Origin of the sequence: Halomonas getboli, from assembly GCF_023094245.1 — a bacterium.
GTDB lineage: Bacteria > Pseudomonadota > Gammaproteobacteria > Pseudomonadales > Halomonadaceae > Halomonas > Halomonas getboli.
Genome location: NZ_JALMEW010000001.1, coordinates 561,086 through 676,428, shown reverse-complemented (window position 1 = coordinate 676,428; position 115,343 = coordinate 561,086). Strand labels below are relative to the sequence as shown.

Here is a 115,343-nt window from a genome sequence, read left to right as displayed (position 1 = left end):
AGCACGCGACTATAGCCGCCGTGCCCCTTGAGATTATCACGCCAAGTGGGGGCATATAACAGTACAAAGCTATCATCGGCGAGGCCAAGTGCGGCACGCACACGCTCTCGGGTGGGCTGCGCCGTATCATCGACGAGTGAGTCGTTGCGAGGATAACCAAGCTGCATGACCTCACCGCTATATCCGAAAGCGCGCGGAAAGATCTTCGCGGAGTACTCATTCTGTGCAATCAGGTAGTCCCATGCAGCGGCCTCGCGGACCATCAGAGAGCGATATGTCAAAGAGAGATTGGCCCCGGGCACGTCGTTGCCGATCTGCTTGAGGGGGGTGCCGTGCCAAGTCTGAAGATAAGTCTGGTAAGGGCGCTTGATGAAGAACCAGGGCCAATTGTTGTTATTAACTAACAGCTGCGCGGAGGCCAAGACTTCGTACCAGCGCTTGGAGTATCGTAGCAGCGGAGTGGCCCACTCAGGAACAGGGATAGCCAGTGACTCAACAGACCAATACTGCTCGATGGTGGAACCGCGGCGATGCAACTCGCGCGACAGGGCCAACGGGGAGTCGCCAACGGTCTTGCCGTTGAACGTTTCGAACAAAACTGCCTCGACAGGGCTGTGTTCTGCGCTGTAGGCCCTCTGGAGCAGATGCTGAGAGCGGCGTGAACGCTCATCCTCAGCAAGGGCATTTCGCAGCCTTACCCACAGAGCACGGGCTCGGGGAGTCACAGTCAACGTAATGCCACTATCAAAATTCATATCCTCGACGGGCATCGACTCAAGCATCTTATCTGAGACCTGCGGCCAGACCCGACCGTACCCCTTAATATCGAAAACAACGGCGTATCCTCGAACACGGCTTAGAGAGCTGCCGGAATCGTTCGTAAGTGGCAGGGTGGCATCAAAGCCACCATCCACAGTGCCGATGGCCACTGAACTGCCTGGTACAAACTGGCTGAATAACTTCGCCGTAACCCAAGCCGAGGCTAGTGACGCATCACGACGCATCCATCCTGTCACCTGTAGGCCGTTCCCGGACAGGGTCGCTCCTGTGATCTCTCCAACCAGTGGTCCACCCAAGATCACGACGTCGCCGGTTGCCGAGGCGCGCACAACGTAAGGGCACGCCCGCTCAGTGGAGACAGCCAGATGGCTATCCGCCCAGGCCAGTTGGATGCACTGCTTACCCGACTGCCACCAGAGGGCCCACTCTCTGCGGTAACGTGAGGTGACTGGAATGCTGAAGGAGACAACCGCCCGCCCGTTGCAGATGGACAAAGAACCTGTAATTCGGCTGGTACCGCTGATTGCAACGAAGCGTCCGTCATCCGGGCATACGCCCTCAGCCAGGCAGACGCAAAGAAGACTGTCTTCGGACCAGACTTGCTCTACCGCAAGCCGAGGCGTGACGGTATGGCGCAGCTGAAGGCCACCGCCCTTCCGAGTATCGACCAGATACCATCGGCTGTGGTCGATCACAGTACCAAAGGCAGGCAAGCGCCCAGCCGAAGCTGGGTCGGGGGCTGCCAAAGGGCTGGTACGAATTATTCCATTAACGTCGAGAGTTATGCTCAGGTCCCAGCGACCCTCGCGCAGTTCGGCCAGGGCAAATGCGGCCTCGAATCCAGACTCGGAGTGTTCGTTCCAAGGGTCGGCGGCGCGCATGTCCGCAGCAGGCTCGCGGTACCGTGTCAGACGCACTGGGAGCACTTTACCAGAACCTTCGGCGGCGCGGGCCTCCAAGGCGATCACACTGCCCGCCTCGGACTGAGACAGGTTGGTCAGATAGGCAATGCCGCGCACCACCAATTCTTCGCCCACGACCGTCACGGACTCCACATGCTGGACCAGAGCGACGTCACCGGGGGCACTGAGCACTTCCAGCACACCGTCTGGGAGCAGCTGCAAGCCTTCGAAGTACTCGTCGTCTACTCGCGGGGTGCCGTCAAAGACAGTACCGGGCACCTTCCACGTCTGCGACTCTCGTCGACGCAGCAGCTCTGCGACGTCCTCACGGTACCCGTGATAAACCGCGGCGGCCTGCAAGCGGTCGGAGATTTCTACGCTAGCAAGCAGATCGTAGCCAACGAAGTCTACAAAAGAGCGCACACGGCTCTGAAGGTACGCCCAGTACTCATCGTCGGTGCGTGGCACCTGCTCATAATAGGGACGCATGTCGAACCCGACGACTTTGGACTGCCAGACGCGCAGCACGGGAGCCGGGGCATCGGCCATTTGCTCGGCGAGGGAGGCAATTACCTCCCAGCGAGCCTTGAGATCCTTCATCGTGGCCTTCTGCTGCGTGATCGATGACTCATCTTCACGGATGCGCCAGAAGCACACTACGTCCTTGATAATGTCGAAAGTGCCGTGCGTGTAGGCCTTAGCGGCAGGTACCTGATCCTCGTAGAGGCCATCCGGGTAACCACCCACGACGTTTAGGAAGAACTGGCGACGGAACATCTTAGTCCACGCGAATACGTTCTTCAGGGCATCCGGCTCATCGGCCAAGGTCAAGCGGGTACGGGTGGTCGCGTGCAGCTGCTGCGCCCAGCGGGGAACATGACGCCCAGTGGGAGTGTCACGCATGAGCGAGCCAACAGCGAAGTCGGATCCGCTGCGCTTAAGACTCGTAAGCAAGTGCTCCACTGCCCGCGGGGGAATGGTATCGTCGGAGTCGGCGAAGTAGATCATCTCTCCATTGGAGTTCTCGACGCCTGTATTACGTGCTGCACCGAGGCCACCATTAGCCTTGCGGACAATCTTCACACGGCTATCCTTGGCCGCATAATCGCGTAGAACCTCGATGGAATTGTCCGGTGATCCGTCATCGACGCACACGACCTCAATGTTGCGATGCGACTGCGCCAGGATCGAGTCCAGACAGGCCGGGAGATACGACTCGACGTTGAACACTGGCACGATCACCGAGACCTTAGTTCTGCGCCCTGGCCTAAGCAGCTCAAGAACTCCCCTCTTCAGCGGCTCGCGCAGTTTCTTTGGGGCACGATGGTAAATCGGGAGTAGCAACGCCTTCACATGCTTCACAACAGCCAAAATCAAAACTCCTAGAGCAGATCGCGCGGTAAGTAATAACGAGTTTCACACTTAGCCAGACAATACGCTAGAGCATACCTGACTGATACTCATTCCCGGCAGCCATCAACACAACCGCTAACCCCAAGCATTATCGGACGCCACCTAAATCTAGATAAAACAGCAACGAAAAGGTTTCATTTTCTGTCTAGCCATCAGCGGACCTTACCAAACAGCACATCCTAACTAAAAACCTCCATTCACACACTAAAAACAAAGCAAAACACAGAGCTATCCACTCAAATGAGATGAAATATAAATATTTTCAAAAGAAAATCTTTGCACAGCCTGAAACAACATCCTAGACATCAGTAACACAAAAAGAGCTTCAAACACACCAATATCCATAAGCTTTATTTGCCCCACCAAGACAACAAAGACAAATATGAAATTCACTGAAGAAAAGTATTCTATATATTGCCTTCTGTGCAATTTAAAAAAACCAATCCGATCATGCTCACCCTTATAAAACGCCCTTTCCACAAAGGCCCTTATATTTATCATCATTAATAAAAAAAGGAAGAGGCACATAAGCGGATCCATGACTAGCACCAATATAAGCGAAAATGCTATCAGAATAATTTCTGACAGCACCTTTGCCACATGGCCATGAAGCTTTACAAGCTTATCCTTGGATTTTACTTTGATGTAACGTGGCGATAAATCGCCAGACCTCCATCGCTTCAGATCGCGATCAAGAAAGAGACGATGCAAGACACCAGCCAGGATATATCCCACATAAGTGCATGGCACCATAGCGATAAAACTGATCAATAACGCATCATAGCTTATACTAAAAGGAAGATATTCCATGTAAGACGGCGCCCGATCCGAAGAAATCAAGATCAGAATCTTCAAGGGCAGGAAAAAGCTGACGACTTGAAGGAGCCTCGAAATCGCTAGGAAAGAGCACCCTAACTGATAGGAGCAGGCCCCAGACGAGAACTCTTTCACCACCCTCGAGACACTAGCAACATGCTTAAAAAAAATACCCAAAACTCATCCTCTGCACCCTGACTACCGATCAAGATTCTCTACAGCTTGTGTAAAGTGCACTAAAGCCCCTTCCGGGAACTCCCCGAGGGACTCGCGCCTCACGAGCTTACGCTCTTGGTAACACTCATCTCTTTCTTCAATTTGATGCAGCACGGAAAGAACATCGGCTTTCTCACTGATCAGCGTCGCTGCACGAGCGGAAGGGAACTCGCTGACAAATTTACCGTCACTTTGTGTTCCCATCTTACACAGCAAGATAGGCTTTTTGGTGACAAGATACTCATTCAAAACACTTGACACATCACAGATCAATACATCGCTCTGATTCATCAAGTCATAAATAGGAGTGCCATCATCATAAACAGTGGCATTATAATACTTAAACAGGGCTTTAATCTTTTCGAGATACTGCTTCTTTCTCAGGCTCACTTTCCCCGTGTAGGGGTGAGGCTTGAACAGAACCTCATACTTATCCGATTCAAGTAACTGCTTGCAGATTTTATAACCAAGCTCATCAATAGAACTATAGTCCACATTCTTCACGTAGCCTTCCCAGGTAGGGGCATACAGGACTTTCTTGATTCCGGCAACTTTATCTACACTATCAAGCAATAGCTCAGCCTGCGGCCTGCCTACATATTCGACCTGGCCATCTCGCAGGGGAATACCGCCATCACGAAGCCGTTGTTCGGAAAGCGGCCCAGCCAGCAAGAGCTTGTCATAGGCCATGAGAACCTTACTCTGGTTGACAGCCTTGTCACTTTCTCCATGATTGATGAAGCAATGCTGCAAATGTGAATAACGTAATGCCTGAACATTCTTCATTGTGTTGGCCGGATAAAGCACCTTTTTTATTGATGTATGCGCACCAAGTATGGCCTCCAGCTCAAGCTGAGTCTTTGCGGTCACTACGGGAATATGAGTGTTAGTGATATCGTCATACACGTTGGACTCCCTGGTAATGATCAGCACGTGTTTGTTTAACTTCTCAAGCACGGGAATCCACTGATTCACCTGGTAGGCAACCTCCTTCATCCCTGTAACATAGACCGCAATTTCTGGCTGATAATTGGCAAGATAATTAACCGACGCTTCTTTTATCTCTTTCCTTTTCAAGAAGCTCAAGAAAAGATCAGCACCAGCTTGGCGAAACACAATGACCAGTGCAAAAAAACATAGCCAGGAAAATATAGGAGACCAGAGATCAATCAGTGGCAAAAGGCCGGCTCCAACACAGGCTTTCCAGCCCCAAGCATCAGCCATTCGATTGGTTTTTTTGTTTTTTACTTCAAGCTTAACCAACGCATAATATATTTTCTCATAGCTCCCAACCAGAAACTGAAAAGCGCAAACAGAAAAAAAGAGAAACACGGACTCGACAGTTGCTGCTTGATTTACGAGTGTAGCCAGAAAAAAGGTGGAAGATGTCAGCATCAGTGGCGCAACAGACTGTTTTTTTGCTTGCTTTGATGTTATGGCCCATAATTTTTCTAGCGCCTTAAAAACTCTAAAATCACCCAACATGTTGCCCATTTCCCGTGTTCTTCTACCAATAACTGCAATTGATTATCAAAATCTTTGGGCACGCTACCGCCCAGGGATTGTCCCGGGCGTTTTCCCATGCCCTGCTGTCTTGTAGTGATGGTGCCAACCTCCAAGGGCCAAGCCACCCGTCACGTTTTCAAACCTGCGATTCTACGCCAGTACCCCGGGCTCCTCTATCCAGCCTCGCCCGGCAGCGCTGCGAGGCTAAGTTTGCCTGGATATGTTCAGCGACCCGGCCACAAAAAACCCTCCGACGCATCCCGTCAGAGGGTTTTGGGCTCAGCCTATCGCAATCGAAGGGCCGGTCATACGGCCAATAGCCGTGCAAGAAGGCGTTTCTTTCACCCACAGGCCAATGGCTGGTGCTTCGGAAGCGTCAGAGGGCACACTTGTCGCCCAACGCCTTGAATAACAAAAAGTTAAGCACACTTCGCCCTCTACCTCAACCCAAGCCGGAGCTGGCTACGCGGTCGACGATGAGACTACAGCGCCGCCTCCAGCATCGCCTGCGCCTCTTCGATCATGGCCTGCAGATGAGCCTCGCCGCGGAAGCTCTCGGCGTAGACCTTGTACAGCGGCTCGGTGCCGCTGGGGCGCGCCGCGAACCAGCCGTTGGCGGTTTCCACCTTGAGACCACCGATTGGGGCACTGTTGCCGGGCGCGTTGACCAGGATCCGCTCGACCGGGTCGCCGGCCAGGGTGGTCACGGCCAGGCTCGCGGGGTCCAGCCGCTTGAACGCCTGCTGCTGATCGGGCGTGCAGGCGGTATCGACGCGGCGATAGTGTGGCGCGCCGTGGCGCTCGGTCAGCTCGCGATAGGCCTCGCTGGGCCACTTGCCGGTCACGGCCATCAGCTCGGCGGCCAGCAGGCACAGCAGGATGCCATCCTTGTCGGTCGACCAGGGCCGGCCGTTGAGGGTCAGGAAGCTCGCCCCGGCGCTCTCCTCGCCGCCGAAGGCCAGCCAGCCCCGGTGCAGGCCTTCGACGAACCACTTGAAGCCGACCGGCACCTCGTGCAGTTCGCGGTCACGGGCCGCCACCACGCGGTCGATGATCGACGACGACACCAGCGTCTTGCCGACCTTGAGCGTCTCGTCCCAGCCGTCGCGATGCGTCAGCAGGTAGTCGATGGCCACCGCCAGGTAGTGGTTCGGGTTCATCAGCCCCGCGGCGTCGACGATGCCGTGGCGGTCGGCGTCCGGATCGTTGCCGAAAGCCAGGTCGAAGCGCTCCTTCATCGCCAGCAGGTTGGCCATGGCGGCCGAGCTGGAGCAGTCCATGCGGATCTTGCCGTCATGATCCGGCGGCATGAAGGCGAAGCTCTCGTCGATCTCGGTATTCACCACCTCGAGGTCGAGACCGTGGCGCTCGACGATGGCCTGCCACACCGGCAGCGCGGTGCCGCCCATGGGGTCGGCGGCCAGCGTGAGGCCGGCGCGCTTGATCGCCTCCAGGTCCACCACCGAGGCCAGGCCGTCGACGTACTCGCCCACCATGTCATGGCGAACGGCCTGGGCCAGCGCCTCTTCCAGCGCCACCTCGGCCACTGCCTCGAGCTCCTGGGCCAGCAGCTCGTTGGCCCGGCGCTCGATCCAGCCGGTCACCTCGCCCTCGGCGGGCCCGCCATGGGGCGGGTTGTACTTGATGCCGCCGTCCTCGGGCGGATTGTGCGACGGCGTGACGATCAGACCGTCGGCCCGGGGCGCATCGGCCTCGGCGTTGTGGGCGAGGATCGCCCGGCTCACCACCGGGGTGGCGGTCAGCTCGCCGTCGCGCTCGATGCGCACGTCCACGCCGTTGGCGATCAGCACCTGCAGCGCCGTTTCCCAGGCCGGGCGCGACAGCGCGTGGCTGTCACGGCCCAGATACAGCGGGCCGGCGATGCCGGCCTGGCGGCGATAGTCCACCACGGCCTGGGCCACGGCCAGGATATGCGCGCGATTGAACGAGCCCGCCAGGGAACGGCCACGATGCCCGGACGTACCGAAGCTCACCGCCTGGGCCGGGTTGGCCGGGTCGGGCTGAATGTCGTGAAACGCCTGAATCACGTCCTGCATGTTGTCTCCCTATCCATCAGGCGCCCTGTGCCCGAAATCGTGCTACATGGTGCCATATTCCCGTCGCGCGTCCACCTCGCACCCGCGACGCCAGAGGCACCGAGCCGGCTCAGGCATCGTCTGCACCGGGCGCGGCCATGAACGCCGCCGCCACGGTCTGCGGGCGGAAGTCGTCCAACCAGGCCTCCTGGATAGCAGGCGCTGCATGCTCGAGTGCCTCGCGAATGCCACTCGCCAGCCCCTCGACGGAGTGCGGCACGATCGACGCCTCGAGATCGCCCTTGAGAATGTCGCGAATGCCGCCCGGACAGTCGACGCTCAGCACCGGCGTGTCGCAGGCCAGCGCCTCGAACAGCACGATGCCCATGCCCTCGAAGCGGGAACTCAGCACGAACAGCCTGGCGTGGTGCATCCACGGGTAGGGGTTGCTGCGCTGACCCACGAAGCGCACCCGTTTGGCGATGCCGAGCTCATCGGCCAGCGCTTCGAGCGCGCCTCTCTCCTGGCCGTCGCCGACCAGCACCAGCGGCATGCTCACGCCGGATTCGGCATAGGCCCGCAGCAGCAGCGCCTGGTCCTTGGCCGGCACCAGTCGGGCGACGTTGACCAGATAGGGCTCGTCCGGCAGATCGGGCTCCGGCTCACGCATGGCCCGGCGAATATCGGCGATCGGGCAAGGATTCGGAATCACCTCGAGCGACGCCGGCGTGAAGCGCCAGCACGTTTGCGCCTTGCTCACGCTCTCGGCGACGCCGCGCGAAACCGTGATCAGGTGTCGCCCCTGGAACAGGCAGCGCCCCATCAGGCGCCGCCGACAGCTGGGCCGGGAAACGTGCAGGATGTTCTCCAGCACGTAGCGCGCGCGATCGTCGCGGAAGGTCCAGACCTGCTCGAAGGTGCCGATGCCACGGAAGACGATGCGATCGACGCGACCGTATTGGCGCTCGAAACCACGCAGCCACTGCCTGAAGACCCAGCCCCCGACGATGCCGGTGCCCAGATACAGCGAGCGCTTGAGCAGCGGATTCAGCACCCACCGCGCCAGCACTTCCAGCAGCAGGCCCACCAGCGTGGCCCGCGACCGCCAGCGCAGATTCAAGTGATGCTGCTGCACCCCCGGATGCGACGGCGACAGCTCGCGCTCGACGCGGCGAAAGCTCAGCAGATGGCTTTCATGCCCCGCCTCGGCGAAGGCATCCGCCAGATTGACCGCGACGCGCTCCATCCCTCCCATCTTCAAGGAACGCACCACGACGAGTGTTCTCACGATAACTCCCCTTTTCCCGCCTCTTCTTGTCCCGACATCGACGGCCAACGCCTCAACCGCACATGCAGCGCGAACGCCGCCGGGCCGGGATAGGCTGCTATGGAACACCATCGAGAGCGCCGATGCTATACGGGATTCTGCACATTCAACGCTGAATAGCCGCTACATCGGCGCGCACGAGCGGCCTCAGGAGCGCACCCGACACTCGACGGCGGGAAGGGAGTGAAAGGCGATATACGGGCAGCGGGCACGGTACAGGCGAAATCTACCACTAAGGTCTCGTTGTCGGCTCATGGCCTGGCGGCCATTATGCTCCCCAACAAACGCACATAAAAAAAGTCCCCCGAAGGGGACCAGTTGGAGCACGCCAGCTCACGTTCGAAGGGCCGCCGCCAGGCGGCCCTTCCGTTCGAACACAGCGAATGGCGGGCCAAAAACTAGAAAAAATCTTGATATCAAGGCCTTACCAAAAACAACTCAAGGCCTTGTCGGCTCTTCCCCGAATTCCTCTACCTCCGACGCACCATCGTTGCGCTGCTCAAGCGTATTTCGCTTCAATATAGTGTTTCTCCCCTGCCTTGAGCACACCAACAGCTCCGCCCCAACCGTGTCCTCGAGCAGCTTCAGCTGTCGGGACGGTGCCGGCTGTGCCAGCGGGATCCACTGGGCGGCCAACCTACTAACCCTGGCTAACCCCGGCTCTCTGGTTGCTCTGCTGCTCGGCGCACTGTTTTTCCAGTTCATCGCGGATGCCCACTTCGGCTGGCACCCCGGCTTCTGCGGCCTGTTGGTGAACTCGGTGATCTTCGTCGCCATGAGCCTGAGCGCCCGCGAAGAACGCGAGCGCTGCCCCGCGGAGGCACTGACGGCCCAAACCTGAAGGCCCTTCACCCAACTTTGGGGTCAGACCCCTCAATCCCCTTAGGTGGCTGACCCCAATCTGCCCCACAACGCAAAGCGCCCGGCATGATGCCGGGCGCTTTGCGTTCGGTCACCGGGCCTGCCGGCCTCCCCCCTAATTTCACGGAGGGCATGCGCTGACGTCATGCCCCCATGCGGATCGGTCGCTGTCATCCACTGGCAGCACCCCGGTATGGTAAGCGGCCATGCGCCGGGGACATCCCGAGACATGACATAACAAGTGGAGAAACGTCCATGACCAACCGCATGCGGCCTTTGGTATTCTGGCCGACCTTCCTCATCCTGCTCGCGGCGGTGATTGCCAGCTTCCAGGATCTCGACGCCTTCCTCGGCTTCACCAGCCAACTCAACGACGCCATCCTCGAACGCTTCTCGTGGCTGTTCAGCCTGGGCAGCCTCTACTTGCTGATCCTGGCGATCGTCGTCTATGCGTCGCCGCTGGGCCACATTCGCATCGGCGGCGACGACGAGGCCGAGCCGCTGCTGACGAAGATGCGCTGGTTCTCGATCACCCTGTGCACCACCCTGGCGGTGGGCGTGCTGTTCTGGACCACCGCCGAGCCGCTCTACCATCTGATGGGCCCGCCCGACTCCCTGGGGCTGGAAGCCGGCTCCTCCGACGCCGCGCTGTTCGCCATGTCCACCATGTTCCTGCACTGGACCTTCACGCCCTACGCCATCTATGCGGTGCCGGCGCTGATCTTCGCCCTGGCCTTCTACAATCGCCGCCAGAAGTTCTCGATCTCGAGCATGCTCGAGCCGCTGTTCGGTCCGAGCATCAGGCATTACTCGGGGCTGATCGACGCCCTGGCCCTGTACTCCCTGGTGGCCGGCATGGCTTCGACGCTCGGCACCGGCGCCATCACCCTGGCCGGCGGTCTCGGCCAGTACATGGACGGCGAGACCAACCCGCTGCGCCTGGGGCTGATCATTGCACTGATCGTGGTGACCTTCGTGATCTCGGCGACCAGCGGCCTGAAGCGCGGCATCGCACGACTCTCGGCACTCAATGCCTGGCTGCTGCTGGCCCTCGGCCTGTTCGTCTTCGTGTTCGGCCCCACCGCCTTCATGCTGCAGATCGGCGTCGAGTCGTTCGGCGTCTACCTCGACAACTTCTTCACCCGTAGCCTGTTCACCGGCGCCGCCGGCAACGACCAGTGGCCGCACTGGTGGTCAATCTTCTACTGGGCGATCTGGTTCGCCTGGGCCCCGGTGGCCGCGCTGTTCCTCGGACGCATCTCGAGGGGCTACACGGTACGCGAGTTCCTGCGCATCAACCTGCTGTACCCGGCACTGTTCGCCACCGTGTGGATCGTCATCTTCTCCGGCGGCACGCTCTACTTCCAGATGCGCACCGGCATCGACCTGAATGCCGTGCTCAACGATCAGGGCGTGGAGCACGTGCTCTATCGGCTGTTCGATGAGCTGCCGCTGGCCAATATCTGGGTCCCGCTGCTGCTGTTCATCGCCTTCGTCTCCTACGTCACCGCCGCCGACTCCAACACCGACGCCATCGGCAACCTCTGCACCCGCGGCCTGACCGCCGACTCCGACTTCAGCGCCGGCATCCCGATGAAGGTCATCTGGGGCACCGTGGTCGGCGTCATCGCCTGGGTGATGACCAGCTTCGTCGGCATCGACGGGGTGAAGATGCTCTCCAACCTCGGCGGCCTGCCCGCGCTGCTGATCATCCTGCTGGCCAGCACCGCCCTGTGGCGCTGGCTCAGCGATCCCAGCGCCCTGACGGTGCCCGCCACACCCGACGCCCAACGCCCAGCCAGCCGCCAAGCACAAGGCCAACCAACATGAACGTGAAGACCGACTTCCCGCACCGCATTCGCGAGATCGAGCATCTGGAGATCCCGCTCGCCGACGGCACCCGGCTCGCCGCCCGCATCTGGCTGCCGGAGGGTGCCGAGCACCACCCGGTGCCCGCCATCCTCGAGTACCTGCCCTATCGCAAGCGCGATGGCACGGCGGTACGCGACGAGCTGACCCATCCCTACTTCGCCGGACACGGCTACGCCAGCGTGCGCGTCGACATGCGCGGCAACGGCGAATCAGAAGGCCTGATGGCTGACGAATACCTGCCCCAGGAGCAGGCCGACGCCCTGGAGGTCATCGACTGGCTGGCCCGCCAGCCCTGGTGCAGCGGCCGCGTCGGCATGATGGGCATCTCCTGGGGCGGCTTCAATTCGCTGCAGCTGGCGGCGCTCAAGCCCGAGCCGCTCAAGGCAATCATCACCCTGTGCTCCACTGACGACCGCTATACCGACGACATCCACTACAAGGGCGGCAATTTGCTGCACGAGAACCTCGGCTGGTCGGCGACCATGCTCAGTTTCTCTGCCGCCCCGCCCGATCCAGCCCTGGTCGGCGACGCCTGGCGCGGGCGCTGGAAACAGCGCCTGGAGAACATGCCGCTGCTGGCCGAGACCTGGATGAGCCACCAGACCCGCGACGACTACTGGAAGCATGGCTCGGTCAACCAGCACTACGCCGACATCGAGGCTGCCGTCTACGCGGTCGGCGGCTGGGGCGACGGCTACAAGAACAGCGTGCCGCGGCTGCTCGAGCACCTGCACGGCCCGAAGAAGGGTCTGATCGGCCCCTGGATCCACAAGTACCCACACTTCGCCGTGCCGGACCCGGCGATCGGCTTCCTGCAGGAAGCCCTGCGCTGGTGGGACCACTGGTTGAAGGACATCGACACCGGCGTCATGGACGAACCGGCCGGCACCTTCTACCTGCAGGATGCCCTGACACCCCAGCCGCTGTACGCCGAACGCCCCGGCGCCTGGGTCCGCACCGAGGGCTGGCCGTCGGCCAGCGTCGAGCCACGCCCCTTCTCGCTGACCGAGACCGGGCTGGTGCCGGGCGATACGCCGCTGAACGCGGCCTGCACCGTCGATTCTCCGCTGACCGCCGGCAGCCAGCAGGGCGAATACTGCGCCATCTGGTTCGGCCCCGACCTCCCCGCCGAACAGAGCCGCGACGATGCCCAGGCGCTGTGCTTCGACAGCGCCCCGCTCGAAACGCCGCTCGACATCCTCGGCAAACCCCGGCTGCGCCTGCGGCTGGCCAGCAACCAGGACTGCGGCCAGCTCACCGTACGCCTCAGCGACGTGCAGCCCGACGGGCGCGTGGCCCGGATCACCTATGGCGTGCTGAACCTGTCGCTGCGCGACCATGATCGCCTCGAGCCTCCGGTGCCCGGCGAACCCATGGACATCGATCTGGAGCTCGACATGATCGGCTACCGGGTGCCGGCGGGGCATCGCCTGCGCATCGCCATCGCCTCGGCCAACTTCCCGCTGCTGTGGCCCACCCCCAAACGCGCCGCCCTGACCCTGCAGCCCGGCCTGCAGCGTCTCGAACTGCCCACCTTCGAGGGCCACACGGTAGCGAACCCGTTCGAACCGCCGGAGAGCGCCAAGCCGGCCAACGTCGAGATCCAGCGCCAGCCCCAGCCGCGCCGCACCGTGCAGGAAGATGTGGCCAGCGGCGAGGTCACGGTGATCGTCGAGGACGACCTCGGGGCCATGACCTACGCCGACCACGGCTATCGCGTGGACCAGTCCTGCCAGGAGCGTTACACCGCCCATCCTGAAGACCCGACGCTCGCCCGGGCGGAGATCGTCTGGCGCTACAAGGCGGGCCGCGACCAGGGACCCGGGCAGTTCGACGTCGAGGTGGAGAGCCGCTATCGGCTGACCTGCGACGCCTCAGCCTTCTATATCGAGGCCGAACAGATCGCCCACGACGAAGGCCAGGAAGTGCATCGCAAGCGCTGGCAGACGGAAGTCACGCGTGAGGCCATCTAGGCCACCATCCCGCACACCGCCCCGGGGCAAGGTCCGAAGTGATGCCCGGGGCGGGCATGATATCCTCGGCGGCGACACGGATTCCCTGCTGCCGAGGACCCTCATGAGCGGACGCGATGCCCTGCCCCCGCTGCAATGCCTGCGCGCCTTCGAGGCCGCCGCCCGACACGGCAGCTTCACCCAGGCCGGCCGCGAACTCAGCCTGACCCAGAGCGCCATCAGCCGCCAGATCAAGCGGCTGGAGGAAAACCTGGGGCGCCCGCTGTTCGAGCGTGATCCGGAGGGCCTGAGGCCGACCCCGGCCGCCGACCAGTACTACCGCGTGGTGCGCCGGCTGCTGCGCGAGCTGGCCGACGAGACGGTGCGTCTGCGCCGACAGGGCAACGACGACCAGATCACCCTGGCCACCAGCCCCACCGTCGCCTCGATCTGGCTGTCACGCCATCTCCCCCACTTCCAGCGTCGGCACCCGGAGGTGGAAATCCGCCTGCTGACCATGGAAGACCCGTACCGCCTCGACCTGACCGAGTTCGATCTGGGGCTCTACTACCATCTCGAGGGCCAGGTAGATCCGCCGGGCCTGATCGCCGAGACCGTCTTTCCCGAGGAAAACGTCATCGCCGTGTGCAGCCCGCATTACGCCGCGCACCACGGCCATGTCGACGCCCCCGAGGACCTGCTCGGCCGGCACATCCTCATGGTCCTGGAAGACCACTTCAACGACTGGCTGACCTGGCGCGACTGGTTCGAGGCCATCGGGATGACCTGGCGCGAGCCCGAGCACTGCCTGCGCGCCAACAGCTACCAGGTGCTGATGAATGCCACGCTCGCCGGCCAGGGCATCACCCTCGGCTGGGAGCAGCTGCTGGCCGAGGAGCTACGGCAGGGCAACCTGCTGCGGGCCCTGCCCCATGCCATGCCGAGCCAGGGCAAGCTCTCGCTGCTGCTGCCCCAGCACCGCCACCTCAGCCAGGCCAGCCGCGACTTCCGTCAGTGGCTGATGAACCTCCCGGCCGCTCCGGACTAGCCTCACCCAACTTTGGGGTCAGACCCCTCAATTCCCTTAGGGGTCTGACCCCAAACCGTCCTTAGTCCTTGTAGCTCGGGTCCAGCGAATCCAGGGTGCGCAGGTGCGCCGCCCATTCCAGCGCCAGGTCGCCATCCTCGTGGATGGTCTGGTCATACTGGCGCGCCACGTGGCGGGCGGTCTCTTCCGACACCAGGTTCAGCGGCTCGCCGGTGCCCTGCGCCGCCACCTGCAGCTCGCAGGCCCGCTCCAGGTAGAACATGTTGTTGAACATCTCGGCCGCCGTGGCGCCGGTGGTCAGCAGACCGTGGTTGCGCAGCACCAGCGCCGAGTTGCTGCCGAGGCTCGCCACGATGCGCTCGCGCTCGTCCAGGTCCAGGGCGATGCCTTCGTAGTCGTGGTAGGACACCCGCTCGTGGAACTGCAGCGAGATCTGATTGAGCCGCGTCTCGAGCCCGCGCGCCTGCGTGGCCACCGTGATCCCGGCGCGGGTATGGGTGTGCATCACCCAGGCCGCATCGTGGCTGGCGCGGTGGATGGCGGAGTGAATGGTGAAGCCGGCCGGGTTCACGCCCTCCGGGCTGTCGTCCACCTTGCGGCCATCGACGTCGATCTTCACCAGCGAGGACGCGGTGATCTCCTCCCAACGCCAGCCATAGGGATTGATCAGAAAGTGCCCTTCCTCCCCCGGCACGCGCGCAGTGATGTGGGTATAGATCAGGTCCGTCATGCGGTAGTGGGCGGCCAGCCGATAGCAGGCCGCCAGCGCGATCCGCGTGTCGCGTTCGGCATCGCTCATCTCGGCATGGCGGGACGGATCGAAACTCATCGGAAAACTCCTTGATGGGATTGTTCGGGGAGTGACGGGCGCGCTGGCGCGATGCGGCACCGCCCAGCATCCTGCCAGAACGGATCATCCTCAGCCACTTGAGGGGTCAGACCCCTCAGTTGACTTAAGTGACTTAAGGGTCTGACCCCAAAGCTGGCTGAACGTGCCGCCCCTGGAACAGCGGAGGTCGCACTGGCACTCCCGCATCGCAGCATTCTTGAGGATGCTGAACAGGCAAACGATGACAACTATAAGGAATACAACAATGTCGCGCTTCCCGACGCCCACCGGCGCTTCCCGCTGCATCCACCGAGCCGCGGCCCTGCCGCTGCTGGCTCTGGGCCTGGCCGCGTCGCTGCCGGCCCATTCCGCCGGCATGGACTTCTCCAACGAATACAACGCCAGCTCGATTCATGCCCAGGGCGATGCCTGGTTCATCGATCGGGTGGAGGCACTGACCGACGGCGACGTCGACATCACCCTGCACACCGGCGGCTCGCTGGGCTTCCGCTCCGGCGATCACTTCTACGCCGTGGCCGACAACGCGGTGCAGATCGCCGACAGCCTCTCCGGCGCGCTGGGCGGCATCGATCCGATCTTCCTGCTCTCGTCGCTGCCGTTCGTGGCCGACGACGTCGCGTCCGCCCACCGGCTCTACGACATCGCCCGGCCGGAATACGCCAAGGTGTTCGAGGACAACGACCAGATCCTGCTCTACGCCTCGCCCTGGCCGGCCAGCGGCATCTGGGCCGAGAAGCCCGTCACCAGCATGGAAGCGCTCGACGGCCTCAAGATCCGCAGCTACGACCGCAACGGCACCGCCACCCTGGTCAACGCCGGCGCGTCGCCGGTCAAGCTGTCCTGGGCCGACGTGGTGCCCCAGCTCGCCACCGGCGGCATCGAGGCGGTGCTGACCTCCGCCGAGGCCGGCGCCAACGGCAGCTTCTGGGAGCACCTCAGCGACTTCAACGCCATCCAGTACGCCGTGCCGCTCAACATGGTGCACATGAATCGCGACGCCTTCGAATCGCTGAGCGAGGACGACCAGCAAGCCGTGCTCCAGGCCGCCAGGGAAACCGACGCCCACAACTGGGAGGTGGTGAAGGAGCGCGTGGCCGAGAACTATGCCCAGCTCGAGGAACACGGCGTCGCCATCCACGACCCGGTGCCGGCCGAGTTCCACGACGCCCTGGCCGAGGCCGCCCAGCCGGTCGTCGACGACTGGGTCGAGAGCACCGGCGAGCGCGCCACCCGCATCCTCGAGGCATTTCATCAGGGGAGCGACGGCCAGGAGAGTGACGAAGAGACCGCCCAATGAGTTCACAGCATCGCCGTGACGGCAGCGCCTTTCCCAGCGTCGCCGCGCTGCTGGTCGATGCCCTCGGCCGGCTGACCAGCGCCCTGGCGGCGCTGGGCGCCGGCCTGGCCATGCTGCTGGTGATCTACATGCTCGGCCATATCCTGCTCGAGATCGGGCTGCGCCTGTTCGGGCACTCGACCTTCATCCTCGACGAATACATCGGCTACGCCGTGGCGGCGATGACTTTCCTCGGCCTGCCCTATGCGCTGGAAAAGGGCGGGCTGATTCGCGTGGCGCTGGTGCTCGACCGGCTGCCCCGGGCCTGGCGCTGGCCGCTGGAGCTGTTCGCCAGCGTCTCGGCGCTGCTGGCCTTCGGCTGGCTGGCCCGCTACTGGACCATCGCCGTGGAGCGCAGCTTTCAGCGCGGCATCGTCAGCGAGACCCTGGCCCAGACGCCGCTGTGGATTCCCCAGGGCACGCTGCTGGTCGGGCTCTACCTGCTGTGCCTGGTGCTCGCCGTTCGCTCGCTGCGCATCCTGGTGCAGCGCCACTCCTTCGACACCGGAGACGCCTGAATGGAAACGCTATTCATCGGGGCCGGCGTGATCGGCCTGCTGCTGGCCGTGCTGGCGCTGGGCAGCTGGGTGTTCGCCGGCCTGGTCATTGTCGCCATGCTCTCGCTGTGGGGGCTCGGCGACTTCGACGCCAACCGCATCGGTCTGATTCTGTCCAAGATCCTGTTCCGCGCCGCCAACAGCTGGGAGCTTTCCGCCATCCCGCTGTTCATCCTGATGGGCGAGCTGATCTTCCGCTCCAACATCTCCGAAAGGCTGTTCCGCGGCCTGACGCCGCTCACCCGCCGCCTGCCCGGCGGCATCCTGCACACCAACGTGCTGGGCTGCACGCTGTTTGCCGCGGTCAGCGGCTCGAGTGCGGCCACCACCGCCACCATCGGCAAGATCACCACCCGCGAGCTGGCCGAGCGCCAGTACGATCGCGACCTGTCGATCGGCTCGCTGGCCGGCGCCGGAAGCCTGGGGCTCTTGATCCCGCCGTCGATCGTGATGATCGTCTACGGCGTGCAGGCCGAGGTCTCGATCAGCAAGCTGTTCATGGCCGGCGTGCTGCCGGGGCTGGTGGTCGCCGCGCTGTATGTCGGCTACGTGGGACTGCGCTGCCTGGCCAATCCGGCCCTGGCACCCAAGGCCGAGGACACCGGCAGCGGCATCTTCCAGGCGCTGCGGGATCTGTCGCCAGTGCTGGGGCTGATCGTGATCGTCATCGGCGCCATCTACACCGGCATCGCCACGCCCTCCGAGGCCGCCGCCGTCGGCTGCGCCGCTACCCTGATCCTGCTGCTGTGCGAGCGCCAGCTGACGCTCGCGCTGTTCCTGGACGCCCTGCGCGGCGCGCTGATCAGCGCGGTGATGGTGTGCAGCCTGCTGGTGGCCGCCGCCCTGCTCTCCACCGCCATGGGCTACCTGCACCTGACGAGCGAGCTGGCCGGCTGGATCGCCGCGCAGCACTTCTCGCCGGTGGCGCTGCTGCTAGCCATGGCCCTGTTCTACGTGCTGCTGGGGCTGTTCCTCGACGGCATCTCGATCACCGTGATGAGCCTGCCGATCACCCTGCCGATCATCGTCCAGGCCGGCTATGACCCGCTGTGGTTCGGCATCTTCCTGGTGATCATGGTGGAGCTGGGACAGATCACTCCGCCGGTGGGCTTCAACCTGTTCGTGCTGCAGGGCCTGACCGGCGAGAGCATCGGCCGCGTGGCCCTCGCCGCCGCCCCCTTCTTCCTGCTGATGTGCCTCGCCGCGCTGATCATCAGCATCTGGCCAGATATCGCGCTGTGGCTACCTGCCGCCCTCTCGAGCTAATCCCCCCTTGGGGTCAGACCCCTCAACCCGCTTAGGGGTCTGACCCCAAAGCGGGCTGAGGCCACTATACTGAGCACCATCTCCATAGCATCGGAGAGTGCGCCATGGCCCGCCCCACCAGGCTGCTGCTGCCCGAAACGCCCGTGCACGAGATCCAGCGCGGCAACAATCGCGGTGCCTGCTTCGTCCATCGCCGCGATGCCACGAACTATCTCGCCATCCTCGACGAGGCCCGCCAGATCTGCGGAGTCGCCATCCACGCCTATGTGCTAATGACCAATCACGTACACCTGCTGGCCACGCCGCCTACGACGACCTCGCCCGCCGCCCCGAACAGCGCTGCGAACGCTACCGCCACCTGTTCGACACCGACCTCCCCGACGGCCTGGTAGACGAGATCCGCCAGCAGACCCGCCGCGGCAAGCCCTTAGGCCAATTGAGGGGGCAGCCCCCTTAGTTAGCTTTGGGGCCAGACCCCTCAATTGGCTTAGGGGGTCTGACCCCACTGTTGGCCGTGTCGCTTAAGAAACAAACAGTCCTGCTTGTTTTTTTATGAGGAGCTGACTAGTCTTCAGATGCCGCCCTTCACCGGCACCCGGCAAAGCCCAACAACAATGCATGGCCGATCCACGGCCCGGGAGACAAGATGACCCTCAAGCGAAGCCACCTGACCCTGGCGATCGCCGCCGCCATGACGCTGCCCGCCCTGGCCACCAGCGCCCAGGCCGAGACGTCTTTCATCGCCAATTCGTTCTACGACCAGCAGCATCCGCACTCGAAGTACGGCTACATCGAGTGGGCCGACACCGTGCGCGAGCTGTCCCACGGCGAGCTCGACCCGGAGGTCTACACCGGAACCGTGCTGCTCGCCCCGCGCGCCAGCCTGCAGGGCATCCAGGACGGCATCGTCCAGGTGGCCCACCACGCCGCGGTCTACACGCCGTCGGAGATGCCGGTCGCCAACGCCGTGCAGGAGCTGGGCTTCAACTTCGACGACCCGCTGATCGCCATCCTTGCGGTCACCGACTTCAGCACCCACAACCCGATCCAGCTGCAGGAGTGGCAGGACCTCAACATCGTCTACCTCGGCGCCTACACCACGCCGCCCTACGTGCTGTTCTGCCGCGAGCCGGTGCGCAACCTCGAGGAACTCCAGGGCAAGCGCATCCGCACCGCCGGCTCCACCGTCTCGGCCTGGGTCGAGCAGGCCGGCGGCATCCCGGTCAACGTGCCCTCCAGCGAGATGTACACCGGTCTCGACCGCGGTTCACTCGACTGCGCTACCAACGCCGCCAACGACCTGATCGACCGCTCGCTGTGGGAAGTCGCCGACTACACCACCCTGCTGCCCACCGGCATGTACTGGTCCGGTCCGCAGTGGGGCTTCAACGAGGACTTCTGGTCCGGCCTGACCGACGACCAGCGCGACGTCTTCAAGCAGGCTTCCGCCAAGGCCATGACGCGCATGATCGTGCAATACCTCGATACCGCCGACGACGCCCTCGAGGAAGCCCAGGCCAAGGGCAACCAGATCTTCCAGCCGGAGCCGGACCTGATGCAGTCGGTGGAAGACTTCCGCGAGCAGGCCCTGGCCGGCATCTACGACGTCGCCCGCGACAAGTACGGCGTCGAGGACCCGAAGGCGCTGATCGACGACTTCCTGGCCACCTACCAGAAATGGCAGGGGCTGCTCGCCGACGTCGACCGCAGCGACGAGGACGCCCTGGCCGAGCTCGCCATGCGGGAGATCTACGACACCCTACCGGCCGACTACGGCATCTACTGAGCCGCCCACCGACGGCCGCTCGTGATGTCGTGATCCGACGAGCGGCCTTTCCCTGCCGAGAGCCCCCGATGAGCCAACGCCAGACCCAGGAACAGCGCTCCCGCCAGACCCAGGCCAAGATCATGCAGGCCACGCTCGAATGCATCCTGAGCCAGGGCATCCGCGCCACCTCCACGGTCGACGTGGCCCGCGCCGCCGGCGTCTCGCGCGGCGCCCTGGTCCACCACTACCCGACCAAGGAAGCGCTGATGCAGGCCGCGCTCGAAGACCTGCTCGAACGCGAGGTGGTCAGCGTGCGCGACCTGGCCGAGCGCATGCGACAAGGCGAGATGGACGTGGACGGCCTGCTGCAGGCACTGCACGAGCACTTCAAGGGCGACCTGTTCATGGTCACCCTGGAGTACCTCACCACCGCCCGCACCGACCCCGCCATCATGAGCGTGCTGGAACCGCTGGCGGCGCGCTTCAACGCCTCACTGGAGCAGATCTGGGAGCAGCTCGTCGCCAACGGCAGCCACGCCAGCGACGAGAATCGCGTCGCCCTGAACGCCACCCTGTGCATGATGCGCGGCATGGGCGCCCAGAGCATCTGGCGCGACGACCCGGCGCTGTACCGCGACATGCTGCTGTTCTGGAAACGCATGCTGCTCGAGACCGGCTACATCGGCGCCTCTTCCACCTCGGGAGATGCCACATGATCCGCACCGTCGGACGCCATATCGAAATCCTCAGCGACTGGGTCAACCGCGCCACCCTGGTGCTGGCCGCCCTGTTCCTGATGCTGATGGCGCTGCACGTGACCCTGGACGTCGCGCTGCGCTACGTCGTCGGACAGTCCTTCCCCGGCACGCTGGAGATCGTCTCCTTCTACTACATGGTGGCGCTGGTGTTCCTGCCGCTGGCCTACACCGAGCGCATGGGCGAACACATCAGCGTCGACGTGCTGGTCGGCCGCTTCCCGCCCGCCGTGCAGCTCGCGCTCTACCTGTTCGCCGGCGTCCTGGGGGTGAGCTATTTCGCCATGCTTGGCTACCAGGGCTACCTGGACGCGCTGGACGCGACCCTGTCCCGGGAGACCGCCATGGCCAACTTCACCTTCTACCTGTGGCCCAGCCGCTGGGCGCTGCCGCTCGGCTTCGCCGCCATCTGCCTCGCCATCGTCGCCAACATGCTGAAGGCGATCCGCCTTCGCCAGGCACTCTAGGAGCCTGCCATGAGTCATCTCGAGATCGGCGTGGCGGGCATCGCCGCCGCCCTGTCCCTGATCGCCCTGCGCGTGCCCATCGGCGTCGCCCTGGGGCTGGTGTCCATCGTCGGCATCGGCCAGCTGGTCAACATGCGCGTCGCCTGGGGCATGATCTCCGCCACCCCGTTCGACTTCGCCGGCACCTGGGAGCTGACCGCCGCGCCCATGTTCCTGTTCATGGGCTACCTGTGCACCACCACCCGCATGACCGAGGGCCTGTTCCAGGCCATGCGCCTGTATCTCGCCCGGCTGCCCGGCGGGCTCGCGGTGGCAAGCGTCATGGCCTCGGCCTTCTTCGCCGCCGCCTCCGGCTCCAGCGTGGCCACCTCCGCGGCCATGTCGCGCATCGCCGTGCCGGAGATGCTCAAGCGAAACTACGACAAGGGCCTGGCCACCGGCACCGTGGCGGCCTCGGGCACCCTGGGCTCGCTGATTCCGCCCAGCGTGCTGCTGGTGCTCTACGGCGTCTACGCCCAGGTCTCGGTGGGCCAGCTGTTCATGGCCGGCTTTCTGCCCGGGCTGCTCTCGGCACTGCTCTACATCGTGATGATCATGGCCCGGGTCAAGGCCAATCCGGCACTGGCCGGCCATGCCCAGGTCACCTCCAGCTGGGACGAGAAGTGGCAGGCCTTTCGCCATATCTGGCCGCTACCGCTGCTGATCACCGCCGTGCTGGGCGGCATCTTCCTAGGCGTGTTCTCGCCCACCGAGGCCGGCGCGGTGGGCACCACCATCGCCGCGCTGATCGCCCTGGCGCGCCGCACCCTGTCCCTGAGCGCCATCCGCGAGGCGCTGACGCGCACCGCCGTCAGCACCGCCAGCATCTTCATCATCCTGATCGGCTCGCTGTTCTTCACCCGCTTCCTGGCCATGAGCGGCGTGCCCGCCGCCTTCTCGGAGCTGATCCTCGGCGTCAGCACCGAGACCTGGTGGATCATCCTCGCCGTGGCGGTGATCTACCTGGTGCTCGGCATGTTCATCGACTCCATCGGCCTGATGCTGCTGACGCTGCCGTTGATCCTGCCGCTGGTGCAAGGCGCCGACCTCAACCTGGTATGGTTCGGCATCATCGTGGTCAAGCTGCTGGAGGTCGGCCTGGTCACCCCGCCGATCGGCCTCAACGTCTACGTGATCAAGGGCGCCCTGGGCAAGAGCGTGACCCTGCCCGAGGTGTTCCGCGGCGTCAGCTGGTTCATCGTCATGGACATCGTCGCCCTGCTGCTGATCGTGCTGATCCCCGCGCTCTCGCTCACTCTCCCCCAACAGATGCTGTGACCCGCCACACAACGACAACAAACGCTCGAAGGAAGCCCCCCATGACCACCACCCGCTTCATCAACGCCAACGTCATCGACACCCGCGCCGGCCGCGTACTGCCCGGCCGCGAGGTCCGCATCCAGGACGGCCGCATCGTCGAGGTCGGCGAGGCCCCGCTCGCCGGCGAGGACGACCGCGTCATCGACGTGCAGGGCCACTACCTGATGCCCGGCCTGGTCGACGCCCACGTCCACGTCACCGCCATCACCCCCGACTTCGCTCTGCTGGAAACGCTCTCGCCCTTCTACGTCGGCGCCAAGTCCAGCGAGCTGCTGGAGGCCATGCTGATGCGCGGCTTCACCACGGTGCGCGACGCCGGCGGCGCCGACTACGGCCTGGCCAACGCCGTCGACGAGGACAGCCTGATCGGCCCGCGGCTGCTCTACTGCGGCAACGCCCTGTCGCAGACCGGCGGGCACGGCGACATGCGCGGCCCGGGCCAGCAGACCTTCGAGGGCTGCTTCTGCTGTGCCGGCCTCGGCCGGGTCTGCGACGGCGTCAGCGAGGTGCGCCGCGCCGCGCGCGACGAGATCCGCAAGGGCGCCACCCAGATCAAGATCATGGCCTCCGGCGGTGTGTCCTCGCCCACCGACCGCATCGACAGCACCCAGTTCTCGCTGGAAGAGATCGACGCCATCGTCGAGGAAGCCACCGCCGCCAACATCCATACCATGGCCCACGCCTACACCGCGCGGGCCATCAACCGGCTGATTCCCCGCGGCGTGAAGACCATCGAGCACGGCAACCTGATGGACGAGGAGAGCTGCCGCCTGTTCCTGGAGCACGACGCCTACCTGACGCCGACGCTGGCCACCTACGACGCCCTGGCCAAGGAAGGCGTGGCCGCCGGCATGGCCGAACACCTGCAGCGCAAGGTGTTCGACGTGCTGGAGGCCGGCGGCCGCGCGCTGGAGATGGCACAGAAGCACGGCGTAAAGATGCTCTACGGCTCCGACCTGCTCGGCCGCATGCAGCGCCATCAGCTCAATGAATTCCACCTGCGCAAGGGCGTGGTGCCCGCCGCCGACCTGGTCCGCGCCGCCACCTGCAACGCCGCCGACGCCTTCGGCTACGTCGGCGACTTCGGCGAGGTCATCCCCGGCGCCCGCGCCGACCTGCTGGTGGTGCGCGACAATCCGCTGGAAGACATCACCGCCCTCACCGACCCGCAGACCCAGCTGCTGACGATCATGAAGGGCGGCAAGGTCTATCACGAGGTGGGCAAGCCCGCTTAGGGGTCAGACCCCTCAATTGACTTAGGGGTCTGACCCCACCGTTGCTCTTTCTTACCGCGCTATCGGGAGCTGCTTAATATGCGCCTCGATAGCGTCTCGGACTTGCCCTGTCATCGGGAGATGAGACTTATCAGCCTGCCAGTGCTGGTGGAAGAGTGTGGCGGTCTCGTAAGCCGTATCGAGAACGAGCTTTCGTGGAATGGCGGCCTTGGCCGCCAAATGCTCAAGTTCGTTGAAGACCGGAGCCACTTTCGCGCGCTCAAGCGACGCTTCCCGCATCACCGCTTCTCCTAGCAGCGGCCCCAGGTCACGATCCCGCGCATCCCACGCTCACCGCCTCACTCGAGGAAAACGGCGTGATCGGCCCGCGGCGTCTCGCCTGCGATTCAGAGCAAGATAATGGCCGCCAACAGCGTGCCTCACGCGCCGAGCGTTTCTCGACCTTAGCCTAGCCATATGCCCCCATCTCACCTATGACCCGGCCCCAAGGCGCGTCATAGCTGGTTCTGCGCAGCGACTCCTCCGGCTTTCACCTGATGTTTCTTCACTTCCCCATCGATCATAGCTTCACAAACCAGATCGAAGATTGTATAAAATATAAAAACAGACGCAGTTGATGCCCTCACCCAAGTGGGTGACCGACGCTCATAAGACAAACAAAGGTGTTCCATGAAGCACATACGCGTGATCGATTCCCATACGGCAGGCGAACCGACAAGGCTGATTCTGGAGGGCTTTCCCTCGCTACCCGGAAGCACCTTGGCGGAAAAACGTGATGCCCTTTGTCAATCGCATGATGAGTGGCGGCGTACCAGCATGCTCGAGCCGCGCGGTCACGATGTTCTGGTAGGCGCCCTGTATTGTGAGCCCGTGTCGCAGAAAGCGACGTGTGGCGTCATCTTTTTCAATAACACCGGTTATTTAGGCATGTGCGGCCACGGCACGATCGGACTCGTCGCGTCGCTACACCACCTCGACAAGATGTCGCCGGGAACACACATCATCGACACGCCCGTAGGCCCCGTGGACGCCACACTTCACGACGACGGCGCCGTGACCGTGCGTAATGTTCTCGCCTATCGATACCGCAAGCAGGTGCCGCTCGAGGTTCCCGGCTATGGGGTGGTACATGGCGATATCGCCTGGGGTGGCAACTGGTTCTTCCTCGTGAACGACCACGGTCAAACGCTGGAGCTCGACCAAGCCGAAGCCCTGACCGACTTCACCTGGGCCATTCGCCAAGCCTTGGAAGCCCACTCGATCACCGGCGCGAACGGAGAGCTCATCGATCATATCGAGCTGTTCTCAGATGACATCGAGGCGGACAGCCGCAACTTCGTGCTGTGTCCGGGCAAGGCTTATGACCGGTCGCCCTGCGGCACTGGCACCAGCGCAAAACTGGCCTGCCTCGCCGCAGACGGCAAGCTCGCTCCGGGCGAAACCTGGACGCAAGCGGGCATCTGCGGCGGCCATTTCGAGGGGTATTACGAGTGGGAAGGCGATGGCATTCGCCCCTACATCAAAGGACGTGCCTACCTGAGCGCTGACAGCACGCTGCTCATCGACGAGCAAGATCCCTTCGCCTGGGGCATCGCAACGTCATAGCCCGCTCCAGGATATGAGGCCTAGTCGGCACCGACTTTTTCACGTTTCAGTCCTTTGCGTTCCGCTAAGGACAAAAGGGCTGACCCATAGACACCGAAGACACAACCCCAAAAGGAACCACCATGCACGACTCTATCTTCACAGGCTGCATTCCTGCACTGATGACCCCCTGCAATGCCGACCGCGAGCCGGACTTCGATGCTCTCGTTGCCAAGGGCCGCGAGCTGATCGATATCGGCATGAGCGGCGTCGTCTACTGCGGCTCCATGGGAGACTGGCCACTGTTGACCGAAGCACAGCGCCAGGAAGGCGTCGCGCGGTTGGTCGAGGCAGGTGTGCCGACGATCGTGGGTACCGGTGCGGTCAACAGTAAAGAGGCGGTTTCCCATGCGGCTCATGCCGCCAAAGTCGGCGCACAGGGCTTGATGGTCATTCCGCGCGTGCTGTCCCGCGGCAGCTCGGTCACCGCCCAGAAGGCTCACTTCTCGGCCATTCTCGAAGCAGCCCCCAACCTCCCGGCGGTCATTTACAACAGCCCCTACTACGGCTTTGCCACACGCGCCGACCTGTTTTTCGAACTCCGCCAGGCATATCCCAACCTGATTGGTTTCAAGGAGTTTGGCGGCGCCGACGACCTGCGCTACGCGGCCGAAAACATCACCTCCCAGGACGAGGCAGTCACCCTGATGGTCGGCGTCGATACCACCGTCTATCACGGCTTCGTCAACTGCGGTGCCACCGGTGCCATCACCGGTATTGGTAATGCGCTGCCTCGTGAAGTGCTGCATCTGGTCGCGCTGAGCAAGAAAGCCGCCAAGGGAGATGCCAAAGCACGTCGTCAAGCACAGGAGTTAGAAGAAGCGCTGGGTGTGCTCTCCTCTTTCGATGAAGGCGCCGACCTGGTCCTTTACTACAAGCATCTGATGGTGCTCAACGGGGATAATGAATACGCCCTGCATTTCAACGAGACCGACGTCCTCAGCGAGGCCCAACGCAACTATGTCGAGGCCCAATACGATCTCTTCCGTACCTGGTATGCCCAGTGGTCGGCGTCGCTCGACCAAGCCGGAGCCTAAGGCGCAACGATTCGCCCCTGAGACATAGGACACGTCGCAAGCCATATCCACAGATGCGGCTCTCCCGTGTTCCGCCTCGGCCCAACTGCCGGGCCGAGGCCCTTTAACCGCTAGGAGTCTTTCATGCGTCGTATGAGTCTGGAAGACGCGACCGTATTGGCCGAGGCAGTGCTGAATCGCCAAGGCTTCAGCCAAGAGCAGACCCGCGCCCTTAGCCAAACGGTGATCGCCGGCCAACGCGATGAATGCCATTCTCATGGCCTTTACCGACTATTGAACTGTGTTTCCACACTGGCCGCCGGAAAAGTCGTCCCTGACGCCGTGCCGGAGGTACACGACCAAGCACCGGGCATCGTGCGGGTGGATGCCAAAGGCGGCTTCTCGCAGCTCGCTTTCGAGGCAGGCCTACCGAAGCTGGCTGCCAAGGCTCGGAACCAAGGCATCGCCGCCCTCGCCATCAACCACTGCGTGCACTTCTCTGCGTTGTGGATCGAGATCGAAGCGATCACCGACTTGGGCCTGGTCGGTCTAGCCTGCAACCCAACCCACGCCTGTGTCGCTCCCGCCGGAGGTAGCCAGCCGCTGCTTGGCACCAATCCGCTGGCGTTTGGCTGGCCGCGCCCTGATGGCCAATCGCCCTTCATCTTTGACTTCGCCACCAGCGCAGTGGCGCGAGGTGAAATTGAGCTGCATCGTCGCGAGAACAAACCCATCCCCGAGGGCTGGGGCCTCGATCGTGCCGGGCAGCCCAGTCAGGACCCGGCCGAGGTTCTCGAGGGCGCGATGCTGCCCTTTGGCGGTCACAAGGGATCAGCCCTGGGCACCATGATCGAGCTGATTGCCGGCCCCTTGATAGGCGATCTCACCAGCGCCGAATCCCTGGCCCATGACGACAAAGCCGGCGCTTCGCCCTATCACGGTGAGCTGATTCTAGCGATGGATCCGGCGCGCTTTCTCGGTGGGAGCGCCGCTCATTACATGGCCAAGGCAGAAACTCTGTTCTCATCCATCAGCGAGCAGGGCGCGCGCCTCCCCTCTCAGCGTCGCTACGAGGCCCGCGAACGTACTCGCCAAGAGGGAATTGCCATACCGGAGGCGCTCTATCAGGAGCTGGTTCAGCTGACGTGAGCGCGATGGTCGTTGCTCCGGTTTCTTCACTCTCAAGGCCCTCTACCCCACCAAGGAGACGAGCATGACACTAGAAGGCAAGATGCTGATCGGCCAAGAAACGGTACAAGGCCAGCGTGATGCCATCCACGCGATCAACCCTGCCACCAATGAAGCTCTCGAGCCCGCCTACCACGGGGGTACCCGGGAAAACGTCGCTCATGCGTGCGAACTCGCCTGGGCCGCCTTCGATCGTTATCGGGACACCACGCTGGAGGCGCGCGCGAGCTTCCTTGAAACCATCGCGGACGAGATCGAGGCCCTGGGTGACGCCCTCATCGAACGCGCGGTGATCGAATCGGGCCTCCCCCAAGCACGCATCCAGGGAGAACGCGGTCGTACCTGCAACCAGCTGCAGCTGTTCGCCAAGACGGTACGCGCCGGCGAATGGCTGGATGTTCGCATCGATCCGGCCATGCCGGAACGCCAGCCACTGCCGCGGGCCGACCTCCGTCAGCGCCATGTCGCGCTCGGCCCGGTCGCCGTCTTCGGTGCCAGCAACTTCCCGCTGGCCTTCTCTGTGGCTGGTGGCGATACCGCTTCGGCGCTTGCGGCAGGCTGCCCGGTCATCGTTAAAGCCCATTCCGCGCATCCGGGCACCAGCGAGTTAGTCGGTCGCGCGATTCAGTCAGCCGTCAGGCGCTGTGACTTGCCAGAGGGCGTATTCTCACTGATTTTCGGCTCCGGTCGCGAAGTGGGTCAGGCACTGGTGGCAAATCCGTGCATCAAGGCAGCTGGATTCACGGGTTCCCGCAGCGGTGGCCTGGCGCTTTGGCACGTCGCACAGTCGCGTCCAGAACCGATCCCCTTCTATGCCGAAATGAGCTCTATCAATCCCGTCTTTGCGTTACCTGCGGCGCTAGAGGCGCGTGGTGCGACCATGGGCGAAGCCTTCGTCGGCTCACTGAACATGGGAGCGGGCCAATTCTGCACCAATCCGGGACTAGTGATCGCCATCAAAGGGCCGGCACTGGATCAGTTCATCGATGCCGCCCGGCAGTCAGTCGAGGCTAGTCCGGCACAGACTATGCTCACACCGGGTATCCACGAGGCCTATGAAAGCGGGGTGCAGGGGTTCATCAACAGCGACAAGGCGCGAGAGGTCGCCCGCGGCCAGCAAGACAGAGGCCCGAACCAGTGCCGAACCGGCCTTTTCGTGACGTCGGCCGCAGACTTCATCGGCGATGAAGCATTGCAGGCAGAGATATTCGGCTCGACCTCCCTGGTAGTGGAGTGCAATGACGTCACTGAACTCCACCGCGTCGCCGAGCACCTGGAAGGGCAGCTGACAGCCACATTGCAAATGGACGAGGCCGACCTCGAGACGGCACGAGCGCTGTTGCCCGTTCTCGAGCGAAAAGCCGGACGCATCCTGGTCAATGGCTGGCCCACGGGTGTCGAGGTGTGCGAGGCCATGGTCCATGGTGGCCCCTTCCCGGCCACCTCGGACGCTCGCACCACCTCCGTAGGCACCGCGGCCATCAAGCGTTTCCTGCGCCCGGTCTGCTACCAGGACCTGCCGGATGCGTTGCTGCCAGAGGCGCTCAGGGAAAATAACCCCCTGACTCTGCGCCGTTTGATGGATGGTCAGCGCGAGCTATGATCACGCCGCTCTCCCTCAGGGAGAGCGGCTAACCGCTTGATCTCGCCAATTTGCAACGCTCCGCGCCCATTATTTGCCTCTGACAACATGACGCCCAATCCATACGCTGTCACCGGGAGTGGGAAGCCGCATCATGGACATCCAGGGCATTTTGTATAAAATGTGCAACAACATGTTTTAGGCACAGTCAAGCTATGGCGACATTCAAGACACGCGCACAACTCGTTGCCGACGATTTGCGCAGACGAATCCTCGGTGGTGAATTCAAGGGCGGCACCCAGCTGCGACAGGACGCCTTGGCCAAGGATTATGATGTCAGCCGCATCCCCGTCCGCGAGGCGTTACTGACACTTGAGTCCGAGGGGCTTGTGGAGTTTCATGCTCACCGCGGGGCCTTCACCACAGAATTGTCGGTGCCCAAGATCCGGGAACTTTTTGAGTTACGCATTCTTCTTGAGAGCTACATCCTCAGGCATGCGATCAACAAGCTCACCGAAGCAGACCTCAAGAAAGCCGAAGACATCCTTCACAAGTATGACCAGGCTCTGAATTCCGGCGGGGAAATCGACAACTGGAGCGAATACAACTATGCGTTTCACCTGGCGTTATACGAACCTGCCGGGCTGCCCGAGACCATCTCACTCATCAGCCAGCTGAACACCAAATCGGATCGCTACATCCGCATGCAGCTTCTCTATACCCAAGAGATCGAGAAGGCGGAACGCGAACACCATACCCTGCTGGATCTCGCCCGCCAGGGTCAGGCCGACCAGGCCTGCGAGCTGCTGAAGACGCACATTCAGGAAGCCTGCGAGGCGATCGTCGAACTGCTCGAAGAGCGAGCTCGAGGAGCAGAAAAGACCTAAGCCCCCACCAGCTCCACCTCCTTGCTCATACTGGGGATGCGTCCTATCCGCGTCCTTCAACGCGACAAGCCAGCACTCTCCGCACTCCAGTCGCCAACAATGGCAGGCGATACGGCTCCCCTCATGACCTGCCGTTTCTCACCACGATCGCACGCTTTAGTCGCGTCATCGCCGGCTCATGCCAGGGTCTCTGAAGCAGACTCGCCGGCATGAGCCTCCGATCTTCCATCCTCGACCATCCAACGTCGCCGAGCGTTTTCCGACGTCACCTACCGCTAGCCTCATGGCCCACATGATGCTCTCCCCAGCTGCGCCTGCGGCAGCGGCCCCACGCGACGATCACGGATTGCCCATCACACCTCATCGCTTGTATCGACTTTAGTCGCCCTCTATATTGAACGCATCAGACACATACCTTATATTTTATACAATCGACAAACACAGAATAAGGACCGCCCATGGACTCGCAAGACCCGGCATCCAGTGGCGCCAGCACGAACCGCGATATCACCATTGTCGGAGCCGGCATCATCGGCCTCACCTGTGCGCTGTCATTGAGCCGCCAGGGATGGCGTGTGCGGGTCTTGGATAAGCAAGCTCCTGGCATGGGCGCGTCTTATGGGAATGCGGGCCACATGGCCACCGAGCAGGTCTTTCCCATCGCTGATGCCTCCATTTTGATGCGTCTGCCCAAGATGCTGATGGATCCCACCGGCCCGCTGCGCCTCGACTGGCGACACTTCCCGAAAGCTCTCCCATGGTTTGCCCGGCTCCTCTGGAACCTTCGCTCGACGCCCTATCAGTCGAGCGTGGCAGGCCTTCGCGCCTTGAACGAGCCCAGTCTGGCGGCATGGCGCCGTCTGCTCGACGCCATCAATGGCAGGCATTTAATGAAAGAAGACGGCTCCTTCCTGGTGTATGAGGAGGAGCGCTCACGGGAGACGATCAACGCTCTCCAGTCACGCATGGCCTCACAACAGGTCACGTCAGAGTACTGGCAGGGAGATGCCATTCGGGACAAGGCACCGCAACTATCCGAACGTATCCAAGGCGGACTGTTCTTCCCGGAGACCGCTCATGTCGTAAACCCGTGGCAGGTGACTGACGCCTTAACCCAAGCTGCCAAGGCCCATGGCGTTACATTCCAGCAGGACGAAGTGGTGTCGGGGGACGTCGATGCCCAAGGCGTCAGCTTGCGGATGGCGAACTCCCCCACTGTCCGAACAGGTAAAGTCCTGGTCGCCTGCGGCGCACACTCGGCCGCCCTCACCACTGCCCTGACGGGCATCAATGTCCCGCTCGATACCGAGCGCGGCTACCACCTGATGCTTCCCCGGGAGCGGGGACGCCTGCCCGTGGCCATCACCTCGCTAGAACGTCGATTCATTATGACGCCGATGGACGACGGCTTGCGCCTGGCGGGGACGGTCGAGTTTGCCGGCCTGCACCGACCGCCCAACATGGATCGAGCCTGGAAGCTTCAGCGGCTGAGCCAAGGGCTCTTCAAGGACGACCTCGACATCGCCGATGCCAGCCCTTGGATGGGCTTTCGCCCCTCGCTTCCCGACTCGCTACCGATCATCGATAGCGCGAAAGACGGCAAGGTATTGCTGGCTTTCGGGCATCACCATCTCGGCCTCACGCAAGCAGCAGTGACGGCTGAACTCATCGCTAACCTGGCCATACAAGGAGACAGCTCCGTTCCCTCAGCTCCCCACACGGCACTCGACCTGAGTTCCTATCGGCTTCATCGCTTCGCTGCGTAACCCTCGAAACAGAAACGGAAAAACAATTTCAGAGGAACCATCATGTCCACTTCCATGACGCCGGCAAGGCTACCCAGCATGACTGAGGTCCTTGCCATCATGATCGGCTTTATCGCCATCATGTTTCTCAGCATTAACGTGCTTCAGCTCCCCATCCAGCTAGCGCTCTTCGCTTCCTGGTTTTTGGTCATGGCCTTAGGCATCAGGCTCAAGATCAACTACGAGACCATGCAACAGGGCCTCATCGATGGCATCCATAACGGCATGGAGGCCGTGCTGGTCCTGACGACGGTCGGCGCCCTGATCGGCACCTGGATCGCCGGGGGGATCGTGCCCAGCATCATCTACTACGGTCTGTCGGTGATGAACCCGCAGATTTTCCTGTTTGCCGCCTTTATCATCTGCGCCCTGACCTCACTGGCAACCGGGACTTCTTTCGGGACCGCGGGCACCGCCGGTGTAGCTATGATGGGGATCGGGCACAGCTTCGGTATTCCGCTGCCGCTGGTCGCTGGCGCCGTCATCTCAGGAGCCTATGTAGGCGACAAGATGTCACCGCTTTCCGACACCACGGTCATGACAGCGTCGCTGTGCAAGGTCAAACTGGTGGACCATATTCGCTCCATGATGTGGGTTAGCGTGCCCGCTATTGCCATTGCGTCCGTGCTCTTCCTGATCGTCGGCTTCTTCTACATCAGCGGCGACGTCGATACCTCCCGCGCGTCCATGGCCATGCAGGCGTTAGAGACTCACTTCACCATCAGCCCCTGGCTGCTGCTACCCGCGGTCATCGTGATCCTGCTGCTGACAAAGCGCTATCCCGCCATTCCGGTCATCACCTTCGGTGCCGTGCTGGGCAGCATCTGTGCCTGGTGGGCTCAGGATGTGGCTCCCATTGAAGCGATTCGGATTGCCTATGTGGGTAACGCCATGCAGTCTGACGTCGAGTTCCTCAACACCCTGCTCAACCGGGGTGGCATCGAGTCCATGCTAGGGGTGGTGGCCCTCATCCTGTTCGCTCTCGGCCTTGGTGGCCTCATGGAGAGAGTCGGCATTCTCCAGTCCATCAGTAACGGCTTCCTGCGCTGGGCGAACAACTCTGGTCGCCTGACGCTCTCGACCATGCTGGGCGGCTTCTTTGGCAACTTCTTCGGTGGCGCCGCCTATGTCTCACTGATCACTGCCAGCACCATCACCGAGAAAAACTATGATGACCAAGGTGTGGATCGGCGCGTGCTATCGCGTAACGCCGAGGCTGGCGGCACGATCACGACGCCAATGGTCCCCTGGACAGATGGCGGTGTCTTCATGGCCACCACACTGGGCGTCTCGACCCTGACCTACCTTCCCTTCTTGTGGTACCACATGCTGGTGCTGGCGATCGCGCTCTTCTATGGCTATGCCAATATCGCTATCTGGAGAACGGATCCCAAGGCCGACAGTGATCGAGGAGAGGCTCACGCGGGCAGCATGCAAACCTCGTAAGTCACTTACAACTGAGACGATTCTGCCTGAGCGCATCGTGGCAAACGGCCTCATCACCACGTCAAGGCCAGGGCCCTGCGGAATACGCAGGGCCCTGGCTTATTCAGAGGGGCTTGAGCCGGCTTCCTTGAGAGGATCAACGAACTGATGGCGCCACACCACGAAGCGTCGTCATCAATCCATTGACGGTGTTGCACTCAGAAGTTGCATCCGCCGGGTATTTAGCGTGCTATCACTGCACCTACGTCAAAAAATAGATACCCCATTCCTCCCAATCCGTCATACACCATCTAATGCGGCTGGCTATTGGCAGGGTCACGCACCAACATCTCGACCAACCCAAATCGCACACGTGTCCATACCGACACGGCATCTTCCCCTTGGCAGCGTTGCCGGGACGAGGCAGGCTATCAAACGCTGTGGCGATGGCTTCGTTACGATCCACCGCCAGCGATCTAGCCGAAGGTGAACTGTCATGCCCCTCCCCCCGTGTTACCGACGCCATGCGCCGTTTTCATGCGTCGACCAGGTACTCGAGACCGATACGCTCAGCCCATGGGTGTGCTGCCATCTGCTGTGCTGCCACCCTGCATGCGAAGGGGAGCCGGCCCAGTGACCCAAGTGCTTCGTCGCCGTCTCGGACGCCTGATGATCGTCATCGCCGCCGCCACCCTCGCCTTGGTGTTGTGGTGGGTGTGGCAATGGCAGCTGGAGCGTGTCACGCATGAGGCACGTCAACACGCCGATTCGCGCCTCGCGCTCTACACCGGCAGCCTCAACGGGGCACTGGAACGCTTCAGCTACCTCCCGGGCCTGCTGGCTCGCCATTCTCTGGTCCAGGCGGCGGCGGTCGATGACGTGGGCGTTTTCACCGCTCAGGTCAATCGCTACCTGGCCCAGGTGGCAGAACGCTCGGGGGCCCAGGCCATCTTTCTGATGGATGACAAGGGTGTCACCATCGCCGCCAGCAATCACGCCGACGAAGACAGCTTTCTCGGCCACCATTATGCCTTCCGGCCCTACTTCCAGGACGCCATGGCCACGGGCCAGGGCGCATTCTTTGCCATCGGCAGCACCACGGGGCGTGCCGGCTACTTTGTCTCTGCCGCCGTCAAGGGCGGCAACTCGGAACGCCCCATCGGGGTATTGGTCGTCAAGGTCTCCCTCGAAGCGCTGCAGGACAACTGGCGGCAGGCCGGCGAGCAAGTGCTGCTCTCCGATGCCAACGGCGTGGTGATCCTCTCGAGCCGTCCCGAGTGGCGGTATCGTCGCCTGGACGACATCGGTGACAACGCCATGAAGGAGATCAACGAACAGCGCCAGTTCCTCGGGGCACCGCTGCGTCGGCTCGGCGAGCGCCTGCCCGACGGCTCGCTGCATATCGGCAGCGCTGGCCGTGCAGATGTGGGGGATCGCTACTTTGACATGACCCTGTCCCAGGCGACCCTCGGCTGGACCATGCACTATCTGGTCCCCGTCCGGCCACTCTATACCGTCGCACGCAACGCTCTGCTGGCCGCTTCCGGCGCCACGTTAGCCCTGCTCTTGCTGGGTCTCTGGCTGCGCGAACGCCAGAAGCGACAGCGTCTGCGTGATCGTGAAGCGCGCATCATTCGCGAGGCCAACGAGCGCCTGGAGGCAAGGGTACAGGCGCGTACCCAGGAGCTCGAGGCGGCCCAAGCGGAACTCGTCCAGGCCGGCAAGCTCGCGGCGCTGGGCACCATGGCGGCAGGTATCGCCCACGAATTGAACCAACCCTTGGCCGGCATCCGGACCTATGCGGCAAGCGGGGTTCGCCTGCTGCAACGCGGCCGTGAGGACACGGCCATCACCAACTTCCACCATATCCACGACCTGTCCGATCGCTTGGCGACGCTGATCCGGCAGCTCAAAATCTTTGCTCGCAAGGGCGGAGCGGTCGAACCGGTCGATCTGGGGGCGCGGCTGCATTTCGTGCTCGATCTGCTCGAGGACCGTCTACAGCGTCAGGGGGTCGAGCTCCATCTAGCGCTGCCCGAGGCGTCCACGGCATGGGTCGCCGGCGATAGCGTTCGCATCGAGCAGCTGCTCACCAATCTGCTACGCAATGCCCTGGATGCCCTTCACGAGGTGCCCTCTCCGCAGCTGGACATTCGCGTGGAGCTGGGCTCCCAGCGGGTCGATCTGATCGTGGCGGACAATGGGCCCGGCATCGACGAGGCCACCCTCGAGCATATCTTCGACCCGTTCTACACCACGAAGGAGGTGGGCGACGGTCTCGGTCTGGGGCTGTTCATCGCCTATGGGATCGTTCAGGATCTCAACGGTCGCATCCGCGCCGAAAACCGCCCCGACAGCCTCGGCGGTGCCGTCTTCCATGTCGAGTTATCGCGGGTAGAGGACGAATCATCACGGCAACCTGACCACGAGGACACCCCGACATGAGTGAACTGCCCGTCTGGCTAGTCGATGACGATCCTGGCGTACGGGAATCGCTGACCCAGTGGTTCGAACTTTGCGATTTACCGGTTCGCACCTTCACGGGCGGCCAGGCGGCGCTTGACGAACTCCGAGCGGGCTCCCCCTGCGGCGTGCTGATCTCCGACGTCAAGATGCCCGGCCTCGACGGCCTGCAACTCCTGCAGGCCGTACAGGACACGGATGATGACCTGCCGGTGTTGCTGATGACGGGCCACGGCGATGTGCCAATGGCGGTACAAGCCATGCGCCAGGGAGCCTGGGACTTTATCGAGAAGCCTTACGACCCCGAGCGTCTCGAGGAGCAGGTTCAGCGGGCGCTGGAGCGCCGCCGTCTGGGGCAGGAAAACCGCCGTTTACGCCAGGCGCTGCGTCAGGGCGGCCTGGCCGCGCGACTGATCGGTGAGGCGCCGGGCATGCAGCGCTTGCGCGACCAGATCGCCAATCTCGCCTCGACACGCGCCCATGTGCTGGTCCATGGCGAAACCGGCAGCGGCAAGGAAGTCGTGGCGCGTTGTTTACACGAATTCGGTACTGGCAACGCCACGCCATTCGTGGTCCTCAACTGCGGCGCCATCCCCCCGGAACTCGTCGAGTCAGAGTTGTTCGGCCACGAGAAGGGCGCCTTCACCGGCGCAGTGGAGAGCCGCGTCGGCAAGCTCGAACACGCCAGCGGCGGCACCCTGTTTCTCGACGAGATCGAGTCGATGCCCCTCGCCACTCAGGTGAAATTGCTGAGGGCGCTGCAGGAAGGAGAAGTCACAAGGCTGGGCAGCAATCACGTCATCCAGGTAGATCTGCGCGTGGTGGCGGCGACAAAGACCGACCTGCTGCAGCAGGCGGCGCGCGGTGAATTTCGCGAGGACCTTTATTACCGGCTGGCCATCGCCGAGCTGAGCATTCCTCCCCTGCGTGAGCGTCGCGAAGACCTTGCCACGCTGTTCCTGCACTTCAGCCGTCAAGCGGCCGAGGTACATCAGCGCCCTCAACGCGAGGCCGATGGGAAACTACTGGCGGCACTGGGGCGCTATCACTGGCCGGGCAACCTGCGCGAATTGCGCAACGCGGCGACGCGCTTCACGCTCAATCTGGACATCCCTTTCCTCGAGGTGGCGTCCGGGGACGCAACGGAAGGATCGCTCGCCGATCAGATCGCGGCCTTTGAGGCCTCCTTGCTGCGCGCGGCGCTGTCTCGTCACCGTGGCAACATCCAGGCCGTCCTCGACGAGCTCGACCTGCCGCGACGGACGCTCAATCAGAAAATGCAACGCCACGGCCTACGTCGCGAGGCGTTCTGCGGACAAGACGACACCGGCAAGACGGCCGACGACCCTATCTAACCGCCCTGCCCCAACCGACTCGTCAGACTCGGCATCAGGAAGCGACGCCGCGCTTCTATGGCATCGGCAAAAAATGGCCGATGGCCAGGTTCCGCGTCGGCCAAAAATGGCCGATGGCGCATGACTGGCTCACCCATAACCACCATAATCAACTGATACAAAAAGGCTTCTACCTTTCTGGCAAGTGCTTTGCCCTTGAGCGGCTGTCAACATAACAAACGCTCACTGTCCTCAAGGGAGACATGGCATGCATAAACGTCAGTTCCTCAAATCCGCCATCAGCCTGGCTTCTGCCGCCGCACTGGGTATCTCCGCGTCCTCTGCCCTGGCCCAGGAATCCCACCAGTACATCATGGGCACCGCCACCACTGGCGGTACCTACTATCCCGTCGGCGTCGCGCTCTCGACTCTGGTCAAGGTCAAGCTCGAACCTGAGAGCGGCATTGCCCTCTCGGCGATCAGCTCCGCCGGTTCCAGTGAGAACCTCAAGCTGATGGACGAGGATCAGGCCCAGTTTGGCATCCTTCAGGGGCTGTATGGCGCATATGCCTGGGAGGGCGAAGGCCCCGTTCCCAAGGCGTATAAAGATCTGCGCAGCGTGTCGATGCTGTGGCAGAACGTCGAGCACTTCGTGGTCAATAACGACAGGGTCGACTCCGGCACGATCGACGACATGACGAACCTCTACGACGCATCGTTCTCGATCGGGGCACGCAACTCCGGCACCGAAGGGTCCGGCCGCTACATCCTCGGCCAGCTGGGCATTACGCCGGACGAGATGGATATCGCCTACCTGGGCTATGGACCGAGCGCCGACGCCCTGCAGAACGGCACCATCGATGGCATGAACATTCCCGCCGGTGTCCCGGCCTCGGCGGTGACTCGCGCCTACGCCAACGCCGATGGCGATATCACCACGCTGGACTTCACTGAGGCACAGCTGGCGAAGGTCAACAGCCAGTTCGAGCTTTGGTCTGCCTACGATATCCCGGCCGGTACCTACCCGAATCAGGACGAGGTGATTCATACCATCGCCCAGCCCAATATCTTGGCGGTACGCGCCGACGTGCCTGACGATGACGTCTACGCCATCACCAAGGCGATGTACGAGAACCTGCCGTTCCTCAACAACATTCACCCGGCCACCAAGGCGATGGCGCTGGAGAAAGCGATCGTCGGCCTGCCCATGCCACTGCATCCGGGTGCAGCGCGTTTCTTTGAGGAACAGGGGATCGAGATTCCCGAACGGCTGATCGCGGAGTAATCCGACTCCCGCAGCGGGCGTCCGGCTGCCTGGCCGGGCGCTCTGCCCCCTTTCCAACGGACGGTGCTGCGCTCGATCGCGACGCTGTCGCTACCGCACGCCGCCTTCAGGAGATCGCTGTGAGCAACTCGACCCTCGATTCCATACGTGATGAGGATGCACAGGAGGCCGATGAGCGCCTCTCACATCCCTGGCTGGGGCCCTTTCTCACCGCCTTTGCCATCGTCATTGCCTGTGTGCACCTCTACTTCAACACCTTCTCGACGCTATCCACTCTATGGACGAGCGCATTGCATTTCGGCCTGTTCGGCGCGCTGTGTGCCCTTGCCGTGCCATTAGCGCGTCCCCGCCAGGCCGGGGCACGGCGGGCCGTGTTCGCCATCGATATTCTGCTGGCGGTGGCCACCATCGGCTGTGCGGTCTACCTGATGGTCTTCGAGAACGCCCTCTACGAGCGTGGCGTGACCTTCATCGCCTCAGACTGGATCGTCTCGATCATGGCCGTGGGGCTGATCCTCGAGTTCGCGAGACGCACCACCGGCTGGTTCATTCCCGTGCTGTGCGTGATCGCGCTGACCTATGTGGCCTGGTGGGGCCAGTACGTACCTGGGGTGTTCAACTTCCCCGGCTTGTCGTGGGAAACGGTGCTGTTCCGCAGCTACATCGGCGGCGAGGGCATGCTGGGCTCCATTGCCCGGATCTCCTGGTCCTACGTGTTCATGTTCATCCTCTTCGGAGCCTTTCTGGTCAAGTCAGGCGCCGGCGACTTCATCATCGAACTCGCCCGTTGCGCCGCAGGACGGTTCATCGGCGGCCCCGGCTTTGTGGCCGTGTTCTCTTCGGGCTTGATGGGCTCCGTGTCGGGGTCGGCCGTCGCCAACACCGTCTCCACCGGCGTGATTACCATCCCGCTGATGCGCAAGGCCGGTTTTCCGGCCCGCTTCGCCGCGGGCGTCGAGGCCTCGGCGTCGACGGGGGGCCAATTGATGCCACCGGTCATGGGAGCAGGCGCCTTCATCATGGCCTCCTATACCCAGGTGTCCTATCTGACCATCATCGGTGTCGCGGCCCTGCCCGCCCTGCTCTACTTTCTGTCGGTCGCCATGTTCGTGCGTATCGAAGCCAAGCGCAGCAACGCCCAACATCTCGACGATCCCGATGCACCGCGCATCGGTGAGGTGCTCAAGGGCGGCTGGCACTATCTGCTGCCGCTGATCGTGCTGGTCACGGCACTCGTCTATGGCTTCACCCCGACCTATGCGGCGGGCATCGCGATTGCGTCCGTGATCGTCGCCTCCTGGCTGTCCAAGCAACCGATGACGCCGCAGCTCATCGTCGCGGCACTGGTGCAGGGCACCCGCAACATGATCACCACCGCGATCCTGCTGATCACCGTGGGGCTGATCATCAACGTGGTCTCGACCACCGGCATCGGCAATACCTTCTCGCTGATGATCACTGACTGGGCGGGCGGCAGCCTGCTGATCACCATCGTGCTGATCGCCATCGCCTCGCTGATCCTGGGCATGGGCCTTCCGGTCACCGCGTCCTACATCGTGCTGGCAACGTTGTCGGCGCCCGCCCTGTACAACCTCATGGCCCACGGTCAGCTGCTCGACCTGCTCGTCGCCGGCCATCTGCCGGAACAGGCCAAAGCGATATTCATGCTCGCGGCGCCGGATCAACTGCAAGCCCTCGCGGCACCAATGAGCATGGCCGAGGCCCAGTCCCTGCTCGACGCCGTACCCGATACCTTCAAGAGCCAGCTCTATGAGCAAGCACTGTCGCCCCACTTCCTGACCATGTCGCTGGTCGCCGCACACATGGTGATCTTCTGGCTGTCACAGGACTCCAACGTCACTCCCCCGGTGTGCCTGACCGCCTTCGCCGCCGCGGCGATCGCCGGCTCACCGCAGATGCGTACCGGCCTGACCGCGTGGAAGATTGCCAAAGGGCTCTACATCGTCCCGCTGCTCTTTGTCTGGTCGCCGTTGATCACCGGCACGCCGCTGGAGATGACCATCGTGTTCGTCATGGCGTTGTTCGGCATCTACGCCATCATCGCGGGTCTTGAGGGGTATCTCGAACACGAACTGACCTGGTGGCTGCGATTGCTGATGTTCCCGATCGGCGCCCTGATGCTGTGGCCACACGGCATGCTCACCATCGACCTGGTCGGTTTGGGTATCTTCCTCGCCATCTTCGTGTGGAGCGCACGCCAGGGACGCGAGCAAGCGGGATACACCGCCCGCCCTGCCTGAACGACCAGGTCAGCCGGCGAGATCAGCCCCACGTGGTGAACCCTGAACCTCGCCACACTTCCCTTCGAGGCGCGTGGTGGGGCCATCTCGCCGGCCAGTGACACGGCATGGCTTCAGGCCCAGCAGGCCAAGACGGCGCCGTGCCGCAGGACAACGAACAACGAGGACGGCATGTACGATTTCATCATCATCGGCGGCGGCATCCTGGGCATGTCCACTGCCATGCAGCTCCAGCGGGCATACCCGGATCGCAGGATGCTGCTGGTCGAAAAGGAGCCAGAGGCGGCCCGCCATCAGACCGGGCACAACAGCGGCGTGATCCACGCCGGGGTCTACTACACCCCGGGCAGTCTCAAGGCACGCTTCTGCCTGGCGGGTAACCGCGCCACCAAGGCCTTCTGCGAGACCCACGACATCCCCTACGACAGCTGCGGCAAGCTGCTGGTGGCCACCAACGAGAGGGAAATGCAGCGCATGAAAGCGCTGTGGGAGCGCACCGAGGCCAACGGCCTGGAGCGAGAGTGGCTGGAGCCCGAAGCGCTCGCCGAGCGTGAGCCGAACATTACCGGGCTCGGCGGCATCTTCGTGCCCTCCAGCGGCATCGTCGACTATGCCGCCGTGACCCGCGCCATGGCGGCCGAGTTCGAACGCACAGGGGGTGAGATCCGCTACGAGACAGAGGTCACCGGCCTGCAGGAACGGTCTCAGGAAGTGGTCGTGACCACCCACGACGGTGACATCACCGGGCGCTATCTGGTCACCTGCTCAGGACTGATGGCCGACCGGGTGATCCGCATGCTGGGCCAAGACCCGGGGTTCAGCATCTGCCCCTTCCGCGGCGAGTACTATCGGCTGACGGAGCAGCACAACGACATCGTCAACCACTTGATCTACCCGATTCCGGATCCCTCCATGCCCTTCCTGGGGGTGCACCTGACGCGGATGATCGATGGCTCTGTCACCGTCGGCCCCAATGCCGTGCTGGCCTTCAAGCGTGAGGGCTATCGCCGGCGCGACGTGTCCCCGCGTGATCTCACGCAGATGCTGACCCACCCTGGCATCCGCAAGGTCCTGGCTCGGAACTTGCGCCTCGGGCTCGCAGAAATGAAGAACTCGCTGCACAAGCGTGGCTACCTGGAGTTGGTGCGCAAATATTGTCCGAGTTTGACCCTCGACGACCTCACGGCCTACCCGGCCGGCGTGCGCGCTCAGGCAGTGTCTCGCGACGGGACGCTGGTGGACGACTTCCTGTTCGTCAACACCCGCCGCACCGTCAACGTCGGCAATGCCCCGTCGCCGGCAGCCACCTCGGCGATCCCCATCGGCGCGCACATCGTCGAACAGGTGAAGGCGCAAGCCGATATCCAACCCGCAACAGCCTGAGCACGACAGTGCCTGTTGATGGCCCATCTACGCCATGCCAGTGGAGCCGGGATCTACCGGCATGGCGCTGTCAGGAGAAAGCTGCACAGGCTGCACCACCATCAGCAAATGACAGACCCGTCCGGTGAACTCACCTTCCGCCAGGGCCTGGCGCCGGCGACATTAGGTGCTCATCGATTAACCGGCTGGGAGATGGCCCCACATCGAGCCTCTTCTCCCCGTAGCAGCACCCAGCACGCGAGGCTCAGCCCCAGGAATCCGCTCAGGCCGCGCACATCGCGCAGCATCGACTGGGTCAGCCCGAAATCGATGAAGGCCAGTGACACCATCAGCCCCGCGGCGGCCAGTATCTGAATGCCGGCATTGCCATGGGCCAACCGCCGCGAGAACAGAAAGATCGGCACGCCATACAGCAGCAACAGACTGGCCAAGCCCAGCAGGCCACGGCGAGCCGTGGTATCGATGATGTCACTATGCAGCTGATCATAGGCGCTCACGCCGGGGTGCAGCTCACCCGCCGCTACCATCGCGTCTCGAGCGGCTTCCAGCTGGCCTTCGCCCCAGCCGGTCACCGGGCGTTCCTGAAACAGCGCCCAGCCGCTGCGCCACATTTCCAGGCGCAGCCCCACGGAGCTACCGCGCTGATCCTGCTGCCAGTACTGCTGGACGTTATCCACCGCCAGCGTAACGCGGTCGATGACGCCTGACTGCGGCAGAACCACCACGCTCGCCAGCAGCAGCGAAACCGCCAACATGCCGCCCTGCCACCAACGCTGAAGCGCCGCCCCCAGCACCTCGCGCCCCGTGCGATAGCACAGCCACAGCAGCAGCGGCGCCGACAGCCATCCGCCACGCGTGCCGGACAGCAGAGAGGCCAGGATGCCCGACATAGCGGCGCCCACGGCCAGCGCCACGCCAAACCTGCGCCAACGGGCAGACAGGCCAGAGGCCCGTGCCCACCACAGCGCCGCCAGCAGCGACAGTCCACCCAGCAACAGAGACAGATTCCCGAAGGGAATGGCATTCATGCCGTTGTCGGCCCGGGACACGTCCAAGGCCAGCCGCTCGTAAAGGGCGATGCCGCCGACCGTCCAGGCCCCCAGACACACGCCGATCCACCAGTGCCATGGAAGCGGACGATGCCCGCGCAGCCAGATAAGAAGCGCCGCCGCCAGCACCGGCCACAGCGGCAAGAGAATCCCCTGGTTACCCTCCCCGACCGGCCAGGTGCCGGTGCGCCAGACATCCCATAGCCAGAGCCCGGCAAACGCCAGCAGGGCCAGGCACCACAGGCCATCTTCTCGATCGACAACGCCGAACCGCTTGAACACGCCGGGGCTTAATACCACCCCAACCACCGCCAACACGGCGACCGTCAGCGGCACCAGGGCATATCCCAGGCTCACGACGACCAACAGAGCGGCGAAGGCCGCCAGTAGCCAGGAGTTGAGTCGCTGCCAGTGCGACAGTGATGCCACCATCATCCTCTTTCCTCATCAATGGGGAATCGGCCCCATAATCACATGATGCCAAAGCTCGTCTGACATGCCTGGGGCGGCACCGTTCATGGCCGCGGCCAAGGGCGTCGATGTGGCTTCCGACATGATGACATCTCACTAACATCCACCTGGATGCCACTCCCACGCCGCCCGGGGTAACGACGGCAAGACCTCTCACGAGAACGGCGTCTCCCAGGCAACCCCAACAGCCCAAGTGGCCAGCCACAAACAACGGCGCCCGGCTCAGAGCACTGAGCCGGGCGCCGTCGCCATGAGTCGGAGAAGATCAGGTCGTCAGCGACACGAGCGAATCTCCTCGCCCCACGGCGTAGTACATCAGCCCTGCGCCCTTCACGGTTTCGGGGTCGAACAGATTACGGCCGTCGATCACCACCGGCATGACCAGTTGGTCTTTCAGCCAGGCGAAGTCGACAGTGCGGAACTCCTTCCATTCGGTGCAGATCACCAGCGCGTCGGCACCCTTCACCGCCTGGATACGATCGGCCACCAGCACCAGGTCATCGCGCTCGCCATAGATCCGGCGGCATTCCTTCATCGCCTCGGGGTCGTACGCCTGCACGGTGGCGCCGGCCGCCCACAGCGCTTCCATCAGCGTACGGCTGGGCGCATCGCGCATGTCATCGGTGTTGGGCTTGAACGCCAGGCCCCACAGGGCGATGGTCTTGCCGTTCAGGTCGCCGTCGAAGGCCTGGCTCAGCTTGGCGAACAGGGTGTCCTTCTGGCGCCGGTTCACGGCTTCCACGGCGGTGAGCAGCTCGGCCGGGTAGTCCACGTCACCGGCGGTACGAGCCAGCGCCTGCACGTCCTTGGGGAAGCATGAGCCGCCGTAGCCACAGCCCGGGTAGATGAAGTGATAGCCGATGCGCGGATCACTGCCGATGCCGCGGCGCACCTGCTCCACGTCGGCACCCAGGCGCTCGGCCAGATTGGCGATCTCGTTCATGAAGCTGATCTTGGTCGCCAGCATGGCGTTGGCCGCGTACTTGGTCAGCTCGGCGGCACGCACGTCCATGAACATCAGCTTTTCATGGTGGCGATTGTAAGGCGCGTAACACTCGCGCATCAGCTCGCGAACGCGCTCGGCCTCGGTGCCGACCACGATGCGGGCGCCGTGGGAAAAGTCCTCGATGGCGGCGCCTTCCTTGAGGAATTCGGGGTTGGAGCACACGTCGAAGTCGAGCTTCACGCCGCGCTGATCGAGGGCACTGGCAACCGCCGCCTGCACGCGATCGGCAGTCCCCACCGGCACCGTGGATTTGTCGACGACCACCTTATACGCGTCCATGTGTTCGCCGATGGTATTGGCCACCGCCAGCACATACGTCAGATCGGCACTGCCGTCTTCGTCCGGCGGCGTGCCCACGGCGATGAACTGAAGGGTACCGAAGGCCACGGCCGCCTTGGCATCGGTCGTGAACTGCAGGCGCCCCGCCTCGACGTTATGCCGCACCATCGACTCGAGCCCCGGCTCGTAAATGGGGATCTCGCCATCGCGCAGCCGGGCGATCTTGCCCTCGTCCACGTCCATGCACATCACCTCGTGACCCACATCGGCCAGGCAGGTGCCGGTGACCAGGCCAACGTAGCCCGTACCGAAGATGGTGATTTTCATTCCTTTGACTCCCTTGCGCGCTACTGCTGACCGTTCTTCTACTCAGCCTTCTATTGCCAAAGATGGCATAAGCACTTTGAAATATATAGATCAAATAGGGCTGAAATCAGATTTGATAGTATGAGCGGTACCAATCGACAAATCGGCGCGCGCCCTCTTCCACGCCGACCTGAGGGCGATAGCTGGTAGCCTCGAACAAAGCCTGAGTATCAGCGAAGGTACGCGGCACGTCTCCGGGCTGCATCGGCATGAAATTGTATTCGGCCGTCTTGCCCGTCGCGGCTTCTACGGCATGCACGAAGTCCATCAGGCTCACCGGGCTCCCGTGCCCGATGTTGTAAAGGGCATAAGGCGCACCGCTGGTGTCTGGCGCCTCATGAGACGTACCAGCGTCATCACGACCGGGCACAAAATCCAGGATACGTACCACGCCTTCGACGATATCGTCGATGTAGGTGAAGTCGCGTGACATGTCACCGTGGTTGAAGACGTCGATCGGCCGCCCTTCCAGAATCGCCTTGGTGAACTTGAACATCGCCATGTCCGGACGCCCCCAAGGGCCATAGACGGTGAAGAACCGCAAGCCGGTCGTGGGGATGTCGTAAAGGTGCGAATAGGTATGCGCCATCAGCTCATTGGCCTTCTTGGTGGCCGCATAGAGACTGACGGGGTGATCCACGTTATCCGAGGTAGCGAAGGGTACCTTGTCGTTCATGCCATAGACAGAGCTGGACGACGCATACACGAGATGCTCGACGCCGTGATGGCGACACCCCTCCAGCACGTTGAGATGCCCAATCAAATTCGAGTCGGCATAGGCGTGAGGGTTCTCAAGCGAGTAGCGAACCCCGGCTTGAGCCGCCAGATGTATCACCCGGTCGAAGTCGTATTCGGCAAACAGGGCTGCCATGCCCTTTCGATCAGCCAGGTCGAGTTCGACAAAGGTGATATCGTCGCAATCAGCAAGATCGTCCAAACGGGCCTGCTTGAGAGACACATCGTAATAATCGTTAAGGTTATCGATGCCGACGATTTGGAGGCCTTGAGCTGAGAGATTTTTGGCCACAGCATGGCCTATAAATCCGGCCACACCAGTAACTAGGATAATCATGAGGAAATCTCAATATTGAGCAACAAGCTACCTTCTGAAGAACATCATTCTCCGAAAGACACCTTGCGCAGCATAATTCAAAAAGAAATATACGCTTTTAAACAGATTAAGCCCTTCAATCTCTCGATAAACCTTCCACTGATAACAAGCAGCAACTTTTTTATCTGAAGAAATAGAACCTTTTCGCACAGTATACTCAGCCAAGACATGCGGAACTCCATAAGCATACTGAGTAACCTTCAAAAGGCGCAACCAAAGAGCCAAATCTTGTCGCTTGCGTATTAAAGGCATCTCGACTTTGCCAAGCACACTTGTATCATAAACCACAGTCAAACACCCAATGGAACATGATTTCAATATATCATTATAAGCAGCTTTCTCCGGGGCTTTAACTACACCAATCTCGTCACCAAGTTCGTCCACTCTCCTATATGAAGAAAAAACAAATGAAGCATTATTTTTTTTCATGAAATCAAGCTGTGTTTTCAACTTTCCAGGAAGCCATAAGTCATCTGAATCCAGGAAGGCAATATATCGACCTTTTGCTTTGCTAATAGCATGATTCCTGGCAACAGCTGCGCCTTTATTTTCCTCAAAGGCATGCACTCTTACCCTGGCATCTTCCCCAATTTTTTCTTTCACTAGGGATAGAGATGCATCAGATGAAGCATCGTCAACTACAAGCAACTCCCAGTCTAAAAAGGTCTGATCAAAAACAGAGTCAATTGCTCGCCCAACGTAATCCTCAGAATTATGAATGGGCATTACGATACTGACCTCTGGCATAACCCCTCCAAAAATTCAAAAAAACATAACGATTATGTCACTTGCCACTCAGATCTCTCATGTTTTGATAGAAAACCTTGGCTGCCTCGTCCCAGCAAAAATTTTGGCTAGCACATAGAAAAGAATTCTCAGACTTCTTCTTATAAGACTCTCCGTCAAGACTGACCGCTCTAATTATACCTTCAGAAACTTCACTAGCTTCTTTTCCAATGTCAAACCCAGCGTCATACTCATTTATGTATGAAACTAAATTTGTACCTTTGGATACCAACACGGGAACCCCTAAAGCCATAGCATCCATTACGGCCTGAGGCTGACCTTCATAACGGGAGGTGTGAAGAAAAAAATCACACCTTCGATAGAACTCATCCTTTTCGGCCCCAAATAAAGGACCATTAACTTCAACCAAATCACCAATGCCAAGACCAGATATTAACTTTTTAATCTTTTCTTTTCCATTACGATAATCGGGGCCATACAAAACAATTCTACACTTCTTATCTCTCATAAAACTAGAGCATTCAAACAAAGCCTTCAGAAGAATATCCAAACCTTTATGGTGAGTATCATATCGACCTAAAAAGCCAAGTACAATTTCGCCACCATTGACCATGGCTTCTTTTAAAACCGGCTTAGGCAAAAAGCCATCACTACTTTTGCTATAAACCCCATTAGGACAAAAAAAAGGCACCCCTTTCCGAAAAAACCGAGAAGAGTTTTCATATTCTTCACGAGTTAAAAAGTGCAAACCGGATGCCTGCTGAACAAATCGCCGTCCTTTAAGAAGATTGAAAGCCTTTTTTTTGAAATAAGACTTTCTTAGACCTTCCTTCATAAAAGAACTTCTAGGCGAAATAAAGTATGGAACACCTGCTTTTACTAAACTCCGCCCCATAGACACGGATTTTGTGCTATAAAAAGACGAAAAAACCACGGCATCATACTGAATGATTTTTCTTAAACAGGCGGAAGAAACTTTCTGCTCATTGAAGACAAACTCGCAATCTTCAGAAAGGCTAAAAACATCTGAGACAACGCCATTGATTAAATTCAAAGACCTAGACAAACAGGTAACAGAATTACGAGGCCCTGTCACTCGGTTACTATAAAAATCACCAACATGCGCTATTTTAAACACAGCCACCTCGGTCAAAAGAAAAATAACCATCCTTTACAACAAAACAGGAAAACAACAATGAGGCCGAAAGCGAAAAAACGGGATAATTATACAAAAGATCTCCTGAAACTAGAGCACCAAAGAAAATTCCTAGGTAAGGGAAAACGACCCAACACCTCATGATACTTTTCAAGCAGAACAACCCATAAGAAAGATAAGAAAATAACGCTAAGAAAGAAAACAGCAACCCGCCATAAGCAAGCGCCTCAACAAAAAAACTATGAGGATAATAACCAAAGTTAGCGATATATTCTAAACTCCCCCTCCCCAAGAAAAGAGATAGACCTTGTCCTGAAAAAAAATAATCGATGGATGTTTTGTAAAAACTCACCCTGGCAGCTTCACTATTGTTATCTAAATTAAAGTAAATCAATCTCCATATAACGTCATAGTAAGAATAAAAAACATAAGCGAGAAGGCTAGAGACCAGCATATAAAAAACAAAGCTCTTCAAAAAAGCAAACCGCTTCCCGAAAAACTCCTTCTTGTTTATCACCAAGTAGAGTAATGATAAAAAAGCGGACAACAGAGCACCACGTGAACCTGTAGCAGTAATACACAATGAAAAAAGAACAAAAAGCAGCCAAAACTGCCCGCTTAGAGCCACTCCTGAATCGCCTTTATTTAAAAATATCGACAAAGTTGAAAGCGCAAAAATGAAAACATAAATCCTATAAAGAACATTCGGACCGAACAAAATATGAGCCCGACCGTTCTCAAATAAAATCGAATAAAGCGAAAAAATAGACAACAAAAAAAGCACAAACAAGCACAAAAAATAAAAGAAACCAGGCCTTTTGAAAAAACATGGAAGAACGTAAATCACATTTACATACAGCACCGTAAAGGCAAATGCATTTGCATAAAACGCTCCGGAAAAAGCTTCATTAAAAAAAAGCGGAGACAACAAGCATACCAAGGATGCCTGGGAATAAAACTCACTCTTTTTATACTGTATTTTAAAAATAAATCGAAGAGCTATGATAAAAAACCAACACAGGTAGAAAGCTGGGATACTTTCTAAAACAACGAAGTCACTAACAAAAGTTGCCGCAAGAACCGAAAAAAACAATACTGTGCAAATAAACTGATCTTTTATTCCCAGCATTGCCCCCCTCCCCTCAGCTAAGAAGAAAAAAATAGCCACCTCTCATGCTTTACTGTTATCAATAAATTCTTCTAGGACTTCCCATGTTTCACTTGCCATAGACTTCACTTTGGACGGGATCTTAGCAGGGAGGACATCATCACTCAAAAACATTTCAAGAGAGCGTTCCAGTTGAAGACTATTAACAGAGTGTATCTCTCTGTGTAACTCCCTTCTTCCAATCTGATCGTAAAACCGTTTCGTTTTAGGATGAGACGCAAACGACAAAACTCTCTTTTCAAGTACAGCCGCACATATACCGACATGCAGCTTAGTTGTTATAACATAGTCCGACTCGTCTATCTCTTCCAACAATCTCTTTGGGCCGGTGAATGGTTTGCATTCAACATCTTTGACATTTAGCCAAGAGAAAAAATCCTGCTCTTTATTGAAAGAGTTATCCGAAATAGCTACCACTTTCAAAGCAGGGAACTTTTGCAAAACTTTATTGGCAGATGAAGCTATCATCTTTCTTTGAAACTGGTCGTTCGCAGTGCCGGGGAGGTGGATAACTAACCTTCTTTGATTATCACCTGAAAACTCCTTTAGATCAGACCTCTCAACTCCCACTGCATCATATAGTTCGGACTTTTCTAGAGAAAGAACTGCATCAGCAACAAGATCTACCTCTCTCATCCCACTATAATCGTTATAAAAATCAACTGACTCAGCATCTCTAAAACAAACACGTGAAGCTTTATTTACTACATAAATAGCTGGCAATCTATACCAAAGCAGTGATAACGACCCAAAACCAGTGGCCAAAATTGCGTATTTTCTCTTTAAAGCGGCTGATAAAACCCCGACCCAAAGGTGACGCAATAGTAAATTAACACCCCACTTATTTTTCTTATGCTTGCGCTCTCCGAAGTAGCCGCCGCCACAGTATATGAATGGATTTCTTGGATTAACTTTATCAAAAAAGCTTGCTTTTTCAATACCGCAAAAGGAAGCAGCATGGCTACTAACATTAGAGCCAAGAATTTGCAAGCCAGCGTCTAGCTCTTTCACTTTCTTAGAAAAGATAGATAGAAGCAATGTGTCTCCAAAATTTTCATTCTGGAATGCACCATGCAATATGATTTTTTCTTTCCGGTTGGACATATTCAATCTTATGGCTAAGGTTTAAATATAATAATCAAGTCATTAAGCGCAGACAGAAAGTTTATAACTTCAAATAACTACCATTTCTAACAAGTTCTATAGTGTGACGATCATCTCTCGACCCAACAACTCTTTGAGAAGCACCAACCACGATTTCTCCAGGACCAACATCCTTTGTGACAGTTGCCCCCATTCCAATTATCGCCCCATCACCAATTGTCACACCTTGCAGAATGTTCGAATTCATTCCAACCCAGACATAACTGCCAATATTTATAGGTTTTACAATATCTTGCCTATCATATGGCAACAATTTCCCGTTTTTATTGTGGTTAACTGTATGTATTGTTACGTTTCTTGAAATATGGGTATAATCTCCAACAAAGACGCCGCCAGTAGCTCTTATGAAAAAACCTCTGCCAATATAAACATGGCATCCAAGAATTAGTTTTTCTGGGTCAATAATATCTCCACCACCTTCAAAAACGCAACGCTCACCTTTATTTTTAACACGTCTAATATAGGCCAAGCCTTCAGCTTTTCGCCACAAAGGCTTTATTTTCACAACGGGATAAAAGCATATCCCAATTATTTTTTTCGACAACAATTTCATAAATCATTCCAAGGGATCAGAAAGTCGCTTCTTTGCTACAAAAAATATAACAGTCATGAAAAACGAATAGTAAAATACTAGCAGGAAAGAGAACAAAAGAATCAGCCTTATCGGATCAAAACTAAAGAAATAGGCCGAAGAAAACACAAGCGCAACCATTAAGGCACGAAGCAAGTTTAAAGCAAGATTCAATTTCTGGAGATTAAAAACACTGAATATATTTACCAAAGATGTTGAGACAAACTGCGGAACTAAGAAAATAGCTAGCAAGGAGCAGTACTCCCCAGCAGTAGACCATTCTTCTCCAAAAAAAACTGTAAAAGCTTTTCCACTAAAAAAATACAACAACAATGAAGGGACAACCCCGAACAATGTAGATTTTACCGCGACAGATTTTGTAATCTCATAGATTTTTTTTGGGTTTTCACGGCCAACTCTAGCAATTTCACCATAATATGCTTGACCAGCTGTTTTCCCAAGCAAGGTGATTGGTAAACCGACAGCCAACATTGCCAAACCAAACTGGCCAGTTTCAAAACTCCCGTAAAGCATCGAAAAAAAGAGTAAAGGTGACTGAGATGAAAACACAAACAAAAACTGCGCCGGAAGTCTAAAAAAGGGATATTCCTTATAATACAAAAAAAGAAACTTCATCCTTTTTTTTGAGAATGAGCTATAGCTTTCCTTGAGATCGGAAAAAAAACTCTTTGCAAGCAGCGGGGAGCCTCCTGCAAGTTGAAAAACATGGCCCGACATTAGGCTCATTGGAGTTGGATATAAAAACCCGAAAACAACTTTAACAGCAGTGCCAGCAGCCATTTGCAACATTTGGCTTTGTGCTATTAATGAAAATTTTTTTTTGCGCGTGCTCCAGAAAGTTAACAGCTCATATGAACTCGCGAAAAGTATACCTAAGAACGCCAACCACCAATACTTACTAAGCTCAGAGATATTTAAAATTTCGAAAAGCGAACTAGAAAAAAACCAAAGAAAAACCCCCAAAGGCACTGAAAGTAAAAAAAGTAAAAAACATGCCAGGAGAAAAATATCGAAAGCAAGTTTTTCACTTTTGGGAAGAGGTACGGCAACAGCATAACGCAGTGTCATCAATGGTGCAGCCATTGTCACAACGGCTGTAAATATTGATAAAACACCAAAGTCTTCAGGGCTATATAGCCTAGTTAACACTGGGATAGCAGCAAGGCCTATTAACTTTGCCGCTCCAGAACCAAATGCTAAGACAAGCATATTCCTAAAAACGCTTTTCTCTTTATTTTTCAAACCTTCACCTTGAGAAAGGAAAATAAAAACTTTAAAGAGATGCTATCGAGAACCAGACCCAGTAACCAACGTTTTGAGCGTGCGGAATGCAATCAAAACATCAAGCCAGAACGAGAAGTTCTTAATATAATAGAAGTCATACTCGAGCTTACGGATCATGCCTTCCACTTCGGCGGCATAGCCTTGCTCCACTTGGGCCCAGCCAGAAATGCCAGGGCGAACGACGTGGCGATAGTGGAAGAACGGCACGTCTTTCTCATACCAGTCTGCCAGATTCATGGATTCGGGACGCGGACCAATCAGGCTCATATCGCCCTTGAGCACGTTGAACAGCTGGGGCAGCTCGTCGATGCGGTACTTGCGAATGACATTGCCGACGCGAGTGATGCGAGGGTCCTCTCCTTCTACCGTAAAGCCCGCGCCCTTCTGGTCCGTATACATGCTGCGGAACTTGTAGACGGTAAAGGGCCGGCAATGGAAACCCATGCGCTGCTGCTTGAAGATGGCAGGGCCAGGGCTGTCCATTCGGATCGCCACGGCCGTGATAGACATAATCGGCAACAGGATGGGCATCAGCACCAGGGCTGCCAGGAAGTCGAGCCCGCGCTTGATGACTTCGTAGCCTTCATCGGGCTGCAGGCTACCGTAGCGGTTCTCGTAGAGGTGGCCCAGCTGCACGCGGCCGCTCAGCATCTCGAAGGCACTCGTAGCGTGATAGACGGGAATACGGTGGATGGTGCAATCAGCGAGGAAGCGTTCCCATTCCTCGGGCATGTCACCGCGCAGGTCGGCGACGACACCATCGATGCGGGTCTGATCGAGATCAGGCGCGTCAAGCACTCGCCAGTCCACACCGTGGTTATGACAAAGCTCCGGTGCCTTGCCAAACGGCACCACGGCCAGCTTGGGAATGCGGTAGCGGGAGCCAATGAGATAGCCGCCACCGCAGTACACCAGCGCGACCAGATAGCTGATGAAAACGTGCAGAACGGAATATTCGATGCCAAGAGCCACCAGTACCAGGATCAGCAGGCCGTAGCAGATACTGATGCTGGGAATGATCAGTAGGGAGGCTTTGGTACCGGGAAGGCGGGCAAGGCGCTGTACCGCATTGATCGATACGGCATAGGCAATAACGGTGCCGGTCAGCGCTGCCCAGAGAGCGGCGGGAGCCTGCTGCCAGAAGCCCCATCCCCAGTGCCAGAGGGCAGGAAGGAGGACGGCAACGCAGAGGCCGAGGAGCAGTTGGAGTTTGTAGCTGAAAAGCAGGCGTTCGAAGAACCGGGAATGCCGTCGTTGGCGTTCCAGCGGTGGATTGATGGTTTCCATACGTATCCCTTGCTCATCATGAGCTCATAAAACGTGTTGTTCACGGTCCCTATGTTCTTGTTATATGCAGGCTGTTGGTAAGTGCTGGCGTTTTGCCCTTCCCTAAAGGGCAGCCGGCACTTGGGCCTGTGGCGTTGCGTTTTTTGGTGCTTGGTTGGTGGTTCGTCTGGTGTCGGGCAGGCTCTGTGTTTGCTTGCTGGCCTTGATGCGAGCTTCGCTGGTGCGTCTTGACGGGTCTGACCCCGGGCCGGTGGCGTGCCGGGCTGGTGGGCCGTTGTATGACTTTGAGACTCGGCCGGGGTCTGACCCCGTGGCTTTGTTGCTGGCCTCGGTGCGTGCCTCGGTGGTGCGTCTTGACGGGTCAGACCCCGGAGCGGTGGCGTTGCCAGGCTGGCGGGCCGTTGTGTGGCTGTCAGGCTCCACCGGGGTCTGACCCTGTGGCTTTGTTGCTGGCCTCGCCTTGGGCTTGCTTCGGTGGCTCGTCTTGACGGGTCAGCCCCCGGAGCCGTGGCGTGCCGGGCTGGCGGGCCGTTGTATGGCTGTCAGGCCCCGCCGGGGTCTGACCCTGTGGCTTTGATGCTGGCCTCGGTGCGTGCTTAGGTGGCGCGTCTTGACGGGTCAGACCCCGGAGCAGTGGCGTGCCGGGCGGGTGGGCCGTTGTATGGCTTTCAGGCTCCGCCGGGGTCTGACCCTGTGGCTTTGATGCTGGCCTCGCCTTGGTGTTGTTTCGGTGGTGCGTCTTGACGGGTCAGACCCCGGAGCGGTGGCTTGCCGGGCTGGCGGGCCGCTGTATGGCTGTCAGGCTCCGCCGGGGTCTGACCCTGTGGCTTTGTGGCTGGTATCACGAACGGGCTTATTTGTAGGCGTAGTTGTAGTAGCCGTAGCCGTAGCTGGTGGCGGCCTTGCGTTCCATGGCGTTGAGGATGGCGCCCTTGACCGGGACGCCAGTGGTTTCGAGGCGTCGCTTGGCGATTTCCAATTCCTTCACCGGATTCATCTGGAAACGCGTGACCATCAGAGTGGTGCCGCACTGCTTGCCGATCACCGCGGCGTCGGTCACGGCGAGGATCGGCGGGGTGTCGATGACGATCAGGTCGTAGCGCTCGCGGATATCGGCCAGGAACTGGCTGAAGCGTTCCTGCATCAGCAGCTCGGAAGGGTTGGGCGGGGCGCTGCCGCGGGAGATGTAGTCCAGCCCGTCGATGTGGCCGCTGCGGGTCACGTCGGCCAGCGCGGCCTTGCCGGAGAGCAGTTCGGACAGGCCGCCTTCGCTGCGGCCGCCGAAGGCGTGGTGCACGTGCCCCTTGCGCATGTCGGCGTCGACCACCAGCACCTTCTGCCCGGCCTGGGCACACACGGCGGCGAGGTTGATGGAGACGAAGCTCTTGCCGATGCCCGGGCTCGGGCCGGTGATCGCCAGCAGGTTGTTGCCGGCTTCCAGCATCGCGAAGTGCAGGCTAGTGCGCAGGCCGCGAATCGCTTCGATGGCGGTGTCCGCCGGGGCCCGCTCGGCCAGGATGCCGGTGCTGATGTCCTGGCCGCCCTTGTCGTTGCGGCGCTTGATGCGCTTGACCAGCTTGCTCTGCTCGTCGGAGAGCGGCACCGTGGCGTAGACCGGGATGCCGGCATCCTCGATCTGTTCGGGTGACTCCACGCCGCGGCGCAACAGCCCGCGCACCAGCACCAGGCCCACCGAGAGCATGCCACCCAGCAGGGTGGCCAGCACCACGATCAGCGGCTTCTTGGGCTCGACCGGCTTGGGCTGTACCGCGGCCTCGTCCAGAATGCGCACGTTGCCGACGGTGCTGGCCCGGGCGATCTTCATCTCCTGCACCTTGTTGAGCAGCTGGACGTAGACCTCCTGGTTGACCTTCACGTCGCGGCTCATGCGCAGCACCTGCTGCTGCGTCTCGGGCAGGGTATCGACCTTGTCCTCGAGGTTGTCGCGCTCGTCCTGCAGCTGCTGCTTCTTCTCGAGCAGCGCCTGGTAGGTCGGATGGCTCTTGGTGAAGCGCCGCGAGATCTCCGCTTCCTTGAACGACAGCTCGTTGAGCTGCTTCTCGATATCCACGATGCGGTCGAGCAGCGACTGGGTCTCCATGGAAAGGTCGACGCTGTCGCGCTGGGTGCGGTACTGGTTGAGCTGGTCTTCCGCGCTGCGCAGCTGCTCGCGCACCTTGGGCGTCTGCTGCTCGAGGAATTCGAGGCTCTTCTCGGCCTCGGCGGCCTGGCGCTGCACGTTCTGGGTCAGATAGACCTCGCTGATCGCATCCAGCACACGGGCCGCGCGCTGCGGGTCGGTATCGCTCAGCGACAGGTCCAGCAGGCCGCTGTCCTTGCCCTGCTGGCTGACGCCGAAGCGCGAGCGCAGCTCGTTGATCACCGCCAGTCGCGAGGACTTCTGCAGGGTGAAGGTCGCGCCCTCCCCGGCCTGCAGCTCGGCGACGCGCAGCTGCACGCTGCCGTCCAGAAACGACTCGTCGGTGCCGGCCTGCCCCTCGCCGAGGGCCTTGCCGTCCAGGCTCAGCCGGTAACGGTCCTCGCCGAGCACGGTCAGCTCGAACGGCTCATCGATGAACGCCGGCGAGACCTGGAACTGGCCGACGTTGATCTGCTCGCCGGCCCACACGCTGGCATCGGCGAACCCCGGGCGCTCCATGCCGTGGCGCACCAGGAAATCGCCCACCACCGGGAAGCGCTCCGGGGTCACCTGCAGCGTCAGCTGCTGCTGATCCACCGCACGCCCCAGCACCATCCGCGAGCGCAGGATGCCTACTTCGGTGTCCGCCGACGGCTCCTCGCCGAGGATCGACTTCACGTCCTCCAGTGGGTTGCTCATGCCGGCCTTCTTCTCCACCTGCACCAGCGCATCGGCGCGATACACCGGCGTCGCCAGCAGCGCATAGGCCACGCCCACCACGGCAAACGCCGCCGTGATGCCGATGATCCACCACTTGTGGTCAAGCAGCAGGCCGAACAGGCGACCCAGGTCGATTTCGTCGTCGGCCACGGAAGCGGACGATCGGGCTTGCGAAGAGCTCAGGTGGGAGTCAGTCATATTGGGTACTTTACATCGCGCGCCAAGCTACAAGCGCCAAGCCGCCAAGCTAGCAAGTGCTATCTTGAAGGCTCGATGGCGCCATCGGATTGGCAAAAATGAAATTTGAGGATTTATTGGTCTGGAAGCGATCTGCCAAGCTTTGCGTGGAAGTTTATCAACAGTTTGATAAATCGCGTGACTTCGGATTCAAGGATCAAATCACAAGATCCGCCCTATCTATTGTCAGCAACATCGCCGAAGGCTATGAAAGAGACAGTGACCGTGATCGCGTCAAGTTTCTGAGCTACGCCAAGGGATCATGTGCTGAACTCAGAGCACAAATCTATATCGGTATCCAGATCGGTTATATAGACAGATCTCTTGGTCAGCAATGGGCCGAGGAAACACGAGATATTTCCAGAATGCTCTACGGCCTGATGGCCAAGATGCGGCGCTAACGCTCTCATCCGCTGGACCACTCGTCACTTGGCCACTCGTGCTCGGCTGCTCGGCTGCTCGGCTGCTCGGCTGCTCGGCTGCTTGGCTGCTTGGCCGCTCGGCGCCTGGCCGCTTGGCCGCTTGGCGCTTGTAGCTCAGACCCTCGCCACCCACGAATCCGTCGCCTCCTTCAACATCCGATGCACGTGTTCGAAGGCTTCACGGCTCTTGCGGTAAGGATCGGGAATCTCGACGCCCTTGCCGCCGTCGAGCCAGCGACCGATCAGCATCGTCTTACCCAGGGCCGCGGGCGCCATCTCGCCGATGGCACGGCGCTGCCCTTCGCTCATCACCAGGATGAGATCGGCGCGCTGCAGCATGTCCTGGCTGATCTGACGCGCCTTGTGTTCGGCGACGTCCAGGCCTTCGGCTTCGGCGAGCTCTCGGGCCGTAGGCTCCACGCCCTGGCCCACCAGGGCGCCGAGCCCGGCGGATTCTACATTCTTATCCGGCAGGGAAGCCTTGAGCATGGCCTCCCCCACGGGGCTGCGGCAGATGTTGCCGGTGCAGACGACGAGCAGGTGATGAAACATCAGAAGTCATCCCGCAGGTCGTTGGCATCACGCGCGGTACGCGTGACCTGATAAAGCGCGGTGACCGTCGGCAGCAGCTGGTTGATGGTGCGGTTCCAGCGGCCCAGCGAGGTGGTCGTCACGTAGACCACGTCAGAGGGCTCGAGGCGGAACCGGGTGCCGAGCACCATGGCCGCCGCGTTGTGGGCGTCCAGCTGATAGACGGTGGCCAGCTTGTCCTGGCGCTGGGTGTTGCGGCGGAACACGAAGATGCCACTGGCGTCGGCCTGGGCCTCGTTGAAGCTGCCGGCACGGCTCAGCGCCTCGGTCAGGGTGATCGGCGAGCGTCCCATCGGCAGCGCCTGGGGCTCGCCGACCTCGCCCATCACGAACACCTGCTGCGCGCCGAGGTCCGGCACGTTCAGGATGTCGTTGTCCTGAAGCAGGATATCGTTGGCCAGCTCGCCCCGATGGAGCATGTCATAGACGTCGAGGGTGCGCGTCTCTCCGTCGCGGGTCAGCTGCACCTGGTGCCAGTTGGCCTGGGGGGCGAGGCCGCCGCTCATGCTGATCGCATCCAGCACCGTCATCGGCACGTTAGTGATCGGCAGCCGCCCGGGTTCGCTCACCTCGCCGGTCACCAGCACGTCCTGGGAGGCGTAGTCGGCGATGCGCACTTCCACCTGGGGCGCGGCAATGAATTCCGCCAGCCGGCGGGAGATGGTACGGCGAACCTCGGAGACCGTCTGCCCTTCCACCTCCACCGATCCGATGTAGGGGTAATAGATGGTGCCGTCCGGCTGCACGGTATTGCCGGACTCGGCCGCGCTGCGCTCGCTGCCGGCGGGGATAGTCAGCTCGGGGTGGTCATAGACGATGATGCTGAGCACATCGCCTTTGCCGATGCGGTAGTCGTAGGCGTCCAGGGCGGCGCGCTGGGCCTCGCTCACCTGCTTCAGCGTCTGGTCATCCGGACCCCCCTCCTGGCTGGCGATCAAGCCCAGGGTGATCGGTTCCACATCGACGAGATCGTCGACCGGCGCGCTCTCGACGTCGGCATCGAAATCGCTACCCGGGGCGAAGGCGCAACCGGAGAGCCAGGCCACGCTGAGCAGGCTCACCAGGAGTTTGAGAGGCGTTGAATGACGCATGCGGACTGCCTGTATTGAGTACTAGTGTTGTCATCAGGGCACGCTACCGCCCCGAGGTGTCATGGCGCATCCCCGAGGCCTGCCAGCAATTGGCAACGTGCCAAAATTTCGATTTTGGTCATTAAGAATGAAAAGCTTGCGGATCATACATGACCTCTCGATGACTTCACCAGCCTTAGCCCAGACGGGAGCATTCATGTATGAGATCACTCATCTCCGTGTAAGAGATCGCCTACAATTCATGCAAATCGGCATAGTGTCATCACCACGACATCAGCCTTCGATCGAATAACGCCACAGAGAGATGCTTGTTACGCGTCTATCCGTCTATTCACCGTCAGCCAAAAGCATTAGCATATCGCGTAAGAAACACGACGATCACAGACGCAAGGGAGATTCAAGATGCTCAAGAAAGGACTGGCTTATCTCGCCATCGCAGGCATGGCGGCCTCCCCGCTGGCCATGGCCCAGACCGAAGGCGGTGCAGGCGCAGGCGGCGGCGGTAGCGCCGGTGCAGGTGCGGGCACGACGGGTGCCAATGCGGGTGCCGGCGCAGGCGGTGCAGCTGGAGCCGGTGGTGGCGCGGGCGCAGGCGCTGGTGCAGCCGGCGCTGGCGCTGCAGCCGGCGGTGCTGCCGCTGGCGGCCTGGCCGCCGCAACTGGCCTCTCCACCGCCGCCCTCACCGGGCTGGCCGTGGCCGGCACCGTGGCCGTGGGCGCCGGCGTGGCCGCGGCATCAAGCGGTGGCGACGGCGACAGCAGCGGTACCACGGGTACCACCGGCACCACCGGTACTCGCTAAGCGCCATGATCCCTCGAGCGGTATATGGCCGATCACGAGGCCGCCTGCGGGCGGCCTCGTCTTGTGTGGCACTGGGTGCCGCACTCGCCCTGCTGAGCGGCTGCGCCAGTTCCGGCAGCACGCCCCTTGGCGCCTCGCTGGACGCCATCCTCTTCGGCGGCGATACCGGCGCCCAGGCCGCAGCGGTGCCCTATGCCTCCCTCGATGCTCGCCTCGGCGACATCCAGGGACTATGGGTGATGGGCGCCCAGGCCGGCGATATCACTTACTGGCCCGGCCGCAACGGCGTGGTGCTGGAACTCGAACAGGGCGGCCTGCAGGCCTTCCAGGGGCTGGACACTCAGCTGCTTGGTACCCGATACCGTCCCGCGCCGCCCTGGCGTCAGGCGTCGCCCTCGCCGGTGACCGTCACGCGCCAGGTGCAGAACGCTGACGGCGACATACAGCGCTTCCAGGCAGAGGGCACGCCGCACTGCGCCCCTGCCCGGATCACCGAACTGCCGCTGGGCAAGCGCGCCCTCGAGGCCTGCCACCTCGAGTGGCACTGGGCGAGTGGCGACATCACCACCGCGACCTACTGGCGCGATCCCGCCACGCACCGCCTGTGGGCCAGCGCCGAGACCCCCTGGCCGGACGGCCCCGACGTCTCGTGGCGCGTCGCTCGCCACTGGTGGTAAGCCCGATATGAACCGCCCTATGACCACTGCTTCTTGCGCGCGTTTTCTCATCCTCCTGCCGCCTCGTTGGCGGTCCTTCAGGTCTCTCTTGCTGGGGAGCGCTCTGCTCGCCGCGTCGCTGGCGTCGAACCCGGCTGCCCTGGCTCAGCCCCACGACACGGCTCAGCCCGCCGAGCCTGCGACCCTGATCGATGCCTGGCTGGGCTGGCAGCAGCAGCGCCAGGCCGCCGAGCAGCCGGCCCTCGACTGGACCTACAGCTTCGCCCTGCGCCACGCCGATGCCAACCAGCTGGCCAGCCGCCGCGCACGCCTGATCGCTGAGATCGACAGCCTCGGCCCGATACTCAGGGCCGACGGCCAGCAGCGACTGCCTGATGCCCTGGTCCGTTGGTCGCGCCGTCTACACGACATGCCCGCCCTGCCGGCCCGCAGCGCCGAGCCGCTGGGGCTGCTCACGCTGGCCGGCCATCTGCGCCAGAACCCGCCGATGCGCGACATCGAGACCCTCGGCACCTGCCGCGCCCCGCGCTGGGTGGAAACCTGGACCCTGGCCGGCGTGCAGCGCCGCGACTGGCGCCCGGGCATGACCGTCGGCAGCCTGCTCGACCGCCTACCGGCATCCGCGACCGGCAGCCTGGACACGATCAGCGTCATCACCCCGCGCGGCGCCACGCGCACGCTCGGCATCACCGCCTGGAACCGCCAGGATGCCCCCCTGGCACCCGGCGCCCGGCTCGCCGTACGGCTGCCCGAGCATTCCCAGGAAGCCCACATCATCAATCGCGAACTGGCCGCCTTCCTGGCGAGCCGACTGCCCGGCGACGACTGCACCCTATGGCCAAACTGATCTTTGGGGTCAGACCCCTTAATTCGCTTTGGGGTCTGACCCCGCTGCTGCTTGTCTCCCACACCGCCGTGGCCCACAACCTGGGCACCGGCCAGAGTGATTTCGGCGGCGTGGGCCTGATGCAGACGCCAACGGCGCGGATGAATGACGTCGGCAACTTCGCCGCCAGCTGGAGCCGTACCGAGCCCTACCGACGCTTCACCGTCTTCGCCCAGCCGCTCGACTGGATAGAGATCGGCTTTCGCTACGTCTCGGTGGAAAACCGGCGCTATGGCGAAGAGATCGCCGGCGATCGCGACTACCTCGATAAAGGCATCGACGCCAAGTTTCGCCTGCGAGAGGAAAGCCGCTACGGGCCCGAGCTGGCCCTGGGGCTGCGAGACGCCGGCGGCACCACCCAGTTCGGCTCCGAGTATCTGGTCGCGAGCAAGCGCTGGAACTCGCTCGACTTCAGCCTGGGGCTGGGCTGGGGCTATCTGGGCAGCGCCAGTGACGTCGACTCGCCGCTGGGCTGGATCGACCAGCGCTTCGACGATCGGCCCGATAACGCCGGCGGCGACCAGGGCGGCGAGTTCGCCCTGAGCCAGCTGTTCCGCGGCCCCATGGCGATGTTCGGCGGCGTCGAGTACCAGACGCCCTGGGACCCGCTGATCCTGCAGCTCGAATACGAGGGCAACGACTACGCTCACGAGCCCCAGGACAACGACCAGCCTCAGGACTCGCGCTTCAACCTCGGCGCACGCCTGCGACTCGGCGACAACGTCGAGCTGCGCGGCGGCTGGGAGCGTGGCAACACGGCCATGGTCGGGCTGAGCTTCTCTACCAACCTGGCGGGACTGGCCCAGGTCAAGCGCGATCCCCCGCCCCGGGCGCTGAACGCTCCCGCCGATCCCGACTGGGCCAGCACCGCCCAGTCGCTTCGCCGCAATGCCGGCATCCGCGTCGACGAGATCCGCCGCGACGGCAACGACCTGACCGTGACCGGCGAGCCCACGACCTACCGCGCGCTCAGCCAGAGCGAGGGCCGCGCCAACCGTATCCTCAGCGCCAAGGCCGACGACGACGTCGACACCTTCCACTACCGCTGGCAGCGCCGCGGCCTGGCCCTGCGCGAGGACGTGCACGATCGCGACGCCTTCGAGGCCGCCGTCCAGAGCGCCTCGGCCGACACCGCCTACCGCTATGGCATCTATTCCCATGCCAGGCTGGACGCCCCCAGGGGCGAGTCGCTCTACGAAGGCGACGCCCAGCGCGCGTCCTGGCGCGTCGGCCCCTCCATCGAGCAGAACTTCGGCGGCCCGGACGGCTATCTCTACCGCCTCTCCGCCTACGCCTCGGGCGAATACGCCACCGATCGCAACGGCTGGTTCTCGGGCAGCCTGACCGGCACCCTGGCCGACAACCTCGACAAGTACGAGTACATCGCCGACTCCGACCTGCCGCGGGTGCGCACCTACATCGGCGACTATCTCTCCGAGGCCGACCTCGGCATCAGCAGCCTGCAGTACACCCGCACCGGCAAGCTCGGCGACGACCTCTACGCCATGGGCTACGGCGGCCTGCTGGAGATGATGTACGCCGGCGCCGGCGGCGAAGTGCTGTATCGGCCGTTCGATGCCGGCTGGGCCCTGGGGCTGGACCTCAACTGGGTGCGTCAGCGCGACTTCGACCAGCAGTTCGGCCTGCGCGACTACGAGACCTGGACCGGCCACGCCACCGCCTACGTCGACACCGGCTACGAGGACATCCTCGCCAAGCTGAGCGTCGGCCGTTACCTGGCCGGCGACTACGGCGCCACCGTCGACCTCTCCCGCGAATTCGACAACGGCGTGCGCATCGGCGCCTGGACCACCTTCACCGACGCCGGCGACAGCTACGGCGAGGGTAGCTTCGACAAGGCCTTCTACGTCACCGTCCCGCTCGACGCCTTCTTCGTGCGCTCCAGCCGCAGCCGCGCCACCATCGCCTGGCAGCCGCTCACCCGCGACGGCGGCGCCCGCCTCAACCGCCGCTACGCGCTCTACCCCATCACCGAGGAACGCGACCTCGGCCGCTACTGGGAGGAGTACGACAAGACCTGGGACTAATCTTCCCTTGGGGTCAGACCCCTCAGCCCGCTTAGGGGTCTGACCCCAAAGCGGGCTGAGGCCACTATACTGTGTGCCATCTCCATAGCATCGGAGGGTGCGCCATGGCCCGCCCCACCAGGCTGCTGCTGCCCGAAACGCCCGTGCACGTGATCCAGCGCGGCAACAATCGCGGCGCCTGCTTCGTCCATCGCCGCGATGCCACGCACTATCTTGCCATGCTCGACGAGGCCCGCCAGATCTGCGAGGTGGCGATCCACGCCTATGTGCTGATGACCAATCACGTACACCTGCTGGCCACGCCGCGCGGCGATCCCGATGGCATCAGCACCATGATGAAGGGGCTCGGCCAGCGCTACGTGCAGTACTTCAACCGCCGCCACGAGCGCACCGGCGGCCTGTTCGAGGGGCGCTACCGTTCCTGCCTGGTGGCCGAGCCTCGCTACCTCTTCGCCTGCTACCGCTATATCGAGCTCAACCCCGTGCGGGCCGGGATGGTGGAAAGCCCGGGCGAGTACCGCTGGTCCAGCTTCGCCGCCAACGCCCTGGGCCGACACGACCCGCTGATCACTGCCCACGCCGCCTACGACGACCTCGCCCGACGGCCCGAACTGCGCTGCGAACGCTACCGCCAGCTGTTCGACACCGATCTGCCCAACGGCCTGATCGACGAGATCCGCCGGCAGACCCACCGGGGCAAGCCCTTAGGCCAATTGAGGGGTCAGACCCCTTAGTCAGCTGTGGGGTCAGACCCCTCAATTGGCTTAGGGGTCTGACCCCAAACTTGGATGAGGGCTTAGAGCCTGTCCGCCCAGGCCGCGGTGGCGGCTTTGAGCAGCCGATGCGTCTGCTCGAAGGCGTCGCGGCTCTGGCGATAGGGATCGGGAATCTCCATGCCCTGCCCCTCGAGCGAGCCCCCGTCAAGCCAGCGGCCGAGCAGCAGGGTCTTGCCCAGGGCGGCCGGGGCCAGCTCGCCGACGGCGCGGCGCTGGCCCTCGCTCATCACCAGGATCAGCTCGGCGCGGCTCAGCATCGCGGGCGTGACCTGCCGTGCCCGGTGCGCGCCGACGTCGAGGCCGTCGGCCTCGGCCAGTTCGCGGGCCGTAGGCTCGACGCCCTGGCCCACCAGCGCCCCCAGCCCCGCGGAGGCGATATCCCGGTCCGGCAGCGCCGCCCGCAGCATCGCCGCCGCCACCGGGCTGCGGCAGATATTGCCGGTGCAGATCACGAGCAGGTGCTGGAACATCGGCGGTGGCTCCTTGGATCGGGCCCCAAAACGCAAGAGACGGGCGCGTCAGCGTCCAACGCCTAGATTAGCCGGCACCGGGTCATCTGCGCCTCTATCCTCACCTTCGCGGTGTGCGATTCGCCGCGCTATATCGCACCAGGCCCGACCGCCAACCAAAAAGTGATAGAAAGGCAACCCAAAAGAAAACGGCCGGCATAAGCCGACCGTCTCCGTTACTTTAATTGGGGTCTGTCCCCGATTGTTCTTTGAATTCCTACGGGTGGTTAAGGAGCTGAGTGAGTGCAGTTATCTAAGCCATCGTAATTCGATGTATATGCGCAAGTCCAACCTGAACTATCTGTTTGCGTAAGAGTCAAGGTAGCCGCATTGTCACCAGTGCCTTTAACAGACTCAATCTCAACACCTGTTGAGCCATCTGCTGCGGCAGCAGTAATTGTCAAAGAACCACCAGCTGAATAGCCTTCGACATCATCAGGGATAGTCCCATCATCAATCTGGGCGGCCTCAACAGCAGTTTTGAAACCCGAGGCTTCCTGATAAGCAGCAGTCGCGTTTGATCTTGCTACATAGTCCATATACTGAGGAATAGCTATAGCCGCCAAGATACCGATGATCGCGATCACCACCAACAGCTCGATCAGGGTAAAGCCGCCCTGAGCGCGCCGCATGCCCTTCTTCATGCCCTGTGTCTTCATCTCGTTTACCCCTTGCCTGTCGTGTCTGGCGCGGGCCGCTGATGGCCTCGCGCACGGCGACGCCCCCGCCGCCCTGTCGATTACATTAAGTTACAACCCGCAAAGCTGCAAGGTCGTCATGCATCCTCTGGCTAACGTATCGGCTTTTGCTCATGCGTTCCCGCCATGCGCCAGGTCAGGCCCAGGGTTGAAAGGCCGTTCACCGCCTATGGCCGCTGCCCCGGCGAAGGGACTAGAATCGCCACTAAGCCCTCTTTACGACGCCGGCCCGCCGTCGCCCTCGCCATTCGGGCCAGGCCGGCCCCAGGAGCTCCATGAACGACTATCGCCCTCCCGCCCCCGAACGCCCGCCCGCCAGCCGCTCGCTCGACGAGCCGGCGCCCGCCGCCGGCCGCCGCCACGGCATGCGTGGCCTGGCCCGCCGGCTGGTGACCGACGGCCTGTTGGCCGAGGCCGCGGCCCAGCGCGCCGAGCAGGAGGCCCGCGAGGCCGAGACGTCGCTGCTCGAGCACGTCATCACCGCCGGGCTGGTGCCGGCCCGCCAGGCCACGCTCAGCGCGGCCTGGGAATACGGCCTGCCGATCATCGATCTGGACGCCCTGCGCCTGGAGAGCCTGCCGGACGCCGCCGACTACCCCGGCCAGCTGCTGCGCAAGCTCGGCGTGCTGCCGCTGCTCCAGCGCGGGCATCGCCTCACGGTGGGCGTGCCCTACCCCAGCTCCCTGGCCCAGCTCGACGAGCTGCAGTTCGCCACCGGCCTCACCCTGGAAGGCGTGCTGGCCCCGGTCGACCAGCTCGGCCCAGTGCTCGAGGCCTATCTCTCGCGCAGCGAAGGGTCGATGCTCGACGATCTGAAAAGCGTCGACGATGCCGTAGGCGAGCTGCAGTACGACGAGGGCGTGGTCGACGCCAGCGACGAGCAGCAGGCGGTGGCCAACGCCGGCGACGACGCGCCGATCGTCAAGTTCGTCAACAAGATCCTGCTCGACGCCATCCGCCGCGGCGCCTCGGACATCCACTTCGAGCCCTACGAGACCAGCTATCGGGTACGCTTTCGCATCGACGGCATCCTGCACGACGTGGCCCATCCGCCCTTCGCCATGCGCAGCCGCATCGCCGCGCGCCTCAAGGTGATGGCCCGGCTGGATATCTCCGAGCGCCGTCTGCCCCAGGACGGCGCCATCAAGCTCAAGATCTCCTCGACCCGCTCGATCGACTTCCGCGTCAACTCGCTGCCCACCGTCTACGGCGAGAAGCTGGTGCTGCGTATCCTCGACCCGAGCTCGGCGCAGCTCGGCATCGAGCAGCTCGGCTTCACGCCGGAGCAGCGCGCCATCTACGAGGGCGTGCTGGACCATCCCCAGGGCATGATCCTGGTCACGGGCCCCACCGGCAGCGGCAAGACGGTGACGCTCTACACCGGCATCAACATCCTCAACGAGATCGAGCGCAACATCTGCACCGCCGAGGACCCGGTGGAGATCAAGGTGCCGGGGGTCAACCAGGTCAACGTGCTGCCGCGTATCGGGCTCGACTTCGCCAGCGCCCTGCGCGCCTTCCTGCGCCAGGACCCGGACGTGGTGATGGTCGGCGAGATCCGCGACCTGGAGACCGCCGAGATCGCCGTCAAGGCCTCCCAGACCGGCCACCTGGTACTCTCCACCGTGCACACCAACTCCGCGGCGGAAACGCTCACCCGCCTGGCCAACATGGGCGTGGCGCCGTTCAATATCGCCAGCTCGGTGAGCCTGATCATCGCCCAGCGCCTGGCCCGGCGGCTGTGCCCGCAGTGCAAGCAGCCGGCCGACATTCCGCGCGAGGCGCTGCTGGCCCAGGGCTTCAGCGAGGAAGAGGTCGAGGGCGCCACCATCTACGAGCCGGTGGGCTGCCAGCACTGCACCCAGGGCTTCAAGGGCCGCGTCGGCATCTACGAGGTGGTGCCGATCAGCCAGGCCATGAGTCAGCTGATCATGACCAACGGCAACGCCATGGACTTCGACGAACAGGCGCGCAAGGAAGGCCACCCGGACCTGCGCCGCAGCGGCCTGCTCAAGGTCATGCAGGGCATGACCAGCCTGGCCGAGGTCAATCGGGTGACGAAAGATTAAAAGAGTGAGGCGCAAGGAGAGAGGCGTGAGGAGGCACACCGCACCTCACTCCTCACTCCCGGCGCCTTACCGAACGCAGCGGGGAACACACCATGGCTACCGCCACCATGCGCAACGCCCAGAAACTCAAGCTCTATCGCTGGCAGTGGTCCGGCAAGGGCCCGCAGGGCCGCAAGGTCAGCGGCGAGATCATCGCCAAGAGCCGCGTCGAGGTCGAGAGAGAGCTCTCGGGCCAGAACATCATCGTCAAGAACATCCGCCGCAAGAGCGGGCTCGGCGGCGGCATGGGCAAGGTCAAGCCGCGCGACATCATGCTGTTCGCCCGCCAGATGGCGACCATGATCCGCGCCGGCGTGCCGGCCCTCCAGGCCTTCCAGGTGGTGGCCGAGAGCATGAAGAAGCCGGCCATGCGCGGCCTGGTGCAGGAGCTGATGAACGAGGTCGCCGCCGGCGCCAGCTTCTCCGAGGCGCTAAAGCGCCATCCGCTCTACTTCGACCGGCTGTTCTGCAACCTGGTGGAGGCCGGCGAGCAGTCCGGCTCGCTGGACCGCATGCTCGAGCGGGTGGCCACCTACAAGGAGAAGGTGGAGTCGCTCAAGGGCCGGGTGAAGAAGGCGCTGTGGTATCCCGCCGCGGTGATCGCGGTGGGCATCGGCGTGACGGCGATCCTGCTGATCAAGGTGGTGCCACAGTTCGAGAGCCTGTTCCACGGCTTCGGCGCCGAGCTGCCGGCGATGACGCGCATGACCATCCACCTCTCCGAGCTGGCCCAGCAGTACTGGCTGTGGGCGCTGGGCGCGGTGGTGGCCGCCATCTTCTTCATCCGCGCCGGCATCAAGCGCTCCGAAGCCTTCGCCTACCGCATGCACGCCCTGTCGCTGCGCATCCCGGTGATCGGCGACATCCTCGACAAGTCCTGCGTGGCGCGCTATTCGCGCACCCTGGCCACCACCTTCGGCGCCGGCGTGCCGCTGGTGGAAGCGCTGGAGACCGCCGCCGGCGCCTCGGGCAACAAGGTCTACGAGCGCGCGGTGGAGCAGATCCGCGACGACGTCGCCACCGGCCAGCAGCTGCACTTCGCCATGCGCCTGACCGAGCAGTTCCCGGCGCTGGCGGTGCAGATGGTCGGCATCGGCGAGGAAGCCGGCGCCCTCGACGCCATGCTCAACCGCGTGGCGGACTACTACGAGGAAGAGGTCGACAACAAGGTCGACGCCCTCACCTCGCTGCTCGAACCCTTCATCATCGTGGTGCTCGGCGTGCTCGTCGGCGGCCTGGTGATCTCGATGTATCTGCCGATCTTCGAGCTGGGGAGTGTGATTTAAGGTCAGGGGCGAGGCGTAAGGAGTGAGGAGTGAGGAGATGCCGCAGGGCCAGATCCTTGCCACAGGGGTCAGACCCTTAAGTGCCTTTAGGCGCTCCGCGCCTAAGGGCACTTAAGGGTCTGACCCCAAGCTGGGAGAGAGGGCAATTAAGCGCCTGAACCCAAACTTTCCCTCAGTCCGGCAACGGCGCCTGCATCGCCGCCACCACCACCGGCCGCATCTTCTGCACCAGCTCATGAACGCTGACCCGCTCGCCGTAGTCGTGCTCGGCGATGTCGCGCAGGGCGTCGAGCCCCGAGAGCGTGAAGATCACCGAGCCGAGGATGAAGTGCAGCCGCCAGAAGCGCTCGGCGTCGGGCAGCTCCGGGGTGGCGCGGCGTACCAGCTCGGTGAAGCGGGTAAAGGCCTCGCCGTACTGCGATTGAATGTAGCCGCGCAGATGCCCCTGGGCCTGGCTGTAGGCCAGCCCCAGCAGGCGCATGAACACCTTCAGGCTGTCGCGTTCGGCCGGCACTTCCAGCACCGTGCGGGCCATGGTTTCCAGCAGTTCTTCGAGCGGAATCTCGCTGCCGTCGCGGGCGTGGCGCGCCTCGAGGTCGTCCAGCGCGCGGTGAAAGCGTTCGGTGAAGGGGTCGAGATAGCGGGCGAACACCGCCTGGATCAGCGACTTCTTGGAGCCGAAGTGATAGTTGACCGCGGCCAGGTTCACCTTGGCCTTGCTGGTGATGTTGCGCAGCGACGTCTCGGCGAAGCCTCGCTCGGCGAACAGCACCTCGGCGGTATCGAGAATGCGAGTGACGGTATCGGGCTGGGCCATCGAATCGATCCGGAGTTGTGGGGGCTCGGGCGTAAGGAAACGCATGTTTCAAACTGTTCTTGTGCCATGAGAGTGCAGTGCCCGGCGCGCCGAGGTCAACCATCATACGTTTGAAACGCTTTGCCTCGGCGCACCGAGACGCGCATCGCGGCCGCCCGACAGCGCCTTGGGCAAGGCTTTTACTGGATGGAATTCCATGCTGTATACTTGATCAATAATCGCATCCCATCCGCTCCGGAGGCCGCATGACTCGCCCCCTCACGTCACGCCAGCAGAACGTCTATGACTTCATCGTCAAGACCATGAACGAGCTGGGCTATCCGCCGACCCGAGCGGAGATCTCCCGCGCCCTGGGCTTCAAGTCGCCCAACGCCGCCGAGGAGCACCTGCGCGCCCTGGAACGCAAGGGCGTGATCCGCGTGATCCGCGGCACCTCGCGGGGCATCCGCCTGCCGGCCCAGGAAGCCGAGGCCGGCGACGGCGCGGCCAACGACGAAGCGCCGAGCCAGGGCCTGCCGATCATCGGCGAGGTCGCCGCCGGCAGCCCGATCCTGGCCGCCGAGCATATCGACCGCTACTGCCCGCTGCCGCCGGAATACTTCACCCCGAAGGCCGACTACCTGCTGCGCGTGCGCGGCCTGTCGATGAAGGACGTGGGCATCATGGAGGGCGACCTGCTCGCCGTGCACCGCACCGAGCGCGTGCGCGACGGCCAGATCGTGGTGGCCCGCCTGGAGGATGAGGTGACGGTCAAGCGCTTCCACCGTCAGGGCCATCAGGTGCGCCTCGACGCCGAAAACGCCGACTTCGCCCCCATCGAGGTCGACCTGCGCCACGACGCCTTCGAGATCGAGGGTATCGGCGTGGGTGTCATCCGCGGCGGCAACGGCCAGGCCTTGGGTTGACGCTGGCCGAGCTCGACCATACTGCGTAAAAAATCGGCTCGATATGCTCATTTACCCACTCGTAAACTCGTGCGCGAGCCCGGTCCGCTTCTCGCCGATTTTCACCTTGTCTGGTCTTCGCTCACCAAGCGTCAAACGTGCTATCTGCTGACATGGGTACCCAGCGCAAGATCCTGCACGCCGACTGCGACTGCTTCTACGCCGCGGTCGAGATGCGCGATGATCCCAGCCTGCGCGATATCCCCATCGCCATCGGTCGCTCGCGGGAGCACCGCGGGGTCATCGCCACCTGCAACTATCCGGCCCGAGCCTTCGGCATCCATTCGGCGATGCCCACGGCCCAGGCCCTGCGTCTCTGCCCTCACCTCACCCTGCTGCCCGGCGATTTCGACAAGTACCGCGAGGTCTCGCGGCAGATCCAGGCCGTGTTCTACGAGCTGACGCCGCTGGTGGAGCCGCTGTCGCTGGACGAGGCCTATCTGGACGTCACCGACGTCGAGGGCTTCCAGGGCAGCGCGACCTGGATGGCGCAGTGGATCAAGCGAGAATGCTTCGCGCGCACCGGCATCACCGTCTCGGTGGGCGCCGCGCCGGCCAAGTTCCTGGCCAAGGTGGCCAGCGACTGGGAGAAGCCCGACGGGCTGACGGTGATTCCGCCGGAGCAGGTGGAGGCGTTCGTGGCCCGGCTGCCGGTTGGCAAGCTGCACGGGGTCGGCCCGGCCACCCGGGCGCGGCTGGAGGCGCTGGACGTCGCCACCTGCTCGGACCTGCGCCGCCTGCCCCGGGAGCGACTGCTGGAGGAGTTCGGCAAGTTCGGCCAGCGGCTGTTCGAGCTGGCTCGCGGCATCGACGAACGGCCGGTGAAGGTGGAGCGGGAGCGCAAGTCGGTCAGCGTCGAAAGCACCTTCGACCGCGACCTGCCCGACCTGGCGAGCGCCCAGGAGGCGCTGGCGCCGCTGTGCGACAAGCTGGCCCTGCGCCTGGCCCGCCACGGCGAACCGGCGGTGGCGGGGCTGTTCGTCAAGGTGCGCTTCGATGACTTCAGCCTGACCACGCTCGAGAGCCGCGGCCAGACCATCGACCGCGACAGCTATCAGCGGCTGCTGGAACAGGCCTGGGCTCGCGGCTCACGGCCGGTGCGGCTGCTGGGCGTCGGCGTACGGCTGCAGCCCGAAGCCGCGAGGCAGCAGCTGACGCTGGCGTTTTAGGGCGGCCACGGTTGCCACGGGGTCAGCTCCTTAAGTCCGCTCGGATCCGCCAATTGCCACGGGGTCAGACCCTTAATTCCGCTTTGGAACTCCGTTCCAAAGCGGAATTAAGGGTCTGACCCCAATCTGGGGACCCTACGGCGCCCCCTCCCGATCCACCACCTGCACCTCCTGCAACGACACCCCGTGCCGCAGCGCTTCGCGCACCCGCTCCTCGTGGCTTTCCTTGGCCGAGAGGCGATGAATCACCACGCGCCGGGGCAGAAAGGCCAGCTCGACCAGCAGCATCGATGCCAGAAAGCCCGGCACGACCAGCCACCAGCCGGTGGGGTCGAACGTCAGCGCCAGGCCATAGGTGATGACCGGCATCAGCAGCAGGCCGAACCACAGCTGATGCAGTCCGAGGAAGCGGTTGTGGCGCAGCATCTGGCGGCGAATCAGGCGGGCCGAACGCGCCACGGGGGCAGCCGTCATGGTCATGGCAGATCGAATCGGTGGTAAAGGTAGTCCCCACTATGCCGAAACGTGCGGCCAACGATCGCCCTATCACAGCCGGAAAACACGGCTTAATCATGCTACGGGCTCAGACCCCTAATCGTGCTTTGGAACACGCCACGGGGTCAGACCCTTAAGTCTGCTTTGGAGCTCCGATCCAAAGCAGACTTAAGGGTCTGACCCCAACCTGTACAATCTGCAATCAGGCGAAGACGACGGTCTTGTTGCCGTGCACCAGCACGCGGTCCTCGAGGTGCCAGCGGAGGCCGCGCGCCAGCACGGACTTCTCGACGTCGCGGCCGAAGCGCACCAGGTCGTTGGGCGTGTGGCAGTGGCTCACGCGATGGATGTCCTGCTCGATGATCGGGCCGGCATCCAGCTCCTGGGTGACGTAGTGGCAGGTGGCACCGATCAGCTTCACGCCACGCTGATAGGCCTGATGGTACGGCTTGGCGCCGGCGAAGGACGGCAGGAAGCTGTGGTGGATATTGATCACCCGGCCGGCATAGCGCTCGCACAGGTCCGGCGGCAGGATCTGCATGTAGCGCGCCAGCACGATGCTGTCGGCCCGCGCCTCGTCGACCAGCCGCTGCACCTCACCGAAGGCGGGCGCCTTGTCCTGGGGGTCGACCGGCACATGGTGATAGGGAATGCCGTGCCACTCGACCAGCGAGCGCATGTCGTCGTGGTTGGAGATCACCGCGGCGATGTCGCAGTCGAGTTCCTTGGCCGTCCAGCGATAGAGCAGGTCGACCAGGCAGTGGCTCTCGCGGGACACCATCAGCACCACGCGCTGGCGATGCTGGGTGTCGGTCAGCGACCAGTCCATCTCGAATTCATCGGCGATCGGGGCGAAGGCATCGCGCAGCGTCTCCGCGGACATGCCGATGGAATCGGCCAGGATCACGTAACGCATGAAGAAGCGTCCGGACTCGAGATCGGAGTGCTGGCTGGCCTCGGTGATGGAGCCGCCCTGCCCGGCAATGAAACTGGAAACACGCGAGACGATCCCCAGGCGATCGGGGCAGGAAACCACGAGACGGTAATAGTGTGACATCGAAAGACCGTAGATTGGATGAGTCGAACAGTCGCCCATTGTAGCGAAATCCTGTCCGACGAGTCAGATCAAGATGAATCCACTCTACTGAGGGGGCAGACCCTTCACCTAAATGGCTCAGCCCGCTGTGGGGTCAGACCCTTAACCATCCTTAGGCGCAGAGCGCCTAAGGATGGTTAAGGGTCTGACCCCAATCTATGGGGCATCCAGCCGCGTTGTGAGCTCGCGCCACCATCCCGTATAGTAATCGTCACATTTTCCGTCAGCGTCCCTTCGATGCCACAACCCCGCGTCCAGATTCGTCCCCGTCGCCGCCCGCCCCTGCGTTTCCTGCCTCTCGGCGGCTGCGGCGAGATCGGCATGAACCTCAACCTCTACGGTTACGGCGACAAGGACCAGGCGGAGCACTGGATCGCGGTGGACTGCGGCATGATGATCCGCCAGGACCTGCCCGACAGTCCGCTGCAGGTGCCCGATCTCGCCCCGCTGGGCCCGCTCGGCATCGCCCCCGAGGCACTGATCATCACCCACGGCCACGAGGACCACATCGGTGCGGCCGCCTGGCTGTGGCCGCAGTGGGGCTGCCCGATCTACGCCACGCCGCTGGCCGCGGGCCTGCTGCGTGCCAAGTTCGCCGAGCGCGGGCTATCGCCGTCGGCGATCCACGTCATCGACCCGACCGAGGCGCTGAGCGTCGGCCCCTTCGATCTGCGCTACCTGCCGCTGACTCACTCGATTCCCGAGAGCTGCGCGCTGCTGATCACCGCCGGCTCGCACCGGGTGCTGCATACCGGTGACTGGAAGCTCGACCCCGAGCCGCTGATCGGGCCACCGGTGGACGCCGAGCTCTATCGCGCCCTGGCCCCGGTCGACCTGGTGGTAGGCGATTCCACCAATGCGCCCCTGCCCGGCCACTCGCGCAGCGAAGGCAACGTCGCCAAGGCCCTGGTCAACGCCATCGAGAGCTGCTCGGGGCGCGTGATCGTCAGCTGCTTCGCCAGCAACCTGGCCCGGGTGCTGGCCATCGGCCGCGCCGCCGAGCGCTGCGGTCGCCGCGTCGCGCTGATGGGCCGCTCCATGGAGCGCATGGTCGGCGTGGCCCGCGGCCTCGGCTATCTGGAGGACATGCCGCCGCTGGTGCCGATCTCCGACATGGGCTACCTGCCGCCCGAGGAAGTGCTGGTGATCGCCACCGGCAGCCAGGGCGAGCCCCGCGCGGCGCTGTCGCGTCTGGCCCGGGGCCGGCACCCGCATGTCGAGCTGACCGCCGGCGACAGCGTGATCTTTTCCTCCAAGGCCATCCCCGGCAACGAGCGGCTGATCGAGCGCTTGAAGCGCGGCCTGAGCCATCTCGGCGTGTCACTGCTCGACGAGAGCAACCATGAGGAGCTGCACGCCTCCGGCCACCCGGCCCAGGAGGAACTGGCGACCTTTTACGGCTGGTCGCGCCCGCGCCATCTGCTGCCGGTGCACGGCGAGCCGCGCCATCAGCAGGCGCATCAGGCGCTGGCCCAGTCGCTCGACATCGCCGCGCCGCTGATCCCGCGCAACGGCGACATGATCCGCCTCGACGGCGACGGCCTGCACCTCGAGGCCCGCCACGCCCAGACGCCGCGCATCATTCATCAGGACGAGGTCTCGCGCCTGCCGGGGCTCGGCGGCGGCGAAGCCCGCCACGGCCAGCTTCACCTGGCACTGACGGTGATGGCCACCGACCAGGGCTGGACCCGCATCGGCCGGCTGCTGCTCGACGTCAGCGAAGCCAGCCCGCTGGACGAGGACGCCTTCGTCGACTGGCTCGACGACTGCCTGGACGAGATCCAGGTGGAATCGCTGGCCGACCTGCGCCTCGCCCTGCGTCCGCGCATGCTCGCCTGGTTCGGCGATCACCTGCGGCGCATGCCCGAGATTCATCTGCAGATCCTGGCGGCCGAGGCGGAGGTGTCGGGATAAGGGGAGTCCGAACGCTGCCGGGCCCCCGCTGGAGGCTGCCGGGGTCAGACCCTTAAGTAGGCTTGGGCGCGGAGCGCCAAAGCCTACTTAAGGGTCTGACCCCAAGAGATGCCAAAGAAAACCCCGAAGGCGCAAACCTTCGGGGTTTTCTTTTAGCTCGGCGCTGTTAGCTCGGCGCTTCAAGCCTTGTCGGCCGCCTTCTTCGGCGGGCGTCCGCGCTTGCGCTGCGGCTGTTCGGGGACCAGATCCTCAACGGAAAGGCCGGCTTCGCTGATCTGCTCGCGGATCTCGGCCAGCTTGCGGGCCTTTTCGGCCTCCTCTTCCTGGCGCTGACGCTCCTCGTCGTTCTTCTGCTCGATGACTTCGCCAATCACCTCGGCCAGCTTATGGAGCTGCTCCATGCTGAGTTGACGGGCCGCCGCACGGGCCACGTTCTTGTTGCGAGCGATACGCTCCAGGGTCTGCTCGGACATTGCCCCCTCCAGGTCGATGATGAGTCGACGGCCATCGGCTGGCCGGTATACGAGAAAGTATATGCCGAGCCAGGTTTTTGGCAAGAAAAGCCGACGGGAAATTGCCGAGATTACGCAGTGAAGAAAGGAGCCATGCCGGAGAGAACGGGGCAAGAATTCGGCGTCATTCTCGCGGCGAGACCGGCGGGCGGGCGCGACAATACCCTCATCGCGCCGGCCCGGCGATCGCGCCTTAGCCGCCGGTCATGTTCATGAAACGCACGACCTGAACGTCGCCATCGGTGGTGAAGTGATGGCGCTCGGGCTTGAGCGGCATGGCCGCGACGATGGCGGCCTTGAGCGCCTCGATGTCGCCGGGATGACGACGCAGCACGGCCCGCAGGTCCACCGAGTGCTCGTTGCCGAGACACAGCAACAGCCGCCCTTCCGCGGTCACCCGCACGCGATTGCAGGTGGAGCAGAAGTTGTGGCTGTGCGGCGAGATGAAACCGACCCGGGTATCGCTGTCGCTCATGCGGAAATAGCGAGAAGGCCCGAGCGTGGTTTCGGTGGTCGGGGTCAGCGCATGACGGGCCTCGACCAGCGCCTGCACCTCGTCGCTGGAGCAGAAGGTTTCCTCGCGGCCGTGGTCGGACACGTCGCCCAGCGGCATTTCCTCGATGAAGCTGATATCCAGCCCCTCGCGACGGGCGAAGTCCACCAGGTCGACGACTTCGTCGTCGTTGCGCCCCTTGAGGATGACGGCATTGAGCTTGATGCGCTCGAAGCCGGCGGCCTTGGCGGCGCGAATGCCCTCGATCACCCGCGACAGATCGCCGGTGCGCGTCAGCCGCCGGAAGCGTTCCGGATCCAGGGAATCGATGCTGATATTCAGCCGCGTCAGGCCAGCGTCGCGCAGCTGCCGGGCATACCTGGGCAGACTCGCGCCGTTGGTGGTCATGGCGAAGTCATTGAGCCCCGGCAACGAGCCGATGTCCGCCACCAGGCGATCGATGTCGCGACGCACCAGCGGCTCGCCGCCGGTCAGGCGTACCTTCTCCACGCCGAGCTCGGTAAAGGCGCGCGCCACCATGGCCAGTTCCTCGAGGGTCAGCACCTGCGCTCGGGGCAGGAAGGTCATCTCCTCGCTCATGCAATAGACGCAGCGAAAGTCGCAGCGATCGGTGACCGAGATACGCACATAGCGCACGCGTCGACCGAAGTCGTCGATCAGCTCGTCGGTCGGCTGTTGAGTCATGAGGGCACCTCCCAGCGCTGGGCATCGCGATGATCTTTCTCGCGCTCGGCGACCCAATAGTCACCGCTCGCGGTGTGCTCCTTCTTCCAGAAGGGAGCGCGTGTCTTGAGATAATCCATGATGAAGTCGCAGGCCTCGAAGGCCGCCCGACGATGGGCACTGGCGACCACCACCAGCACGATCGGATCGCCGGGCGCCAGTCGTCCGATGCGATGAATCACCCGCACGCCCTGCAAGGGCCAGCGGGCTTCCGCTTCGTCGACGATAGAGGCCAGCGCCGCTTCGGTCATCCCCGGATAGTGTTCCAGGCTGAGCGCCTGCACCTCGGGGCGTTCGTTGAAGTCGCGCACCAGGCCGGTGAAGCCGACCACGGCGCCGATATCGGTGCGTCCCTCGATCAGCCGGCGCTGTTCTTCGCCGGCGTCGAAGGGCTGTTGTTGTACTCGCACGCGTGACATGACTCAGCCTCCGGTGACCGGGGGAAAGAAGGCGACCTCATCCTCGGCCGTCAGCGGCGTGGCGTTGCCCGCCATGACCTGATTGACGGCGCACAGCACCCGCCCTTCATCGAGGCCGGCGAAGCGCTCGTCCCGCGCCTTGAGGGCGGCCTTGAGGCCGCCGATATCGGCCCGCTCGAGCGAAGAGAAGGGAATCGAGATCTCGCCGACGCCGAGCCGCTCGCGCAGCTCGGCCAGGCACTTGACCAGGATGCAGGGCTCGCCGAGGGAGCAGCGAACGCCCAGCGACACCTCGCCGCTCTCGCCCTCGCCGGTGACGATGGGCGCCTCGACGGGGCCCGCGTCGCGACGATAGTCGCCGGACTTGCCGCCGGTCTTGGTGTCGAGACGGATCTCGCCGATCTCCATCCCTTTATCCACCGCTTTGCACATATCGTAGAGGGTCAGACAGGCCACCGACACGGCGGTCAGCGCTTCCATCTCGACGCCGGTGCGACCGGTCAGCCGACAGGTGGCGGAGACGTGAACGCAGGCGTTGGCCTCGTCGAGCTCGAACCCCACTTCCACCTTGGACAGCGCCAGCGAATGGCACAGCGGGATCAGCTCGTGGGTGCGCTTGGCCGCCTGGATGCCGGCGATGCGCGCGGTGGCCAGCACGTCGCCCTTGGGCAGGCCGCCCTCGGCGAGCAGCGCCAGGGTCTCCGGGCGCATGCGGATCGTGCCGGACGCGCTGGCCTCGCGGCGGGTCTCGTCCTTGTCGCCGACGTCGACCATGTGGGCTTCGCCGCGGGCATTGAGATGGGTCAGGCTCATGAAAGACGCCTCATGACAGTCGAAAAAGGGGTTGGATGGCCACCGCCTCACCGGGCGTGACCGCGGCGCGGGCCGCATCGAGCTCGATCAGGCAGTCGGCGGCCACCATCGAGGACAGCATACCGGAGCCCTGGGCGCCGGTGGGCCGCACCCAGCGCCGGCCTTCGGCATCGCAGCGAAGCGTGGCGCGCAGGAAGTCGGTGCGGCCGACGCGCCCCTCGAGCGGCACATCGGCCAGGGCGGTCTCCCGCACGGGCGCGAGATCGGCCCGGCCCTGCAGCCGCTTGAGCAGCGGCGCCACGAACTGCAGGAAGGTCACCATCACCGCCACCGGATTGCCGGGCAGGCCGATGAACGGCACCTCGTCCTCGCCCAGCGTGCCGCAGGCCAGCGGCCGACCGGGGCGAATGGCGATGCGCCAGAAGGCCAGCCGCCCAACCGCCTCCAGTGCCCGGCGAGTGAAGTCGGCCTCGCCCACCGAGACGCCGCCGCTGGTCAGCACCAGGTCGGCCCGGCGGGCGGCGCCTGCGAGGGCATCGATGAGCGCATCGCGGTCGTCGCCCAGGATGCCGAGATCGATGACCTCGGCGCCATGCTCCTCGAGCAGGCCGGCCAGCGAGAAGCGGTTGGCGTCATGGATGCCGGCCGACGGCAGCGGCTCGCCGGGCGCGGTGACCTCGTCGCCGGTCGAGAAGATCGCCACCCGCGGGCGACGATACACGGCGGCATCGGCACAGCCGAGCGAGGCCAGCAGGCCCAGCTCCGCGGCGCCGAGTCGGGTGCCGGCCGCCAGCGCGCGCTGGCCACGGGCGATGTCCTCGCCGGCCTGGCGCACGTTCTGGCCCCGGCACACCGTCTCGGCACGCGCGAGGGTGATGACGTCGTCGGCCTCGCTCAGCTGCTCGCGCATGATCACGGTATCGGCCCCCGGCGGCAGCGGCGCGCCGGTGGTGATCGTCACGCACTCGCCGGCGCCCAGCGGCGTCGGCCAGCGCGCGCCGGCCCGCACCTCGCCGATCCGGCGCCAGCGGCTCGAGGCGTCTGCCTCCGGCCAGGCCAGGGCGATACCGTCCATGGCGGCGTTGGTGTTCTGCGGCACGTCGATGGGCGAAACCAGATCCCGCGCCAGCACTCGCCCGTGCAGCGCGGCGAGCGGCACCCGCTCCGCGGCCAGCGGGCCCGACACCAGGCCGAGCAGCGCCTCGCGGGCCTCGTCCGGCGATAGCGTGCGCTCGCCGATATCGAAGCACGACAGGGTCATGCCTCGGACTCCTCGCGGCGCGGCCGGCGATGCTCGGCCCAGCGCGCTGGCCAGGCGGCGACCCAGTCGGCGAGAGCATCGAGGTCATTCAGGTCCAGCGCCTCGACGCCGGCCGGCAGTGCCGGCGCGCCGTCGCTTGCCACGGCGACGATCCAGGCGTCCTCGGCCGCGCGCAGCGGCTTGCCCACCGCCTCGCGATAGAGCTCGAGCTTGGACAGCGGCCAGGCCTTGAAGCCTTCCACCAGCACCAGGTCCGGCCGCTGGGGGCGCACCATCTCGACCAGCTCGGCGAGGTCGGCCTCCTCGCGGTCGGGGGTCTCCATCATCAGCGCCACCCGCGCCCGGGACGCCACCAGGATCGGCTCGGCGCCGGCCTGGCGCAGCCGATGGCTGTCCTTGCCCGGCTGGTCGACGTCGAAGGCGTGATGGGCGTGCTTGATCACCGCCACCCGCAGCCCGCGCTCGCGCAGCGCCGGCAGCAGGCGCTCCAGCAGGGTCGTCTTGCCGGTGCCGCTCCAGGCGGCAATGCCCAGCAGCGGCAGCGCCTCGTCGAGCGGCAGGTCTCCGGGTGTGGCATTCATCGGCGCAGCGTCTCCCGGCGGCGCGCTTCCAGGCGCCGCTTGTCGTCCAGGGTATTGAGATTGGCGAAGGCCTCGGCGCAGTCCGACATGTCCACGGCGCGCCAGTCATGGCGAGCGATCCAGCGCTCGACCCGGCGCTCGCCGGCGGCCAGCGCCCGGCCCAGATCGTCGACCAGCGAACGGCGCAGCAGCATCACCACGGGCTGCAGGCGCTCGCCGTCGTGGGCCACGGCGATATCGGCCTCGCCAAGGCCGGCGCTCAGGCGCGCGATCAGATCGTCGGGCAGCGCAGGGCTGTCGCAGGGCACCACCACCGCCCACTCGGTGGTCGCCGCCCGCAGGCCGCTGTAGAGGCCCATCAGCGGGCCCCTGTAGCCCGGCTCGACGTCGGCGACGACCCGGTCGGCCCATTCGGCATAGGCCTCGGGATGGCGATTGGCGCTGATCAGCACCGCCGCGACCCGACCGACCAGCGGCGCCACGGCATGGCTCACCAGCGGGCGGCCGCCGAAGGGCGCCAGGCCCTTGTCGCACCCGCCCATGCGTCGGCCCTGGCCGCCGGCCAGGACCAGGCCGGTCAAGGCATCAGGATGGATCACGCCGCGGCTCCCGCGAGAGGTTCGAACACATGTCCCCATGATGCCTCAGGCATACGGCGGGTGCCATGACCAGGGAGTCAGGTTCGATACCAAAAGCGGCATCGTGACGCGGATCGCGCCTTATCGTCGAGGCGGTGACACGGTATCATCCGTCAAGTATTTTCCACGACCGATCACTTTGCCGACACGAACAGGATCGCGGCCCGACCGCGAACGAACACGATGGATGAAGGCTTCAACGTAGGCGCACGGCTGCGCCAGCTGCGCAAGGAAAAGGGGCTCTCACAGCGCGAGCTCGCCAAGCGCGCCAAGGTAACCAACAGCAGCATCTCGCTGATCGAACAGAACAGCGTCAGCCCGTCGGTGAGCTCGCTGAAGAAGATCCTCGATGCCCTGCCGGTGTCGATCAGCACCTTCTTCGCCGGCGAGGAAACGGCCCACCCCCGCCCCTTCTACAAGGCCCATGAACTGACCGAGATCGGCGACGGCAAGCTGTCCTGGAAGCTGGTGGCCGCACGCCGCCCGGACCGGCGCATGTCGGTACTGCACGAGCGCTATCCGCCCGGCGCCGACAGCGGCGAGGAAATGCTGGAGCACGACGGCGAGGAAGGCGGCGTGGTGATCTCCGGCCAGATCGAGATCACCGTCAACGGCGAGGTGGAGGTACTGTCACAGGGCGACGGCTACTACTTCGACTCTCGCCTGCCCCACCGCTTCCGCAACGTCGGCGACGAGGAATGCGTGATCGTCAGCGCCAATACCCCGCCGTCGTTCTCCGACGGCGGGGAGGAGCTGCATCACGGGTGAGGGGTGAGGTACCGGCTCATACCGGCCCGGGGTCAGACCCTTAAGCACCCTTAGGAACGAAGTTCCTAAGGGTGCTTAAGGGTCTGACCCCAAGTGGCTTGCGGATTACGCCCGATACAGCCACTGGATGCTGGAGAAATCCAGCTGGCCGCTGCCCTGGGCGCTGTGCAGCGTGAACAGGTTGCGCGCCTGGGAGCCCATGGGAACGCTGGCCCGGGTCTTGAGCGCCAGCTCCCAGGCCAGCCCCAGGTCCTTGGCCATCAGGTCGGTGAGGAAGCCGCCCTGGTAGTCGCGCGACGCCGCCGAGCCCTCCATCACCCCCGGCCAGGGGTTGTAGACGTTGAGCGCCCAGTTGCCGCCGCTGCTCTGCTTCATGATCTCGGACAGCACCGCCGGGTCGAGCCCGTTCTTCACCCCCAGCGCCAGCGCCTCGGCGGTGCCGCTCATCAGGATGCCGAGCAGCATGTTGTTGCAGATCTTGGCGACCTGCCCCGCCCCGACCTCGCCGGCGTGGAAGATGTTCTTGCCCATGGCCTCGAGCACCGGCCTGGCCTGGGCGAAGCCTGCCTCGCTGCCGCCGACGATGAAGGTCAGGGTGCCGGCCTTGGCGCCGCCGATGCCGCCGGAGACCGGCGCGTCCAGATAGCTTAAGCCCCGCTCGGCCGCCGCGACGCCGACCCGGCACGTGTCGTCCGGCGAGATGGTCGAGGCATCGATCACCAGCGGCTTGTGCGTCAGCGCATCGAGCAGCCCGGGGGCCCCGTCGCGCCCCAGATAGAGACCGAGCACGTGGGCGCCGGCGGGCAGCATGGAGATGACCACCTCGGCATCGGCGCAGGCCGCCTCGGCGCTGTCGGCGCGCCGGGCGCCCTGCCTCTCGAGCTCCGCCATGGCGGCCTCGACCAGGTCGAAGACGCAGACGTCGTGGCCCGCGCTCAGCAGGTTGGCGGCCATGGGCGAGCCCATGTTGCCGAGTCCGATAAAGGCGATGTTCATGGCGTAGCTCCTGTGTTTCTTGTGTTGTTCTATGGAATACGGCAATGGCAGCGGTGAGCGATGCCGTCAGCCGACGCGGCGTCCGACGCCCAGATCCCGCAGCGGATGTGCCTCGCTCGACCAGGGCGAGGCCAGCATCGCCTGGAGTTCGGCCTCGGGCACGCTTTCCACGTCGGCATGCGACCAGCGGGGCGTCTTGTCCTTGTCGATCAGCAGTGCGCGCACGCCCTCGGCCAGGTCGCCGCGATGGCAGCATTGGACCGACAGCCCGAGCTCGTCGCGGAAGGCGTCGGCCAGCCCGGTGTGGCGATGACGCTCGAGCATCCGCCACACCAGGTGGGCGGTCAGCGGGCAGCCGGCGGCGAGGCGCGCCCGATTGGCGGCCAGCCAGTCGTCGTCGCGCTGGTCGGCGAGAATCCGCGCCACCGCATCGGCGGCACTCGTCTCGCCGACCAGCGACTGCAGGTGATCGCGCCGCGGCCAGACTCGCCCCTCCGGTGCCTGCTCGCGGGCCTCGAAGCGATCCAGCACGCCTTCCACGGCCAGCCGGCACGCCGCCAGGGAGTGATCGCCGTGGTCGGCCTCGACCAGGGCACCCAGCAGGTCGTCGCGGCGATCGCGGGGCACGAAGCGGTCCGCAAGCCCCAGGTCCAGGGCGTCGCGGGCGTTGAGCTGGGCGCCGGTCAGCCCCAGGTAGGCGCCGATGCCGGGCGGCATGCGGTTGAGGAACCAGCTCGCACCGATGTCCGGATACAGCCCGATGGTGATCTCGGGCATGGCGATCAGGGTGGTCTCGGTGACCAGACGCTGAAAGCCACCGGCCAAGAGCCCCAGGCCGCCGCCCATGACGATGCCGTCGCCCCATACCAGCAGCGGCTTGGGATAGGTGTGGATGCGGTGATCCAGCCGGTACTCAGCGGTGAAGTAGCGCTCGGCGAAGGTCTCGTCACGTGCATCCTCAACGGCCAGCGAGCGATACAGCGCCACCACGTCGCCGCCGGCGCAAAAGGCCTTGCCGCCGGCGCCTTCCAGCCACACCGCCACCACCCGCTCGTCCAGCGCCCAAGCCTCGAGCCTGTCTTCCAGCAGCTGGATCATCTCCAGCGACAGGGCATTCAGCGCCTTGGGCGCATGGAGGGTCGCCACGCCGATACGCCCGCCGCCGCGGGTAGGCAACTCATCGAAACTGACCACTGGGTCCGACATCACGCTCTCTCCTGGTGTCCGATTACTGCAGCGCTTCGATGACGCCATCGGCCAGCAGCCGACGGGCGACGATCAGCCGCATGATCTCGTTGGTGCCCTCGAGGATCTGATGCACGCGGGTGTCGCGCACCAGCCGCTCCAGGGGATATTCGCGGATATAACCATAGCCACCGTGCAGCTGCAGGGCCTCGTTGCAGACCCGGAAGCCCGCGTCGGTGGCGAATCGCTTGGCCATGGCACAGTGGGCGGTGGCTTCCGGGTCGCCCTGGTCGAGCCGCCAGGCGGCGTGGCGCACCATCAGCCGTGCCGCGGTGAGCTCGCTGGCCATGTCGGCGAGCTTGAACTGCAGCGCCTGGAAGCTCGCCAGCTCGCGGCCGAACTGCTTGCGCTCGCTCATGTAGTCGCGAGCCAGGGTCAGCGCCTGCTGGGCCGCGCCCAGCGAGCAGCTGGCGATATTGAGCCGACCGCCGTCGAGCCCCTTCATGGCGAAGCGGAAGCCCTCGCCCTCCTCGCCCAGCCGGTTGCCCACCGGCACGCGCACGCCGTCGAAGCTGATCAGGCAGGTCGGCTGGCTCTTCCAGCCCATCTTCTCTTCCTTCTTGCCGACCTCGATGCCGGCGGCATCGGCCGGCACCAGGATCGCCGAGATGCCGCCCGCGCCGCTGTCCGGCTCGCCGGTGCGCGCCATCACCACCAGCACCTGGGTGGCGCCGGCGCCGGAGATAAACATCTTCGAGCCACTGATGACATAGTCATCGCCTTCCCGAACCGCCCGGGTGGTCAGGCTGGCGGCATCCGAGCCGGCACCCGGCTCGGTGAGGCAGTAGGAGCCCAGGGCGTCACCCGCTATCATGGCCGGCAGATAGCGCTCGCGCAGGGCCTCGCCGCCCCAGCTGGCGACCATCCAGGTCACCATGTTGTGAATGGTGAGATAGGCGGTGGTGGCGACGCAGCCCTGAGCGAGCCGCTCGAAGATCAGCGAGGCATCCAGCCGCGACAGCCCCAGCCCGCCGTGTTCCTCCGGCGTATACAGGCCGAGGAAACCGGCCTCGCCGGCGCGACGAATGACGTCGACCGGAAAATGGCTGTTGGCATCCCAGTCGGCGGCATGTTCGGCCAGCTCGGCCCGGGCGAAGTCATCGGCGGCATCGGCCAGCGCTCGCTGGTCTTCGGTCAGCGCAAAATCCATGGGGAAACCTCCGTCGAGAGAATCGGGAACGGCCGATCGCCGGGTCGACGACGCACGCCTGCGATGCCGTCACCGCGGCTATCGCCAACCTAGCAATTGCTCGGGTTATCCCATATCCCGCCATGGTCTAACAAGCACTTTACGTTAACGTAAACCTCGTCTAGGGTTCTCGGACGAGGTGGGAAACCGCCGGTGGACCACCCGGCTACAGGATCGATCACATGACGCAAAAGCCCGACCAGGCCCCGGCGGCCGACGCCGACGCCCTGCCCCGACAGCAGCGCACCTACACCATCGGCGAGCTGGCCCAGATCTTCGAGGTCACGCCGCGCACCATCCGCTTCTACGAGCAGGAGGGGCTGCTGGCCCCGAGTCGTCAGGGGCAGAAGCGCATCTACCGCGAGAAGGACCGCGTGCGCCTCAAGCTGACCCTGCGCGGCAAGCGGCTGGGCTTCTCGCTGGCCGAGATCCGCGAGGTGGTGATGATGTACGACGCCATGCCAGACGGTAACGCGCGCCAGCTGCGGCGCCTGCTCGAGCTGCTCGCCGAGAAGCGCGCCAACCTGGAACGCCAGCAGGAAGATATCCGCCTGATGCGCCTGGAGATCGACGATGTGGACCAGCGGGCGCGCGACGTCCTGCGCCAGCTGGAGAAGCCCCTGTAGCCGGCTACCACTGCCGCATGGTTTCCCGGTCATCCCGAGACAACACAACAATGAGAGCCACCATGCCACGCCAGCCTCGACACGCCAGCTATCTGAGCGGCATCAGCGACACCCCCCTCAAGGGCCAGACCATCGGCGACTGCTTCGACGACACGGTCGCCCGCTTCCCCGATCGGGACGCCCTGATCAGCCGCCATCAGGGCCTGCGCTATCGCTGGCGAGAACTCCAGACCGCAGTGGACCGCGCGGCCCGCGCCCTGATGGCGCTGGGCGTGGCCAAGGGCGATCGGGTCGGCATCTGGTCGCCCAACTGCGCCGAGTGGGCCATCACCCAGTTCGCCACCGCCAAGATCGGCGCCGTCCTGGTCAATATCAATCCGAGCTATCGCACCCACGAACTGGAGTATGCGCTGCGCCAGTCCGGCACCTCGACGCTGATCCTGCAGGGGCAGTTCAAGACCACCGACTACGTGGCGATGCTGGCCGAGCTGGTGCCGGAGATCGACGACGTCACGCCCGAGGCGCTGAGCGGCGCCGCCCTGCCCGAGCTCAAGCGGGTGATCTGCCTGGACGCCACCCGGGCGCTCGCCGGCATGTTCACCTGGGAGGCGATGCTCACCCACGCCGACGAGGTCAGCGCCGAGCAGCTGGCCGAACGCCAGGCCGGGCTCGAGTTCGACGAGCCGATCAACATCCAGTACACCTCCGGCACCACCGGCGCGCCCAAGGGTGCGACCCTCTCGCACCACAACATCCTCAACAACGGCTTCTTCGTCGCCCGCACCCTCGACCTCACCGAGGCCGATCGCATGGTGATCCCGGTGCCGCTCTACCACTGCTTCGGCATGGTGATGGGCAACCTCGGCTGCATGACCCACGGTGCGGCGATGATCTATCCCGGCGACGGCTTCGATCCCCACGCCACGCTGTCGGCCGTGGCCGAGGAACGCGCCACCGCGCTCTACGGCGTGCCGACCATGTTCATCGCCGAGCTGGAGCACCCCGAGTTCGAGGACTTCGATATCTCCAGCCTGCGCACCGGCATCATGGCCGGCTCCATCTGCCCCATCGAGGTGATGCGCAAGGTCATCGAGCGCATGCACATGCAGGGCGTGACCATCTGCTATGGCATGACCGAGACCAGCCCGGTGAGCCTGCAGACCCGTACCGATGCGCCGCTGGAAAAGCGCGTGACCACCGTCGGCAGCATCCATCCGCACCTCGAGGTCAAGCTGGTCGATCCGGGCACCGGCGCCGTGGTGCCGCGCGGCGAGGCGGGCGAACTGTGCACCCGGGGCTACAGCGTGATGCTCGGCTACTGGAACAACGAGGACGCCACCGCCAAGGCCATCGACGCCGCCGGCTGGATGCACACCGGCGATCTGGCGACCATGGACGACGACGGCTACGTGGCCATCGTCGGGCGCATCAAGGACATGATCATCCGCGGCGGCGAGAACATCTATCCGCGCGAGCTCGAGGACTTCCTCTACACCCACCCGGCGATCTCCGACGTCCAGGTGATCGGCGTGCCCGACGACCGGTACGGCGAGGAGGTCATGGCCTGGGTCAAGCTCGCCGATGACGAGACCCTGGACGAGGACGCGCTCAGGGCCTTCTGCCAGGGCAAGATCGCGCACTACAAGATCCCGCGCTACGTGAAGTTCGTCGACGCCTTCCCGATGACCGTCACCGGCAAGATCCAGAAGTTCAAGATGCGCGAGGAAGCGACGCACGAGCTGGGGCTCGAATAACAGAAAGCGAAAAGCTCGCCCCCCTTCCGGCCCGCCGAGGATTGCATTGGCGGGCCGGATCGCGCTTCAATGCGCCTGACCCTTTCGAGATGGCTCCCTTCGGGACTGACGCATGCGCACATCGGCCTGGACATCGCGATCCCACCGCGCGTGGCAGCGCCTTCTGGCACTGCTGCTGGTGATCGCGTTCGCCCTGGCCTCCCTGCCCGGCCATGCGGCCGGCAATGCCTGCCAGGCCGACTGCGCCCAGATGTCGATGGCATCCATGGGACTCGATGACCTGCCGGATCCCGGTGATGCCTGCGGCGCCGGCTGCGCCGCGCCGGTCGCCTCGCTGTCCCCCGCGGTCATGGCCCCTCGCGCCCTGGCCGCCGACGTGGTCACTCACTTGAGCGACCACGTGCCCCAACCTCCGCGCCGCCCGCCACGGGCCTGACAACGCACCACCCCACGCCGCTATTCCATCGTCGACATTCGCCGTCGCCATGACGGCGCCGCTGGAGTGATCGCATGTTGACCGACTGTTTCGCCACCATGGGGCACATGGGGGCCCTCGGCTGGCTGATGCCGCTGGCCGTGTTGCTGTTACTGGGGCTCGGCATCGCCGCCCTGATCAAGTACCTGTTCACGTCCCACAAAAGAGACCGCTCATGAAACCGACCGTTTCACATCTGCTGCTGACCGCCGGCCTGGCACTGGGTGCCACCACCGCCCAGGCGGCGTTGCCGGACACCGCCACCCTGTACAAGAATCCCCAGTGCGGCTGCTGCGACGACTATGCCCGTCACCTCGAGCGCCTGGGCATCGACGTCACCGTGGTCGACGACCAACCGCTCGCCGAGATCAAGCAGGATGCCGGCGTCCCCTACGGCCAGGGCTCGTGCCATACCGTCGCGATCGGCGACTACGTGATCGAGGGCCACGTGCCGATGGCCGCCGTGGAGGCGCTGTTCGAGCAGCGGCCCGACACCGACGGCATCGGCCTGGCCGGCATGCCGAGCGGCACCCCGGGCATGCCGGGGCCGCAGAACGCGCCCTACGAGGTCTATCAGTTCCGTGACCAGCAGGCCTCGCCGTTCATGACCCTGTGACACCCCGCCCGGCGCCTTCCTCGGGCGCCGGGCCTTCTGCTTCCCTCCTGACGACGCCCCCGCTGCCCGCTTGACCCTTGGGCGGCACAAGGGCGATAAGCTTTGCCTCACACGATGGCTCCGGGCATTCGATACCCGCGGGGCGATCCGGAGCCTGTTCTCTCGCCATCAGGAGACTGTGTTGCCATGTCCCTCAAACCCGCACGGCGCCTCGGGGTAGAAGACGCCAACCTGGTGACTCGCCAGCTCAAGCTGGCCCCTTGCGACGACGACACCCTGGCCGCGGCCATCGACGAGATCGATACGCTGTTCGGGCTCGAGTCCGTGACCTATCACGCGGACAAGCGCCGGCTGCGCGTCGCCTACGATGCCACCCGGCTGTGCATCGACCAGATCGAGACCATCCTCGATCGCCACGCCGTCGCCATCCATCGCGGCTGGTGGACGCGCGTCAAGGAGAGCCACTATCGGTTCGTCGACCAGAACGTCAAGGACAACGCCCGCCAGGAACCCTGGAGCTGTCACTGAAGCGGCTCCCCATCACGACACAGCCCCCGCGAGGCATGACCTCGCGGGGGCTGTGTCAGCGGCCGGCCAACGGCTAGGGCAACTTACATGCCCTTGGGCGCGAAGATGCCCGGCGCGTTGCGCCAGTAGCCCTTGTAGTCCATGCCGAAGCCGAACACGTAGCGGTCCTCGACCTCGAGGCTGCAGTAGTCGGCCTTGAGGTCCGGCATCGCCTTGCGGTCGTGGCGCTTGTCGACCAGCACCGCGGTGGAGATGCTGGCGGCACCGGCCTCGCGGCAGTAGTCGAGGATGGCGGCCAGCGTGGAGCCTTCATCGAGGATGTCGTCGACGATGACCACGTGACGGCCGGCCATCGGCACCTCCGGCGAGACGCGCCAGAACAGCTCGCCGCCGCGAGTGCCGCCGCGGTAGCGGGTGGCATGCAGATAGTCGACCTCGAGCGGGAAGCCGAGGCGGGTCAGCAGGTGGCCGGTGGTGATCAGGCCGCCGTTCATGACGCAGTAGAACACCGGCAGCTTGTCGCCCAGGTCGGCGGCGATCTGGTCGGCCATGCGATCCAGGGCACGCTCGACCTCTTCCTGGCTGATCAGGCAATCGGCGGAATCCATGACCTCGCGCATGTCCGAGAGGGACGGGAGGGCATTGGCATCGAGTTTGGACATCGGAAGCTCGTTGGTTCGAAGTTCAGGGGTTCGACAGTCAGGGAAACGTCAGTCGGCGGCCATGGCCTCGAGATGGGCATGCACGCGACGCCAGCGCGACAGCGCACCGAGCGCATCGAGGTCGGGGCGCGCCCGGCCGTAGCGCAGCTTGGCCGCCCGCTTGGTGGTGCGACCGTCGCAGGCCTCGACGACCTCGAGGGCCGCGGCGCGGTCATTGCACACCAGCAGCATGTCGCAGCCGGCCTCCAGCGCCTGGCGGGCCCGCTCGGCGGGCGCGCCGGCGCTGCGCGCCCCGGCCATGCTCAGATCGTCGGAGAAGATGGTGCCCTTGAAGCCCAGCGACTCGCGCAGCATCCCCAGCCACAGTGGTGAGAAGCCGGCGGGCCGATGGTCGAAGGCCGAGTACACCACGTGGGCGGGCATCACGCCGCCGAGCCGTGAGGCCAGCGACGCGAAGGGCACCAGGTCGCGCTCGCGCAACGCCTCGAAGGCGCGCTCGTCCACCGGCAGCTCGTGGTGGGAATCCGCCGCGACCCCGCCGTGGCCGGGGAAGTGCTTGCCCACCGCGGCCATGCCGGCCTCGTGCAGCCCCTCGACGAAGCTGCCGGCCAGGCGGCTCACCGTCTCGGGATCGTCGCCGAAGCTGCGATCGCCGATCACCGTGGAGTGGCCGTCATCGACATCGAGCACCGGCGCGAAGCTGAGATCCAGCCCGCAGGCCGCCATCTCCATGCCGAGCAGCCAGCCGGCATCCTGGCACAGGCGGCGGGCCACCTCGGGCGCAGCCTGGTATTCACGACCGAGCCGGCCCATGGGCGGCAGTCGGGTCACGCCTTGGCGCAGGCGCTGCACGCGCCCGCCTTCCTGATCGATGGCCAGCAGCAGGTCGGGGCGCACCTGGCGGATCGAACGGCACAGCGCGCGTACCTGAACGGCATCCTCGACGTTGCGGCCGAACAGGATCACGCCGCCGACCGCCGGGCGAGCCAGCAGCTCGCGCTCCTCGTCGCGCAGCGTCGTGCCTTCCAGGTCCAGCATCACCGGTCCGAGCGTCTGGGTCATGTTCGCCTTCCTGACGGATGAAGGGAGGCGATTCTAGACCAAAGCCGGCGACGACGACAGCCCGGCCCGATATCGCCTACCTGGAGCATAGACCCGGAGCATGGACCCGGAGACCTGTCCCCGGAGCACAGATCAGCGCGGACAAGCCGACGCCCACTCCGTAGAATGGCGCCATATCCTCTTGCCGCTCTCGACGTGGCACTCTTCACTCGTTATTTGCCCCTCTTTACCTGCCTACAAGGAGCGTCTCTTGCCTGTCGATCTTCCCCCTAGCCTGCTCTGGCCGCTGGCCGCGATCGTCGGCCTGTGCCTCGGTAGCTTCCTCAACGTGGTCATCGCGCGCCTGCCGGTGATGCTGATGCGCGAGTGGCGCGCCGAGGCCCGCGAGGCGCTGGAGCTCGAGGCCGAGGACACGCCGACCTTCAACCTGGCCACCCCGCGCTCGATGTGCCCGCGCTGCGAGGCGCCGATCGCCTGGCATGACAACCTGCCACTGATCGGCTGGCTGAAGCGTCGCGGACGCTGCGCGTACTGCGACACCCGCATCAGCCCCCAGTATCCGCTGGTGGAGCTGGCCGGCGCCCTGCTGACGCTGGCGGTGACGGCGCTGTTTGGCCCCACCCTGGAGGGGCTGTTCATCCTCGGCGCCTGCCTGAGCCTGCTGGCGATGGCGGCGATCGATCTGCGCACCCAGCTGCTGCCGGATGTACTGACGCTGCCGCTGCTGTGGGCCGGCCTGCTCTACCAGCTGCTGTTCCAGCCGCTGCAGCTGCCGGGGGCGGTGATCGGCGCCATGGCCGGCTACCTCTCGCTGTGGGGCTTCTACTGGCTGTTCAAGCTGGTGACCGGCAAGGAAGGCATGGGCTACGGCGACTTCAAGCTGTTCGCCGCCCTGGGTGCCTGGCTGGGCTGGGTCTATCTGCCGCTGGTACTGATCATCGCCGCCGGCGCCGGCGCCATCGTCGGCGTGATCATCCAGCTGGCCGTGCCCCGCCTGCGCGGCGCCCCGATGCCCTTCGGCCCCTGGCTGGCCGCCGCCGGCTGGATCGCGCTGCTGGTCGGCGAGCCGCTGATGGCGCGCTACCTGGCCCTGGTGATGTGACGGGAGACGAGAGAGATGAGCGACACGACCCTGATCATCGGCGTGACCGGCGGCATTGCCTCCGGCAAGTCCACCGTGGCCCGCGCCTTCGCCGCCCACGACATTCCCTGGGTGGATGCCGACGACGTGGCCCGCGAGGTGGTCGAGCCCGGCGAGCCGGTCCTGGCCGCCATCGCCGAGCGTTTCGGCGGGCGCGTGCTGCAGGCCGACGGCCGGCTGGATCGCCGCGCGCTGCGCGAGATCGTGTTCGCCGACGAGGGCGAGCGGCGCTGGCTGGAAGCCCAGACCCACCCGCGCATCCGCGAGCGCCTGCTCGAGCGACTGGCCGACTTCCGCGCCGGCCCGGCCCCCTATGCGCTGCTGGTGTCGCCGCTGCTGTTCGAGTCCGGCCAGGACGCGCTGGTCGACCGGGTGCTGGTCATCGACGTGCCGGAGGCGCTGCAGGTCGAGCGCACCGCCGCCCGCGACGACGTCGACGACGCCCAGGCCCGTGCCATCGTCGCCGCCCAGATGCCGCGCCAGACGCGCCTGGACCGCGCCGACGACGTGCTCGACAATGCCACCGACGAGGCCGGCCTGGCCGCGCGGGTCGCCGAGCTGGACCGGCGCTATCGCGTGCTTGCCGGATTGCCCCCGACGCGCTGATTCGTCATGCTTTTCCCTGCCTTCGACGTTCCGAGAGAGACCCCATGAGCCAAGCCGAGTCCCAGCGCCCCCTCGAGGTCGCCTGCCCCCAGTGCCGCACCAAGGTGGCCTGGAGCGAGGACAACCCCTACCGTCCCTTCTGCAGCAAGCGCTGCCGCCTGCTCGACCTGGGCGCCTGGGCCGACGAATCCCATCGCATCGCCGGCGAGCCGGCCATGGACGAGACCGATATCGACGCTCTGCTGGCCCGCGCCGACCGCGACGGCGGCGTCTGAGCCCATGGGCGCTGCGGCTCCCGAGTACCAGCTGCTGGCCCGCCTCGAGGCGGCCTTCGATGCCGTGGTCGACGCCAGCCAGGCCTTGGTCGCCGACTGCCGTCGCGAAGGCAGCCGGACCTGGGCCTTCGGCCGCGAGACGGCCGATGCCGACTGGCTGCAGGAGGCACTGCTGGACTTCTGGTATCAGGACGGCCAGGACGGACGCAGCACGCGCAGCCATGTGGGCCTGGTCGCCGCCTCACCGGCGGTGATGGAACGCGTGCATCAGGTCAACGCGGCCAAGCAGGCCTTTTCCCGCCTGCTGGGCCAGATTCGGCAAGAGCAGCCGTCGCTGCTGCCCGAGATCAAGGCGGTACTGCCCTTTCGCCATCCCGAGCTGCATACCCACCTGCGCGGCAGCGGCCTGGCGAGGCTGCATCTCAAGCAGAGCTGGCGAGCCGTTCCGCTGGCCGCGGCGCCGGTGGCGCGGGTGCGCCTCGCCTGGTATGCGAGCGGGCGTTCGATCAAGCGGCTGAGCGTGCGCGAGGCCGAACAGAAACTGCTGGCCCTCGATACCGACGCGCCCCATGTGCGCATTCAGCTACGGCAGCTGGCCGGCCTTCCGGACGGCGAGCCGCTGGCCCAGGTCCAGGCCCAGGCGCCGCTGATGCGGGCCAACCTGTTCTTTCGCGAACCGCTGGAGGACGGCCACCGCCGCCAGGCCATGAACGTGGCGCTGCCGCTGTTCGTGCCGAGCGACGACGGCCGCCTGCCGGATCACAACCTGCCCCCCGCCCACCCGCCACAGACGCGCACACGCGCACGCCGCCGCGACGAGCGGCTGGAGCAGGAGCCGCTGCTCCCGAGTATCAGGGTCTATCGCTATCGCCGCTGACGGCCGCGCCTGTTCCTGGGTCAGGCGCCTCAAGCGAGGCACTCAGGCGAGACGCCCGAGTGCCTGCAGCGTCTGGAGAAGGTCGCTGACGCTGGCTTCCGGCAGGGCATAGTCGTGCATCAGATCCCGGAGACGGCGTTCGAAGGCGCGCTGACGGCTTTCTTCGCTGTCGACCCGATCCGTTTCCTGCTCCTCGAGAGAGCGAACGGGAGGCCCCGTAGGAATATCCGGTGCCGTATCGGGACTGTCGAGTTCGCGCAAGGCTGCCGCAAAGGCATCGTCGAGTTCACGGAACCTGCGCAGCTTTTCGCGCTCATCCATGGGCTTTCGAGAATTGTGCTGTTTCATTCTTGACCAATCGATTCCAGGCCCTGGCCGAGGAAGGAAATAGGCGCTGGCCATGACCGGGCGGAGTGCCCACGAAAGTATACCCATCTGCTCACGCGCAAGCACCTCTCCCGGGGCTTTCGTCGCCATAATGTGCCGAAACGATCAATACCCCAAGGCAAATTTGCCTTCGCCCCCCATTAGGCGGCATAAAACAAACCACGTGGCCCCTTAAAACGACACCAACCGCCACACGTTAGACGTTCCGGCAAAAGATCTGCTCGCCGTCGGCAACGAGACGCCACATCGGCATCAAGCAAGGCACAGGGAACAACGCAGTACGGGGGGAAGGCCATGTGCCAGGACATGATGCGCGCGGAAATTTGGCTGCAGGACACCATGGGCAGTCAGGAGGGAATCGATGCACTGGCTCGGAAGATGGGCTATTCATCGTCCCAGATAAGACGCCGTTTCCGGAATTATTTCGGACTATCGCCGGGCGCCTATCGCGACCGGCTGCGCCTCGAGAAAGCGGCACGGCTGCTGATTCATACCTCGAGCAATATCAACCAGATCGCCGGAAGCTGCGGATATCAGAATCATTCTGCCTTTTCGCGCGCCTTCCAGCGCCACTACGGGCAACCCCCGCGACGCTACCGACAGTCGCTGCGCACCACGCTCAAGCGCCAGTTGAATGAGGTGGCCGATTTCTCTTATCAGATTCGGGAGCTGCCGCCTCGCAAGGCGGTTCTGACGCGTCTTTACCGCCCTTCCCGCATTCGCGACGACCTCCGCGACTGGCTCCGCCGGACCCCTGGCGCCGAGGCACTGCCCGCTCGCCTGGAAAAGGCCACGCCCCTGGCCATCGTTCACGATCGGCCGCTGGAAGGCGCCTTGCCACGCCTCGATCTGGGCATGCAATTGAAGGCCGGCAGCACCACCCTGGCGCTCCCGCCGGCCTTCAGGCTGCTCGACATGCCCGCCGAGCGCCACGCCTGCGTCATTCTGGAACATGTCAGCCAGCTGGACGCCGCGGTGCTTTACATGGCGTGTCGTGGCGTCTCCGGGCATGGCGAAGCGCTCAGCGGTGCACCTCCCCTGCTGCTTCAGAACCATGACCGCCTGGAACTTCACCTGCCACTATCATGATCGCAACAGAAACGCCGCTCCAGCAGGAGCGGCGTTCATCAGCCGAGCGAATACAGATGCCGTCGGCGCCGTTCAGACACCCTGGACCCGGGTCCGAGTCGAGGGCTGCCGAGAGAGCCGAGATCAGTCCTCGGTGCGCACCAGCCAGGATTCCACGGTCTCGGCGCCAAACTCTTCCTTCCAGGCCTTCAGCGTCTTGTGGTTGCCCCCGCGCGTCTCGACCACTTCACCGGTCTGCGGGTTCTTGTAAATCTTCAGCTTGCGCTTGCGACGGCCACCAGCACTGGAGGCGGCCGCCTTGGGAGCAGCGCTGCCGGGCTTCGGATTCAGCAGCTCGATGACGTCGTTGGCGCTCTTGTCGAACTCTTTCATCAGCGCTTCGAGTTTTGTCTTGAACTCGATCTCGGCCTTCAGCCGCTCATCATTTTCCAGGCGCTCGAGTTCGCTCTGGAGTTGCTTGAGCTGCTGTTCTTTCTGCATGTAGTTGCTGAGCAGTGATGACATCTCGTCAATCCTTATTCGGGAAGTCCAGGGGGGATGCGCAATTATTATTGCGTCTATTGGCATATTACGCAACTCAGGAAGATATAGTCTCGCCAACTGCATAACTCACCAACCGACATGTCATATATTACTTTAACTATTTTTAATATTTGAAAGAAACACCAGACTCCCCTATCAACTTCGATCGTCGACCAGACTTTATCCGAAAGGCTCAAAAAAAGGCGCCGCCCTTTCGGGCGGCGCCTTTTGTCTTGCCAAGATTCGCTGGATGGGCAAACGCCCCGAATCTTAGTCCTGACCCATCTGCTGTTTGATCAGGTCGCCGATGGTGGTCGGACCATCCTGATCGACAGACTGCTCGCGCAGCTTGGTCATGTTGCGACGCGTGTCGTCCTGATCCTTGGCCTTCACGGACAGGCTGATCTGACGGTTCTTGCGATCGACACCGACGATGCGGGCTTCGACGCTATCGCCTTCGTTCAGCACGTTGCGCGCATCTTCGACGCGGTCGGCGCTGATCTCGGAGGCCTTGAGCACGGCCACGACGTCGGTAGCCAGCTCGACGTGAGCTTCCTTGGCGTCAACCTCGACCACGCGACCGGTGACGATGGAGCCCTTGTCGTTGACGGCCAGGTACTCGGCGACCGGATCGCTGTCCAGCTGCTTGATACCCAGAGAGATGCGCTCGCGCTCCGGATCGATGGACAGGATGACGGCTTCGGCTTCGTCGCCCTTCTTGAAGTTGCGAACGGCTTCTTCGCCGGTCTCGGTCCAGGAGATGTCGGACAGGTGAACCAGGCCGTCGATGCCGCCTTCCAGACCGATGAAGATACCGAAGTCGGTGATCGACTTGATGGTACCGGCAACGCGGTCGCCCTTGTTGTACTGGGCGTTGAAGGTTTCCCACGGGTTAGCGGTGCACTGCTTGATACCCAGGGAGATACGACGACGCTCTTCGTCGATATCCAGCACCATGACGTCCACGTCGTCGCCCACCTGGACGACCTTGGACGGATGGATGTTCTTGTTGGTCCAGTCCATTTCGGAGACGTGAACCAGGCCCTCGACACCCTCTTCCAGCTCGGCGAAGCAGCCATAGTCGGTGAGGTTGGTGACGGTGGCGTGCACCTTGGTGCCTTCCGGGTAACGATCCTTGATGTTGACCCACGGGTCTTCGCCCAGCTGCTTCAGGCCCAGGGAGACACGGTTGCGCTCGCGGTCGAACTTCAGCACCTTGACGGTGACTTCGTCGCCCACGGACACGATCTCGCTCGGATGCTTGATGCGCTTCCAGGCCATGTCGGTGATGTGCAGCAGGCCATCGACGCCGCCCAGGTCGACGAACGCGCCGTAGTCGGTCAGGTTCTTGACGATACCGACGATCTGCTGGCCTTCCTGCAGGGTGGCGAGCAGGGCTTCACGCTCGGCGCTGTTCTCGGCTTCGAGAACGGCACGACGGGAAACTACAACGTTGTTGCGCTTCGGGTCGAGCTTGATGACCTTGAAGTCCAGTTCCTTGTTCTCGAGGTGCGTGGTGTCGCGCACCGGACGCACGTCGACCAGGGAACCCGGCAGGAAGGCGCGGATGGAATCCACGTCGACGGTGAAGCCGCCCTTGACCTTGCCGTTGATCACGCCCTTGACGATCTCTTCCTTCTCGAAGGCGGCTTCCAGGACCTTCCAGGCCTCGGCGCGCTTGGCCTTCTCGCGAGACAGACGGGTCTCGCCGAAACCGTCTTCCACGGCTTCCAGGGCGACGTGCACTTCGTCGCCAACGGCGATGGTGAGTTCGCCGTTCTCGTCGCGGAACTGGGCCGCGGGAATCTGACCTTCGGACTTCAGGCCGGCATTGACGGTGACCCAGTCACCCTCGATGTCGACAACGGCAGCCGCGACGATGGCGCCCGGCTCCATGTTGATGTCCTGGAGAGACTGTTCAAACAGTTCAGCAAAGCTTTCGCTCATGATGTTCCTACGTGATCAACGTTGTGCGGCTGGGCCGCTCCTCCGTACCACCAGCGAGTACGGGCCATTTCAGACTGCCCTCGGGGATGTTGGCGCTGGTTCGACCTGGCCGAGCTTACGGACACTCAGGTGCCCGACCACGTCATCACATCTTGCCGAGGGCGCCGCAAGGGAGTTCAGGTGTCGGAGGCGAGGCCACGCTGGGCCAGCAGTTCCGTCAGCCGATCCACCACTTCCGGTATCGTCAGGCTCGTGGTGTCCAGCTCGATGGCGTCGTCAGCCGGTACGAGCGGGGCCACGCTGCGCTGCATATCGCGTGCATCGCGTGCCTGAATCTCCTTGAGAAGACTCGATAGACTAGCATCCACCCCTGCCTCTCGCAACTGGCGCTGGCGGCGATGCGCCCGCTCCTCCGCGCTGGCAGTGAGGAAGATCTTGAGCGGCGCGTCGGTGAACACCACGGTGCCCATGTCGCGGCCGTCGGCCACCAGGCCGGGCGCCTGGCGGAAGTCGCGCTGACGCTTGAGCAGCGCCTCGCGCACCGTCGGCAGCGAGGCCACGCGCGAGGCGGCGTCGCCGACCTGCTCGGTGCGGATGGTGCGCGTGGCATCCTCGCCCTCGAGCAGGATGCGCGCCTCGCCCTCCTCGGCCAGGAACACCACATCGAGCGCCTCGGCGATCGCCGCCAGTGCCGGCTCGTCGTCCAGCGCCACGTCGTGCTTGCCGGCGGCCAGGGCGGTCAGGCGGTAGAGCGCGCCGCTGTCCAGCAGATGCCAGCCCAGCCGTTCGGCAATCAGGCGGCTGATGGTGCCCTTGCCGGCCCCGCCGGGGCCGTCGACGGTCAGTACCGGTGCCCGTTCACTCATGAGGCCTCCCGCTCTTCCTCGAGGGCCAGTCCGACGCGGCGCGCCAGGTCCACGAAGCCCGGAAAAGACGTCGCCACGTTGGCGCAGTCGTCGATGACGATCTCGTCGGACGCGCGCAGCGCCGCCACGGTGAAGGCCATGGCGATGCGGTGATCCCCCAGGCTGTCGATGCGACCGCCGCCGTAGCTCGGGCCATCGCCGCCCTGCCCTTCGGCACGCCCGACGATGTCGATGCCGTCATCAAAGAGACGATTCTCGACCCCCAGCGCGGTGAGGCCGTCGGCCATGGCCTTGAGGCGGTCGGACTCCTTGACGCGCAGCTCGGCGGCCTCGCGCAGCCGGGTCGTGCCCTCGGCGTTGGCGGCGGCGACGAACAGCGCCGGAAACTCGTCGATGGCCAGCGGCACCTGATCGACCGGAATGTCGATGCCCTTGAGCGGCGCGTAGCGGATATGAAGGTCGGCCACCGGCTCGCCGCCCACCTCGCGCTCGTTCTCGAGGCGCAGGTCGGCGCCCATCTGCTGGAGGATGTTGATCACGCCGATGCGCGTCGGGTTGATGCCCACGTGCTCGAGCACCAGGTCGGCGCCCGGGGTGATGGCCGCCGCCACCAGGAAGAAGGTGGCCGAGGAAATATCGGAGGGCACGTCGATCGGCGCGGCGGAAAGCTCGCCGCCGCCCTGCAGCCAGCAGGTGTCGCCCTGGCGCTCGACCTGGTAGCCGAAGCCGTTGAGCATGCGCTCGGTGTGATCGCGGGTCGGCGCCGGCTCGCGCACGCGGGTCTCGCCCTCGGCGTAGAGCCCGGCCAGCAGTAGGCAGGACTTCACCTGGGCGCTGGCCATCGGCATGTCGTAGGTGATGCCCTTGAGCGGCTGACCGCCCTTGATCTTCAGCGGCGGACGCCCGCCCTCGGCGGTCTCGATCACCGCACCCATCTCGCGCAGCGGGTCGGCAACGCGCCCCATGGGGCGCTTGGTCAGCGAGTGATCGCCGGTCAACTCGGTATCGAAGGCCTGGCCGGCCAGCAGCCCGGCGAACAGGCGCATGGCCGTGCCGGCGTTGCCCACGTAGAGCGGTCCGGCCGGTGCCTTGAGGCCATGCAGGCCGACGCCGTGCACGGTGACACGCCCCTGGTGGGGACCTTCGATCGCCACGCCCATCTCGCGGAACGCCTGCAGGGTGGCCAGGCTGTCCTCGCCCTCCAGGAAGCCGGAGACCTCGGTCACGCCTTCGGCCAGGGCGCCGAGCATGATCGAACGATGGGAGATCGACTTGTCGCCGGGCACGCGGATGCGCCCGGTCACGCCGCCGCCGGGGCTGACCCGGTAGCGCAGCTGGTCTTGTGCTTGCATCTGGTATTCCGCCTGGTAACTGGTCTGGTTAAGCAGGGAATCGAAGTAGTGTCGGGCATGGCTGGCGCGATCGAAGGTCGCCAGCATGGCATCGGTGTCGCCGCGCTCGACCGCCTCACGCAGCCGGGCCACACCGGATTCAAAATCGTCGAGAGCATGCAGCACGGCGTCGCGGTTGGCGACGAAGATGTCGCGCCACATCACCGGGTCGCTGCCGGCGATGCGCGTGAAGTCGCGAAACCCGCCGGCGGCGTAGCGGAAGATGTCGAGGCGCTCGTCCTGGCGTGCCAGAGTATCCACCAGCGAGAAGGCCAGCAGGTGCGGCAGATGGCTGGTGCGAGCCAGCACCTCGTCATGGCGCTCCACGCCCATCTCCAGCACCTCGGCGCCGGCGGCTTCCCACAGCGCTCGCACCCGGGTCAGGGCCTCGGGATCGGTCGTCGGCTCGGGCGTCAGGATCACCTTGTGGCCGACGTAGAGCTCGGGATCGGACGCGGCAACACCGCTCTTCTCGGAGCCGGCGATGGGATGGCCGAGCACCAGCGTCGGCGGCATGCGACCGAAGACCGCCTCGGCGGCCTCGCGGATGGCGCCCTTGGTGCTACCGACGTCGGTGACCACCGCGCCCTTGGCGACGACGTCCGCCGCCGCGAGCTCCTCCATCACCTGACGCATGGCCAGCACCGGAACCGCCAGCACCACCAGATCGACGCCGTCGAGCAGCGGGGCCAGACGCGTGTCGCCGCGATCGATCAGGCCCATCTCGATGCCGCGGGCGATCTCGTCGGCATCGGGGTCACAGGCCAGGATCTCGGCACGCTTTTCAGCGGCCCCGAAGCCGGCGGCACGGAGTGCCGCAGCGAGTGAGCCGCCGATCAGGCCGAGGCCGACGATCAGGATACGGCGGGGTAGTGCCGTCCGCTGCATCCTAGAGCACGCCCTGGGGGTAGGAGCCCAACACCTTGACCTCGGCGGCTCGCACCTGCACTTCCTCGAGCATGGCGGCCACGCGCGGCTCGTCGCGATGGCCCTTGAGGTCGATGAAGAACACGTAGTTCCACACGCCGCTGCGCGAGGGACGGGTCTCCAGGCGCGTCAGGTCGATCTGATGGCGATGGAAGGGCTCGAGCAGGTCGTGCAGCGCGCCGGGCTGGTTGCGCATGGCCACCACGATGGAAGTCTTGTCCTCGCCGGACATCGGCACGTCCTGATTGCCGATGATCAGGAAACGCGTGGAATTGTCCGGGCGATCCTCGATCTTCTCGGCCAGACGCGTCAGGCCGTAGAGCTTGGCGGCCATGTCGCCGGCAATGGCGGCGCTGTGCCACTCGGTCTTCACCAGGCGAGCAGCCTCGGCGTTGGACGACACCGGAATGCGCTCGGCGTGGGGATAGTGGGCATCCAGCCACTTGCGGCACTGGGCGAAGGACTGCGGATGCGAGTAGATACGCGAGACCTTGTCGCGACGCGTGGTCTCGCCCACCAGCAGATGATGGTGAATACGCAGCACCACCTCGCCGCAGATGCGCATGCAGGAATCCATGAAGGAGTCCAGGGTGTGGTTGATCACGCCCTCGGTGGAGTTCTCCACCGGCACCACGCCGTAGTTGACGGCGCCGGCCTCGACCTCGCGGAACACCTCGTCGATGGCGGCCATCGGCAGGCTGACCGCGCTCTCGCCGAAGTGCTTGAGTGCCGCCTGCTGGGTGAAGGTACCTTCCGGACCCAGGTAGGCCACCTTGACCGGCTGCTCCAGCGCCAGGCAGGCGGACATGATCTCGCGGAACAGCCGCGCCATCTCCTCGCCGTCGAGGGGGCCGGGATTGAGTTCCATGATCCGGCGCAGCACCTGAGCCTCTCGCTCCGGCCGATAGAACACGGCCTTGGGATCGCCCTGGGTCTTGACCTCGGCCACGCGGCGGGCACACTCCGCCCGCTCGCTGATCAACCGCAGGATGTCGCTGTCCAGCTCATCGATTCGCTGACGCAGCGAATCGAGATCGATGGGGGTATCACTCATGGTGGTTCCCTTCTTATTCGGGCCAAGGCCCGGTGTCTTGCTTGAGCGTGAGGAGTAAGGAGCAAGGAGTGAGGTCCCGATGCCTGCATCCTCACTCCTTACGCTTCACTCCTCACTCATACTTCAGCCCTTGCGCCGCTCGAAGTCGGCCATGAAGTCGACCAGCGCGTCCACGGCGGCCTCGGGCACGGCGTTGTAGAGGCTCGCGCGCATGCCGCCGACGCTGCGATGCCCCTTGAGGTTCAACAGGCCGGCCTGTTCGGCTTCCGCCAGGAAGGCCTTGTCGAGCCGGTCGTCGGCGAGCACGAAAGGCACGTTCATCCGCGAGCGATTGATCCGGGCGATCGGGTTCGAATAGAAGTCGCTGCCGTCGATGGCGGCATAGAGCTTCTCGGCCTTGCGCGCATTGATCGCGTCCATGGCCGCCAGGCCACCGATGTCATGCTTGAGCCACTGGAACACCAGCCCGGCCAGATACCAGCCGTAGGTGGCCGGGGTATTGACCATGGAACCGGCCTCGGCCAGCGCCTTGTAGCCCATCAGGCTCGGCATCTGGGCACAGGCCCGGTCGAGCAGGTCGTCGCGCACGATCACCAGCGTCAGGCCGGCCGGTCCGATGTTCTTCTGCGCACCGGCATAGATGACACCGAACCGCGAGACGTCGATCGGCCCGGACAGGATGCTCGATGACATGTCGCACACCAGCGGCACCTCGATGCCGTCCGGGCGCACCGCCTCGGGCACGTAATCGAACTCGAGCCCGCCGATGGTCTCGTTGGCGGTGTAGTGCAGGTAGGCGGCGTCATCGCTCAGCGCCAGGTCGGCCTGACGCGGTACGGCGCTGTGCCCGCTGGCCTCGCTGGAGGCCACCACCGGCGCGGCACCGAACAGGTGACGCGCCTCGGCGATGGCCTTCTTGCCCCAGATCCCGGTGTGCAGGAAGTTGGCGCTGCCGCCCTGGCCGAGCAGGTTGTAGGGCACCGAGGCGAACTGCAGCGTCGCCCCACCCTGGGTGAACAGCACCCGATAGTTGTCGGGAATCACCAGCAGCTCGCGCAGGTCGCGCTCGGCCTGCTCGGCGATGGCCACGAACTCGGGCGAGCGGTGACTCATCTCCATCACCGAGAGACCGCGGCCCTGGTAGTCCAGCAGCTCGTCACGGGCCCGTTCCAGCACCACCTGCGGCAGCGCGGCCGGGCCGGCGCAAAAGTTGAAATGGCGTGTCATCAGCGTCGTCGTTCCGTTTTCTATGACTGATCGTCGTCCGCAGCGGACGGTTCGCCGCCGGCCTCGGCGTCGTCGGCGTCACCCTCTTCACTTTCGACAGGCGTTACCTCTTCCTCCGTGGGCTCGTCGATGCGCACCGTCTTGACCAGCGACTCGGCCTCGCCCAGGCGAATCAGCATCACGCCCTGGGTGTTACGCGAGCTGATCGACACTTCATCGACACGGGTCCGCACCAGGGTGCCGCGGTCGGTGATCAGCATCATCTCGTCGGCGCCATAGACCTGCATCGCCGCCACCAGGGCGCCGTTGCGCTCGCTGGTCTGCATCGCGATGACGCCCTGGCCACCGCGGCCGCGCAGCGGGAATTCCTCGAGACGGGTGCGCTTGCCGTAGCCGTTCTCGCTGGCGGTGAGGATATAGATCTGGCCGCCGTTGCCGTTCACGTCCTCGACGTTCTCGACCGCTTCGTCCTCGTTTTCGCTGTCGATGCGCTGGCTCTGCGGAATGATCAGGCTGATCACCTCGGCGCCGTCGAGCAGTTTCATGCCGCGCACGCCGCGGGCGGTACGCCCCATGGCGCGCACGTCGCTTTCCTCGAAGCGGATCGCCTTGCCGTTGGACGACAGCAGCATGGCGTGGTCCGAGCCGCTGGTGATGGCGGCGCCGACCAGGCGGTCGTCTTCCTCCAGCTCGATGGCGATCAGGCCCACACTGCGCGGCCGGGAGAACTGCTCCAGGCTGGTGCGCTTGACGGTGCCCTTGGCGGTGGCGAAGAAGATATAGCTCTCGGGGTCGTAGTCGCGCACCGGCAGGATGGCGTTGATCGACTCGTCCTCGTCCAGCGGCAGCAGGTTGACCAGCGGCTTGCCGCGCGAGCCGCGGCTGGCGGCCGGCATCTCGTAGACCTTGAGCCAGTAGACCTTGCCGCGGTTGGAGAACAGCAGCACGGTGTCGTGGGTCGAGGCCACCAGCAGATGCTCGATGACGTCCTCGTCCTTCATCGTCGTGGCCGACTTGCCGCGGCCGCCGCGGCGCTGTGCCTGATAATCGGACAGCGGCTGGGTCTTGGCGTAGCCGGAGCGGGACACGGTGACCACCATGTCTTCCTCGGCGATCAGGTCCTCGATGGACAGATCGAGGTGGCTGGCCTGGATCTCGGTGCGGCGCGGCTCGCCGAACTGATCGCGCACGGCGGTCAGCTCCTCACGGATCACTTCCAGCAGGCGCTCGGCGCTGGCCAGGATCTCGGTGAGTTCGGCGATCCGCTCGAGGATCTTCAGGTACTCGTCGAGCAGCTTCTCGGTCTCGAGGCCGGTCAGGCGATGCAGGCGCAGCTCGAGGATGGCCTGGGCCTGGGCCGGCGAGAGGCGATATTCGGTGGCCGCGTCGTTGAGGCCGAAGCCTTCTTCCAGATCCTCGGGCTTGCAGGAATGGGCGCCGGCGCGCTCGAGCATGCCGGTGACCTGGCCCGGCGACCAGCTGCGGCCGAGCAGCTTGTCCTTGGCCTCGGCGGCGTTCGGCGAGGCCTTGATCAGCTCGATCACCTCGTCGATGTTGGAAATGGCGACGGTCAGGCCTTCGAGGATATGGCCGCGCTCGCGGGCCTTCCTGAGCTCGAACAGGGTGCGCCGGGTCACCACCTCGCGACGGTGACGGATGAACGCCTCGAGCACCTGCTTGAGGTTGTGCGTGCGCGGCTCACCGCCCTCGAGGGCCACCATGTTGATGCCGAAGACGTTCTGCAGCTGGGTCTGGGCGAAGAGGTTGTTGACCACCACCTCGCCGGACTCGCCGCGCTTGACCTCGATGACGACGCGCAGGCCTTCCTTGTCGGACTCGTCGCGCAGCTCGGCGATGCCGTCGATGCGCTTGTCCTTGACCAGCTCGGCGATCTTCTCGATCAGCCGCGCCTTGTTCACCTGGTACGGCAGCTCGGTGACGATGATGTGGTCGCGGCCGGTCTTCTCGTCGTGCTCGATGGTGTGGCGGGCGCGCACGTAGATGCGCCCGCGACCGGTGCGATAGGCCTCGAGGATGCCGGCGCGGCCGTTGATGATGCCGCCGGTGGGAAAGTCCGGGCCGGGGATGTACTCCATCAGGTCGTCGACCGTCAGGGTGTGATCGTCGATCAGGGCCAGACAGCCGTCGATCACCTCGGTCATGTTGTGCGGCGGGATGTTGGTCGCCATGCCCACGGCGATGCCCGAGGAGCCGTTGACCAGCAGGTTCGGCACCTTGGTCGGCAGCACGTCGGGGATGCGCTCGGTGCCGTCGTAGTTGTCGACCCAGTCGACGGTGTCCTTCTCGAGGTCGGCCATCAGCTCGTGGGCGAGCCGGGCCATGCGCACCTCGGTGTAACGCATCGCGGCGGCGTTGTCGCCGTCAATGGAGCCGAAGTTGCCCTGGCCGTCGACCAGCACGTGGCGCATGGAGAAGTCCTGGGCCATGCGTACGATGGTGTCGTAGACGGCGCTGTCACCGTGGGGATGGTACTTACCGATGACATCGCCGACGACGCGTGCCGACTTCTTGTACGGCTTGTTCCAGTCGTTGCCCAGCTCGTGCATGGCGTAGAGCACGCGGCGGTGGACCGGTTTCAAGCCATCGCGCACGTCGGGCAGCGCACGGCCGATGATCACGCTCATCGCGTAATCGAGGTACGACTGCTTGAGCTCGTCCTCGATGTTGACTGGCAGAATCTCTCTGGCGATGTCACCCATGGGTCGTCGAATCCTTTGCACTGCAAGAGGTTGGCGCGCCGTCTGGCCGTGAGACGGCGCGCCATTTCAGCCGGGCATCATACCACTCCGGACGCCGCAAAGCAGCGATCATGCGACGACCAGCGGCGCCAGGGCCTCACGCAGCTCCCCGCTGATGCTCACCGCCCTGTTGGTGGCCACGTCCAGCAGCACGAAGGTGATGTCGGCGCTGGCGACGACCTTGCCGTCGCGTGCCCGCAGCACCTCCTGATGCATGCGGGCGCTGCGGCTGCCGAGTTCGGCCAGCCCGGTGACGATCTGCAGCTCATCGCCGGCCGAGGCGGCTCGCCGATAGTCGATGTTGAGATTGACCACGACGAAGGCCACCTCGCCGCGGCGAACGACCTCGCCGAGCGCCGGGCGCTCGTCGAAGAAGCTCCAGCGCCCTTCTTCCAGGAATTCCAGGTAGCGGGCGTTGTTGACGTGGCCGTAGCCGTCGAGGTGGTAGCCGCGCACGCGCAGCGAGACGGTGGAGCGTGGATCGTCCATGAGGCATCTCCGGAAATGAATGACGGATGTCGATTCTAGGCAGCCGCACCGCCGGCCTTCAAACAGTAGTTTGAAGGCGCGACCAATAGCGCTCTGGCACCCCCGTGCCCCATTCGCCATAATGTGCCTCCTTTTCGCCCAGGAAATGCTTCATTCATGTGGTTCAAGCACTTGCATCTCTATCGCCTGCACGACGCGCCCGAGCTGGACGCTGCCCGTCTCGAGGAAGCGCTGGAACAGCAGGCGTTTCGCCCACTGGGCGGCAGTGAGGCGCGCCGCCTCGGCTGGTGCGCCCCCGCCGGGCGCGCCGGCACCCAGCTGCTGCACGAGCTTCAGGGCCAGCGCCTGATCACCGCTCTGCGCCAGGAACGCCTGCTGCCGGCCGCCGTGGTCAAGGAAGAGCTGGAAGAGCGCGTCGAGGCGATCGAGACCGCCGAGAGCCGCAAGCTGCGCCGCCAGGAAAAGCTCACGCTCAAGGAGCAGGTCTACGAGGAGTTGCTGCCGCGCGCCTTCGTGCGCAGCCAGAAGGTCGACCTGTGGTGGGATACCCGGCGCGGCCTGATCGCCGTCAACACCAGCAGCCGCAAGCGCGCGGAGGAACTGCTGGACCTGCTGCGCGAGACCCTGGGCAGCCTCAAGGTCACCCCGCTGGCCAGCCAGACCCTGCCGATGCGCGCCATGACCACCTGGCTCGGCGATGCTGCCACGCGCCCGGAGGACATGGCGCTCGGCGATCAGGTCGAGCTCAAGGCCAAGGGCGACGACGGCGTGCTGCGCGCCCGCCAGGTCGACCTCGACAGTGACGAGATCCAGCAGCTGCTGGAGAGCGGACGCCAGGCCAGCAAGATGGCGCTGGGCCTCGAGGGCCGGCTGACCTTCGTGCTCCACGACGACCTGGCGATCAAGTCGCTGCGCTTCGATGACGCCCTGATCGACGAGGCCTCCCAGACCGATGACGGCGACGATGCCCTGGTGCGTCTAGAAACCGACTTCATGCTGATGACCCAGGCGCTCGCCGATGGCATCGAGCGTCTGCTGGCCTGGCTGGGCGGTGAAGCCCAGGCCGGCCAGGCCACACCCTCCGCCTGACCGACACGGCCGCGCTCATGACCACCATGCAAGACCAACACGACAACGACCCCTGGGCCGAGATTCGTCCCTATCATGACGAGGAAGTGCCCGAGGTGCTCGAGCGCCTCGCCCGGGACCCGGAGCTGCTCGACGCCCTGACCCGCTTTCGCCTGCCGCGCCTGGCGAAGTGGATGCCGCGGCTGTCGCGCGTCATCGCCAGCGCCGCGGTGCGCCGCGAGGTGCGCGGCGTGACCACCATCCGCGGCTTCCAGGATCGCATCGCCTCCTACATGCAGCGGATGATCCGCAACTCGACCACCGACTTTCGCGTCGATGGCCTCGAGCAGCTGGAGCCCGACACCGCCTACCTGTTCATCGGCAACCATCGTGACATCTCGCTGGACCCGGCGTTCGTCAACTACGCCCTCTATCTGGCGGATCGCAATACGGTGCGCATCGCCATCGGCGACAATCTGCTCCAGAAGCCCTACGTCACCGACCTGATGCGGCTCAACAAGAGCTTCATCGTGCCGCGCAGCGCCCGCGGCAAGCGCGCCATGCTGGCCGCCTACCAGAAGCTCTCGGCCTATATTCGCCACTCGATCACCGGCGACAACCATTCGATCTGGATGGCCCAGCGCGAGGGACGCGCCAAGAACGGCATCGACGTCACCGACCCGGCGATCATCAAGATGCTGACCATGGCCCGGCGCAGCGAGGACCGCAATGCCGGCATCGGCGAGGCGATCGCCGAGCTGCGCGTGGTGCCGGTGTCGATCAGCTACGAATACGACCCCTGCGACATCCAGAAGGCCCGCGAGCTTCACGCCGTGCACACCAGCGGCGGCTACGACAAGACGCAGTTCGAGGACATCCGCTCCATCGTGTCCGGCATCACCGGCCAGAAGGGGCGCGTTCATCTGCGTTTCGGCACCCCGCTCTCGGCCGACTTCGACAGCCCCGATGCGGTGGCAGCGGAGATCGATCGTCAGGTGCTCGGCGGCTACCATCTGTTCCCCAGCCACTATCTGGCCATCGAAGCCCTGGGCGACGCCCCGGAGCTGCTCGACCTGAGCGAGGTCACCGACGCCGATCGCGCACGCTTCCAGGCCCGCCTCGCCGAGGTACCGGCGGAACTGCGCGAGTGGTGGCTGGCCCAGTACGCCAACCCGGTACGCAACGTTCACGGCAGGATCCAGGCCGGCTAGCGTATGCTGTGAGGCGACAGGGACTGTTGCCCCATCGCCGACAGGAGAGCCAGATGACGCCGAGCCACGAACAACGAGCCAGCCAGGCCCGGGAAGCCCACAAGGTCACGTTGATCGGCGCCGTCGTCGACTTCCTGGTCGGCATGGCCAAGCTCATCGCCGGCCTGATGGTGGGCTCGGCGGCGCTGGTCGCCGACGGCATCCACTCCTTCTCCGACATCCTCACCGACATCTTCGTGGTGGCCGCCACTCACTTCGGGCGCCAGGCGCCCGACCGCGGCCACCCCTACGGCCACGGCCGCATCGAGACCCTGGCCACGCTATGGCTCGGCAGCGTGCTGATCTTCGTCGCCGGCGCCATCGCCTGGGCCAGCCTGGGCCGCCTGATCGGCGGCGAGGCGGTTCCCGCACCAGGCGCCTGGGCGATCGCCATCGCCGTGGTGTCTCTGCTCGCCAAGGAAGCCATCTACCACTACACGATGCACGCCGCCCGGCGCATCGGCTCGCGCCTGCTGGAGGCCAACGCCTGGCACTCGCGCTCCGATGCCCTGTCCACGCTGGTGGTGCTGGTCGGCCTGGTGGCGACCCAGCTGGGCTTCGCCTGGATGGACGCGGTGGCCGCCATCGTCGTCGGCGTGATGGTCGGCCAGATCGGCGGTCGCCTGCTGTGGGAATCCAGCCAGGAGCTGATCGACACCGCCCTGCCCGAAGACGAGCAGGCGCTGCTGCTGCGGACCGCCGAGACGGTGCCGGGCGTGCGCGGCGTCCACGAGCTGCGCACCCGGCGCATCGCCGGCGATGCCCTGCTCGACCTGCATATCGTGGTGCCGCCGCGGGTCACCGTGTCCGAAGCCCACGAGATCGGCAATGCCGTCAGTCGACGACTGCGCGAAACCATGCCGCACCTGGCCGACATCACCTTCCATATCGATCCCGAGGACGACGAGGGGCAGACCGAGCACAGCCTGCGCCCCGGCCTGCCGCTGCGCGACGATGTCGAGACGCTGCTCGATGATGCCTGGGGCACCACCCCGGCCTGGCGGGCCCGCGTCGATCTCGATCTGCACTACCTGGACGACCGCATCGATGTATCGCTCTACCTCGATGCCCCTGCCGATGCCATCGACCTGGACGATGCCGCCGCCGAGCTACGCCGCGCGGCGGATGGCCTCGACTGGCTGGGCCGGCTGCGCCTCTGGCAGGGACCGGGGCGCGCATGATCATCCGCTGCGTTAGCAGATTAGTGCTTTCTCACTTGTCGGCCCCCACCTAAGATTCAGGGCATCATCCGTCTTTCGCAGGACGTCATGTCCGATACTCCTCGCTCGCGCCCGGCATCACCCGGCCGCCGCCGCTGCCTGGCCCTGCTGGGCGGCCTGCTGGCGGCCGGCGCGCTGGGCCTGCATACCGCCGACTCCCAGGCGGGCCTCGACCGGGCCCGTCTGCGCGACAGCATGCGGCAGCAGTACGGCGCGGGGGGCGTCTCGACGCTCGAGGAATGGCTGGCCATGCTCGAGCGCCTGCGCGGCGCCGACGTCGACACGCAGCTGCGTGAGGTCAACGACTTCGTCAACCGCCGGGTGCGCTGGCTCGAGGATCCCGCCATCTGGGGGCAGGAGGACTACTGGGCCACGCCGCTCGAAACGCTGGGCCGCGGCGCCGGCGACTGCGAGGACTTCACCATCGCCAAGTACGTGTCACTGCGCGAGCTGCAGGTGCCCGAGTCGATGCTGCGGCTCATCTACGTCAAGGCGCGCATCGGACGCAGCCGCATCACCCAGGCGCACATGGTGCTCGGCTACTACGTCTCACCCGGCGCGGAACCCATGGTACTGGACAACCTGGTGACGTCGATCCGTCCCGCCGGCCAGCGCACCGACCTCGACCCGCTGTTCAGCTTCAACGGCAGCGGCCTGTGGGCCGGCGGTTCCAGCCGGTCGCGCGCCGATCCGGTGGCGCGCCTTTCACGGTGGCGCAGCGTCATCGACCGCATGCGACAGCAGGGATTCATCCAGGGGAGATAACGCATGTCACTCATCAAGCAGCTGTGGTGGATCATCGTCGGGCTCATGCTGCTGTCCTTCGGTGCCAGCCTGTTCATCGGCGTGACCACGAGCCGCGCCTACATCGAGCAGGAGGTGCGCATCAAGAACGCCGACAACGCCAACGCCCTGGCGCTGACCATGACCCAGATGCCCAAGGATGACGTCACCGTCGAGCTGCTGATCGCCGCCCAGTTCGACACCGGCTACTACCGTCGCATCGAGCTGCGCAGCCCCACGGGAGAACCCATGGTGTCACGCCAGGCCGACGAGGCCATCGGCGACGTGCCGGACTGGTTCGTGCAGCTGGTCGACTTCCGGGTCGCGCCCGGCGTGGCGGTGGTCCAGGATGGCTGGCAGCAGTTCGGCACCCTGACCGTCGAGAGTCAGAACAGCTATGCCTATCGCTCGCTGTGGCGAAGCACCCTCAAGCTCGCCGGCTGGTTCGGGGTCGCCAGTCTCGCCGGGCTGCTGCTCGGCGGCTGGCTGATTCGCGGGATCCGCCGGCCGCTGCACCGCGTCGTCGAGCAGGCAAGGGACATCGGCATGCGCCGCTTCACGACGTCCCGCGTACCGCGCACGCGCGAGCTGGGCGACGTGGTCGAGGCCATGAACCAGCTGAGCCACGACGTTGGCGACATGCTCGGTCGCGAGAGCCAGCAGCTCGACGTCCTGCGCCGGCGCCTGCAGCATGACGCCGTGACGGGCGCGCTGAACCGCGACGCCTTCCTCGCCCAGCTGCAGATCCATCTGGAGAGTCAGGACTTTCGTGCCAGCGGCACCCTGGCGCTGATCCGCATCAGTCATCTGGGGCAGGTCAACGAGCAGCTGGGCCATGACGGCGCCGATGCGCTGCTGAAGGAACTCGTCACCATGCTGGAACAGTTGGCCCAGGTGCACGGCAGCGGCATGGTGGGGCGTCTCAACGGCAGCGATTTCGCCCTGCTGCTGCCGAGGCTGGACGACATGGCTTTCGCGCGGCAGAAGCTGAGCGTCGGACTCAAGCCCTTGGCAGAGGCCCGCGATGCCGTGATCCGCTTCCCCGGGGCCCTCGTACACTACGCCCAGGGCGACCAGCGCGGCACGCTGCTGTCCAGCCTCGACGGGGCCCTGTCGATGGCCGAGTCCCAGAGCCAGCAGGATCTGGTCATCCTCGACGGCCATCGGCCCAAGAGCCTGTTCGAGAGCCACGCCGAATGGCGAGAAGCACTGCAAGGCGCTCTCGATGAAGGTGTCTATCTCGCCCACTATCCGGTGCTGGACCAAGGCGGCAAGCTGCTGCACTTCGAATGCCCGTCGCGGCTGCGCCTCAATCGGCAGTGGCAGGCCGCCGGCGTGTTCATTCCCTGGGTCGCGCGCCTGGACATGACGACACAACTGGACCTGGCCGTGGTCGATGCCGCGCTGAAAGACATTACCCAACGTCACCAGCCGGTGGGCATCAACCTGTCCGGAGAATCGATGCGCGATGCCCACTTCGCGCTGGAGCTGCGCGCACGCCTCAGTGCTCGCCCCGAGGCCGCCGGGCGGCTATGGCTGGAGATTCCCGGCAATCTGGCCATTCAGGATCTCGCGCATTTCCGCACCCTTTGCAAGGCGCTCCAGCCCCTGGGCTGCAAGGTGGGGCTCGAACACGTCGGGGCAGAATTTACCCGCATCGCCGATCTGCACGATCTCGGGCTCGCCTACCTGAAGATCGACAGCAGCCTGGCCAGGGGCGTCACGCAAAGCCACGAGCAACAGACGATACTGCGCGGCATGGCCACGCTCTGCCATTCGCTCGGCACCCTGGCCATCGCCGAGGGCGTCGAGACCCATGACGAAGCCCGCGCCCTCTTCGAGCTGGGCCTCGACGGCGTGACCGGACCGGGCATTCGTCACAACGACAAGAACGGGTTCTGACCGCTTCCGGGTCCTCAACGCACGCCGCCGGCACTCGGCCGGCGGCGTTCATGGGATTCTTCTTCCTGCCCGCGACGAGACTCAGATCACGTCGTCGTCCTCGCGCTCCGAGACGAGATGCAGGCCATTGAGCCGACGACGCAGCGACTGGCGCTCCATGACCTTCTGCTGAGCCGCCTCGGGCAGTTCGGTGAAACGGATCACCCCCTTGTCCATCAGCAGGTCGATCACATCCTCCAGCACCCGCACGAAGGCCAGGTCCGAGGCCTGGAAGCGTGCCTTGCCGGGCTCGCCTTCCGACAGAAACGCCAGCAGCTCGGGCGAGTCCGCCGGGAGAAACTCGACGCAGACCGGAGTCTCCTCGCGGCTGACCAGCTGGATATGGCCCTCCTCATCACGCTGGACGTACATGATTCACTCTCCCTTGAGTCGCTGACTGCATAGTAGCAGGCCTGCCAACATAACAATGCGCCCGGCGTGAGCCGGGCGCAGCGGTGGGCTGATGCAACAGGACTCACTCGATATCGAGCTGGCCACTGTTCTGCAGATCGGTCACGGATGTCACCACATTCTGCAGCTGGATGGTTTGGTCCGCGGCACTGACGTCGCCTGATGTCATATCACCCGAGGTGCTGATATGCAGGGTCGTATTGGTGCCATCATCGGTCGCCTGAATATAGCTGGACAGATCCTCACCATCCTGCATACCGGACAGCAGATCCGACAGGTCCAGCTTGTCGGCCTCGGCATCCGTTCCAAAAGTACCCTCCGTGAAATCGGTGACCGTGTCCTCGGCGGGGTTCGCGCTGCTGCCCTCATCGCCCAGATTCCAGGCGAAGACGTCTGCGCCGAGGCCGCCGGTCAGCTGGTCATCGCCGGCTCCACCCACCAGCAGATCGTCGCCAGCGGCACCGCTGATCGTGTCGTTGCCATCATTACCGATCAGAATATTGCTGTCGCTGTTGCCGGTCAGGGTGTCGGCGTGATCCGAGCCGATGATATCGGGGGCAGAATCCGACGCACTCTCCACCACGCCACTGCTCGAACCGGAATAATCCTGGGTGCTTTCAGGCATCAGCAACACATCCAGGCTACCGCCAGCAACGTCACCGTCGCCATCCACCACATCTATGGGCACACTCAAGTCAACTGAGCCACCCGGTTCAATTGCGGTGGTGCCGAAATCACCGATCTTGAAGGTACTTCCCGCAGCATAGTGATACTCGATACTGTTATAGCCATCGGCAGTGAAGACCGCGACCTGAGCCCCTCCGACAATGCCTTCGACGCTCGCCTCGAGCTTGCCAGCATCATTTTCCGCGAAAACAACGCTGAAGTCCTCTCCTCCCACGTTGACAACGAATGGGCTGCCACTACCGTTATAGGCTACCAGCTCATAGTCTCCCCCGAAGCTTATCCCAACCGCGGTGATATCGTCTTGGGTGCCATCGCCGACCGCATTATCACCATCGGCATCGTCGAAAGCCTTGAACAGGACAGTCGATCCAGACGTTTTGGTAAAAGTCGCCGCAGCCCCATTGACCTGGTAATGGCCATCGAAGACATGGTTATCGGCACCAGCGTCCTCATAGTCCGTTCCATTGACAGGAGTGCCACTAAGATCGATGACATAATCGATCCGCATCGCTTCGTTAGCACCAAGTGAGTTACCGTCACTTACCCCACCTTCATTGGCATTGGTATTGACAGATCCCGCACTGGAACCATCGACCATTGGTGTCAGCAACAAGTCACGACTATCGTCATCGGCAGCGGTATTGAAGCCCGTCCACGCGCCATTCCCACCGATGAAGTCATAGCTATCATCGCTGAAATCAATGCTGCTAGCCCCGCCATCCACGGTGCCCGACATTTCGATAACGTAAGTATCTTGACCGCTGTCATTGACGCTCAGGTCGATCGTGAAGATTTCTCCTGCAACCGTCGAGGCTGTCAATGTCTGACCATCTGTCGAGACACTATAGGTAATCGACAGACCGCCGGACGTCAGCGGATTACCATCGGCATCCAAGGCCGTGGTTCCGTTCAATGAACCCGAGAAGCGAACCGTGCCCGAACTGTCGGCGCCATAGTTATCCTCGACCTGACCATCAATATCCAGCAGTCCCGTAAGGGCATTATTAGCCGTATTGACCAGGTAGGCATTTTCCGGAGCCACTGCCACCGGGCCGTCATCCAGGAAGGTGACGGTGAAGGCGTCCGTCGCCGGGTCGCCTTCGTTGTCGGTGATGCTGGCGGTCACGTTGACCGTGATCGGGTCGTTCGGATCGCTGCCGTCGGGATGCGTCATCACCTGCAGCTGGGTCACGGTGTAGGTGCCGTCGCCATTGACGACGATCTGCCAGTCACCGTTGTCGGCCGTCAGGGTGTTGCTGGCGGCATCCCAGGTGGCGCCGGTCGCGCTCAGCGACAGGGTGCCGGCGCTGTCGTTGCCGTAGCTGGTGGTGAACGACTGGGTGT

At 63.5% G+C, this 115,343-nt stretch carries 100 protein-coding genes (1 of these 100 cut by a window edge); 53 read left to right on the top strand and 47 right to left on the bottom strand.

The genetic code is table 11. The features are described from left to right. The 5 genes from MYL53_RS03265 to MYL53_RS03245 all read right to left on the bottom strand — a co-directional run. On the bottom strand, nt 1-3,044 hold the 5' portion of the coding sequence (locus tag MYL53_RS03265) for a bifunctional glycosyltransferase/CDP-glycerol:glycerophosphate glycerophosphotransferase (RefSeq protein WP_247852381.1). 493 nt of this gene lie to the left of the window's left edge; the window shows 3,044 of its 3,537 coding nt (coding positions 1-3,044); the start codon lies at nt 3,042-3,044; the stop codon falls past the left edge of the window. Between the two features lie 279 nt (nt 3,045-3,323). After that, nucleotides 3,324-3,905 (bottom strand): hypothetical protein, encoded by a 582-nt coding sequence (locus MYL53_RS03260; protein ID WP_247851991.1) that lies wholly within the window; start codon nt 3,903-3,905, stop codon nt 3,324-3,326. A gap of 204 nt (nt 3,906-4,109) precedes the next feature. Next, nucleotides 4,110-5,612 (bottom strand): CDP-glycerol glycerophosphotransferase family protein, encoded by a 1,503-nt coding sequence (locus MYL53_RS03255; RefSeq protein WP_247851990.1) that lies wholly within the window; start codon nt 5,610-5,612, stop codon nt 4,110-4,112. 503 nt (nt 5,613-6,115) lie between these two features. Continuing rightward, on the bottom strand, nt 6,116-7,690 hold the full coding sequence (pgm, locus tag MYL53_RS03250; protein WP_247851989.1) for a phosphoglucomutase (alpha-D-glucose-1,6-bisphosphate-dependent): 1,575 nt from the start codon (nt 7,688-7,690) through the stop codon (nt 6,116-6,118). Nucleotides 7,691-7,799: 109 nt separating this feature from the next. Beyond that, nucleotides 7,800-8,957 (bottom strand): glycosyltransferase, encoded by a 1,158-nt coding sequence (locus tag MYL53_RS03245; RefSeq protein WP_247851988.1) that lies wholly within the window; start codon nt 8,955-8,957, stop codon nt 7,800-7,802. A 607-nt stretch (nt 8,958-9,564) separates the two neighbouring features. Between MYL53_RS03245 and MYL53_RS03240 the strand changes: the two genes are divergently transcribed. The 4 genes from MYL53_RS03240 (at nt 9,565) to MYL53_RS03225 (ending at nt 14,729) form a co-directional block, all read left to right on the top strand. Then, a complete protein-coding gene (locus MYL53_RS03240) occupies nt 9,565-9,837 on the top strand; it encodes a hypothetical protein (protein ID WP_247851987.1) in 273 nt (90 codons plus the stop codon). Nucleotides 9,838-10,112: 275 nt separating this feature from the next. Then, nucleotides 10,113-11,687, top strand: a complete 1,575-nt coding sequence (locus MYL53_RS03235) for a BCCT family transporter (RefSeq protein ID WP_247851986.1) — start codon at nt 10,113-10,115, stop codon at nt 11,685-11,687. Continuing rightward, complete coding sequence (locus MYL53_RS03230) at nt 11,684-13,702, top strand: CocE/NonD family hydrolase (RefSeq protein ID WP_247851985.1); 2,019 nt, start codon at nt 11,684-11,686, stop codon at nt 13,700-13,702. The genes MYL53_RS03235 and MYL53_RS03230 overlap by 4 nt, the downstream gene beginning before the upstream one ends. Nucleotides 13,703-13,805: 103 nt before the next feature. Beyond that, the gene (locus MYL53_RS03225; protein WP_247851984.1) at nt 13,806-14,729 is read left to right on the top strand and encodes a LysR substrate-binding domain-containing protein; all 924 of its coding nucleotides are present in this window, start codon (nt 13,806-13,808) and stop codon (nt 14,727-14,729) included. 61 nt (nt 14,730-14,790) lie between these two features. Here MYL53_RS03225 and MYL53_RS03220 read toward each other — a convergent pair whose 3' ends face one another. After that, complete coding sequence (locus MYL53_RS03220) at nt 14,791-15,558, bottom strand: class II aldolase/adducin family protein (protein WP_247851983.1); 768 nt, start codon at nt 15,556-15,558, stop codon at nt 14,791-14,793. A gap of 265 nt (nt 15,559-15,823) precedes the next feature. On the opposite strand from MYL53_RS03220, the gene MYL53_RS03215 reads away from it, so the two are divergent. From MYL53_RS03215 to lhgO, 21 genes are all read left to right on the top strand, one after another. After that, a complete protein-coding gene (locus MYL53_RS03215; protein ID WP_247851982.1) occupies nt 15,824-16,876 on the top strand; it encodes a TRAP transporter substrate-binding protein in 1,053 nt (350 codons plus the stop codon). Next, nucleotides 16,873-17,433, top strand: coding sequence for a TRAP transporter small permease (locus MYL53_RS03210; protein ID WP_247851981.1), 561 nt, complete (start codon nt 16,873-16,875; stop codon nt 17,431-17,433). Before MYL53_RS03215 ends, MYL53_RS03210 begins: the two co-directional genes overlap by 4 nt. Beyond that, complete coding sequence (locus tag MYL53_RS03205) at nt 17,434-18,738, top strand: TRAP transporter large permease (RefSeq protein WP_247851980.1); 1,305 nt, start codon at nt 17,434-17,436, stop codon at nt 18,736-18,738. 104 nt (nt 18,739-18,842) lie between these two features. Continuing rightward, a complete protein-coding gene (locus MYL53_RS03200; protein ID WP_247851979.1) occupies nt 18,843-19,130 on the top strand; it encodes a transposase in 288 nt (95 codons plus the stop codon). A gap of 254 nt (nt 19,131-19,384) precedes the next feature. Beyond that, complete coding sequence (locus tag MYL53_RS03195; protein ID WP_247851978.1) at nt 19,385-20,524, top strand: C4-dicarboxylate TRAP transporter substrate-binding protein; 1,140 nt, start codon at nt 19,385-19,387, stop codon at nt 20,522-20,524. Nucleotides 20,525-20,592: 68 nt separating this feature from the next. Next, nucleotides 20,593-21,222: a TetR/AcrR family transcriptional regulator gene (locus MYL53_RS03190; RefSeq protein ID WP_247851977.1), complete on the top strand. Its 630-nt coding sequence runs from the start codon at nt 20,593-20,595 to the stop codon at nt 21,220-21,222. After that, complete coding sequence (locus MYL53_RS03185; protein ID WP_247851976.1) at nt 21,219-21,728, top strand: TRAP transporter small permease; 510 nt, start codon at nt 21,219-21,221, stop codon at nt 21,726-21,728. Before MYL53_RS03190 ends, MYL53_RS03185 begins: the two co-directional genes overlap by 4 nt. Before the next feature lie 9 nt (nt 21,729-21,737). Then, nucleotides 21,738-23,045, top strand: a complete 1,308-nt coding sequence (locus MYL53_RS03180; RefSeq protein ID WP_247851975.1) for a TRAP transporter large permease — start codon at nt 21,738-21,740, stop codon at nt 23,043-23,045. Nucleotides 23,046-23,086: 41 nt separating this feature from the next. Continuing rightward, on the top strand, nt 23,087-24,322 hold the full coding sequence (locus MYL53_RS03175) for a metal-dependent hydrolase family protein (protein ID WP_247851974.1): 1,236 nt from the start codon (nt 23,087-23,089) through the stop codon (nt 24,320-24,322). 669 nt (nt 24,323-24,991) lie between these two features. Beyond that, nucleotides 24,992-25,927: a 4-hydroxyproline epimerase gene (locus MYL53_RS03170; protein ID WP_247851973.1), complete on the top strand. Its 936-nt coding sequence runs from the start codon at nt 24,992-24,994 to the stop codon at nt 25,925-25,927. Nucleotides 25,928-26,049: 122 nt separating this feature from the next. Then, on the top strand, nt 26,050-27,003 hold the full coding sequence (locus tag MYL53_RS03165) for a dihydrodipicolinate synthase family protein (protein ID WP_247851972.1): 954 nt from the start codon (nt 26,050-26,052) through the stop codon (nt 27,001-27,003). 123 nt (nt 27,004-27,126) lie between these two features. Next, complete coding sequence (locus MYL53_RS03160; RefSeq protein WP_247851971.1) at nt 27,127-28,131, top strand: Ldh family oxidoreductase; 1,005 nt, start codon at nt 27,127-27,129, stop codon at nt 28,129-28,131. Nucleotides 28,132-28,195: 64 nt separating this feature from the next. Continuing rightward, complete coding sequence (locus MYL53_RS03155) at nt 28,196-29,773, top strand: aldehyde dehydrogenase (NADP(+)) (RefSeq protein ID WP_247851970.1); 1,578 nt, start codon at nt 28,196-28,198, stop codon at nt 29,771-29,773. Between the two features lie 194 nt (nt 29,774-29,967). Then, complete coding sequence (locus tag MYL53_RS03150; protein ID WP_247851969.1) at nt 29,968-30,639, top strand: GntR family transcriptional regulator; 672 nt, start codon at nt 29,968-29,970, stop codon at nt 30,637-30,639. A gap of 458 nt (nt 30,640-31,097) precedes the next feature. Further along, entirely contained in the window at nt 31,098-32,405 is a 1,308-nt protein-coding gene (locus MYL53_RS03145) for an NAD(P)/FAD-dependent oxidoreductase (RefSeq protein ID WP_247851968.1), read from the top strand. A 42-nt stretch (nt 32,406-32,447) separates the two neighbouring features. Beyond that, entirely contained in the window at nt 32,448-33,890 is a 1,443-nt protein-coding gene (gene nhaC / locus MYL53_RS03140; protein ID WP_247851967.1) for a Na+/H+ antiporter NhaC, read from the top strand. A 648-nt stretch (nt 33,891-34,538) separates the two neighbouring features. Further along, entirely contained in the window at nt 34,539-36,314 is a 1,776-nt protein-coding gene (locus MYL53_RS03135) for a sensor histidine kinase (protein ID WP_247851966.1), read from the top strand. After that, entirely contained in the window at nt 36,311-37,687 is a 1,377-nt protein-coding gene (locus tag MYL53_RS03130) for a sigma-54-dependent transcriptional regulator (RefSeq protein WP_247851965.1), read from the top strand. The genes MYL53_RS03135 and MYL53_RS03130 overlap by 4 nt, the downstream gene beginning before the upstream one ends. A gap of 247 nt (nt 37,688-37,934) precedes the next feature. Further along, on the top strand, nt 37,935-38,951 hold the full coding sequence (locus MYL53_RS03125) for a TAXI family TRAP transporter solute-binding subunit (protein ID WP_247851964.1): 1,017 nt from the start codon (nt 37,935-37,937) through the stop codon (nt 38,949-38,951). Between the two features lie 119 nt (nt 38,952-39,070). Then, complete coding sequence (locus tag MYL53_RS03120) at nt 39,071-41,212, top strand: TRAP transporter permease (protein WP_247851963.1); 2,142 nt, start codon at nt 39,071-39,073, stop codon at nt 41,210-41,212. Between the two features lie 171 nt (nt 41,213-41,383). Beyond that, nucleotides 41,384-42,595, top strand: a complete 1,212-nt coding sequence (gene lhgO / locus MYL53_RS03115) for an L-2-hydroxyglutarate oxidase (protein ID WP_247851962.1) — start codon at nt 41,384-41,386, stop codon at nt 42,593-42,595. 170 nt (nt 42,596-42,765) lie between these two features. On the opposite strand, the gene MYL53_RS03110 is transcribed toward lhgO, so the two are convergent. The 11 genes from MYL53_RS03110 to MYL53_RS03060 form a co-directional block, all read right to left on the bottom strand. Further along, nucleotides 42,766-44,076 (bottom strand): O-antigen ligase family protein, encoded by a 1,311-nt coding sequence (locus MYL53_RS03110; RefSeq protein WP_247851961.1) that lies wholly within the window; start codon nt 44,074-44,076, stop codon nt 42,766-42,768. 304 nt (nt 44,077-44,380) lie between these two features. Next, complete coding sequence (locus tag MYL53_RS03105; protein WP_247851960.1) at nt 44,381-45,727, bottom strand: UDP-glucose dehydrogenase family protein; 1,347 nt, start codon at nt 45,725-45,727, stop codon at nt 44,381-44,383. Nucleotides 45,728-45,833: 106 nt separating this feature from the next. Next, complete coding sequence (locus tag MYL53_RS03100) at nt 45,834-46,838, bottom strand: NAD-dependent epimerase (RefSeq protein ID WP_247851959.1); 1,005 nt, start codon at nt 46,836-46,838, stop codon at nt 45,834-45,836. A gap of 27 nt (nt 46,839-46,865) precedes the next feature. Then, nucleotides 46,866-47,624, bottom strand: coding sequence for a glycosyltransferase family 2 protein (locus MYL53_RS03095; RefSeq protein WP_247851958.1), 759 nt, complete (start codon nt 47,622-47,624; stop codon nt 46,866-46,868). A 37-nt stretch (nt 47,625-47,661) separates the two neighbouring features. Next, complete coding sequence (locus tag MYL53_RS03090; protein ID WP_247852380.1) at nt 47,662-48,768, bottom strand: glycosyltransferase; 1,107 nt, start codon at nt 48,766-48,768, stop codon at nt 47,662-47,664. After that, the gene (locus tag MYL53_RS03085; RefSeq protein ID WP_247851957.1) at nt 48,755-49,948 is read right to left on the bottom strand and encodes an O-antigen ligase family protein; all 1,194 of its coding nucleotides are present in this window, start codon (nt 49,946-49,948) and stop codon (nt 48,755-48,757) included. The genes MYL53_RS03090 and MYL53_RS03085 overlap by 14 nt, the downstream gene beginning before the upstream one ends. Before the next feature lie 3 nt (nt 49,949-49,951). Then, on the bottom strand, nt 49,952-51,052 hold the full coding sequence (locus tag MYL53_RS03080) for a polysaccharide pyruvyl transferase family protein (RefSeq protein WP_247851956.1): 1,101 nt from the start codon (nt 51,050-51,052) through the stop codon (nt 49,952-49,954). Nucleotides 51,053-51,113: 61 nt separating this feature from the next. Continuing rightward, nucleotides 51,114-51,665, bottom strand: coding sequence for an acyltransferase (locus MYL53_RS03075; protein ID WP_247851955.1), 552 nt, complete (start codon nt 51,663-51,665; stop codon nt 51,114-51,116). Nucleotides 51,666-51,668: 3 nt separating this feature from the next. Then, on the bottom strand, nt 51,669-52,946 hold the full coding sequence (locus tag MYL53_RS03070; protein WP_247851954.1) for a lipopolysaccharide biosynthesis protein: 1,278 nt from the start codon (nt 52,944-52,946) through the stop codon (nt 51,669-51,671). A 42-nt stretch (nt 52,947-52,988) separates the two neighbouring features. After that, on the bottom strand, nt 52,989-54,275 hold the full coding sequence (locus tag MYL53_RS03065) for a sugar transferase (protein WP_247851953.1): 1,287 nt from the start codon (nt 54,273-54,275) through the stop codon (nt 52,989-52,991). Between the two features lie 853 nt (nt 54,276-55,128). Further along, complete coding sequence (locus tag MYL53_RS03060) at nt 55,129-57,285, bottom strand: polysaccharide biosynthesis tyrosine autokinase (protein ID WP_345740348.1); 2,157 nt, start codon at nt 57,283-57,285, stop codon at nt 55,129-55,131. Between the two features lie 146 nt (nt 57,286-57,431). Between MYL53_RS03060 and MYL53_RS03055 the strand changes: the two genes are divergently transcribed. Continuing rightward, complete coding sequence (locus MYL53_RS03055; RefSeq protein WP_247851951.1) at nt 57,432-57,773, top strand: four helix bundle protein; 342 nt, start codon at nt 57,432-57,434, stop codon at nt 57,771-57,773. A 135-nt stretch (nt 57,774-57,908) separates the two neighbouring features. Here MYL53_RS03055 and MYL53_RS03050 read toward each other — a convergent pair whose 3' ends face one another. Further along, complete coding sequence (locus MYL53_RS03050) at nt 57,909-58,346, bottom strand: low molecular weight protein-tyrosine-phosphatase (protein ID WP_247851950.1); 438 nt, start codon at nt 58,344-58,346, stop codon at nt 57,909-57,911. Further along, nucleotides 58,346-59,476 carry a polysaccharide export protein gene (locus MYL53_RS03045; protein WP_247851949.1) on the bottom strand — a complete coding sequence of 377 codons (1,131 nt, stop codon included), beginning with the start codon at nt 59,474-59,476 and terminating at the stop codon, nt 58,346-58,348. The genes MYL53_RS03050 and MYL53_RS03045 overlap by 1 nt, the downstream gene beginning before the upstream one ends. 402 nt (nt 59,477-59,878) lie before the next feature. Between MYL53_RS03045 and MYL53_RS03040 the strand changes: the two genes are divergently transcribed. From MYL53_RS03040 to MYL53_RS03020, 5 genes are all read left to right on the top strand, one after another. Beyond that, nucleotides 59,879-60,277 (top strand): hypothetical protein, encoded by a 399-nt coding sequence (locus MYL53_RS03040; protein WP_247851948.1) that lies wholly within the window; start codon nt 59,879-59,881, stop codon nt 60,275-60,277. 65 nt (nt 60,278-60,342) lie between these two features. Beyond that, nucleotides 60,343-60,954 (top strand): YjbF family lipoprotein, encoded by a 612-nt coding sequence (locus tag MYL53_RS03035; protein ID WP_247851947.1) that lies wholly within the window; start codon nt 60,343-60,345, stop codon nt 60,952-60,954. Nucleotides 60,955-61,042: 88 nt separating this feature from the next. After that, entirely contained in the window at nt 61,043-61,801 is a 759-nt protein-coding gene (locus MYL53_RS03030; RefSeq protein ID WP_247851946.1) for a capsule biosynthesis GfcC family protein, read from the top strand. Continuing rightward, nucleotides 61,789-63,888: a YjbH domain-containing protein gene (locus MYL53_RS03025; protein ID WP_247851945.1), complete on the top strand. Its 2,100-nt coding sequence runs from the start codon at nt 61,789-61,791 to the stop codon at nt 63,886-63,888. Before MYL53_RS03030 ends, MYL53_RS03025 begins: the two co-directional genes overlap by 13 nt. 104 nt (nt 63,889-63,992) lie before the next feature. Next, nucleotides 63,993-64,622, top strand: coding sequence for a transposase (locus tag MYL53_RS03020; RefSeq protein WP_247851944.1), 630 nt, complete (start codon nt 63,993-63,995; stop codon nt 64,620-64,622). A 62-nt stretch (nt 64,623-64,684) separates the two neighbouring features. Here MYL53_RS03020 and MYL53_RS03015 read toward each other — a convergent pair whose 3' ends face one another. Continuing rightward, a complete protein-coding gene (locus MYL53_RS03015) occupies nt 64,685-65,134 on the bottom strand; it encodes a low molecular weight protein-tyrosine-phosphatase (protein WP_247851943.1) in 450 nt (149 codons plus the stop codon). A gap of 266 nt (nt 65,135-65,400) precedes the next feature. After that, the gene (locus MYL53_RS03010; RefSeq protein ID WP_282103361.1) at nt 65,401-65,817 is read right to left on the bottom strand and encodes a pilin; all 417 of its coding nucleotides are present in this window, start codon (nt 65,815-65,817) and stop codon (nt 65,401-65,403) included. Between the two features lie 329 nt (nt 65,818-66,146). Here MYL53_RS03010 and pilB point away from each other — a divergent pair, with 329 nt between their 5' ends. Both pilB and MYL53_RS03000 read left to right on the top strand, forming a co-directional pair. Continuing rightward, on the top strand, nt 66,147-67,940 hold the full coding sequence (pilB, locus tag MYL53_RS03005) for a type IV-A pilus assembly ATPase PilB (RefSeq protein ID WP_425591730.1): 1,794 nt from the start codon (nt 66,147-66,149) through the stop codon (nt 67,938-67,940). Between the two features lie 92 nt (nt 67,941-68,032). After that, nucleotides 68,033-69,265 carry a type II secretion system F family protein gene (locus tag MYL53_RS03000; protein WP_282103360.1) on the top strand — a complete coding sequence of 411 codons (1,233 nt, stop codon included), beginning with the start codon at nt 68,033-68,035 and terminating at the stop codon, nt 69,263-69,265. A 172-nt stretch (nt 69,266-69,437) separates the two neighbouring features. Here the strand turns inward: MYL53_RS03000 and MYL53_RS02995 are convergent, their stop codons facing one another. After that, entirely contained in the window at nt 69,438-70,082 is a 645-nt protein-coding gene (locus tag MYL53_RS02995; protein ID WP_247851942.1) for a TetR/AcrR family transcriptional regulator, read from the bottom strand. Nucleotides 70,083-70,327: 245 nt separating this feature from the next. Between MYL53_RS02995 and lexA the strand changes: the two genes are divergently transcribed. Both lexA and dinB read left to right on the top strand, forming a co-directional pair. Continuing rightward, a complete protein-coding gene (lexA, locus tag MYL53_RS02990) occupies nt 70,328-70,987 on the top strand; it encodes a transcriptional repressor LexA (protein WP_247851941.1) in 660 nt (219 codons plus the stop codon). Nucleotides 70,988-71,139: 152 nt separating this feature from the next. Then, nucleotides 71,140-72,195 carry a DNA polymerase IV gene (gene dinB, locus MYL53_RS02985; protein ID WP_247852372.1) on the top strand — a complete coding sequence of 352 codons (1,056 nt, stop codon included), beginning with the start codon at nt 71,140-71,142 and terminating at the stop codon, nt 72,193-72,195. Nucleotides 72,196-72,330: 135 nt separating this feature from the next. On the opposite strand, the gene MYL53_RS02980 is transcribed toward dinB, so the two are convergent. Both MYL53_RS02980 and purU read right to left on the bottom strand, forming a co-directional pair. Next, the gene (locus tag MYL53_RS02980) at nt 72,331-72,669 is read right to left on the bottom strand and encodes a hypothetical protein (RefSeq protein ID WP_247851940.1); all 339 of its coding nucleotides are present in this window, start codon (nt 72,667-72,669) and stop codon (nt 72,331-72,333) included. A 223-nt stretch (nt 72,670-72,892) separates the two neighbouring features. Next, nucleotides 72,893-73,747, bottom strand: coding sequence for a formyltetrahydrofolate deformylase (gene purU / locus MYL53_RS02975; RefSeq protein ID WP_247851939.1), 855 nt, complete (start codon nt 73,745-73,747; stop codon nt 72,893-72,895). Nucleotides 73,748-74,107: 360 nt separating this feature from the next. Between purU and MYL53_RS02970 the strand changes: the two genes are divergently transcribed. Next, nucleotides 74,108-75,700: a ribonuclease J gene (locus MYL53_RS02970; RefSeq protein ID WP_247852371.1), complete on the top strand. Its 1,593-nt coding sequence runs from the start codon at nt 74,108-74,110 to the stop codon at nt 75,698-75,700. Between the two features lie 179 nt (nt 75,701-75,879). Here the strand turns inward: MYL53_RS02970 and MYL53_RS02965 are convergent, their stop codons facing one another. The 7 genes from MYL53_RS02965 to mobA form a co-directional block, all read right to left on the bottom strand. After that, complete coding sequence (locus tag MYL53_RS02965; protein WP_247851938.1) at nt 75,880-76,173, bottom strand: H-NS family histone-like protein; 294 nt, start codon at nt 76,171-76,173, stop codon at nt 75,880-75,882. Nucleotides 76,174-76,405: 232 nt separating this feature from the next. After that, a complete protein-coding gene (moaA, locus tag MYL53_RS02960) occupies nt 76,406-77,410 on the bottom strand; it encodes a GTP 3',8-cyclase MoaA (protein ID WP_247851937.1) in 1,005 nt (334 codons plus the stop codon). After that, nucleotides 77,407-77,868 (bottom strand): molybdopterin synthase catalytic subunit MoaE, encoded by a 462-nt coding sequence (gene moaE, locus MYL53_RS02955; RefSeq protein ID WP_247851936.1) that lies wholly within the window; start codon nt 77,866-77,868, stop codon nt 77,407-77,409. The genes moaA and moaE overlap by 4 nt, the downstream gene beginning before the upstream one ends. Nucleotides 77,869-77,871: 3 nt before the next feature. Then, nucleotides 77,872-78,681: a cyclic pyranopterin monophosphate synthase MoaC gene (gene moaC, locus MYL53_RS02950; RefSeq protein ID WP_247851935.1), complete on the bottom strand. Its 810-nt coding sequence runs from the start codon at nt 78,679-78,681 to the stop codon at nt 77,872-77,874. 10 nt (nt 78,682-78,691) lie between these two features. Then, nucleotides 78,692-79,942: a molybdopterin molybdotransferase MoeA gene (gene moeA, locus MYL53_RS02945; RefSeq protein WP_247851934.1), complete on the bottom strand. Its 1,251-nt coding sequence runs from the start codon at nt 79,940-79,942 to the stop codon at nt 78,692-78,694. After that, nucleotides 79,939-80,523, bottom strand: coding sequence for a molybdopterin-guanine dinucleotide biosynthesis protein B (gene mobB / locus MYL53_RS02940; protein WP_247851933.1), 585 nt, complete (start codon nt 80,521-80,523; stop codon nt 79,939-79,941). The genes moeA and mobB overlap by 4 nt, the downstream gene beginning before the upstream one ends. Beyond that, entirely contained in the window at nt 80,520-81,122 is a 603-nt protein-coding gene (gene mobA, locus MYL53_RS02935) for a molybdenum cofactor guanylyltransferase MobA (protein WP_345740347.1), read from the bottom strand. Before mobA ends, mobB begins: the two co-directional genes overlap by 4 nt. A 222-nt stretch (nt 81,123-81,344) precedes the next feature. Here mobA and MYL53_RS02930 point away from each other — a divergent pair, with 222 nt between their 5' ends. Continuing rightward, nucleotides 81,345-81,929, top strand: coding sequence for a cupin domain-containing protein (locus tag MYL53_RS02930; RefSeq protein WP_247851932.1), 585 nt, complete (start codon nt 81,345-81,347; stop codon nt 81,927-81,929). Between the two features lie 105 nt (nt 81,930-82,034). Here MYL53_RS02930 and mmsB read toward each other — a convergent pair whose 3' ends face one another. The 3 genes from mmsB to MYL53_RS02915 form a co-directional block, all read right to left on the bottom strand. Continuing rightward, nucleotides 82,035-82,925, bottom strand: coding sequence for a 3-hydroxyisobutyrate dehydrogenase (mmsB, locus tag MYL53_RS02925; protein ID WP_247851931.1), 891 nt, complete (start codon nt 82,923-82,925; stop codon nt 82,035-82,037). A 66-nt stretch (nt 82,926-82,991) separates the two neighbouring features. Continuing rightward, on the bottom strand, nt 82,992-84,131 hold the full coding sequence (locus MYL53_RS02920) for an enoyl-CoA hydratase/isomerase family protein (protein WP_247851930.1): 1,140 nt from the start codon (nt 84,129-84,131) through the stop codon (nt 82,992-82,994). A 22-nt stretch (nt 84,132-84,153) separates the two neighbouring features. Next, nucleotides 84,154-85,320, bottom strand: coding sequence for an acyl-CoA dehydrogenase family protein (locus tag MYL53_RS02915; protein WP_247851929.1), 1,167 nt, complete (start codon nt 85,318-85,320; stop codon nt 84,154-84,156). Between the two features lie 221 nt (nt 85,321-85,541). Here MYL53_RS02915 and MYL53_RS02910 point away from each other — a divergent pair, with 221 nt between their 5' ends. From MYL53_RS02910 to MYL53_RS02885, 6 genes are all read left to right on the top strand, one after another. Then, a complete protein-coding gene (locus tag MYL53_RS02910) occupies nt 85,542-85,985 on the top strand; it encodes a MerR family transcriptional regulator (RefSeq protein ID WP_247851928.1) in 444 nt (147 codons plus the stop codon). A 62-nt stretch (nt 85,986-86,047) separates the two neighbouring features. After that, a complete protein-coding gene (locus MYL53_RS02905; RefSeq protein WP_282103359.1) occupies nt 86,048-87,739 on the top strand; it encodes an AMP-binding protein in 1,692 nt (563 codons plus the stop codon). Between the two features lie 112 nt (nt 87,740-87,851). Further along, complete coding sequence (locus MYL53_RS02900) at nt 87,852-88,175, top strand: hypothetical protein (protein ID WP_247851926.1); 324 nt, start codon at nt 87,852-87,854, stop codon at nt 88,173-88,175. Between the two features lie 74 nt (nt 88,176-88,249). After that, entirely contained in the window at nt 88,250-88,393 is a 144-nt protein-coding gene (locus tag MYL53_RS02895; protein WP_247851925.1) for a hypothetical protein, read from the top strand. Next, nucleotides 88,390-88,830, top strand: coding sequence for a DUF411 domain-containing protein (locus MYL53_RS02890; protein WP_247851924.1), 441 nt, complete (start codon nt 88,390-88,392; stop codon nt 88,828-88,830). Before MYL53_RS02895 ends, MYL53_RS02890 begins: the two co-directional genes overlap by 4 nt. A gap of 186 nt (nt 88,831-89,016) precedes the next feature. Then, the gene (locus tag MYL53_RS02885) at nt 89,017-89,358 is read left to right on the top strand and encodes a cation transporter (RefSeq protein WP_247851923.1); all 342 of its coding nucleotides are present in this window, start codon (nt 89,017-89,019) and stop codon (nt 89,356-89,358) included. 83 nt (nt 89,359-89,441) lie between these two features. On the opposite strand, the gene MYL53_RS02880 is transcribed toward MYL53_RS02885, so the two are convergent. Further along, the gene (locus tag MYL53_RS02880) at nt 89,442-90,020 is read right to left on the bottom strand and encodes a hypoxanthine-guanine phosphoribosyltransferase (protein ID WP_247851922.1); all 579 of its coding nucleotides are present in this window, start codon (nt 90,018-90,020) and stop codon (nt 89,442-89,444) included. A gap of 48 nt (nt 90,021-90,068) precedes the next feature. After that, a complete protein-coding gene (gene nagZ, locus MYL53_RS02875; protein ID WP_247851921.1) occupies nt 90,069-91,082 on the bottom strand; it encodes a beta-N-acetylhexosaminidase in 1,014 nt (337 codons plus the stop codon). Nucleotides 91,083-91,332: 250 nt separating this feature from the next. On the opposite strand from nagZ, the gene MYL53_RS02870 reads away from it, so the two are divergent. Genes MYL53_RS02870 through MYL53_RS02855 form a run of 4 tightly spaced genes read left to right on the top strand, consistent with a single transcriptional unit; the run spans nt 91,333 to nt 93,981 of the window. Then, complete coding sequence (locus tag MYL53_RS02870; protein ID WP_247851920.1) at nt 91,333-92,184, top strand: prepilin peptidase; 852 nt, start codon at nt 91,333-91,335, stop codon at nt 92,182-92,184. 15 nt (nt 92,185-92,199) lie between these two features. Continuing rightward, a complete protein-coding gene (gene coaE / locus MYL53_RS02865) occupies nt 92,200-92,829 on the top strand; it encodes a dephospho-CoA kinase (protein ID WP_247851918.1) in 630 nt (209 codons plus the stop codon). A 44-nt stretch (nt 92,830-92,873) separates the two neighbouring features. After that, a complete protein-coding gene (gene yacG / locus MYL53_RS02860) occupies nt 92,874-93,104 on the top strand; it encodes a DNA gyrase inhibitor YacG (RefSeq protein ID WP_247851917.1) in 231 nt (76 codons plus the stop codon). Between the two features lie 4 nt (nt 93,105-93,108). Then, nucleotides 93,109-93,981, top strand: coding sequence for a DNA replication terminus site-binding protein (locus MYL53_RS02855; RefSeq protein ID WP_247851915.1), 873 nt, complete (start codon nt 93,109-93,111; stop codon nt 93,979-93,981). A 42-nt stretch (nt 93,982-94,023) separates the two neighbouring features. Here the strand turns inward: MYL53_RS02855 and MYL53_RS02850 are convergent, their stop codons facing one another. After that, the gene (locus MYL53_RS02850) at nt 94,024-94,302 is read right to left on the bottom strand and encodes a hypothetical protein (RefSeq protein WP_247851913.1); all 279 of its coding nucleotides are present in this window, start codon (nt 94,300-94,302) and stop codon (nt 94,024-94,026) included. A gap of 360 nt (nt 94,303-94,662) precedes the next feature. Between MYL53_RS02850 and MYL53_RS02845 the strand changes: the two genes are divergently transcribed. Then, the gene (locus tag MYL53_RS02845; protein ID WP_247851911.1) at nt 94,663-95,457 is read left to right on the top strand and encodes a helix-turn-helix transcriptional regulator; all 795 of its coding nucleotides are present in this window, start codon (nt 94,663-94,665) and stop codon (nt 95,455-95,457) included. Nucleotides 95,458-95,580: 123 nt separating this feature from the next. On the opposite strand, the gene MYL53_RS02840 is transcribed toward MYL53_RS02845, so the two are convergent. The 8 genes from MYL53_RS02840 to MYL53_RS02805 form a co-directional block, all read right to left on the bottom strand. Further along, nucleotides 95,581-95,961, bottom strand: coding sequence for a histone-like nucleoid-structuring protein, MvaT/MvaU family (locus tag MYL53_RS02840; RefSeq protein ID WP_247851909.1), 381 nt, complete (start codon nt 95,959-95,961; stop codon nt 95,581-95,583). Nucleotides 95,962-96,249: 288 nt separating this feature from the next. Next, the gene (gene rpsA / locus MYL53_RS02835) at nt 96,250-97,926 is read right to left on the bottom strand and encodes a 30S ribosomal protein S1 (protein WP_247851908.1); all 1,677 of its coding nucleotides are present in this window, start codon (nt 97,924-97,926) and stop codon (nt 96,250-96,252) included. A gap of 176 nt (nt 97,927-98,102) precedes the next feature. Further along, a complete protein-coding gene (gene cmk, locus MYL53_RS02830) occupies nt 98,103-98,792 on the bottom strand; it encodes a (d)CMP kinase (RefSeq protein ID WP_247851906.1) in 690 nt (229 codons plus the stop codon). Continuing rightward, entirely contained in the window at nt 98,789-101,071 is a 2,283-nt protein-coding gene (locus tag MYL53_RS02825; RefSeq protein WP_247851904.1) for a bifunctional prephenate dehydrogenase/3-phosphoshikimate 1-carboxyvinyltransferase, read from the bottom strand. The genes cmk and MYL53_RS02825 overlap by 4 nt, the downstream gene beginning before the upstream one ends. Before the next feature lies 1 nt (nt 101,072). Further along, a complete protein-coding gene (pheA, locus tag MYL53_RS02820) occupies nt 101,073-102,164 on the bottom strand; it encodes a prephenate dehydratase (protein WP_247851902.1) in 1,092 nt (363 codons plus the stop codon). 123 nt (nt 102,165-102,287) lie between these two features. After that, the gene (serC, locus tag MYL53_RS02815; RefSeq protein WP_247851900.1) at nt 102,288-103,391 is read right to left on the bottom strand and encodes a 3-phosphoserine/phosphohydroxythreonine transaminase; all 1,104 of its coding nucleotides are present in this window, start codon (nt 103,389-103,391) and stop codon (nt 102,288-102,290) included. Between the two features lie 20 nt (nt 103,392-103,411). Then, nucleotides 103,412-106,111 carry a DNA gyrase subunit A gene (gene gyrA / locus MYL53_RS02810; protein WP_247851898.1) on the bottom strand — a complete coding sequence of 900 codons (2,700 nt, stop codon included), beginning with the start codon at nt 106,109-106,111 and terminating at the stop codon, nt 103,412-103,414. 108 nt (nt 106,112-106,219) lie between these two features. Then, entirely contained in the window at nt 106,220-106,639 is a 420-nt protein-coding gene (locus MYL53_RS02805) for an acyl-CoA thioesterase (protein WP_247851897.1), read from the bottom strand. A 156-nt stretch (nt 106,640-106,795) separates the two neighbouring features. Here MYL53_RS02805 and MYL53_RS02800 point away from each other — a divergent pair, with 156 nt between their 5' ends. The 5 genes from MYL53_RS02800 (at nt 106,796) to MYL53_RS02780 (ending at nt 112,862) form a co-directional block, all read left to right on the top strand. Further along, complete coding sequence (locus tag MYL53_RS02800) at nt 106,796-107,728, top strand: recombination-associated protein RdgC (protein ID WP_247851895.1); 933 nt, start codon at nt 106,796-106,798, stop codon at nt 107,726-107,728. 26 nt (nt 107,729-107,754) lie between these two features. Continuing rightward, nucleotides 107,755-108,918, top strand: a complete 1,164-nt coding sequence (locus MYL53_RS02795) for a 1-acyl-sn-glycerol-3-phosphate acyltransferase (RefSeq protein WP_247851893.1) — start codon at nt 107,755-107,757, stop codon at nt 108,916-108,918. 53 nt (nt 108,919-108,971) lie between these two features. After that, nucleotides 108,972-110,138, top strand: a complete 1,167-nt coding sequence (locus tag MYL53_RS02790) for a cation diffusion facilitator family transporter (RefSeq protein WP_247851891.1) — start codon at nt 108,972-108,974, stop codon at nt 110,136-110,138. A gap of 87 nt (nt 110,139-110,225) precedes the next feature. After that, entirely contained in the window at nt 110,226-110,942 is a 717-nt protein-coding gene (locus MYL53_RS02785) for a transglutaminase-like cysteine peptidase (RefSeq protein ID WP_247851889.1), read from the top strand. Between the two features lie 3 nt (nt 110,943-110,945). Next, nucleotides 110,946-112,862: a bifunctional diguanylate cyclase/phosphodiesterase gene (locus tag MYL53_RS02780; RefSeq protein WP_247851888.1), complete on the top strand. Its 1,917-nt coding sequence runs from the start codon at nt 110,946-110,948 to the stop codon at nt 112,860-112,862. Between the two features lie 81 nt (nt 112,863-112,943). Here MYL53_RS02780 and MYL53_RS02775 read toward each other — a convergent pair whose 3' ends face one another. Further along, the gene (locus MYL53_RS02775) at nt 112,944-113,273 is read right to left on the bottom strand and encodes a tryptophan synthase subunit beta like protein (RefSeq protein ID WP_247851886.1); all 330 of its coding nucleotides are present in this window, start codon (nt 113,271-113,273) and stop codon (nt 112,944-112,946) included. Nucleotides 113,274-113,376: 103 nt separating this feature from the next. Continuing rightward, a partial coding sequence (locus MYL53_RS02770) for a type I secretion C-terminal target domain-containing protein (protein ID WP_247851884.1) occupies nt 113,377-115,343 on the bottom strand: 1,967 nt, incomplete at its 5' end.

Coding starts and splice junctions, on each gene's coding strand:
- MYL53_RS02890 (WP_247851924.1), top strand. CDS start 88,390: ATGAAACCGACCGTTTCACATCTGCTGCTGACCGCCGGCCTGGCACTG.
- MYL53_RS02805 (WP_247851897.1), bottom strand. CDS start 106,639: ATGGACGATCCACGCTCCACCGTCTCGCTGCGCGTGCGCGGCTACCAC.
- MYL53_RS03155 (WP_247851970.1), top strand. CDS start 28,196: ATGACACTAGAAGGCAAGATGCTGATCGGCCAAGAAACGGTACAAGGC.
- nagZ (WP_247851921.1), bottom strand. CDS start 91,082: ATGACCCAGACGCTCGGACCGGTGATGCTGGACCTGGAAGGCACGACG.
- rpsA (WP_247851908.1), bottom strand. CDS start 97,926: ATGAGCGAAAGCTTTGCTGAACTGTTTGAACAGTCTCTCCAGGACATC.
- MYL53_RS03150 (WP_247851969.1), top strand. CDS start 29,968: ATGGCGACATTCAAGACACGCGCACAACTCGTTGCCGACGATTTGCGC.
- MYL53_RS02920 (WP_247851930.1), bottom strand. CDS start 84,131: ATGTCGGACCCAGTGGTCAGTTTCGATGAGTTGCCTACCCGCGGCGGC.
- MYL53_RS03230 (WP_247851985.1), top strand. CDS start 11,684: ATGAACGTGAAGACCGACTTCCCGCACCGCATTCGCGAGATCGAGCAT.
- MYL53_RS02970 (WP_247852371.1), top strand. CDS start 74,108: ATGAACCTCAACCTCTACGGTTACGGCGACAAGGACCAGGCGGAGCAC.
- pheA (WP_247851902.1), bottom strand. CDS start 102,164: ATGAGTGATACCCCCATCGATCTCGATTCGCTGCGTCAGCGAATCGAT.
- MYL53_RS03010 (WP_282103361.1), bottom strand. CDS start 65,817: ATGAAGAAGGGCATGCGGCGCGCTCAGGGCGGCTTTACCCTGATCGAG.
- MYL53_RS03220 (WP_247851983.1), bottom strand. CDS start 15,558: ATGAGTTTCGATCCGTCCCGCCATGCCGAGATGAGCGATGCCGAACGC.
- MYL53_RS02965 (WP_247851938.1), bottom strand. CDS start 76,173: ATGTCCGAGCAGACCCTGGAGCGTATCGCTCGCAACAAGAACGTGGCC.
- MYL53_RS03255 (WP_247851990.1), bottom strand. CDS start 5,612: ATGTTGGGTGATTTTAGAGTTTTTAAGGCGCTAGAAAAATTATGGGCC.
- lexA (WP_247851941.1), top strand. CDS start 70,328: ATGACTCGCCCCCTCACGTCACGCCAGCAGAACGTCTATGACTTCATC.
- MYL53_RS03165 (WP_247851972.1), top strand. CDS start 26,050: ATGCACGACTCTATCTTCACAGGCTGCATTCCTGCACTGATGACCCCC.
- MYL53_RS03125 (WP_247851964.1), top strand. CDS start 37,935: ATGCATAAACGTCAGTTCCTCAAATCCGCCATCAGCCTGGCTTCTGCC.
- MYL53_RS02800 (WP_247851895.1), top strand. CDS start 106,796: ATGTGGTTCAAGCACTTGCATCTCTATCGCCTGCACGACGCGCCCGAG.
- MYL53_RS02880 (WP_247851922.1), bottom strand. CDS start 90,020: ATGTCCAAACTCGATGCCAATGCCCTCCCGTCCCTCTCGGACATGCGC.
- MYL53_RS03050 (WP_247851950.1), bottom strand. CDS start 58,346: ATGTTTCATCACCTGCTCGTCGTCTGCACCGGCAACATCTGCCGCAGC.
- MYL53_RS02780 (WP_247851888.1), top strand. CDS start 110,946: ATGTCACTCATCAAGCAGCTGTGGTGGATCATCGTCGGGCTCATGCTG.
- MYL53_RS03025 (WP_247851945.1), top strand. CDS start 61,789: ATGGCCAAACTGATCTTTGGGGTCAGACCCCTTAATTCGCTTTGGGGT.
- MYL53_RS02895 (WP_247851925.1), top strand. CDS start 88,250: ATGTTGACCGACTGTTTCGCCACCATGGGGCACATGGGGGCCCTCGGC.
- moaA (WP_247851937.1), bottom strand. CDS start 77,410: ATGACTCAACAGCCGACCGACGAGCTGATCGACGACTTCGGTCGACGC.
- MYL53_RS02840 (WP_247851909.1), bottom strand. CDS start 95,961: ATGTCATCACTGCTCAGCAACTACATGCAGAAAGAACAGCAGCTCAAG.
- purU (WP_247851939.1), bottom strand. CDS start 73,747: ATGTCACACTATTACCGTCTCGTGGTTTCCTGCCCCGATCGCCTGGGG.
- MYL53_RS03095 (WP_247851958.1), bottom strand. CDS start 47,624: ATGCCAGAGGTCAGTATCGTAATGCCCATTCATAATTCTGAGGATTAC.
- MYL53_RS03130 (WP_247851965.1), top strand. CDS start 36,311: ATGAGTGAACTGCCCGTCTGGCTAGTCGATGACGATCCTGGCGTACGG.
- MYL53_RS02825 (WP_247851904.1), bottom strand. CDS start 101,071: ATGCAGCGGACGGCACTACCCCGCCGTATCCTGATCGTCGGCCTCGGC.
- MYL53_RS03100 (WP_247851959.1), bottom strand. CDS start 46,838: ATGATTATCCTAGTTACTGGTGTGGCCGGATTTATAGGCCATGCTGTG.
- MYL53_RS02795 (WP_247851893.1), top strand. CDS start 107,755: ATGCAAGACCAACACGACAACGACCCCTGGGCCGAGATTCGTCCCTAT.
- MYL53_RS03215 (WP_247851982.1), top strand. CDS start 15,824: ATGTCGCGCTTCCCGACGCCCACCGGCGCTTCCCGCTGCATCCACCGA.
- moeA (WP_247851934.1), bottom strand. CDS start 79,942: ATGACCCTGTCGTGCTTCGATATCGGCGAGCGCACGCTATCGCCGGAC.
- MYL53_RS02930 (WP_247851932.1), top strand. CDS start 81,345: ATGGATGAAGGCTTCAACGTAGGCGCACGGCTGCGCCAGCTGCGCAAG.
- MYL53_RS02905 (WP_282103359.1), top strand. CDS start 86,048: ATGCCACGCCAGCCTCGACACGCCAGCTATCTGAGCGGCATCAGCGAC.
- serC (WP_247851900.1), bottom strand. CDS start 103,391: ATGACACGCCATTTCAACTTTTGCGCCGGCCCGGCCGCGCTGCCGCAG.
- MYL53_RS03020 (WP_247851944.1), top strand. CDS start 63,993: ATGGCCCGCCCCACCAGGCTGCTGCTGCCCGAAACGCCCGTGCACGTG.
- MYL53_RS03040 (WP_247851948.1), top strand. CDS start 59,879: ATGCTCAAGAAAGGACTGGCTTATCTCGCCATCGCAGGCATGGCGGCC.
- mobB (WP_247851933.1), bottom strand. CDS start 80,523: ATGAATGCCACACCCGGAGACCTGCCGCTCGACGAGGCGCTGCCGCTG.
- MYL53_RS03210 (WP_247851981.1), top strand. CDS start 16,873: ATGAGTTCACAGCATCGCCGTGACGGCAGCGCCTTTCCCAGCGTCGCC.
- MYL53_RS03135 (WP_247851966.1), top strand. CDS start 34,539: ATGATCGTCATCGCCGCCGCCACCCTCGCCTTGGTGTTGTGGTGGGTG.
- MYL53_RS03205 (WP_247851980.1), top strand. CDS start 17,434: ATGGAAACGCTATTCATCGGGGCCGGCGTGATCGGCCTGCTGCTGGCC.
- MYL53_RS02845 (WP_247851911.1), top strand. CDS start 94,663: ATGTGCCAGGACATGATGCGCGCGGAAATTTGGCTGCAGGACACCATG.
- MYL53_RS03065 (WP_247851953.1), bottom strand. CDS start 54,275: ATGGAAACCATCAATCCACCGCTGGAACGCCAACGACGGCATTCCCGG.
- MYL53_RS03170 (WP_247851973.1), top strand. CDS start 24,992: ATGAAGCACATACGCGTGATCGATTCCCATACGGCAGGCGAACCGACA.
- lhgO (WP_247851962.1), top strand. CDS start 41,384: ATGTACGATTTCATCATCATCGGCGGCGGCATCCTGGGCATGTCCACT.
- MYL53_RS02850 (WP_247851913.1), bottom strand. CDS start 94,302: ATGGATGAGCGCGAAAAGCTGCGCAGGTTCCGTGAACTCGACGATGCC.
- MYL53_RS02775 (WP_247851886.1), bottom strand. CDS start 113,273: ATGTACGTCCAGCGTGATGAGGAGGGCCATATCCAGCTGGTCAGCCGC.
- moaC (WP_247851935.1), bottom strand. CDS start 78,681: ATGAGCCTGACCCATCTCAATGCCCGCGGCGAAGCCCACATGGTCGAC.
- MYL53_RS03185 (WP_247851976.1), top strand. CDS start 21,219: ATGATCCGCACCGTCGGACGCCATATCGAAATCCTCAGCGACTGGGTC.
- mmsB (WP_247851931.1), bottom strand. CDS start 82,925: ATGAACATCGCCTTTATCGGACTCGGCAACATGGGCTCGCCCATGGCC.
- MYL53_RS02900 (WP_247851926.1), top strand. CDS start 87,852: ATGCGCACATCGGCCTGGACATCGCGATCCCACCGCGCGTGGCAGCGC.
- gyrA (WP_247851898.1), bottom strand. CDS start 106,111: ATGGGTGACATCGCCAGAGAGATTCTGCCAGTCAACATCGAGGACGAG.
- MYL53_RS03195 (WP_247851978.1), top strand. CDS start 19,385: ATGACCCTCAAGCGAAGCCACCTGACCCTGGCGATCGCCGCCGCCATG.
- MYL53_RS03075 (WP_247851955.1), bottom strand. CDS start 51,665: ATGAAATTGTTGTCGAAAAAAATAATTGGGATATGCTTTTATCCCGTT.
- MYL53_RS03260 (WP_247851991.1), bottom strand. CDS start 3,905: ATGGAATATCTTCCTTTTAGTATAAGCTATGATGCGTTATTGATCAGT.
- nhaC (WP_247851967.1), top strand. CDS start 32,448: ATGTCCACTTCCATGACGCCGGCAAGGCTACCCAGCATGACTGAGGTC.
- MYL53_RS02910 (WP_247851928.1), top strand. CDS start 85,542: ATGACGCAAAAGCCCGACCAGGCCCCGGCGGCCGACGCCGACGCCCTG.
- MYL53_RS02995 (WP_247851942.1), bottom strand. CDS start 70,082: ATGGCCCAGCCCGATACCGTCACTCGCATTCTCGATACCGCCGAGGTG.
- cmk (WP_247851906.1), bottom strand. CDS start 98,792: ATGAGTGAACGGGCACCGGTACTGACCGTCGACGGCCCCGGCGGGGCC.
- MYL53_RS03200 (WP_247851979.1), top strand. CDS start 18,843: ATGGCCCGCCCCACCAGGCTGCTGCTGCCCGAAACGCCCGTGCACGAG.
- yacG (WP_247851917.1), top strand. CDS start 92,874: ATGAGCCAAGCCGAGTCCCAGCGCCCCCTCGAGGTCGCCTGCCCCCAG.
- MYL53_RS02790 (WP_247851891.1), top strand. CDS start 108,972: ATGACGCCGAGCCACGAACAACGAGCCAGCCAGGCCCGGGAAGCCCAC.
- pgm (WP_247851989.1), bottom strand. CDS start 7,690: ATGCAGGACGTGATTCAGGCGTTTCACGACATTCAGCCCGACCCGGCC.
- MYL53_RS03105 (WP_247851960.1), bottom strand. CDS start 45,727: ATGAAAATCACCATCTTCGGTACGGGCTACGTTGGCCTGGTCACCGGC.
- MYL53_RS02885 (WP_247851923.1), top strand. CDS start 89,017: ATGTCCCTCAAACCCGCACGGCGCCTCGGGGTAGAAGACGCCAACCTG.
- MYL53_RS03180 (WP_247851975.1), top strand. CDS start 21,738: ATGAGTCATCTCGAGATCGGCGTGGCGGGCATCGCCGCCGCCCTGTCC.
- MYL53_RS03225 (WP_247851984.1), top strand. CDS start 13,806: ATGAGCGGACGCGATGCCCTGCCCCCGCTGCAATGCCTGCGCGCCTTC.
- MYL53_RS02785 (WP_247851889.1), top strand. CDS start 110,226: ATGTCCGATACTCCTCGCTCGCGCCCGGCATCACCCGGCCGCCGCCGC.
- MYL53_RS03190 (WP_247851977.1), top strand. CDS start 20,593: ATGAGCCAACGCCAGACCCAGGAACAGCGCTCCCGCCAGACCCAGGCC.
- MYL53_RS03015 (WP_247851943.1), bottom strand. CDS start 65,134: ATGTTCCAGCACCTGCTCGTGATCTGCACCGGCAATATCTGCCGCAGC.
- MYL53_RS03080 (WP_247851956.1), bottom strand. CDS start 51,052: ATGTCCAACCGGAAAGAAAAAATCATATTGCATGGTGCATTCCAGAAT.
- MYL53_RS03145 (WP_247851968.1), top strand. CDS start 31,098: ATGGACTCGCAAGACCCGGCATCCAGTGGCGCCAGCACGAACCGCGAT.
- MYL53_RS03055 (WP_247851951.1), top strand. CDS start 57,432: ATGAAATTTGAGGATTTATTGGTCTGGAAGCGATCTGCCAAGCTTTGC.
- MYL53_RS03000 (WP_282103360.1), top strand. CDS start 68,033: ATGGCTACCGCCACCATGCGCAACGCCCAGAAACTCAAGCTCTATCGC.
- MYL53_RS02915 (WP_247851929.1), bottom strand. CDS start 85,320: ATGGATTTTGCGCTGACCGAAGACCAGCGAGCGCTGGCCGATGCCGCC.
- moaE (WP_247851936.1), bottom strand. CDS start 77,868: ATGTCACGCGTGCGAGTACAACAACAGCCCTTCGACGCCGGCGAAGAA.
- pilB (WP_425591730.1), top strand. CDS start 66,147: ATGAACGACTATCGCCCTCCCGCCCCCGAACGCCCGCCCGCCAGCCGC.
- MYL53_RS03175 (WP_247851974.1), top strand. CDS start 23,087: ATGACCACCACCCGCTTCATCAACGCCAACGTCATCGACACCCGCGCC.
- MYL53_RS02980 (WP_247851940.1), bottom strand. CDS start 72,669: ATGACGGCTGCCCCCGTGGCGCGTTCGGCCCGCCTGATTCGCCGCCAG.
- MYL53_RS03045 (WP_247851949.1), bottom strand. CDS start 59,476: ATGCGTCATTCAACGCCTCTCAAACTCCTGGTGAGCCTGCTCAGCGTG.
- MYL53_RS03110 (WP_247851961.1), bottom strand. CDS start 44,076: ATGGTGGCATCACTGTCGCACTGGCAGCGACTCAACTCCTGGCTACTG.
- MYL53_RS03160 (WP_247851971.1), top strand. CDS start 27,127: ATGCGTCGTATGAGTCTGGAAGACGCGACCGTATTGGCCGAGGCAGTG.
- MYL53_RS03235 (WP_247851986.1), top strand. CDS start 10,113: ATGACCAACCGCATGCGGCCTTTGGTATTCTGGCCGACCTTCCTCATC.
- dinB (WP_247852372.1), top strand. CDS start 71,140: ATGGGTACCCAGCGCAAGATCCTGCACGCCGACTGCGACTGCTTCTAC.
- MYL53_RS02855 (WP_247851915.1), top strand. CDS start 93,109: ATGGGCGCTGCGGCTCCCGAGTACCAGCTGCTGGCCCGCCTCGAGGCG.
- coaE (WP_247851918.1), top strand. CDS start 92,200: ATGAGCGACACGACCCTGATCATCGGCGTGACCGGCGGCATTGCCTCC.